The sequence below is a fragment of the Catenuloplanes indicus genome (assembly GCF_030813715.1).
Lineage (GTDB): Bacteria > Actinomycetota > Actinomycetes > Mycobacteriales > Micromonosporaceae > Catenuloplanes > Catenuloplanes indicus.
In genome coordinates, this window is sequence record NZ_JAUSUZ010000001.1 from 2,218,688 (window position 1) to 2,332,885 (window position 114,198).

At 73.3% G+C, this 114,198-nt stretch carries 102 protein-coding genes (2 of these 102 only partly in view); 42 read left to right on the top strand and 60 right to left on the bottom strand.

Annotated elements, in window-relative coordinates:
* The 4 genes in view from J2S42_RS10100 to J2S42_RS10115 are tightly spaced (each overlapping or abutting the next) and all read right to left on the bottom strand, a layout consistent with a single transcriptional unit that may run on beyond the window.
* A protein-coding gene (locus J2S42_RS10100; protein ID WP_307237876.1) for a glycosyltransferase crosses the window boundary here: on the bottom strand, positions 1–50 show its 5' portion. It extends 883 nt beyond the left edge of the window; only the first 50 of its 933 coding nucleotides appear in the window; its start codon is at positions 48–50; the stop codon falls past the left edge of the window.
* Positions 47–1,819, bottom strand: a complete 1,773-nt coding sequence (locus J2S42_RS10105) for an HAD-IIIA family hydrolase (protein WP_307237878.1) — start codon at positions 1,817–1,819, stop codon at positions 47–49. The genes J2S42_RS10100 and J2S42_RS10105 overlap by 4 nt, the downstream gene beginning before the upstream one ends.
* Entirely contained in the window at positions 1,816–3,099 is a 1,284-nt protein-coding gene (locus J2S42_RS10110; protein WP_307237880.1) for a glycosyltransferase family 2 protein, read from the bottom strand. Before J2S42_RS10110 ends, J2S42_RS10105 begins: the two co-directional genes overlap by 4 nt.
* Entirely contained in the window at positions 3,096–4,739 is a 1,644-nt protein-coding gene (locus J2S42_RS10115; RefSeq protein ID WP_307237882.1) for a carbamoyltransferase family protein, read from the bottom strand. The genes J2S42_RS10110 and J2S42_RS10115 overlap by 4 nt, the downstream gene beginning before the upstream one ends.
* 141 nt (positions 4,740–4,880) lie before the next feature.
* Between J2S42_RS10115 and J2S42_RS10120 the strand changes: the two genes are divergently transcribed.
* Positions 4,881–6,287 carry an aldehyde dehydrogenase family protein gene (locus J2S42_RS10120; RefSeq protein ID WP_307237884.1) on the top strand — a complete coding sequence of 469 codons (1,407 nt, stop codon included), beginning with the start codon at positions 4,881–4,883 and terminating at the stop codon, positions 6,285–6,287.
* Between the two features lie 155 nt (positions 6,288–6,442).
* Here the strand turns inward: J2S42_RS10120 and J2S42_RS10125 are convergent, their stop codons facing one another.
* Positions 6,443–7,417, bottom strand: coding sequence for a DNA topoisomerase IB (locus tag J2S42_RS10125; protein ID WP_307237886.1), 975 nt, complete (start codon positions 7,415–7,417; stop codon positions 6,443–6,445).
* Positions 7,418–7,504: 87 nt separating this feature from the next.
* Here J2S42_RS10125 and J2S42_RS10130 point away from each other — a divergent pair, with 87 nt between their 5' ends.
* Together J2S42_RS10130 and J2S42_RS10135 are read left to right on the top strand one after the other, a co-directional pair.
* Positions 7,505–7,978 (top strand): NUDIX domain-containing protein, encoded by a 474-nt coding sequence (locus tag J2S42_RS10130; RefSeq protein ID WP_307237888.1) that lies wholly within the window; start codon positions 7,505–7,507, stop codon positions 7,976–7,978.
* 37 nt (positions 7,979–8,015) lie between these two features.
* On the top strand, positions 8,016–8,537 hold the full coding sequence (locus J2S42_RS10135; protein WP_307237890.1) for an acyl-CoA thioesterase: 522 nt from the start codon (positions 8,016–8,018) through the stop codon (positions 8,535–8,537).
* A 516-nt stretch (positions 8,538–9,053) separates the two neighbouring features.
* On the opposite strand, the gene J2S42_RS10140 is transcribed toward J2S42_RS10135, so the two are convergent.
* The 3 genes from J2S42_RS10140 to J2S42_RS10150 all read right to left on the bottom strand — a co-directional run bounded on the left by J2S42_RS10140 (position 9,054) and on the right by J2S42_RS10150 (position 14,141).
* Positions 9,054–10,097, bottom strand: a complete 1,044-nt coding sequence (locus tag J2S42_RS10140) for an alpha/beta hydrolase (protein ID WP_307237892.1) — start codon at positions 10,095–10,097, stop codon at positions 9,054–9,056.
* A gap of 124 nt (positions 10,098–10,221) precedes the next feature.
* Positions 10,222–11,775 carry a tetratricopeptide repeat-containing diguanylate cyclase gene (locus J2S42_RS10145; RefSeq protein ID WP_307237894.1) on the bottom strand — a complete coding sequence of 518 codons (1,554 nt, stop codon included), beginning with the start codon at positions 11,773–11,775 and terminating at the stop codon, positions 10,222–10,224.
* 125 nt (positions 11,776–11,900) lie between these two features.
* Positions 11,901–14,141: a M4 family metallopeptidase gene (locus J2S42_RS10150; protein ID WP_307237896.1), complete on the bottom strand. Its 2,241-nt coding sequence runs from the start codon at positions 14,139–14,141 to the stop codon at positions 11,901–11,903.
* 278 nt (positions 14,142–14,419) lie between these two features.
* Between J2S42_RS10150 and J2S42_RS10155 the strand changes: the two genes are divergently transcribed.
* A complete protein-coding gene (locus tag J2S42_RS10155; RefSeq protein WP_307237898.1) occupies positions 14,420–15,040 on the top strand; it encodes a hypothetical protein in 621 nt (206 codons plus the stop codon).
* Complete coding sequence (locus tag J2S42_RS10160; protein ID WP_307237900.1) at positions 14,991–16,160, top strand: ankyrin repeat domain-containing protein; 1,170 nt, start codon at positions 14,991–14,993, stop codon at positions 16,158–16,160. The genes J2S42_RS10155 and J2S42_RS10160 overlap by 50 nt, the downstream gene beginning before the upstream one ends.
* A gap of 232 nt (positions 16,161–16,392) precedes the next feature.
* Here the strand turns inward: J2S42_RS10160 and J2S42_RS10165 are convergent, their stop codons facing one another.
* The 7 genes from J2S42_RS10165 to J2S42_RS10195 all read right to left on the bottom strand — a co-directional run bounded on the left by J2S42_RS10165 (position 16,393) and on the right by J2S42_RS10195 (position 23,431).
* On the bottom strand, positions 16,393–17,082 hold the full coding sequence (locus J2S42_RS10165) for a magnesium and cobalt transport protein CorA (protein ID WP_307237902.1): 690 nt from the start codon (positions 17,080–17,082) through the stop codon (positions 16,393–16,395).
* Positions 17,083–17,327: 245 nt separating this feature from the next.
* Complete coding sequence (locus J2S42_RS10170; protein WP_307237904.1) at positions 17,328–18,953, bottom strand: RICIN domain-containing protein; 1,626 nt, start codon at positions 18,951–18,953, stop codon at positions 17,328–17,330.
* A 62-nt stretch (positions 18,954–19,015) separates the two neighbouring features.
* Positions 19,016–19,582: a GTP-binding protein gene (locus J2S42_RS10175; RefSeq protein WP_307237906.1), complete on the bottom strand. Its 567-nt coding sequence runs from the start codon at positions 19,580–19,582 to the stop codon at positions 19,016–19,018.
* Between the two features lie 18 nt (positions 19,583–19,600).
* A complete protein-coding gene (locus J2S42_RS10180) occupies positions 19,601–19,966 on the bottom strand; it encodes a DUF742 domain-containing protein (RefSeq protein WP_307237908.1) in 366 nt (121 codons plus the stop codon).
* Positions 19,966–20,370, bottom strand: coding sequence for a roadblock/LC7 domain-containing protein (locus J2S42_RS10185; RefSeq protein WP_307237910.1), 405 nt, complete (start codon positions 20,368–20,370; stop codon positions 19,966–19,968). Before J2S42_RS10185 ends, J2S42_RS10180 begins: the two co-directional genes overlap by 1 nt.
* The gene (locus tag J2S42_RS10190) at positions 20,370–22,805 is read right to left on the bottom strand and encodes a sensor histidine kinase (RefSeq protein WP_307237912.1); all 2,436 of its coding nucleotides are present in this window, start codon (positions 22,803–22,805) and stop codon (positions 20,370–20,372) included. Before J2S42_RS10190 ends, J2S42_RS10185 begins: the two co-directional genes overlap by 1 nt.
* 260 nt (positions 22,806–23,065) lie before the next feature.
* Positions 23,066–23,431 carry a hypothetical protein gene (locus tag J2S42_RS10195; RefSeq protein ID WP_307237914.1) on the bottom strand — a complete coding sequence of 122 codons (366 nt, stop codon included), beginning with the start codon at positions 23,429–23,431 and terminating at the stop codon, positions 23,066–23,068.
* 179 nt (positions 23,432–23,610) lie between these two features.
* On the opposite strand from J2S42_RS10195, the gene J2S42_RS10200 reads away from it, so the two are divergent.
* Complete coding sequence (locus J2S42_RS10200; protein WP_307248681.1) at positions 23,611–24,024, top strand: DUF4386 domain-containing protein; 414 nt, start codon at positions 23,611–23,613, stop codon at positions 24,022–24,024.
* Positions 24,025–24,087: 63 nt separating this feature from the next.
* Here J2S42_RS10200 and J2S42_RS10205 read toward each other — a convergent pair whose 3' ends face one another.
* The 4 genes from J2S42_RS10205 to J2S42_RS10220 form a co-directional block, all read right to left on the bottom strand.
* The gene (locus tag J2S42_RS10205) at positions 24,088–25,866 is read right to left on the bottom strand and encodes a glycosyltransferase family protein (protein WP_307237916.1); all 1,779 of its coding nucleotides are present in this window, start codon (positions 25,864–25,866) and stop codon (positions 24,088–24,090) included.
* Between the two features lie 100 nt (positions 25,867–25,966).
* Entirely contained in the window at positions 25,967–26,485 is a 519-nt protein-coding gene (locus J2S42_RS10210; RefSeq protein ID WP_307237918.1) for a VOC family protein, read from the bottom strand.
* A gap of 764 nt (positions 26,486–27,249) precedes the next feature.
* Entirely contained in the window at positions 27,250–28,347 is a 1,098-nt protein-coding gene (locus J2S42_RS10215; RefSeq protein ID WP_307237919.1) for a Gfo/Idh/MocA family protein, read from the bottom strand.
* A complete protein-coding gene (locus J2S42_RS10220) occupies positions 28,317–29,018 on the bottom strand; it encodes a ThuA domain-containing protein (protein WP_307237921.1) in 702 nt (233 codons plus the stop codon). The genes J2S42_RS10215 and J2S42_RS10220 overlap by 31 nt, the downstream gene beginning before the upstream one ends.
* A gap of 69 nt (positions 29,019–29,087) precedes the next feature.
* On the opposite strand from J2S42_RS10220, the gene J2S42_RS10225 reads away from it, so the two are divergent.
* Positions 29,088–29,573, top strand: coding sequence for a hypothetical protein (locus J2S42_RS10225; protein ID WP_307237922.1), 486 nt, complete (start codon positions 29,088–29,090; stop codon positions 29,571–29,573).
* Positions 29,574–29,626: 53 nt separating this feature from the next.
* A complete protein-coding gene (locus J2S42_RS10230; RefSeq protein WP_307237924.1) occupies positions 29,627–29,935 on the top strand; it encodes a sigma-70 family RNA polymerase sigma factor family protein in 309 nt (102 codons plus the stop codon).
* Positions 29,936–29,982: 47 nt separating this feature from the next.
* Here the strand turns inward: J2S42_RS10230 and J2S42_RS10235 are convergent, their stop codons facing one another.
* Both J2S42_RS10235 and J2S42_RS10240 read right to left on the bottom strand, forming a co-directional pair.
* The gene (locus tag J2S42_RS10235; RefSeq protein WP_307237926.1) at positions 29,983–31,260 is read right to left on the bottom strand and encodes a hypothetical protein; all 1,278 of its coding nucleotides are present in this window, start codon (positions 31,258–31,260) and stop codon (positions 29,983–29,985) included.
* Complete coding sequence (locus J2S42_RS10240) at positions 31,257–31,772, bottom strand: SigE family RNA polymerase sigma factor (protein ID WP_307237927.1); 516 nt, start codon at positions 31,770–31,772, stop codon at positions 31,257–31,259. Before J2S42_RS10240 ends, J2S42_RS10235 begins: the two co-directional genes overlap by 4 nt.
* Before the next feature lie 277 nt (positions 31,773–32,049).
* Between J2S42_RS10240 and J2S42_RS10245 the strand changes: the two genes are divergently transcribed.
* A complete protein-coding gene (locus tag J2S42_RS10245; RefSeq protein WP_307237929.1) occupies positions 32,050–34,272 on the top strand; it encodes a S8 family peptidase in 2,223 nt (740 codons plus the stop codon).
* Here the strand turns inward: J2S42_RS10245 and J2S42_RS10250 are convergent.
* Positions 34,262–34,852, bottom strand: a complete 591-nt coding sequence (locus J2S42_RS10250) for a GNAT family N-acetyltransferase (RefSeq protein ID WP_307237931.1) — start codon at positions 34,850–34,852, stop codon at positions 34,262–34,264. The genes J2S42_RS10245 and J2S42_RS10250 overlap by 11 nt on opposite strands.
* 136 nt (positions 34,853–34,988) lie before the next feature.
* Positions 34,989–35,603 (bottom strand): hypothetical protein, encoded by a 615-nt coding sequence (locus tag J2S42_RS10255; protein ID WP_307237933.1) that lies wholly within the window; start codon positions 35,601–35,603, stop codon positions 34,989–34,991.
* Between the two features lie 18 nt (positions 35,604–35,621).
* Here J2S42_RS10255 and J2S42_RS10260 point away from each other — a divergent pair, with 18 nt between their 5' ends.
* The gene (locus tag J2S42_RS10260; protein ID WP_307237935.1) at positions 35,622–36,008 is read left to right on the top strand and encodes a RidA family protein; all 387 of its coding nucleotides are present in this window, start codon (positions 35,622–35,624) and stop codon (positions 36,006–36,008) included.
* Between the two features lie 7 nt (positions 36,009–36,015).
* Here J2S42_RS10260 and J2S42_RS10265 read toward each other — a convergent pair whose 3' ends face one another.
* Positions 36,016–40,821 carry a diguanylate cyclase gene (locus tag J2S42_RS10265; RefSeq protein ID WP_307237937.1) on the bottom strand — a complete coding sequence of 1,602 codons (4,806 nt, stop codon included), beginning with the start codon at positions 40,819–40,821 and terminating at the stop codon, positions 36,016–36,018.
* A gap of 305 nt (positions 40,822–41,126) precedes the next feature.
* Entirely contained in the window at positions 41,127–41,705 is a 579-nt protein-coding gene (locus J2S42_RS10270) for an NADPH-dependent F420 reductase (RefSeq protein ID WP_307237939.1), read from the bottom strand.
* 87 nt (positions 41,706–41,792) lie between these two features.
* Here J2S42_RS10270 and J2S42_RS10275 point away from each other — a divergent pair, with 87 nt between their 5' ends.
* From J2S42_RS10275 to J2S42_RS10285, 3 genes are read left to right on the top strand one after another with little or no spacing between them, the layout of a single operon-like run.
* Complete coding sequence (locus tag J2S42_RS10275; RefSeq protein ID WP_307237941.1) at positions 41,793–42,281, top strand: MarR family winged helix-turn-helix transcriptional regulator; 489 nt, start codon at positions 41,793–41,795, stop codon at positions 42,279–42,281.
* Positions 42,282–42,333: 52 nt separating this feature from the next.
* Positions 42,334–42,543: a truncated hemoglobin gene (locus J2S42_RS10280; RefSeq protein ID WP_307237943.1), complete on the top strand. Its 210-nt coding sequence runs from the start codon at positions 42,334–42,336 to the stop codon at positions 42,541–42,543.
* A gap of 37 nt (positions 42,544–42,580) precedes the next feature.
* Positions 42,581–43,204, top strand: a complete 624-nt coding sequence (locus J2S42_RS10285) for a LysE family translocator (RefSeq protein ID WP_307237945.1) — start codon at positions 42,581–42,583, stop codon at positions 43,202–43,204.
* A gap of 750 nt (positions 43,205–43,954) precedes the next feature.
* Here J2S42_RS10285 and J2S42_RS10290 read toward each other — a convergent pair.
* Genes J2S42_RS10290 through J2S42_RS10300 form a run of 3 tightly spaced genes read right to left on the bottom strand, consistent with a single transcriptional unit; the run spans position 43,955 to position 46,121 of the window.
* Entirely contained in the window at positions 43,955–44,776 is an 822-nt protein-coding gene (locus tag J2S42_RS10290) for a DUF72 domain-containing protein (RefSeq protein ID WP_307248683.1), read from the bottom strand.
* Between the two features lie 46 nt (positions 44,777–44,822).
* Positions 44,823–45,785: a permease prefix domain 1-containing protein gene (locus J2S42_RS10295; protein WP_307237947.1), complete on the bottom strand. Its 963-nt coding sequence runs from the start codon at positions 45,783–45,785 to the stop codon at positions 44,823–44,825.
* 12 nt (positions 45,786–45,797) lie between these two features.
* Positions 45,798–46,121 (bottom strand): PadR family transcriptional regulator, encoded by a 324-nt coding sequence (locus J2S42_RS10300; protein WP_307237949.1) that lies wholly within the window; start codon positions 46,119–46,121, stop codon positions 45,798–45,800.
* Between the two features lie 174 nt (positions 46,122–46,295).
* Here J2S42_RS10300 and J2S42_RS10305 point away from each other — a divergent pair, with 174 nt between their 5' ends.
* The 6 genes from J2S42_RS10305 (at position 46,296) to J2S42_RS10330 (ending at position 53,514) form a co-directional block, all read left to right on the top strand.
* Positions 46,296–47,588 (top strand): extracellular catalytic domain type 1 short-chain-length polyhydroxyalkanoate depolymerase, encoded by a 1,293-nt coding sequence (locus J2S42_RS10305; protein ID WP_307237951.1) that lies wholly within the window; start codon positions 46,296–46,298, stop codon positions 47,586–47,588.
* A gap of 71 nt (positions 47,589–47,659) precedes the next feature.
* Complete coding sequence (locus tag J2S42_RS10310) at positions 47,660–48,247, top strand: DUF998 domain-containing protein (protein WP_307237953.1); 588 nt, start codon at positions 47,660–47,662, stop codon at positions 48,245–48,247.
* Positions 48,248–48,319: 72 nt separating this feature from the next.
* On the top strand, positions 48,320–49,951 hold the full coding sequence (locus tag J2S42_RS10315) for an NACHT domain-containing protein (RefSeq protein WP_307237955.1): 1,632 nt from the start codon (positions 48,320–48,322) through the stop codon (positions 49,949–49,951).
* 328 nt (positions 49,952–50,279) lie between these two features.
* Positions 50,280–51,998, top strand: coding sequence for a hypothetical protein (locus J2S42_RS10320; RefSeq protein WP_307237956.1), 1,719 nt, complete (start codon positions 50,280–50,282; stop codon positions 51,996–51,998).
* A 124-nt stretch (positions 51,999–52,122) separates the two neighbouring features.
* Complete coding sequence (locus J2S42_RS10325) at positions 52,123–52,710, top strand: LuxR C-terminal-related transcriptional regulator (protein ID WP_307237958.1); 588 nt, start codon at positions 52,123–52,125, stop codon at positions 52,708–52,710.
* A 189-nt stretch (positions 52,711–52,899) separates the two neighbouring features.
* Positions 52,900–53,514 carry a response regulator transcription factor gene (locus tag J2S42_RS10330; protein WP_307237960.1) on the top strand — a complete coding sequence of 205 codons (615 nt, stop codon included), beginning with the start codon at positions 52,900–52,902 and terminating at the stop codon, positions 53,512–53,514.
* Here the strand turns inward: J2S42_RS10330 and J2S42_RS10335 are convergent.
* The 4 genes from J2S42_RS10335 to lanKC form a co-directional block, all read right to left on the bottom strand.
* Positions 53,410–55,116 carry an ATP-binding cassette domain-containing protein gene (locus J2S42_RS10335; protein WP_307237962.1) on the bottom strand — a complete coding sequence of 569 codons (1,707 nt, stop codon included), beginning with the start codon at positions 55,114–55,116 and terminating at the stop codon, positions 53,410–53,412. The two genes, J2S42_RS10330 and J2S42_RS10335, sit on opposite strands and share 105 nt — an antisense overlap.
* Positions 55,116–56,864, bottom strand: a complete 1,749-nt coding sequence (locus tag J2S42_RS10340) for an ATP-binding cassette domain-containing protein (protein WP_307237964.1) — start codon at positions 56,862–56,864, stop codon at positions 55,116–55,118. The genes J2S42_RS10335 and J2S42_RS10340 overlap by 1 nt, the downstream gene beginning before the upstream one ends.
* An 81-nt stretch (positions 56,865–56,945) precedes the next feature.
* A complete protein-coding gene (locus J2S42_RS10345) occupies positions 56,946–57,068 on the bottom strand; it encodes a SapB/AmfS family lanthipeptide (protein ID WP_307237966.1) in 123 nt (40 codons plus the stop codon).
* A gap of 65 nt (positions 57,069–57,133) precedes the next feature.
* Entirely contained in the window at positions 57,134–59,686 is a 2,553-nt protein-coding gene (lanKC, locus tag J2S42_RS10350; RefSeq protein ID WP_307237968.1) for a class III lanthionine synthetase LanKC, read from the bottom strand.
* A 280-nt stretch (positions 59,687–59,966) separates the two neighbouring features.
* Here lanKC and J2S42_RS10355 point away from each other — a divergent pair, with 280 nt between their 5' ends.
* The gene (locus J2S42_RS10355) at positions 59,967–61,400 is read left to right on the top strand and encodes a WGR domain-containing protein (RefSeq protein ID WP_307237970.1); all 1,434 of its coding nucleotides are present in this window, start codon (positions 59,967–59,969) and stop codon (positions 61,398–61,400) included.
* A gap of 420 nt (positions 61,401–61,820) precedes the next feature.
* On the opposite strand, the gene J2S42_RS10360 is transcribed toward J2S42_RS10355, so the two are convergent.
* Positions 61,821–62,027, bottom strand: coding sequence for a helix-hairpin-helix domain-containing protein (locus tag J2S42_RS10360; RefSeq protein WP_307237972.1), 207 nt, complete (start codon positions 62,025–62,027; stop codon positions 61,821–61,823).
* On the opposite strand from J2S42_RS10360, the gene J2S42_RS10365 reads away from it, so the two are divergent.
* Together J2S42_RS10365 and J2S42_RS10370 are read left to right on the top strand one after the other, a co-directional pair.
* Positions 62,020–63,519 (top strand): hypothetical protein, encoded by a 1,500-nt coding sequence (locus J2S42_RS10365; RefSeq protein ID WP_307237973.1) that lies wholly within the window; start codon positions 62,020–62,022, stop codon positions 63,517–63,519. The genes J2S42_RS10360 and J2S42_RS10365 overlap by 8 nt on opposite strands.
* A gap of 156 nt (positions 63,520–63,675) precedes the next feature.
* Entirely contained in the window at positions 63,676–64,365 is a 690-nt protein-coding gene (locus tag J2S42_RS10370; protein WP_307237975.1) for a DUF429 domain-containing protein, read from the top strand.
* Positions 64,366–64,557: 192 nt separating this feature from the next.
* Here the strand turns inward: J2S42_RS10370 and J2S42_RS10375 are convergent, their stop codons facing one another.
* The 3 genes from J2S42_RS10375 to J2S42_RS10385 form a co-directional block, all read right to left on the bottom strand.
* Positions 64,558–65,736 (bottom strand): vWA domain-containing protein, encoded by a 1,179-nt coding sequence (locus J2S42_RS10375; RefSeq protein ID WP_307237976.1) that lies wholly within the window; start codon positions 65,734–65,736, stop codon positions 64,558–64,560.
* Entirely contained in the window at positions 65,736–66,935 is a 1,200-nt protein-coding gene (locus J2S42_RS10380) for an AAA family ATPase (RefSeq protein WP_307237978.1), read from the bottom strand. The genes J2S42_RS10375 and J2S42_RS10380 overlap by 1 nt, the downstream gene beginning before the upstream one ends.
* A 137-nt stretch (positions 66,936–67,072) precedes the next feature.
* Positions 67,073–68,605: a hypothetical protein gene (locus J2S42_RS10385; RefSeq protein WP_307237980.1), complete on the bottom strand. Its 1,533-nt coding sequence runs from the start codon at positions 68,603–68,605 to the stop codon at positions 67,073–67,075.
* A 190-nt stretch (positions 68,606–68,795) separates the two neighbouring features.
* Between J2S42_RS10385 and J2S42_RS10390 the strand changes: the two genes are divergently transcribed.
* Genes J2S42_RS10390 through J2S42_RS10405 form a run of 4 tightly spaced genes read left to right on the top strand, consistent with a single transcriptional unit; the run spans position 68,796 to position 71,516 of the window.
* Entirely contained in the window at positions 68,796–69,125 is a 330-nt protein-coding gene (locus tag J2S42_RS10390) for a PadR family transcriptional regulator (RefSeq protein ID WP_307237982.1), read from the top strand.
* Between the two features lie 14 nt (positions 69,126–69,139).
* Complete coding sequence (locus J2S42_RS10395) at positions 69,140–69,997, top strand: pentapeptide repeat-containing protein (protein WP_307237984.1); 858 nt, start codon at positions 69,140–69,142, stop codon at positions 69,995–69,997.
* 8 nt (positions 69,998–70,005) lie between these two features.
* Positions 70,006–70,758, top strand: a complete 753-nt coding sequence (locus tag J2S42_RS10400; RefSeq protein ID WP_307237986.1) for an ABC transporter ATP-binding protein — start codon at positions 70,006–70,008, stop codon at positions 70,756–70,758.
* Entirely contained in the window at positions 70,755–71,516 is a 762-nt protein-coding gene (locus J2S42_RS10405) for an ABC transporter permease (RefSeq protein ID WP_307237988.1), read from the top strand. Before J2S42_RS10400 ends, J2S42_RS10405 begins: the two co-directional genes overlap by 4 nt.
* Positions 71,517–71,631: 115 nt before the next feature.
* Here J2S42_RS10405 and J2S42_RS10410 read toward each other — a convergent pair whose 3' ends face one another.
* Together J2S42_RS10410 and J2S42_RS10415 are read right to left on the bottom strand one after the other, a co-directional pair.
* Entirely contained in the window at positions 71,632–72,513 is an 882-nt protein-coding gene (locus J2S42_RS10410) for an alpha/beta fold hydrolase (RefSeq protein WP_307237990.1), read from the bottom strand.
* Positions 72,514–72,552: 39 nt separating this feature from the next.
* Positions 72,553–73,596 (bottom strand): helix-turn-helix transcriptional regulator, encoded by a 1,044-nt coding sequence (locus J2S42_RS10415; RefSeq protein WP_307237992.1) that lies wholly within the window; start codon positions 73,594–73,596, stop codon positions 72,553–72,555.
* 122 nt (positions 73,597–73,718) lie between these two features.
* On the opposite strand from J2S42_RS10415, the gene J2S42_RS10420 reads away from it, so the two are divergent.
* On the top strand, positions 73,719–74,048 hold the full coding sequence (locus tag J2S42_RS10420) for a BBE domain-containing protein (RefSeq protein ID WP_307237994.1): 330 nt from the start codon (positions 73,719–73,721) through the stop codon (positions 74,046–74,048).
* 121 nt (positions 74,049–74,169) lie between these two features.
* A complete protein-coding gene (locus tag J2S42_RS10425) occupies positions 74,170–74,643 on the top strand; it encodes an SSI family serine proteinase inhibitor (protein ID WP_307237997.1) in 474 nt (157 codons plus the stop codon).
* Between the two features lie 160 nt (positions 74,644–74,803).
* Here J2S42_RS10425 and J2S42_RS10430 read toward each other — a convergent pair whose 3' ends face one another.
* The 3 genes from J2S42_RS10430 to J2S42_RS10440 all read right to left on the bottom strand — a co-directional run bounded on the left by J2S42_RS10430 (position 74,804) and on the right by J2S42_RS10440 (position 79,646).
* On the bottom strand, positions 74,804–75,994 hold the full coding sequence (locus J2S42_RS10430) for a cytochrome P450 (RefSeq protein WP_307237999.1): 1,191 nt from the start codon (positions 75,992–75,994) through the stop codon (positions 74,804–74,806).
* Between the two features lie 557 nt (positions 75,995–76,551).
* Positions 76,552–78,462, bottom strand: a complete 1,911-nt coding sequence (locus J2S42_RS10435; RefSeq protein WP_307238001.1) for a DUF6528 family protein — start codon at positions 78,460–78,462, stop codon at positions 76,552–76,554.
* Positions 78,463–78,527: 65 nt separating this feature from the next.
* Complete coding sequence (locus tag J2S42_RS10440) at positions 78,528–79,646, bottom strand: FAD-dependent oxidoreductase (RefSeq protein WP_307238003.1); 1,119 nt, start codon at positions 79,644–79,646, stop codon at positions 78,528–78,530.
* Positions 79,647–79,725: 79 nt separating this feature from the next.
* On the opposite strand from J2S42_RS10440, the gene J2S42_RS10445 reads away from it, so the two are divergent.
* Together J2S42_RS10445 and J2S42_RS10450 are read left to right on the top strand one after the other, a co-directional pair.
* Positions 79,726–80,385, top strand: coding sequence for a TetR/AcrR family transcriptional regulator (locus tag J2S42_RS10445; RefSeq protein WP_307238005.1), 660 nt, complete (start codon positions 79,726–79,728; stop codon positions 80,383–80,385).
* Between the two features lie 64 nt (positions 80,386–80,449).
* The gene (locus tag J2S42_RS10450) at positions 80,450–82,423 is read left to right on the top strand and encodes a SpoIIE family protein phosphatase (RefSeq protein WP_307238007.1); all 1,974 of its coding nucleotides are present in this window, start codon (positions 80,450–80,452) and stop codon (positions 82,421–82,423) included.
* Between the two features lie 7 nt (positions 82,424–82,430).
* Here the strand turns inward: J2S42_RS10450 and J2S42_RS10455 are convergent, their stop codons facing one another.
* A complete protein-coding gene (locus tag J2S42_RS10455; RefSeq protein ID WP_307238009.1) occupies positions 82,431–83,069 on the bottom strand; it encodes a TetR/AcrR family transcriptional regulator in 639 nt (212 codons plus the stop codon).
* Between the two features lie 93 nt (positions 83,070–83,162).
* On the opposite strand from J2S42_RS10455, the gene J2S42_RS10460 reads away from it, so the two are divergent.
* On the top strand, positions 83,163–84,140 hold the full coding sequence (locus J2S42_RS10460; protein ID WP_307238010.1) for an SDR family NAD(P)-dependent oxidoreductase: 978 nt from the start codon (positions 83,163–83,165) through the stop codon (positions 84,138–84,140).
* Between the two features lie 220 nt (positions 84,141–84,360).
* Entirely contained in the window at positions 84,361–85,656 is a 1,296-nt protein-coding gene (locus tag J2S42_RS10465) for a hemolysin family protein (protein ID WP_307238012.1), read from the top strand.
* Positions 85,657–85,823: 167 nt separating this feature from the next.
* On the opposite strand, the gene J2S42_RS10470 is transcribed toward J2S42_RS10465, so the two are convergent.
* The 4 genes from J2S42_RS10470 to J2S42_RS10485 form a co-directional block, all read right to left on the bottom strand.
* Positions 85,824–86,762, bottom strand: coding sequence for a S66 peptidase family protein (locus J2S42_RS10470; protein WP_307238014.1), 939 nt, complete (start codon positions 86,760–86,762; stop codon positions 85,824–85,826).
* A gap of 151 nt (positions 86,763–86,913) precedes the next feature.
* Entirely contained in the window at positions 86,914–87,879 is a 966-nt protein-coding gene (locus J2S42_RS10475; RefSeq protein ID WP_307238016.1) for an ion transporter, read from the bottom strand.
* Between the two features lie 72 nt (positions 87,880–87,951).
* Complete coding sequence (locus J2S42_RS10480) at positions 87,952–88,908, bottom strand: glycerophosphodiester phosphodiesterase family protein (RefSeq protein ID WP_307238018.1); 957 nt, start codon at positions 88,906–88,908, stop codon at positions 87,952–87,954.
* A 47-nt stretch (positions 88,909–88,955) separates the two neighbouring features.
* Positions 88,956–89,693, bottom strand: coding sequence for a response regulator transcription factor (locus tag J2S42_RS10485; RefSeq protein WP_307238020.1), 738 nt, complete (start codon positions 89,691–89,693; stop codon positions 88,956–88,958).
* A gap of 6 nt (positions 89,694–89,699) precedes the next feature.
* On the opposite strand from J2S42_RS10485, the gene J2S42_RS10490 reads away from it, so the two are divergent.
* Positions 89,700–90,707: a sensor histidine kinase gene (locus tag J2S42_RS10490; RefSeq protein ID WP_307238022.1), complete on the top strand. Its 1,008-nt coding sequence runs from the start codon at positions 89,700–89,702 to the stop codon at positions 90,705–90,707.
* 209 nt (positions 90,708–90,916) lie between these two features.
* On the opposite strand, the gene J2S42_RS10495 is transcribed toward J2S42_RS10490, so the two are convergent.
* From J2S42_RS10495 to J2S42_RS10505, 3 genes are all read right to left on the bottom strand, one after another.
* Positions 90,917–91,537 carry a hypothetical protein gene (locus tag J2S42_RS10495; RefSeq protein ID WP_307238024.1) on the bottom strand — a complete coding sequence of 207 codons (621 nt, stop codon included), beginning with the start codon at positions 91,535–91,537 and terminating at the stop codon, positions 90,917–90,919.
* A gap of 137 nt (positions 91,538–91,674) precedes the next feature.
* Positions 91,675–92,529 carry an LLM class F420-dependent oxidoreductase gene (locus J2S42_RS10500; RefSeq protein WP_307238026.1) on the bottom strand — a complete coding sequence of 285 codons (855 nt, stop codon included), beginning with the start codon at positions 92,527–92,529 and terminating at the stop codon, positions 91,675–91,677.
* Positions 92,530–92,615: 86 nt separating this feature from the next.
* On the bottom strand, positions 92,616–95,624 hold the full coding sequence (locus J2S42_RS10505) for a discoidin domain-containing protein (RefSeq protein WP_370879156.1): 3,009 nt from the start codon (positions 95,622–95,624) through the stop codon (positions 92,616–92,618).
* 200 nt (positions 95,625–95,824) lie between these two features.
* On the opposite strand from J2S42_RS10505, the gene J2S42_RS10510 reads away from it, so the two are divergent.
* Positions 95,825–96,487 (top strand): aggregation-promoting factor C-terminal-like domain-containing protein, encoded by a 663-nt coding sequence (locus tag J2S42_RS10510; protein WP_442320101.1) that lies wholly within the window; start codon positions 95,825–95,827, stop codon positions 96,485–96,487.
* Here J2S42_RS10510 and J2S42_RS10515 read toward each other — a convergent pair.
* From J2S42_RS10515 to J2S42_RS10535, 5 genes are all read right to left on the bottom strand, one after another.
* On the bottom strand, positions 96,484–96,630 hold the full coding sequence (locus J2S42_RS10515) for a hypothetical protein (protein WP_307238032.1): 147 nt from the start codon (positions 96,628–96,630) through the stop codon (positions 96,484–96,486). The genes J2S42_RS10510 and J2S42_RS10515 overlap by 4 nt on opposite strands.
* Before the next feature lie 72 nt (positions 96,631–96,702).
* The gene (locus tag J2S42_RS10520; RefSeq protein WP_307238034.1) at positions 96,703–98,340 is read right to left on the bottom strand and encodes a methyl-accepting chemotaxis protein; all 1,638 of its coding nucleotides are present in this window, start codon (positions 98,338–98,340) and stop codon (positions 96,703–96,705) included.
* Positions 98,341–98,412: 72 nt separating this feature from the next.
* Positions 98,413–99,210, bottom strand: coding sequence for a tripartite tricarboxylate transporter permease (locus J2S42_RS10525; RefSeq protein ID WP_307238036.1), 798 nt, complete (start codon positions 99,208–99,210; stop codon positions 98,413–98,415).
* 172 nt (positions 99,211–99,382) lie between these two features.
* Entirely contained in the window at positions 99,383–100,924 is a 1,542-nt protein-coding gene (locus tag J2S42_RS10530; protein ID WP_307238038.1) for a methyl-accepting chemotaxis protein, read from the bottom strand.
* A gap of 69 nt (positions 100,925–100,993) precedes the next feature.
* A complete protein-coding gene (locus J2S42_RS10535) occupies positions 100,994–101,542 on the bottom strand; it encodes a GNAT family N-acetyltransferase (protein WP_307238040.1) in 549 nt (182 codons plus the stop codon).
* A 116-nt stretch (positions 101,543–101,658) separates the two neighbouring features.
* Here J2S42_RS10535 and J2S42_RS10540 point away from each other — a divergent pair, with 116 nt between their 5' ends.
* The 3 genes from J2S42_RS10540 to J2S42_RS10550 all read left to right on the top strand — a co-directional run bounded on the left by J2S42_RS10540 (position 101,659) and on the right by J2S42_RS10550 (position 104,321).
* Entirely contained in the window at positions 101,659–102,504 is an 846-nt protein-coding gene (locus tag J2S42_RS10540; protein ID WP_307238042.1) for a peptidoglycan-binding domain-containing protein, read from the top strand.
* A gap of 43 nt (positions 102,505–102,547) precedes the next feature.
* Positions 102,548–103,765 carry a hypothetical protein gene (locus J2S42_RS10545; RefSeq protein ID WP_307238044.1) on the top strand — a complete coding sequence of 406 codons (1,218 nt, stop codon included), beginning with the start codon at positions 102,548–102,550 and terminating at the stop codon, positions 103,763–103,765.
* Positions 103,766–103,844: 79 nt separating this feature from the next.
* Complete coding sequence (locus J2S42_RS10550) at positions 103,845–104,321, top strand: hypothetical protein (RefSeq protein ID WP_307238046.1); 477 nt, start codon at positions 103,845–103,847, stop codon at positions 104,319–104,321.
* A 35-nt stretch (positions 104,322–104,356) separates the two neighbouring features.
* Here the strand turns inward: J2S42_RS10550 and J2S42_RS10555 are convergent, their stop codons facing one another.
* On the bottom strand, positions 104,357–105,676 hold the full coding sequence (locus J2S42_RS10555; RefSeq protein ID WP_307238048.1) for a hypothetical protein: 1,320 nt from the start codon (positions 105,674–105,676) through the stop codon (positions 104,357–104,359).
* A gap of 15 nt (positions 105,677–105,691) precedes the next feature.
* Positions 105,692–106,198: a SigE family RNA polymerase sigma factor gene (locus J2S42_RS10560; protein ID WP_370879375.1), complete on the bottom strand. Its 507-nt coding sequence runs from the start codon at positions 106,196–106,198 to the stop codon at positions 105,692–105,694.
* A 541-nt stretch (positions 106,199–106,739) separates the two neighbouring features.
* Between J2S42_RS10560 and J2S42_RS10565 the strand changes: the two genes are divergently transcribed.
* The gene (locus tag J2S42_RS10565) at positions 106,740–106,862 is read left to right on the top strand and encodes a hypothetical protein (RefSeq protein ID WP_307238051.1); all 123 of its coding nucleotides are present in this window, start codon (positions 106,740–106,742) and stop codon (positions 106,860–106,862) included.
* 260 nt (positions 106,863–107,122) lie between these two features.
* Here the strand turns inward: J2S42_RS10565 and J2S42_RS10570 are convergent, their stop codons facing one another.
* Positions 107,123–108,019, bottom strand: coding sequence for an aldo/keto reductase (locus J2S42_RS10570; protein ID WP_307238053.1), 897 nt, complete (start codon positions 108,017–108,019; stop codon positions 107,123–107,125).
* Positions 108,020–108,074: 55 nt separating this feature from the next.
* Positions 108,075–108,812 carry a S1 family peptidase gene (locus J2S42_RS10575; protein ID WP_307238055.1) on the bottom strand — a complete coding sequence of 246 codons (738 nt, stop codon included), beginning with the start codon at positions 108,810–108,812 and terminating at the stop codon, positions 108,075–108,077.
* A gap of 218 nt (positions 108,813–109,030) precedes the next feature.
* Here J2S42_RS10575 and J2S42_RS10580 point away from each other — a divergent pair, with 218 nt between their 5' ends.
* Positions 109,031–110,548, top strand: a complete 1,518-nt coding sequence (locus tag J2S42_RS10580) for a PP2C family protein-serine/threonine phosphatase (RefSeq protein WP_307238057.1) — start codon at positions 109,031–109,033, stop codon at positions 110,546–110,548.
* A gap of 132 nt (positions 110,549–110,680) precedes the next feature.
* On the opposite strand, the gene J2S42_RS10585 is transcribed toward J2S42_RS10580, so the two are convergent.
* Together J2S42_RS10585 and J2S42_RS10590 are read right to left on the bottom strand one after the other, a co-directional pair.
* Positions 110,681–111,151, bottom strand: coding sequence for a hypothetical protein (locus tag J2S42_RS10585; RefSeq protein WP_307238058.1), 471 nt, complete (start codon positions 111,149–111,151; stop codon positions 110,681–110,683).
* A 7-nt stretch (positions 111,152–111,158) separates the two neighbouring features.
* Positions 111,159–112,808, bottom strand: a complete 1,650-nt coding sequence (locus J2S42_RS10590) for an AbfB domain-containing protein (protein ID WP_307238060.1) — start codon at positions 112,806–112,808, stop codon at positions 111,159–111,161.
* Positions 112,809–113,032: 224 nt separating this feature from the next.
* On the opposite strand from J2S42_RS10590, the gene J2S42_RS10595 reads away from it, so the two are divergent.
* The 3 genes from J2S42_RS10595 to J2S42_RS10605 all read left to right on the top strand — a co-directional run.
* Positions 113,033–113,365, top strand: coding sequence for an STAS domain-containing protein (locus J2S42_RS10595; protein ID WP_307238062.1), 333 nt, complete (start codon positions 113,033–113,035; stop codon positions 113,363–113,365).
* The gene (locus J2S42_RS10600; protein WP_307238064.1) at positions 113,358–113,744 is read left to right on the top strand and encodes an ATP-binding protein; all 387 of its coding nucleotides are present in this window, start codon (positions 113,358–113,360) and stop codon (positions 113,742–113,744) included. Before J2S42_RS10595 ends, J2S42_RS10600 begins: the two co-directional genes overlap by 8 nt.
* A gap of 110 nt (positions 113,745–113,854) precedes the next feature.
* Positions 113,855–114,198: the 5' end (the start) of an HSP90 family protein gene (locus tag J2S42_RS10605; protein ID WP_307238066.1), read on the top strand. The gene runs 1,432 nt beyond the window's last position; the window shows 344 of its 1,776 coding nt (coding positions 1–344); it begins with the start codon at positions 113,855–113,857; its stop codon lies beyond the right edge, outside the window.

A 114,198-nucleotide genomic window follows, 5' to 3' on the forward strand; every position in this document is an offset into this window, starting at 1 on the left:
ACGAACGCGGTCGCCCAGGAGCCGTGCACGTGCCAGAACAGAATGTTCACGCGGCCATCTCCCTGATCGTGTGATGCGGCATGAGCGTGCGCACGGCGGCCAGCACCTCGGCCGGCGTGATCGTGGACAGGCACGGGTGCCCGGCCACCGGGCAGCGCGTCGCCCGGGTGTCCCGGCAGGCCGCGGCCGCGTCGCCGAGCCGCACGTGCGGCACGCGATAGGGGCCCCACTGGCCGTACGGGACGGTCGGCGCGAACAGGCTGACCACCGGCGTGCCGACCGCGGCGGCCAGGTGCGCGGGCCCGGTGTTCGCGACCACGGCACAGCCGGCACCGGACAGCAGGCTGGCCAGACCGGCGAGGTCGGTCGGCTCCACCACGGTGGCCCCGGTGCCGGCCACGAACGCGGCCAGGTCGCGCTCCCCCGCCCCGCCGGTGATCCGCACGTCGTGGCCGTCCGCGACCAGCGCCGCGGTGATCTCCCGCATCACCTCGGGCGGGCAGGACCGGGCCGGCACGGACGCGCCGGGATGGACCACGACGTAGCCGCCCGGGGCCGGTCCGGTTCCGTCGCCGGCCGGGACGAGACGCGCGAGGCCTGGCTCACCGGCCGACCGCACGACGGCGGGCGTGGTGACCGGCCGTACGGTCGGCGACCCGGCAGCAGGCGTGGCGCTCGGCCGCGCGGGCACCGGCCCAGCGGCGGGAGCGGCACTCGGCCGTGCGGGTGACGATCCGGCGGCCGGTGACAACCCGGCGGCACTGGCGTTCGGGACGGCGACGCGCAGCGCGCCGTCGTCGTCCGGGGGCAGCGGGAAACCGGCGGCGGCCGCGATCGAGCGGGCCCGCTCCGGCTCCGGGACACCGGCCGGGACGCCGCGGTGCCGCACGTCCAGCAGCGAACCCGGGTAGTCCTCACTGATCGCGGTGATCCGGGTGACGCCGGCCGCGCGCAGCAGCAGGGCCAGCGGCAGCGCGTTCTGGTGGAACGACGTGAAGATCACGGCCTCGTCCGCGGCGATCGCGGTGAGCGTGGCGGTCAGGCCGGTGACCAGCGCGGCGTCGACCGGTTCCGGGTCCGGGACGATCCACGGCAGGCGGGCCTCGACGATCCGGCCGACGCCGGGCAGCAGCGCGGCCGCGTCCCGGCCGCGCGGGCCGCAGAGCAGCACGACCTCGTCCGCGTGCGCCGCGACCGCGCGGATCGCCGGGCCGGTGACCAGCACGTCGCCGGCCGAGTCCGCGCGTACCACCAGGACTTTTCCGGCTTTTCGAGTCTCCGTCGGGGTGACCGACGCGATCCGGTCCAGGATCAGCGCGGCCGCGGCCTCGATCGTGTCCGCGACCGCGGGCGCGGCCGCGATCTCCGGTGCGAGCGTGACCTCGGTCGGGATCAGCACGCCGGCGGCACCGGCGGCCGCGGCGGCCCGCATGTCCCGGCCGATGTCGCCGACCATCACGCAGCGTCGCGGGTCGGTGCCGAGCGCGGCCGCAGCGTCGACGATCATGCCGGGCGCGGGCTTGCGGCAGCGGCAGCCGGCCCGGTCGTCGTGCGGGCAGATCTGCCACGTGCCGAACGGCCCGAGCAGCTCCTCCACCCGCGCGTGCACGGCGTCCAGCTGCGCCCGGGTGAACCGCCCGCGGGCCAGCCCGGACTGGTTCGTCACCACACCCAGCCGCAGCCCGGCCGCACGCAGCCGGTCCAGCGCCGCACGGGCACCGGGCATCGGCCGCACCAGCTCCGGATCACCGTTGTACGGCACGTCCACCACGAGCGTGCCGTCCCGGTCGAACAGGACGGCGTCGTAAAGATCCGTCACCGCGCGCTCTCCAGCCGGTCGGCGCCGCGCCAGCGGGTCCAGCCGCGCAGCCACCAGGTGATCGCGACCGGCGGGATGGCCGCGCTGGTCAGCAGCATCGTGGTGATCTCGCGTGGGGTACGCGGGCCGGGCATGACGCGGGCCGCGGCGAACTCCGCGGTGCCGGCCGCCCAGAGCGCGCCGGTGAGCGCGGCCACGCGGGGGCGGCGGGCGGCGAGCGCGAGCAGCGTCAGCGCACCGGCCGCGGTCACGGCCGCGTGCCGGGCGCGGCGGCCCGGCGGAATATCCAGCAGATGCCGCCAGTCCGGTCCGTAGAGCCGGCGCAGCAGCGCGTCGTCCGCGTTGCCGCGCTGCTGGCGGACGCTGACCCAGCGATCCTCGGCGCGCACCGGGTGGGTCACCGTGCGACCGCCGCGGACCAGGTCCCAGCCGGCTTGCCGCACCCGGAACGCCAGTTCCGCGTCCTCCCGGAACGCGCGCGGCAACCGCTCGTCGAAACCCTGGCACACCTCCAGAACCGCACGCCGGTACGCCATGTCCGCCGTGATCCACTTGCCGTCCGCGAGCGCGGCGGTCCCGCGTTCCCAGTCGGTCGGCCGTCGGCCGGCCGGCAGCGGCACACGCAGCCTGCCCTGGACGCCGCCGGCCCGCGCGGGCGCCCCGGCGAGATCGCCGATCAGCGCGGCGAGCCAGCCCGGCTCCGGCACCACGTCGTCGTCCAGGAACGCCACCCATTCGTGGCTCGCCGCCCGCCAGCCCGCGTTCCGCGCCGCGGCCGGTCCGGCCCCGCGCCCGGCCAGCACCTTCGCGTCCAGCCCGGCGGGCAGCTCCAGCGGCTCGGCGGTGTCCGCCCGGTCGTCGACCACCAGGATCTCGACCGGCGTCGCAGAGCCGCCGGCGGAAGCACCCGGACCGGTGCGGCCGGCGGGCGGCGTCCGACCGGCGAGCACGGTCCGGCCGTGGAGTCCGGTCCGCTCCGGCGGCGGCGTGCGCCCGACGATGGCGGTCTTCCCCGCGCCGGACATCCCCTCGGCCACGGCAGCTGCCGCACCGGCCGCCGCGACGCTGCCGGCGCCCACAGCGCTCCCGGCGTCCGCGGACGCGTTCAAGCCCGCCGGGGCTTCGGCAGCCGCGGCGCCGCCGGTGGTTCCGGCGGGTGCGGGCGTCGTCCCGGGGACCGGGGCGGCCGCGTGCCCCGGAAGCTGGGTGGCCAGCGTGGACAGCAGCGTGGTGAGGGTGGGCCGGCCGAGCGTGGGGATGACGATGGAGATGCCGGTCATCGGGTGGTCCCGAACGCGGATGAGCGATGGACCGCGAACGGGCCCAGCGCCAGCAGATCGACCGGGGCGGAGCCGAAGAGTTCCATCGCCTCGCGCGGTGTGTCGACCATCGGGCGGCCGGCCGTGTTCAGCGAGGTGTTGATCACGACGGGCAGGCCGGTGAGGCGTTCGAACTCGGCCAGCATCTCGGCCACGCGCGGCTCGGTCTCGGTGTGCACGGTCTGCACCCGGGCGGTGCCGTCGACGTGCGTGACGGCCGGGATGCGGTCCTTCCACTCCGGCTTCACCCGGTGCACGAACAGCATGTACGGGCTGGGGTAGACGCCGTCGAAGATGTCCGCGAACCGCTCCGCGCGGACCATCGGCGCGATCGGCCGGAACTGCTCGCGGCCCTTCACGTCGTTCATCCGCGTCTGCGTCTCCGGGTCGCCGGGGTGGGCCAGCAGCGACCGGTGGCCGAGCGCGCGCGGGCCGTACTCGCTGCGGCCCTGGAACCAGGCGACGATGCCGTTGCCGGCCAGCACCCGCGCGGCCTCGGCCGCGATGGACTCCGGCCGGGTGTACGGCAGCGCGGCCCGGCGCAGCTCCGCCTCCAGCTCGTCGTCGGACCAGCCGCGGCCCAGGTCGGCGCCGGTGAACGGCGCCACCGGCCCGGACGGGCGGGCGATCGCGAGCGCGGCGCCGAGCGCGGTCCCGGCGTCACCGGCGGCCGGCTGCACCCAGACCCGCTGGAACGGGCCCTCCGCGGCGAGCCGCGCGTTGGCGACGCAGTTGAGCGCGGTGCCACCGGCCATGGTGAGCGTGGCCGGGCCGCCGGCCGCGTCGTACGTCCAGCGGGCCAGGTCGAGCAGCACCTCCTCGAGCCGGGCCTGCACGGTCGCGGCCAGGTCGGCGTGCTCCGCGGTCATCTCGCCGTCCGCGGTGCGCGCCTTGGCCAGCGCGTTCCAGTCGATCCGCTCGACCCGGAAGCCGCCCTCGCCGTCCGCGTGCACCAGCTCGCGGAACAGGCCGAGGTGGCGCGGCGTGCCGTAGGAGGCGAGCGCCATCACCTTGTACTCGTCGCTGGAGTGCAGGAAGCCCAGGTGCCGGGTGAGGTCCTCGTAGAGCAGGCCGAGCGAGTGCGGCAGCCGCTGCGCCGCGAGCGTGGTCAGCTCGCCGTCGCGATAGACACCGGCGAGGTGGCTGGCGCTCTCGCCGCGGCCGTCCAGCACCAGCACCGCGCTGTCCTCCGGCACGGAGAGCCCGGCGGAGGCGGCGTGCGCCACGTGGTGCGGCACGAAGCGCACCCGGTCCGGGTCGAGCCCGGGCAGCGCGGCGGCGAGGAACTGCGGCGCCCGGCGCGCGTAGTCGACGCGCAGGTGGTCCCACGGGTCGCGGAGGCCGAGGCTCTCCGCGTCCGTGGTCAGCGCGGGGTCGAAGGAGTAGGCGACGGCGTCGATGTCGCCCGGGGTCAGACCGGCCGACTCCAGACACCAGGCTGCGGAGAGTTCGGGCAGCTCCCAGGCGGAGAACGGGACCGGGCGCTTGCCGTGCTTGCGCCGGCTGAACCGCTCCTCCTCGGCGGCTGCGACCACGCGGCCGTCGACGATCAGGGCCGCGGCCGGATCATGGAAGATCGCATTGATTCCCAGGACTCGCATGAAGGGCCGGATTCCCTACAAGTGCCGGAGTATTCGCAAGATCACCGACTTCTCTGAAATTCCCTCTCCAGGGCCTCCACCTGCACTGATAGGTCTCAAACGGGGCGGTTTCAGGTAATTGCTCCTGGGAAAGCATGCGCGATGAATCTCGTGCGACAGCTCATCGCCGGAAGCTGGAGTGAGGGCGGCTCCGGCCGTACCGTGACCGTTTTTGATCCTTCGACCGGGGCGCCGGTCAGCACCGTGCCGGTCTCCTCGGACGCGGACGTGCTCGCCGCGGTGCGCGCCGCACGGCAGGCCGCGCCGGGCTGGGCGGGCACCTCCGCGGCGGGCCGGGCCGCCGCGCTGCGGGCCGCCGCGGACGCGGTGGAGCGCGCGACCGGCGAGCTCGCCGCGCTGATGCACGCGGAGATGGGCAAACCGGCCGGCGAGGCCGCCGGCTCGATCGAGGCCGGCGTGGGCACGCTGCGGCAGTACGCGGAGCTCGGCCCGGTGCACCGCGGCCGCGCGCTGGCCGGGGACGACGGCGCGATCGACCTGATGGCGTTCGGGCCGCGCGGCGTGGTCGCGGTGATCACGCCGTGGAACGATCCGGTCGCGGTCGCCTGCGGGCTGCTCGGCGCCGCGCTGGTCACCGGCAACACGGTCGTGCACAAGCCCAGCGAGCGTACGCCGGCGACCGGTCACCGGCTGGCCGAGCTGCTCGCGCCGCACCTCCCGGACGGCGTGCTGTCGCTGGTCAACGGCGACGGTCCGGTCGGTGCCGCGCTGGCCGCGGCGGAGGTGGACGTGGTCGCGCACGTCGGCTCCACCGCGACCGGCCGGTCGATCGCGGCCGCGTGCGCCCGGACCGGCGCGAAGGCGCTGCTGGAGAACGGCGGCAGCGACCCGCTGATCGTGGACGCCGGTGTCGACCCGGCCTGGGCCGCCGGGCAGGCCGCGACCGGCGCGTTCGCGAACTCCGGGCAGATCTGCGTCGCGGTCGAGCGGATCTACGTGCATCGGGAGGTGGCCGACGCGTTCCTGGACGCGCTGGCCGCCGAGGCGCGCGCGTGGGCCGCGAGGATCGGCCCGCTGGTCGACACGCGGCTCCGCGACGGCGTGCACGCGCAGGTCAGCGCCGCGATCGAGGCCGGCGCGCGGGCGCTGACCGGCGGCGCGGTGCCGGACGGGCCGGGCGCGTTCTACCCGCCGACCGTGCTGGCGGGGTGCACGGACGAGATGGCGGTGATGCGCGAGGAGACGTTCGGGCCGGTCGCGCCCGTGATGGTGGTCGAGTCGTTCGACGAGGCGCTGAAGCGGGCCGCGGACTCACCGTACGGGCTGGCCGCGACCGTGCTGACGCCGTCGATGTCGCACGCGCAGCGCGCCTGGCGGGAGCTCCCGGCCGGCACCGTCAAGGTCAACGCCGTCTTCGGCGGCGCTCCCGGCGGCGCGGCCCACCCGCGCAAGAGCAGCGGACACGGCTTCGGGTACGGCCCGGAGCTGCTCGACGAGATGACCGTGACCAAGGCCGTGCACATCGAGGCGCCGCCGTCCGGCTGGTGACGAACGCCCACGCCGAGGCGCCCTCCGCACGCCCGCCGAGGGCGCCTCGAGGTGGTGCGCGACCACCCGCGCAACAGACAGGGAGGCCGCCCGCGGCCGACCGGTGCCCGCGGGAGCGTGCGGGACTCGACCTCGCCGGAAGCGGGAAAATGATCCTAATGTTCGAGAAGTTCGCGCACCTCGCGCTCGCTGCCCGTCTTGATCTCGCCGCCGTTCTCGTAGTGCGCGACGATGCGCGGATCGACGTAGGAGGCGCGGGCCACCGCCGGGGTGTTGCCGAGCGCCTCCGCCACGTGTTTCATCGCGCGCGAGATCACCCGGCGCCGCTTCGCCCTGGTCGGCTGCTGACCGCTCTCGGCCAGTGCCGCCGCCGCCTCGACCGTGCCGTGCCAGGTGCGGAAGTCCTTCGCGGTCATCCGGCGCCGGCTGACCTCCCGCAGGTACGCGTTGATCGACTCGGCGGAGACCTCGACCCAGCGGCGCGCGTCCGGCTCCCAGTAGGCCAGCAGCCGCTCGTCGCCGTGCCGGCGCTTCTTCAACCGGGTCAGCACCGTGTTGACCAGGTGATCGGAGATCGTGACGCAGTGCTCGACGCCGGACTTGCCGGGGAAGCACAGCGTCGCCGCGCCGTTCTGGATGGTCAGATGGTCGGCCCGGAGCGTGGACAGCCCGAACGACGGGTCCTCGTCGCGCGCCGCGTACTGCTCGCCGCCGACCCGGAACAGCCCCAGGTCCAGCATGCGCACGCTCGCGGCCAGCACCCGCTCCCGGTTCAGCCCCTGGCCGCCGGTCAGGTCGCGGCGCACCTTGGCCCGCACGCCGGGCAGGTGCCGGGCCGCCTCCAGCACCCGGTCGAACTTCTTCGCGTCCCGCGCGGTCCGCCACTCGTCGTGGTACCGGTACTGCTTGCGCCCCGCGTCGTCGATGCCGGTGGCCTGCACGTGGCCGCGCGGATCCGTCGAGATCCACACGTCCTTCCAGGCCGGCGGGATGACCAGCGCCCGGATCCGGCGCAGCGTGTCCGGATCCCGGACCGGCCGGCCGCGCTCGTCCCGGTAGCTGAAACCGGTCCCCTGCCGCCTGCGGCTGATGCCCGGCCGGTCCAGCCGGCTGCGCCGGAGTCTGCTCATGGAGCCGCATTACCCCGGCAGAAGACGATCTCACCTGCCGGATGCCGCCGTCCCCCCGTCGTGAAGATCGGCAATTAGTCTGTGTCGATGACCGAGGACTTCACCGCCACGCTGCCGCGCAAACGGATGAGCGCGGGCCTGCTCCTCCCGGACGAGCGGGGCCGCGTCCTGCTGGTCGAGCCGACCTACAAGCCGTACTGGGAGATCCCCGGCGGCACGGTCGAGACCGGCGAGTCCCCGCACGCGGCCGCGGCCCGGGAGATCCACGAGGAGCTCGGCCTCACCGTCACACCCGGCCGGCTGCTGGTCACCGACTGGACGCCGCCGCGCCCCGGCCGGACCGAGGGCCTGCACCTGGTCTTCGACGGCGGTCTCCTCACCCCCGCGCAGATCGCCGCCGTCCGGGTCCCCGCGGACGAGCTGCGCAGCTGGGCCTGGAGCACCCCGGCCGAGGCCGCCACCCGCCTCTCGGCCCTGCTCGCCCGCCGGATCACCGCTGCGGCCCGGGCCCGCGCCGAAGGCACGTCGGTCTACCTGGAGAACGGATTCCCGGTCAGCTGAACTGAACTTCGGCACCGAAACGCTCGTCCTTCCCGGTATGCGAATGATGATCGACTGGCTGTGGGCAACCCGGCGTGGGCCGAAAACGCCGGCCTTCGGCCTGCACGACCCCGCGCGGAAGTCATTCCGGGTGCGGCCGAGCGACCTGGACATGGCCCGGCACATGAACAACAGCCGGTACCTCGCGTACATGGACCTGGGCCGCTTCGACCTGCTGCGTCGCTCCGGAGCGCTGGACGTGCTCAAGCCTCGCGGCTGGTACCCGATCGTCGCCGCCCAGACGATCAGCTTCCGCCGCTCACTGCTCCCCGGCGCCCGCTTCCTGCTGGAGACGACCATCCTCGGCTACGACGACCGCGCCGTCTACGTGGAGCAGCGTTTCCGCACCGGCGACGAGACCGCGGCCGTCGGCATCGTCGCCGCCCGCATCATGAAGCGCTCCGGCGGACAGGTGCCGCTCCTGGAGGTCGCCGCCGCACTGAACGTCGACATCAGCGACCGGCCAGCCCCGCAGTGGGTCCTCGACTGGGCCAGACAGAGCCGCGCCACCGTGAGCTGACCGTCGGCGAATCGTCCGGTCCGGGCAGGCGCCGGGACCGGGTGGTTCACCGATGGCCAGGATCGGCTCTATTTCTCGTCACCCCCACGCGGGTGTCCGAGGAGCGTGGGTACAACGCCGGTAAGAAGATTAAGGCAGGAAGCGGTTCATCGCTACCGAACCGCCGGGCTGGCGGACCAGGCGCCGGTGCGCGGTCAGGGCCGAGGGCTCCGGGGCGCGGCCCCGCGGGATTCACGGCCTGATCCGCAGATGGTGAGCCGTGCGTCGGTGACACCGGCTTCTGAAGTGGACCCACTTCGCTGGTGGATCCACTTCCGTACAACTGACTGATGGATCAGGCCATGCAGGCCACGCGGGCCGCAATCACGGCGACACTCCGTATCACTGGATTTCGGGCACTCTTTCAAGGTGCGGCAGTGAGGGCGCCCTACACATCGGAACGCCGACCCCTCGCGCACAGCCGCGAGGCGGCCCCCGTCGACTGTGGCGGCGACGGGGGCCGGGGCGGACGGATGTCTAGCGGCAGTCGAGCACCGCACGCGGGTGCGGGGCCCGGCGGACCGTGTGGTCGATCCAGGCCAGCGCGGTGGCGGTGGCGGACTGGGCGGAGCGGTGGAGCAGGATGGAGTGGCCGGTGTCGCGCTGGACCGTGGCGGAGAGCGGCGCCCGTGGATACAGCGCTTTCTCGCGGTGGCACAGGTCGGCCGGGGAACCGCAGGGCAGGCCGGTCAGCGGGTTGCAGAAGAGCAGGTCCTGGACGCCGATCTGGAGCAGCACCGGACGGCGGATGCGGCCGGTGTACGTCGGGTCGGCCAGGTTCTTCAGCGATGTCAGCTCGCCGGTCGTGCCGGTGGTGCGCAGGCGTTCGTCGAGTTCGGTCATCTGGCCGGTGACGCCGGGCGGGTGCAGGTAGGCGCGGCGGCGGAAGTTCGGCGCCTGGGTGAGGTAGCCGGGTGGCGAGCCCTCGGCCTGTTGCAGGTGGGCGCGGATCAGCAGCTGGGTGGGCACGTGCGTGCCGTGCAGGTAGCCGCTGAGCACCAGCGCGTCGACGTCGTCGTAGCGGTACGACTCGGCGGCCCAGATCAGCGAGCCGTACGAGTGGCCGACCGCGACGACGGTGCGGTACCGGTCCTTGCGCAGCCGCTGCACCAGCTGGTGGGCCACGTGCGCCTCGGTGTCCGCGTTCACGGCGTCCGCGGGTGGGCGGTCACTGCCGCCGACTCCTATTCGATCGATGTAGAGAACGGCATGTCCGGCGGCGAGCGCGGATTGGACATATGATCGCCGGCCCGGACTCGCCACGGTCCAGTAATGGTGATCGTAGGTGAATCCCGACATCAGAACCTGCACCACCGGGGTCGGCCGTTTCGGCGTGCAGAGCCACGTCATGATTCGGTAGCGAGGCGCCTCGCGCTCCGCGGTCAACGTGACCGTGACCTGGCGGCGTGCGCATTGTCCACTGTGCGCGGCCGCGGGCGTGCCCGCCGCGAGACCGCCGGCCGCGGTGATCGAGATCGCCGCGACAATGCGTGGAATTGACCGATAGAACAGTGCCATCATGAGGCTCATAATCGCCGGAAATTTGAGGTGAGAAAGTCTCATTCCGGCCTCATTCAGCCTTTGGGATCACCAAGTCGGTTTATCGACACCGATAGGGGTGATCGCGGGTACACAAAGGAGTGGGTCAGGCGACGACGCGGTCCCGGCCGGCGCGCTTCGCGGCGTAGAGGTGGCGGTCCGCCTCGGCCAGCAGCGCGGCCATCGTGGTGCGGCCGTCCACGGTGGTCGCGACGCCGATGCTGGTGGTGACCGGCAGCACGCCGGTCAGTGGCGCCCACGCGTGCGCACGCACCCGCCGCCGCAGCCGCTCCGCCCGCCGGCCCGCGGCCCCGGCCGGCGTACCCGGCATGACCAGCACGAACTCCTCGCCACCGAGCCGGGCCGCGAAGCCGGAGCCGGCGTCGGGACCGGACGCCGCCTCGGTCAGCAGCAGGGCGATCTGCTGGAGCACGGTGTCGCCGGTGGCGTGCGAGAGCGTGTCGTTGATCCGTTTGAAGTGATCAAGGTCGATCAACGCGATCGAGAGCGGCCCGGCGGCCGAGGCCAGCAGCGCGGGCAGCCGCTCGTCCACGTACCGCCGGTTGTAGAGGCCGGTCAGCGCGTCCCGGTGGGCCATCTCGCGGAAGTGCTCGGTGGCACGCCGGGCCTCGTCCGCCTCGAACAGCGCCTGCAGCGCGAACGCGCGGGCCTGCTGCCGTTCCCGGTAGAGCGCGGTGGACTCGGCGTGGAAGATCCGGTGCTCCTCGTACGCCTCGCGGAACCGGCCCGCGGCGGCGTACAGCGCGGCCTGTTCCTGCCGGGCCTGCGCACGCACGCCCGCGAGCCCGTTCGCGTCGCAGAGCGCGACCGCGTGGTCCAGCGCGACCTGCGCGTCGTCGTACCGGTCGTCCAGCCGGCGTGCCTCGGCCAGTGTGAGCAGGCATTCCGCGGTGCCGTCGCCGTCGTGGTCGGGCATCGCGCCGGTCAGCGCGCCGGCCAGCGTCTCCTCCACGGCCGCGTACCGACCGCTCATCATCTCCACGCGCGCGACCGTGTCGCGTTCCTTCGCCGCGAGCGGCTGGCCGTACCGCGCGCCGGCCTGGCGCAGCAGTTCGGCGAGCGCGATCGCCTCCGGTTCGTCGCCGGTCTCGTACGCGTTGTAGGCCATGTTGTTGAGCACGCGCAGTGTGAGCGCGTGGTCCCGGACCTCGGCCGCGATCTCCAGGATCGTGCGGTAGTACCGGTCGCTGTCCGCGAAGCGCCCGTTGTCGTCGAGCGAGACAGCCAGCATCATCAGGTGCTGCGCACGGGTGCCGGCCGGCACGCCCTCCAGCCCGGCGACGCACTGCACCGCGTGCCCGAGCGCGTCGGAGAACTCGCCGACCAGGCGGTGGAAGAGCGCCAGCTCGCGGTGGGCGCGGGCGCGCAGGAACGGGCGGTCGTGTTGCTCGGCCCAGGCCAGCACCTGCTGCGCCATCCGGCCGCCCTCGGCCAGCCGGCCGCCGCGGAGCAGCACGTCCGCGTGCAGCAGGATGGCGCGGCGGGCGGACTCCTCGTCGCCGAGTTGCTCGGCGACGCGGCGGGCCTCGATAGCGGGGCCGAGCACCGCGCGCGGGTCGACGACGGAGCGGCCCTCGTGGGCGTCGAGTACGGCGAGGAGCGTGTCGTCGGCCCGACGCGCCTCCGCCCCGATCGTCACCTGCGCCCGCTCCCATGATCGATCACACGCTCAGCTGCCGCAAGATTACAACAAGTGTTCACATCGCTGCGGAAACGGCCGGTAACCCGACAAGGGGTTACCGGCCGCTCATCCCGGAATAATGATCAGAGGGTCAGTGACCAGCGATTCAGCCGGCCGGTGTCGCCGTTGGCCGCGTCCCGGACCCGCAGCGTCCAGGTGCCGTTCGCGGTCTCCGCGGACAGGTTCACCGGGAACGTCGCCACGATGTCGTCCGTGCTGCCGCCGGTGCGGTCGTGCAGCACGTACGCGGTGCCGTCCGGCGCGAGCAGCGTGACGATCAGGTCACCCTTCCAGGTGTGCGTGATGTCCACGCCGACCTGCGCGGCCGTGGACGGCGTGGCCGCGCAGCCGCTGATCGCGATCCGGCTCTCCACCGTGCTGTTGTCCAGCACCGGCAGGCCGGCCACCACGGACGCGGAGCAGCCGGGCAGGACGCCGACGGTCAGGCTCAGCGTCGCGCTGCGCGCGACCGAGGGCGAGGTGCCGACGATCGTGATCGGGTACGTGCCGCTGCCCGCCGTGTCCGACACGTTCACCGTCACCTCGGCCGATCCGCCGGCCGGGACCGAGGCCGCGCTGAACGACACGGTGACGCCGGCCGGCAGCGCACCGGCGGAGAGGACGACCTCCTCCGGCGTACCCGCGACGTCCGTGGTGTTGATCGTCGTGGTGGCGGAGCCGCCCGGGTCGGCGGTGACCGCGGCCGGGTCCAGCGCGACCGTGAAGTTGTTCGTCACGCAGTTGTCCGCGTCCGGCCCGGCCACGTTGACCGAGGTCCAGGCCGCCTGCACGGCCCGGTACTCGGTGCCGCAGAAGCCGTAGAGGTCCGCGGCCGCGGAGAGCGTGTACGCCCGCGCGGTGTTCGACGGCGTGGCCGGGTTGACGTACCGCGTGTTGGACACGAAGTAGACGTCGAGCGCGCGGAACCAGATCTGCTCCGCCTTGGTACGCCCGATGCCGGTCACCGCGGGCGCGGAGCCGCACACCGGCGACGTGCCGTACGGCGTGACGCCGCTGCCCTCGGCCAGGTTGAAGTAGAAGTGGTTCGCCACGCCGGACGAGTAGTGCACGTTGATGCCCGCGGTGCCGGTCGACCAGCAGCCGTGCGAGGCGCCGTCCAGCGGCGGGTTGTACATGTACCGCAGCGGCGTGCCGTTGCCCCGGATGTCGACCATCTCGCCGATGTCGTAGTCGCCCGGGTCGCCCGGCGTGTTCGCGTAGAACTCCACCATGTTGCCGAAGATGTCGCTGGTCGCCTCGTTCAGGCCGCCGGACTCACCGGCATAGGTGAGGTCGCCGGGCACCACGTTCTCCGTCACGCCGTGCGACATCTCGTGGCCGGCCACGTCCAGCGAGACCAGCGGGCGCGCGTTGCCCTGGCCGTCGCCGTAGATCATCTGCTGGCCGTCCCAGCCCGCGTTCGCGTAGTTGTTCCCGTAGTGCACGAGCGAGGGCACGCCGCGGCCGTCGCCGAAGATGCCGTTGCGGCCGTGCACCTCCAGGAAGTAGTCGAACGTGGTGGCCGCGCCGATGTGCGCGTCCACGCCCGCGGACTGCCGGTTCGACTGGGTGCCGTCGCCCCAGACGTTGTCCGCGTCGGTGAACGTCACGCACGTACCGCCGGTGGTGTTGTTCATGTCGCAGGTCCGGCCGTTGCCCCGCTCCGGGTCGATCATGCTGAACGTGGACCCGGACTGCGTGGTGTCGATCTCCACCTCGCCCGAGTAGACGCCGTGTCCCTCGCCGGTCACGGTCTTGAACTCGTCGAACGAGCGGATCCCGGCGCCGGTGCGGGCATCCGTGATCACGTGCAGCCGGGACGGCGTCTGGCCGTCCGCGCCGAATCCGGTCAGCACGGTCTCCCAGGCCAGCCGCCCGGTGCCGTCGCTGGCGTCGACGAACAGCTCCGGCGCCGCGGTCTCGCGGACCGTGCCCTCGAACGCGTCGATCGCGGCCTGCTTCGCCCGCCCCGCGGTCACCGCCGGCGTGGTACCGAGCGTGAGCGGCGCGGCCAGGCCCGCGGAACTGCCGGTGTAGTCGCCGCGCGCGTCGGTCCGGATTATCACATCGCCGCCGGAGACGCGCAGGCCGGCGTAGGTGCGGGTGTACCGGACGACCGCGCCGCCGGTCCGGTCGGTCTTGCTGCTGTAGACCGTGTAACGGTCCCGCGCCGACCCCTTGATCGCGGCGGCGTGCGTGACGAGCGCGCGGGACGCGCCGGCGGACGGATCGGGTGCGGGGGCGGCGGACGCGCTCGTGGCGACGACCGCGAGACCGCTGCCGGCCAGCAGGGTGACGCCGGCCAGCGCGAGGGCTGATCTCAATGTGCCTCCTCGGTCAGAACATCGATGGCTCTGATCATCAGGCGGCGCAAAGGCGTGCGGAACACGCTCTCCCGGCTTTATTCATACCGATCACGTCATACCGCCACCACGCTTGACATGACGGAAACGAGAGAGTGGTCATTTAGAAACTTCGATGTATCGTTTCAAGGTTCCCCGGAGAAAGGCAGTCCCCACATGGCTCCCGACGTCACCGCCGCGCGTACGCCCACGCGCACGGCCTCCACACCGGCCCGCCGCCGCTGTCCGGCGGTCTCGGCGTGCGCGTCGACAACCGTGGCGACACCTCGCAGTGGACCCGCAACGTGCGGCTGGACAGCGCGTACGTCTCCGGTGCCGCCTCGCACGCGGTGGAGACCTACGGCGTGGACGGCCTCACCGCCGGCTCCGTCACCGCCCGCAACGTCGGCGAGTCGGGCCTGCTGCTCAACCAGACGATCAACGCGACGGTCGGCACGGTGGACGCGGAGAACGCCGGCACCGGCACCGGTTACGCCGCGTTCCGGATGGCCAACCGCAACGGCCGGGTCGGCAGTTCCTACCCCGACAACATCAGGGTGGGTACGGTCAAGCCGCGCGGCGGCGGCCGCGGCGTCTTCTGCGTGCCGGGTGCGGCCGCTCCGCGTCCAGCGGCCGGGCGCCGGCGGCACCGCTTCCGCTACGCTCCGGCCGCGCGACGGCGTTGCCCCGATGCCGTGCCGCACCGCGAGAACCGCGCGCCACCCACCCGCGGCCACCCCGCACGTCCCGGCACGCCGCACCCCCGCCACCGCGCCGCACGTCGCGGCGCCGCATACCGCGCCACACGCCGTGGCGCCGATCGGAGACGACATGGGTCAGGATGCCGACCAGCGGCTGGTCGAGGCGGTCCACCGCGATGACGGGGCCGCCGTCGAGAAGGCGCTCGCGGACGGCGCCGACCCGGATGCCGGGTATGACCGGTTCCGGTCATCGGTGCTGGCCGTGGCCGCCCACCGCGGGAACGGCGAGATCGTCGACCGGCTGCTGCGGGCGGGTGCCCGCGTCGAGGCGATCCGGCCGCGCGGTGCGACGCCGCTGCGCGTCGCCGTGGCATACGGGCTTGCGGACATCGTGCGCTCTCTCCTACGGCACGGCGCGCTCACGGTGGAGCCGGCCGGCCGTGGAAGCGTGCTCACCACGGCCGTGTCCGTCACGTCGCACCGGTCCGGGCCGGCGCACCTGGCGGTGCTGCGGCTGCTGCTGGAGGCGGGGGCGGCGCCGGCACCGGGCGAGGAGGAGCCGCTGCTCACCGCGGTGATGCTGCCGCACGTACCGCCGGCGGTACTGCGCCTGCTCCTCGCACACGGCGCGAATCCGGACCAGCGGCGTTCCGACGGCGCACCGGCGATCGTCGTCGCCGCCCGCCGCGGCGACCACGCCCAGGTGGACGTGCTGCTGACGGCCGGAGCCGCGGTGGACGCCCGGGACCGGCACGGCCGGACCGCGCTGATGCACGCAGCCGAGCGCGGCGAGCAGCGCGTCGTCGCCACGCTGCTGCTCGCCGGCGCCGACCCCGGCGCGACCGGCCCGGACGGCACGACCGCGCCGCACCTGACCCGCGGCTGGCCGGAGCCGCACGAAGGCATCAAGCCGGGTGGACCCCGGAACGCGTGGGACGAGGTCCCGGTCGTCCGCAGCGCGGTCCGCGTCACGCCGGCCGGCGTCCGCCTCGACGCGGACCAGCGCCTGTTCCGGCTGCTGGCCGACGTCATCGGCCGCGCCGTGGCGAGCCTCGGCGACGAGGAGTGGACGGTGCGGACCGGCATGGACGCGGACCTGGCCAGGGCGTTCGCCACGCGACTGCGCGACGGGGGCATTCCCTCCGCCGACCGGGCCTGGCACCGGCTGGACATCACCGCGGACGAGCACGCGACGATACACAGCGCACTCGACGCGCTCGCGCACGGCCGGGCGGACGTCCCGGACCGGCTGGAGCTCGTCGACCTGCTCGACGAGCTGCGGCGGCAGCACCGCCGGTAGTCCGCGCCGACGGCGCGGAACGTCCCGTGCCGGGCGTGCCGGAGCAGGCCGGCCGCCCCGGGCGACCGCAACACGCACACGCACGCGAACCGGGTGTTCGGCACGCCCGGCGCCTACCCGGCCGCGCCGGACGTGACCGCGGAGCCGGCCGGCGGCCGGGCACCGCGACCGCGAGCACGGCGTCCGGCCTGCCGCGCCGCCGGTGCGGCGCGGCAGGGTGGTGGACGGCGCGTCAGCGGAACAGGCCGACCAGGGCCTTCTTCAGCGAGTTGTCGTGCCGGTCGCCGGCCCACAGCGCGGTGTCCAGCGCCCGGCCCTCGCGGCGGGCCTGCGAGCAGTACGCCAGCACGTCGTCCGCGGCCGGCAGGTCCGTGATGGCCAGCGCCGCGTGTGCCCGGTGGTGGTAGGCGGCCTCCTCGGCGTCGCGGACCGCGACCCGGCCGTCGTCGCCGTGCCGGGCCGCGATCGCCACCCGGCGGCCGAACAGCGGCACCAGCAGTACGCCGCCCGGGCCCGAGTGCGGGATCATGACCTCGGTGTTCGCCCTGGCCAGTGCGTCCGCGACGGCGCGCTCGTAGTGCGGCGCGACCGCGGCCTGAGCCTGGCGGGGGTCGAGCTTCGACAGCACGTCCGGCTGGACCGCGGAGGGCAGCGAGCCGAACAGCGCGCTGGACACCGGGCCGGGCAGCCGGTCGACGATCGCGACGAGCCGGTCCTCCGGCAGCGTGCGCAGCGCCGCCGCCGCGGACTCCGGCGGCACCTTCCCGGCCAGGCCGACCAGCTGGGCGTCGGACAGCATGCCGACGACCCGGTCGCGATAGTCGCCGGCCATCGCGGGCAGCAGACGCGCCAGGTCCGCCGGGGTCAGCTCCTTGACCACCACCGGCAGCCGGTCCGGCGGCATGCCTTTCATCAACGTCACGCCGTTCGCCGGCGGAGAATTCCGGATCATGACTATCAGCTGGTTAACGGGCATCATCCCGCCCATCAGCATGGTGCTCTCCCTGTGGTCGCCCAGCCGCCGAGACAGGCCGTGGAGGACCTGCTTACCTTTTGCTCAGGACTGGATAGCACGACCAGGTTACGAGCGCCATCGCCGAACGGCGCTGATCACACCTCGTTCGACCAGCAGCGGCGGCCCGGCCGTCGCCGGGCCGCCACGCTGTGTCATTTCTTGACGGTCCAGGACTGCTTGTCGTGGTGGACGCACCACCAGATGACGACCGGCAGGCCGGCCTCGCTCTGGTTCAGGTCCAGGCAGTAGTTGCTGTCCAGTCCGGTGTAGAGCGTGTTGTCCGCGATCGTCCACTGCTGCGCCGCCGTACCGTTGCAGTTGGCGGTCTGGACCTTGACGTTGTTGTCGACCTTGGCCCACGCCACGTCCAGGCAGAGACCGGTCACGTACGACCGGATCGTGCCGTCCGAGCGGACGTCCCACCGCTGTGCGGCGCGCGACGTCGGGTTGCAGTCCGTGACCGTCATGATCACGCCGTCGGTGGCCGCGCCGGCGTCGACGCACTTGCCGGTCTTCCAGTGGGTGATCTGCTGACCGGGCAGCACCGGCGGCTTCGGCGCGGCCGTGGTGCCCTGCGGCGCCGGTGCGACCGGTGCGGGCGCGGCGGCCTGGGCGGGCGTGCCCGGCGTCGGGCTGGGCGTCGCGGACGGCGTCGCCTTCGCACTCGGCGACGCGCTCGCGGACGGCGAACCGGCGACCGGGGACGGCGCCACCGGCGTGCCGAGGCGCGAGTCGAGCCGGTAGTACTCGGTGTAGTCGGTGACCTTCTTCAGGAACGCGCGGGTCATCACGTCCGGCAGGCCACCGGCCCGGCGTACCGTGTCCGGCCCGGCGTGGAACGCGGCGAGCGCGGCCGCATACGGGTCGCCCTCCAGCCCGTCGAGTTCGTCGGTCAGCGCGCACAGCACCCGGCCGAGCGCCGGGATGGCGGAGCCGGGCTCCCACGCGGACGCGCCGGCCGGTGCGTACCGCGTCCAGACGTCCGTGCGGAACTGCGCCACGCCCTGGCGGCCGGCCTCGCCCAGCTTGCCCTCGTCGAACGCGGACGCGGCCATCAGCTCGGCCGCCACCGCGGCCGGCGTCACCTCCGGGCAGACCCGGCCGGCCTCGGCGACCAGCGCGACGTACGCATCCGGCAGCGGCTGCGCCTCCGGGACGTCCCCCGCCACCGTGTCCACCACCTCGACCGCGCCGGCGCCGCCGAACTGCGGCAGGTCCGCGTAGTAGGCCGCGTACCCGGCCGACTCGTCGACGTAGAGCTGCGCGGACTCGGGCACGCCACCGGCCTTGGTCACCGCGTCCAGCCCCAGGTGGTACGCCGCGAGCGAGAGCCGCCACGGGTCGCCCTGCACACCGGCCTGCCGCAGCTCACCGCTGAGCCCGCACATCCGGTGGGCCAGCGCGAGCGCACCGGCCGTGGTGTCGGTGCGCGGCGCGCCAGGCCACGGCGCCCACTTCTTCCAGTCCTCGTCGGTCAGGCCGGCCAGGCCGGAACCGCCCGAGGCGGTGCCGGTCGCGGTGGAGTCGAAGCCGGACTCGGCCATCAGCTGCCCGGCGATCCGGTGCGAGCCGAGCATCGGGCAGGAGTGCGCCGCGCGGAGGATCGCCGAGAGCTGCACGTCCGAGACGGCATTTCCGGTGATCTTCTCGTCGTCCGCGCGGGCCACCCCCCAGCCGAGGACCGCGGCGGTCAGGACCACGATCGCCAGGGCCGTGCACATGGCCGCGGTGATCCGCCCGGATCTGTCCGCCGGAAGCCGGAGACTGATGTTCGGCACGACTCGCACCCTTCTACCCGCCGGAGTTCGCCGAACTAAGACGTACGCCGGCGGGGATCAGTTCAACGCGCGGCCGAGGTTCCCGCCGGCAGCCGGGTCATCGCGTGCTTGACCAGCGCGATCAGTGCCTGCTTGCTGGACTGCCGGTCCCGTGCGTCGCACCAGACCAGCGGCACGGACGGGTTGAGCTTGAGCGCGCCGCGGATCTCGTCCTCGGTGTACGGGCACTCGCCGAAGAACATGTTGACCGCGGCCACGAACGGAATGCGGCGCCGCTCGAAGTAGTCGATCGCCGGGAAGCTCGCGTCCAGCCGGCGCGTGTCGACCAGCACGATCGCGCCGATCGCGCCGACCGCCAGCTCGTCCCAGATGAACCAGAACCGGTCCTGGCCGGGCGTGCCGAAGAGGTAGAGCACCACGTCCGAGTTGACCGTGATCCGGCCGAAGTCGAGCGCGACCGTGGTCTTGGACTTGTCCTCGATGCCGGTCAGGTCGTCGACGCCCTCGCTCGGCGCGGTCAGCACCTCCTCCGTGGTCAGCGGCGCGATCTCGCTGACCGAGCCGACGAGCGTGGTCTTCCCGGTGCCGAACCCGCCCGCGACCACCACCTTGACCGATTTGCGATTCACGAAGCAGAGTCCTTTGTACTAGAGGCGCTGGAGTCGATCGAGAATGGTTTCCAGGAGCCGGTAGTCGGCCACGGTGCGCTCGGCGGGATCGCCCAGTGCCAGGAAGCCGCGCTCCAGTAGCACGTCCACCAGCAGCTTGACGACGGTGAGCTGCTTGTTCAGGTACGCGGCGAGCTCGGCGACGGAGATCCAGCCGGAACAGCAGGCGATGATCTCGCGGTACTCCGGCTCCAGCGCCGACGTGTCCACCGGCAGCGCGGTGACCTGGGTGGCGAGGTTCAGGCTGGTGTTGCGCGGCGTGGTGCGCCCGTTGACGAGCATGTAGAGCGGGACCAGCCGGCCACCGGGCTCGCCGTCGTCTCCGTACCAGGTCTCGTCCGGCATTAGGCGGCTCCCTGCGGCACGCGAAGTGTGGTCCCCAGGTACTGACCGATGCGGGTGACCAGGCGGCCCATCTCGTAGGCGACCGTGCCCATGTCGACGTCCTGGCCGCAGAGCACCGCGAGGCGCGCGTGCGGGCCGGCCGCCGCGACGAACAGCGTGTGCCCCTGGTACTCCACGATCACCTGACCGACCGGGCCGCTCTCGAACCGCCGGCCGGTCCCGGCCGCCACGCTGTGCAGCGAGGATGCGCCGGCCGCGAGCAGCTCCGCGGCGTCCTGCTGCAGCGCCGTGGACTTCTGGATGATCAGGCCGTCCGCGCTCAGGACCACCGCGTGATGCACGTCGGGGACCTGCACCAGCTCGTCGAGCATCCAGGTGAGATCGTTCTGCGATGTCGGGTCCATCAGGCTTTCCTGTCTCCGTCGGTACGAGGTCCGTCCCCCTCGTCGGCGGCGCGGCCGGCCTTCCAGCCTCGCTGGTACTGCGAGAGGCGGGAACGGGCCTGCTCCGGCGAGCGGGTGGTATCCGGTGCCTGCGGCTCCGGCGCGGGGCCCGGCGGCTCGTCACGCAGCTGCTGCGCGAGGTGCTCCTGCGGGCGGCGGACCGGCAGCGGCGGGCGGGACGCGGGCCGGGGCGTCGGCGGTGCGTGCGTGGGTGCGATCGTCTGACCTCCTACGGCGGGGATCCCGTCCTTGATCGCCGGCATCTCGGCGGTGGGGTACGAGTCGTCCATCGGCGGTTCCGCCACGGCCACCGGGGCGGCCGTGGTCGCGGGGGTCTGCGGTGCCGGCGGCTCCGGTGCGCGCCGCGGCACGGCCGGTGGCACGGCCGCCGGCGGCGTCATCCGCTCGCGCGGGCTCGGCGGGGTCGCGGCCGCGTCCGGCGCGGTCAGGATCAGCCGGGTGGGCAGCAGCACGATCGCCATCAGGCCGCCGTACGCGCTGGTCCGCAGCGACACCTGGATGCCGCCGCGCTTGGCCAGCTCCGCGACGACCCAGAGGCCGACCTGCGCGCCGTCCCGCAGCGCGGTCACGTCCGGCGTGGGCGCGTCGGCGAGCAGCGCGTTCGCCTTCTCCAGCGCGTCGTGCGGCATGCCGACGCCGGCGTCCTCGATCTCGATGACCACGCCGTGGCTGGCCTGGCCGCAGCTGATGAAGACCTCGGACTCCGGCGGTGAGAACGTCAGCGCGTTGTCCAGCAGCTCGGCCAGCAGGTGCGTGGTGCCCGCGACCGCGGCCGCGGCCAGCGACAGGTCCGGCGTGTTCCGCAGCGTGACCCGGCGGTACTTCTGCGTCTCCGCGATCGCGCCGAGCAGCACCCGGCGCAGCGGCACCGGCTTGTGGAAACGGCGGCCGATCTGCCCACCGGCGAGGATGACCAGGTTCTCCAGGAAGCGCCGGGTCTGCGCGAGCTGGTGGTTGACGTCGAACAGCTCGGCCAGCACGTCCTCGTCGCCGAGCTTGTTCTGCAGCTCCTCGATGGTGCGCAGGCCGCGCTGCAACGGGCGCTGCGGGCGGCGGGCGACACCCATCAGCATCGCGGTACCGGCGGCCCGGGTCGCGGCCTCGTCGACGGCCGCGCCGACCGCGACGCTCAGCGAGCGGTTCAGCACGTCCGCGAGCCGGCCGATCTCGTCCTGGCCGTAGTCGCGGGTGGCCAGCTCGACCCGGGTGTCCACCTTCTCCCGGCGGCGCAGCCGGTCCATCATCTCCGGCAGCCGCTTGTCCACCATCGTGGCCGCGTCCGCACCGAGCTGTTCCAGGCGGACGGAGAGCGCGCGGTCGACCAGGATCCGGGACTGGCGGACGGCCCAGACGATCGCGGCGATCGCGACCGCGATCGCCGCGAGGCCGACCAGCAGCGCGTAGAGCAACGTGGCGTTCGCGGCGTCGAGCGTGCGCTTGGAGACCGCGTCGGCCTGCGTGATCGACAGCTCCAGCAGCGCGTCGGAGACCGCGACGCTGGATGCCTCCCAGGACGCCGCGTCGACGTTCAGCCCGGTCGGTGGCGTGGTGCCCCACGGACCGGCCGCGATCAGCTCGTTCTCCGCGGCGATCAGGCGGGACCAGGCGTCGCTCTTCAGCAGCGCCTCGTACCGCTCGGCGGCGGCCGGCTCCAGCGACTCGGAGACCTCGTCCAGCTCACCGTGGTACGCGCCGATCAGGCCGGCGAACGTGCGGTGTTCCTCCGCCGTGAGCGACTTCGCGCCGTACGCACTGACGATCACCGAGGCCGAGCGGGACATCAGGTCGGAGACGCGGAACGCCTCGGTCGCGGTGTTGCCGCCGATCGCGCCGTCCTTTGACGGCACCACCCGGGACTGCTCGTCGAAGAGCGAGGTCGCCGCGTCCAGGATGCCGTCGTAGAACTCCGCGACCTTCTCCCGCGACGTGGCCCGGTAGTCGATCGCGCCGCGCTGCTGCGGCAGCTGGTCCAGCCGGGCCACCAGGTCGTCCCACCGCGTGGTGATCGAGTTCGGCGCGGCGGCGAGCGCGCCCTCGGCGGTCGCGCGCAGTTCGCCGACCGCGGCGTCGGTGCGGGCCCGCTGCTCCTGCAGCTCCTGCGCGGCGGCGCCGGACTGGGCCGCGAAGTCGATGCTCAGGCGGCGTTCCCGCTGCACGTCCGCGAGCGCGGTGGCGGCCGGGATGGACACCTCGCGCACGCTGGTCGCGACCGCGCGGGTGTAGTACCCGTTGAACACCAGGTATCCGGCGACGACGAGCGCCAGGATCAGCGCCACGACGCTGGGGATGAGGACGAGCCGGATGACCCGCCGGCTGATCGACTGCTGTCGTCCGCCCTTCGCCTGCGCGGCGCGGGGATCGGGTCGCTTCGTCACGATGCTTCGAGGTTCCTGACCGAGTGCGGGCATGCGGGCATGCGAAGAGGAGCTGACGGCCCTCCCCATCCGCTGACCGGCCACACAGGATCACCGGGCCCGGTCAGCGAGGGCGATTCGACGACCCTACCGAAGGCGCCCGGTTTGCACCAGCCTGAGTGGACGGTCGGTGGTCCACGGGCAACAGGTCCTGAGCTGCGGCGCCGCGTTCGAGACCGTCCAGGATCAGGGCAAGCGTGAATTCGAACTCAGTCTGGCCGTCACACCATCCGAGGACCGGATCGGCCACGTCGTGCGACTCCGCCGTCACCATCGCAGTGAGGTGCGGCAGCGTCGCCGCCATCGCGGCCAGGCCGGCCTCGGCTGCGGCCCACGTCCGCGACACCACCGGCCGCGGCGGGCCGGAACAGCTCCTGGGTGAAGCCGAGCGCCATGGTCCCGAACGCATGCACGGCCCGGTGCGCCAGCCGGTGCGACAGTCCCCCGCCGGTCATCGTCCCGACGATGCCGTCGTAATAGGCGAAGAGCCGCGGCGGTACGGCCGGGCGCGCGCCGAGCAGCGCGGGTCCCCACGGGTGACGCAGCATGACCACGCGCGCGGCCGGCGGCGCCGGCTTCCTCGCCATCCGGCCGATTCTCTTCGTGGCCGGCGACCCCGCCGGCACGCTCGCCCGGCTGACCGCGGACCCGCTCCTGACCCGCACCGGCATCACACTGGAACTGCTCGTGGTGCTGACCCACGCGCTCTGGCGCGGTCTGGTTCTTCCGGCTGTTCCGCGACACCGACGCGTTCGCGGCTGGCTGCATCGCCGCGTTCGGACTGATCAACGGCATCGCGGTACTGGTCAGCGCGGCCGCGCTGGCCACCGCGCAGCAGATCGCGGCGAACCCGTTCGGCGACGCGGCCGCGCTGGTGCAGACCGCCTACCTGCTGTCCGGCAACCTGTGGGCGGCCGGCACGATCTTCTTCGGGCTCTGGCTGATCCCGATGGGCGTGTGCGTGCTGCGCTCCGGCCGCATGCCGGCGATGCTCGGCCGGCTCCTGATCGTGGGCGGCCCGCTCTACGTGCTGAGCGCGTTCACACCCCACCTGCTCCCCGGCCTGCCCCAGCTGACCGGCCTGCTGGCACTGCCCGCGTCGGCCGGCGAGTTCTGGATGATCGCCTGCCTACTGATCCGCGGCGTACGCACCCCGGCGCCGGCCGCGGCGTCCGCATGACGTCCCTGGTCGCGGCGTCGGCCGCGATGTTCCGGTCGCCGCTGCGCGGCGCGCGGCGCCCGCTCAGCCGTTCACCGCGATGACCTTCAGGCAGTCGTCCTTGGTGAGCGGGACCGCGGCCACCGGGCCGGGTGCGGCCGGGCCGGGCGTGAGCGTGTAGAGCGCGCCGGCGCCGAACCGCTCCGGGCCGGTCACGGTGCCGTGCCGGGCCAGCATGGTGGCCACCTTCGCCTCACCGGGCGTGCCGCCGGCCTGCATGCCGAGGTAGACCAGCACCCGCGCGTAGTCCGGCGCGACCTGCTCCAGCACCGGCCCGGACCGCATGCACGTGGTGTGCAACAGCAGCACCCGGCCGAACGTGGTCGCGCCCGCATACCACTCCACGGCCGGCCAGGACGACGGCGTGACCACGACCAGATCCCCCGGCCGGTACGCGGCGGTCAGCGCCGCGATCGCGGCCCGGTCGTCGACGCCGTTGGTCAGCGGGGCCGGCCGGGCCGCGGCGACCGCGGCGGGCGCGACGGCGAAGACCGCGAGCGCGGCCAGCACCACCGCACCGGCCGCGGCGAGCAGCGCGCGGACCGCGTCGGCGAACCGGCGCGGGGCTGCAGGGCGCGGGCCCGGCGGACGCGGGGCTGACGGGCGCACGGCTGACCGGCGCAGCCCGGCCCGGGAACGCACCGCGGCCGTCAGCACGGACGCGATCACGTCGGTGGCGATCGCGACCGCGAGGAACAGCGGCGGCAGCAACTGCACCGCGAACCGCCCGTAGAGCGGCACCGCGTGCACGGCGGCCGCGCCGAACGCGGTCACCACCGGCGCGGCCAGAAGCAGCCCCAGCACCCACCGCTCCCCACGCCGCCACCCGGCGAAGCCCGCGGAACCCGCGGAACCCGCGGAACCCGAACCGGACGCGGCGGGCGCATCGGGTGGCGAGCCGGGCGTGCCGGTGGCGGTGGGCCCCGGGGCCGGGGTGGTGCCGCGTGGCGGTAGGGCCGCGGCGATCGCGCCGGCCAGCGCGAGCAGCCAGAACGCCACACCGAGCCACCACGGTACGCCGATCGGGTCGCCGGCCAGCGTCAGCGGGCGGGCCAGCAGCCAGCGCGCGGTCGGCACCAGGCCGTCCGGCGGGAAACCGAGCCGCGCGTTCAGCGCGGCCAGCGTGTCGTCGCCGAGCGCGTACCGCAGCGCCAGCAGGTAGTGCGCGCCGAGCGACACCGTCCACAGCACGACGCCGACCGCGTGCCGCCGCGCGGTGGCGAGCCAGCCGGTGCCGCGCACCGCGACCACCAGCACGACCAGCGCGATACCGGGCGTCGCCATGATCGCGGCGGTGCTGAACAGCCCGGTGACCGCGGCCGTGCCCCAGAACAGCCAGGCGCGGCGGGCGGACGCCGGCCGGCGAACCGCGGCGACGGCCAGGACCAGCAGCGACAGCACCGTGAACGCGTCCGCGGAGTACTGCTTGAGCTCGGTGGCGTACCGGATCAGTGAGCCGTTCACCGCGAGCAGCGTGACCAGTGCGAGCGTGCCGGCGGGGCCGAGCAGGCGGCGGCCGGCCCAGTACGCCAGCACCAGCGTGCCGACACCGAACAGCAGCGGGACCAGCCGCAGCGCCAGGCCGCCGTCGCCGAGCGCGAGGTACACCACCCGTTGCAGCCAGAGCCAGCCGATCGGCGCGCTCTGGTCGTGGGCGAGGTCGGTGGCGAGACCGGCGAACCCACGGTCCCGGATGTTGATAGCGATCATCTGCTCGTCGAGCCACAGCGGTTGGTCCGCCAGCCAGCGGACGATGCGGGCGGCCGAGCCGAGAACGACGACGAGGAGAGCCAGTATGCGCACGATCGGCAGATGATAACGCCGTTTTGTCGGTGTTCCACAGTAGGGCCGACCGGGTCACCGCACGTCATCGGACGCCTGCCGACAGCTTCATTCGCGCTGGTCAACCCTCCCGCACGGAGCGTCGGTCGGCGAGTTCCCGCAGCGTCGCGTCGAGCGTGGTGAACATGGTGTCGTCGCCGCCCTCCCAGGCCGGCACCGGGTCCGGCCGGCCGGGCGCCGGCGACCACAGCCACCAGAGGTTCCCCCACGGGTCGAGTACCCGGGCCAGCGTGGTCTCGCCGTAGAACGGGACCGGCGGGGTGACCGGCCGGGCGCCGCGCGCGACCGCGCGTTCCAGCACCGCGCCCGCGTCCCGCACCCAGACCTGGAGCAGCCCGTGCCGGGCCGGCCAGCCGGCCAGCCGGTCGGCCAGCATCAGGTCGACGGTGCCCAGCCGCACCTGCGCGTGGATCAGCCGCCCGTCCGGCATCGGCGTCCGCGCCTCGACGGTCTCGGTCACGTCGAATACGCCGCAGACGAACTCGATCAGCCCGGCCGCGCCGTCGACGATCACGAACGGGTTCAGCACGGCGGCACCGGCGGGCACGTCCCCGGCCGGCAGCAGCATTGTCTCGCTCATGCCGCCCACCCTGCCGCCCGAACAGGTCAGTTCCCGTCCTAGATCTATCTTCACGCTGCCGCCGGACCGAACCGGGCACCCCCGCCCGATATTTCTAAACAAATCGTGTTTCACCCGGTCGCCCGCCGCGCCTAATGGATCTCTCCGACGCCGTCGCCGCGCCTGAGTGATCAATCAGTGGAGCAAAAAGGAGGTCATCCGGCGATGTGGATCGCCTTTTCGCTCCACTGATTGATCACTCAGGGCACCCGGCAGCGTCGAACGGGGACAGGCTGGCCGCCGGGGAGGTAAATATCGTGATATTTCGGGCGCGGAGCGCCCGATCATCGCAATGCCAGCTCCAATCGGCGCGCAACCGCACCCGGCCGGCACAGACTCCGCGCGCAACCGCACCCGGCCGACACGGACTCCGCGCACAACCGCACCCGGCCGACACGGACTCCGCGCACAACCGCGCTCGGCCGGCACGGACTCCGCGCGGAACCGCACCGGGCCGGCACGGACTCCGCGCGGAACGCACCGGCCCGGCACAGACTCCGCAGAGAACCGCGCCCGGCCGGCACGGGTTCCGCGCGGAACCGCGGTCGGCCGGCGCGGCGGCGTGCCTGGTGGGCCGGGTGGGAGGGGGCGGGGGTTGTGGTGACCACGGCGTCACCGGAAGGGAGGCCGCCCGCGGCCGACCGGTGCCCGCGGGAGCATGCGGAACCCGGCCACGCCGGGAGCGGGAAAATGGAACCGCCGCTCTTGATCGTGGTTTTCCGGGGTCAGCGGCGCCAGCTGGCGGCCGGGGTGAGCGGGACCGGGGACGGGCGGTCGGTGGTGGTGGTGAGTGGGATGCGGCGGCCGTCGGCGGCGGAGCGGAGCAGGGCGGTCATCGCCTCCAGTACGTGCAGCGCGAGCGTGCCCCCGGCGCGGGGCTCGGCGGACGTGGTGCTCAGCATGTCGAGCAGGCCGATGCCGCGTGCGGAGTCGGCGTAACCGGCGGACGGCGGCAGCGTCCGCCAGTCCTCGCCGCCGAGCGGGAAGAGCCGGACGTCGCCGCCGAACGTGTTCGGGTCCGGTACGACCAGCGTGCCGGACTCGCCGTGCACCTCGATCGGGACCGCGCTGGTGCGGACGCCGTCGAAGCTGGTGGTGATCGTGGACAGTGCCCCGCCGGCGTGCTCCAGGACGCCGCTGACGTGCGTGTCCACGCCGACCGGGATGCGTTCGCCGGCCCGGGTGCCGGACCCGATGGTCCGCCAGTCCCGCAGCCGCGCACCGGCGCCGGTGACCGCGCGGATCGGGCCGAGCAGGTGGACCAGCGCGGACAGGTAGTACGGGCCCATGTCCAGCAGCGGGCCGCCGCCGGGCGCGTAGTAGAAGTCCGGGTTCGGGTGCCAGCGCTCGTGCCCGGGCGTCACCATCACGGCCAGCGCGGACAGCGGCCGGCCGATCGTGCCGGCGTCGATCGCGGCGCGCGCGGTCTGCGTGCCGGTGCCGAGCACGGTGTCCGGCGCGCAGCCGAGCGCGACGCCCCGCCGGGTGGCGGCCGCGACCACGTCCGACGCCTCCTCGAACGTCGCGGCCAGCGGCTTCTCGCCGTAGACGCGTTTGCCCGCGGTCACCGCACGCAGCGCTATCTCCGCGTGCGCGGCCGGGATCGTGAGGTTCAGGACGGTGTCCACGTCCGGGCTGTCCAGCAGCGCGTCCACGCTGAGTGCGCGGGCGCCGGGCAGCTCGGCCGCGACCGCGGCGGCCCGGTCCGCGTCCAGGTCGGCGACCGCGGTGATCCGCGCGGCCGGGTGCCCGGCCAGCGTGTCCAGGTACGCGCGGGAGATGTAACCGGTGCCTACGATGCCGATGCCGTGCGGGTCGCCCACACCATGCCCCTCTCGATGATCGTCCGTACGCTCGGGTGTTCCAGCACGTCCAGGCTGTGCCCCGGGGTCGACACCACGATCCGGCCCGCGCCCCAGAGCCGCGTCCACACCGCCGGCGAGGTGACCGGCCGGGGCCACGGATGCCACGGCGGCGCGGGGTGCGTGGTGGTGGCCAGCACGTCGCTGAGGTCGTCGTGCAACACCCAGTACTGCTCGGTCGTCAGCGCGAAGTCGCCGAGGCCGGCCGTGACCGGGTGTTCCCGGCCGAGCGCGGTGAACTCGATCGTGTGCGGCAGGAAGTTGTCCTCCGGCCCGCCCGCGCACGCCGCCGGCTCCTTGCTCGGGTGCGTCGCGAACTGCCCGCCGACCAGTTGCAGGTAGTCCGACGACGCACGGAACGAGTCCGCGATCCCGCCGTGCCATCCGGTGAACCCGGTTCCGGCCGCGACCGCCGCGCGCAGCCCCTTCACCTCGTCGCCCTTGATCTCCGACATGGTCACGCACTGCACGATCAGATCCGTGCGCGCCATCTCGTCCGCGTCCGCGTAGACCGCGGTGTCCTCGGTGACCCGTACGTCGTACCCGTTGACCTTCAGGAACGGCAGGAACATGTCGGTCGCCTCGACCGGCCGATGTCCCTCCCAGCCACCCCGCACCACCAGTGCTCTCATACATCCATTGTCACGCATAAGTTTGCATGCGCGAAGATCCGCCGGCGGCGGGCGTGGGAGGCTGGGGACATGTGGGAGACCGCCCGGATGGCCGGGTACTTCGCGGCGCACGCGGTGTGGAGCGTGTCCGACGGTGCGACGCTGGTGCCGATGTACGGCTACGAGAAGCCGGACGGGAAACGCGGCCTGGACCGGTTCCCCGGCGATCTGCAGACCGGCGCCACCGCGGTGCAGGCCGCGCTGCGGGACAACCCGCACGGCGCGGTGCACGCGGTGACGGTGCTGGACGCGTTCATCGACCTGCCGGACGGCAAGACCGACGCGCTGATCGTCGAGGCGGCCGGCCACACCGACGGCTTCCTGCTGCGGATGGCGATCCCGTACCGCCCGCAGGACGCACCGGGCGGCTTCGCCGTCCACCGGCCGAAGTTCCTCGGTGTCACCGGTGCGCCCCAGGAGCAGTACCAGAAGGTGGCGGAGGCGTTCTTCCAGGGCGTCGACGCCCACGAGAAGGCCGGCCCGATCTGGGCCGCCCACCTGGACGAGTCACGCTGACCGGGTGAGCTCCCCGGCCAGCACCCGGCGGAACGTCTCCCGGCGGTCGCCGGGTGCTGGTGTCCCGGCTGACCGACGACCTGACCTGGTCGATGCCGCCGATGCCGGCCTGGTACCGGGGGCGGGACGCGGTGGCTGACTTCGCGGTCACGGTGCCGCTGACCAGCTGCGGCGAGTGGCGGCACCCCGGCCCGCTGGACGCGAACGGGCAGCCGGCGGTCGGGCCGTACCTGGCGGGCCGGGCCTGGTCGATCAACGTGTTCACGCTGCGCGACGAGCGGATCAGCGCGATCACGTCGTTCCTCGGCGCGGCGCACTTCGCCGCGTTCGGCCTCCCGGCGACGGTCGCGGGTCTCGACTGACGAAGCGGTGCGGCGGCGGAGAACCTCCGCCGCCGCACCGCGCGCCCTCAGTCGCAGGTGGCGACGAAGGCGTGGCTGCTGCCGGCGCCCGAGGCCTCCGAGGAGGCCGCCTCGCTCGACGGGAGCGGACCGTTCGCCGGTGCCGGCGGCATGACGTAGCCGATGACCTCGTGGTCGTCGGTCAGGCCGGCCAGCTCGTAGAGCGAGTCCGTGGCGTCGTCCGGCCGCAGCGGCCGCACCTCGCCGCCGTCGAGCAGCACCGCGCCGGTACCCCGGGCGAACACGGCCGGCAACTGTACGGTGGTGCCGGCCACCGCGCCGTCCGAGGCCACCGCGGCCGGCCAGAGGATCTGCGACGGTAGCCGCTCGATCTTCTTGTCCGCGATGTTGTAGCGGAACGCGGACCCGTCCGAGACCAGGCCGACCACCCAGTCGCCGCGCATCGCGGTCGGGCGCACCCACTCCGCGCCCGCGGGCAGCGGCAGGAGCTCCGGCGCCGCGTCCGCGGACGGCCAGATCGCGCCGGTCCCGCTGCTGCCGACCGTGGTGATGTCCGTGGTCTCGCCGGTGCCGATCGTGCCGAGCACCAGCTTGCCGTCGTCGCCGATCGCCACCACCTCGCCGGACCTGTACGAGGCCGGCAGCCGCAGCGAGGTCGGTTCCGGCTTCGCCACGTTCCAGACCACCGGTTTCTCGCCCACCTTGCCGCCGGCCAGGTCGCCGCTCTCGGAGATCGCCAGCGCCTGCGCGTCGTCGCCGGCGAGCCGCTTCGGCGTGGTGCCGGTGAACACCCACGCCTTCGACGCCTCGCTGGACCCGTAGGACCAGGCGGTGAAGGTACCCGAGGAGTTGATCTGAGTCGGGATCAGCACAGCGTTCTCGACGGTGCCGTCCATCGGCAGCTCGCCCACGCGGGCGCCGTTGTCGAACAGCGTCGGCGCCTGATACTTGCCGTTCATGCCGACCACCCACCGGCCGCTGCGGTCGACCGCGAGCGGCACGACGGTGCGCGCCGCGAAGTCGGCCGTGACGCAGCCGGCACCGCGCGGCACCGACGACCCGTTCGGCGGGACGACCGCCGACGGCGCGGCCGCGAACGGCGACCCGGGCCCACCGCCGGTGCCCGGCAGCGACGCGAAGCCTACGCCGGCCGTCACCGCCAGCACGGCCGCGAACGTGGCGCCGCCCGCCACCATCCGGGTGCGCCGGCGGCGGGTGCCGACGACCATCGTGGCCGCCACGTCCACCCGTGCGTCCGCGGGTGGCTCCTCGGCCAGGGGCGACATCATTCGCCGGGCCTCCTCTTCCTCTGTGTCGAAGTTCATCGCGATACCTCCAGGGTCAGGCTCGGCATCCGATCGCCGAGGATCCTGCGCATGGCGGTCAGGGCGTGCTTGGTCTGGGACTTGACGGTGCCCTCGGACACGCCGAGGACCTGCGCGGTGTCGGCCACGCTCTGGTCGCAGAGGAACCGCAGCACCAGCACGGCCTGCTGGTTCGGCGTGATCCGGGCCAGCGCGGCCCGCAGCAGCTGCCGGTCCTCCACGTCCGCGGCGTCCGACTGCCGATCGGGGGCGGTCTCGCCGAACAGGCGCACCTTCCACCACCCTCGGCGGCGCTCGTTGAGGAACGTGCGCACCAGGATCCGGTGCACGTACCCGTCGATGTTGTCCGCCCGCGACACTCGGTGCCATCGCGAGTACACGGTGGTCAGCGTCTCCTGCACCAGGTCGTCCGCCTGGTGCGTGTCGCCGCTGAGCAGGTACGCCCAGCGACGCAGCGCCGCCATCCGCCCGTGTACGTACGCGAGGTAATCGGCGTCCGTATCGTCGCTCATGTCCGCTCCTGTCGACATGTCACGAACGAGAGACACCACCTCGCCGCGCCCGGTTGTAGGCGGGCCGAAAGTTTTTCACACCAAAATCACGATCAAAATCAGGCGAGAGTACGAGCGCCACCTCCCCGGCCCGCTCCGAGACCGTCGGCTCATGCCGTCGACCAGCGCTTTCGCCAATCCCGGGGCCGGTTCCCGGCGGACGCTGTCAGCCTCATCACTGTCTATATCGACCGAATCTCCCTAGCATGACGAGGCTGCCTAGACAGGGAGGAATTCCTTGATATCGGTACGAAGAGGCCTCGCCGCCGCGGTCGCCACGCTGCTGGCCGTCGGCGCGAGCGCTCCCGCGACCGCCGCCGAACCGGAGGGCACGGTGCTCGGCACCGGCACCCCGCAGTCGATCGCCGGTTCCTACATCGTCTTCCTGAAGGACGCCGCGGTCGCCGCGGACGCGGTCCCCGGCACCGCGGACGCGCTGGCCGGGCGGCACGGCGGCACCGTCGTCCGGACTTACCGGCACGCGATCCGGGGCTTCGAGGCGCGCCTGACCGAGCGCGCGGCACGCCGGCTGGCCGCGAACCCCGTGGTCGCGTCCGTCACCCAGAACGCGACCGTGACCGGCTCGGACGTGCAGTCCCCCACGCCGTCCTGGGGCCTGGACCGGATCGACCAGCGCGCGCTGCCCACGGACGGCAGCTTCACCTACCCGGGCGGCGTGCCGCGGGTGACCGCGTACATCATCGACGGCGGCATCAACCTCACGCACACCGAGTTCACCGGCCGGGTCCGCTCCGGCTGGGACTTCGTGGACGACGACGCGCAGGCGGACGACTGCCGCGGCCACGGCACGCACGTGGCCGGCACGGTCGGCGGCACCACGTACGGCGTGGCCAAGACCGTCGAGCTGGTCGCGGTGCGCGTGCTCAACTGCGAGGGCAGCGGCTCGGTAGCCTCGGTGATCGCCGGCATCGACTGGGTCACCGCGGACCACGAGGCGGGCACCCCGGCCGTGGCGAACATCAGCATCAACGCGGCACGCCGCTTCCCGGCCGAGGAGGCCGCGGTCAGCCGGTCGATCGCGGACGGCGTCACGTACGTGATCTCGGCCGGCAACGACAACGGCGCCAACGCCTGTGACCGGACGCCGGCCGGCGTGCCCGAGGCGATCACCGTGGGCGCGACCGGCCCGGACGACGCCCGCGCGCCGTTCTCCAACGTCGGCACGTGCGTGGACGTGTTCGCCCCCGGCGTCGACATCCTCTCCGCGAACATCGGCGACGACACCGCGACCCGGCTGTGGAGCGGCACGTCGATGGCCGCGCCGCACGTCACCGGCGCGGCCGCGCTGATCCTGGCCGGCCACCCGACGTACACCCCGGCCGAGGTCGCGGGCGAACTGCTGGCCGAGGCCACGCCGGGCGTGGTCGGCGACGCCGGCACCGGCTCACCGAACCGGCTGCTCTACGTCGACTCCACCGCGCCCGCGAACGACTTCTCGCTCGCAGCCACGCCCACGGACGGCGACGTGGTGGCCGGCGGCAGCGCCACTGCCACGATCACCGGCACCGTCACCCGCGGCGCGGCACAGCAGGTCACGCTGAGCGCACGCGGGCTGCCGGCCGGCGCGACCGCCACGTTCGCGCCCGCCACGATCGGCTCCGGCGGCAGCACCGAGCTGACCGTCACCACCGGCACGCGGACCGCGCCCGGCACGTACGACGTGCTGGTGGTCGGCACCGGCCCGAGCGCGACCCGGCCGACCTGGTTCACGCTGACCGTCACGGCCGCGGCCGGCTGCGTCGGCGCGAGCGACCGCGACGTCTCGCTGGAGAGCGACCACGCGGTCGAGCTGCCGATCACGATCGCCGGCTGCGGCGTGCACGCGGCCGCGAACAGCACGGTCGAGGTGCACATCGACCACACCTACGTCGACGACCTCGAGGTGAAGCTGATCGCGCCGAGCGGCCGGCAGTACAACCTGCTCGACCGCACCGGCGACGACGCGCAGGACATCGACTACACGTTCACTCACGACCTGTCCGCGGAGCCGGCCGACGGCGTGTGGAAGCTGTCCGTGTTCGACAACGCGCCGAGCGGCACCGGCATGACCGACTCCTGGGTGCTCAACCTGGCCGGCGAGGACCTGCCGGTGCCGGTCTGCGGTGGCGTCTCCACCACGGATCACACGTTCGCGGACATGGAGACGGCACGGAGCCCGATCACGGTCACCGGCTGCGACCGGACCCCGTCGAACAGCAGCTACGTGGAGGTGCGCATCCGGCACCCGCAGGAGCGGGACCTCGCCGTCTACCTGGTCGCGCCGGACGGTGAGCGGATCGACCTGCAGATCAACCAGGCGTACTACTCGCCGGACTCGTTCCGCACGCACATCGCGCGCCTGACCGGCAAGCCGGCGAACGGCACATGGACGCTGCAGGTGTCGGACGACATCTGGGGCAACGAGCCGGGCACGCTGGAGGGCTGGAAGCTCACCCTGTAGCGCGGTCCCCGGCGTGCGAGGCGAACCATTCGGTGGCGAGCATCGCGAAGTCCAGCTCCGTGGTCCACTCGCCCTTGAAGAACTCGTTCTCCACCAGGCGCGCCTCCTGACGCATGCCCAGGCGGCGTGCCAGCCGGGCGGAGGCGACGTTGCGCTCGTCGATCCGCGCGGTGATCCGGCGCAGGCCCAGCTCCTCGAAGCCGAGCCGGAGCATCGCGCGGGCCGCCTCGGTCGCGTACCCGTGGCCGCCGTAGGCCGGGTTGAGCATCCAGCCGACCTCGCCGCCCGCGTGCAGCCGACTGTGATAGAAGAGGATCACGTCCCCGATCAGCTCGCCGGTCGTGACCAGCTGCACGCCGAGCGTGAGGTTCTGCCCCTCGTCGGTCAGCGCGTGGTTCGCGAAGACGCCCTTGATGCGGGCCTGGATGTCGTCCCGGTTCTGCGGTTGGAACGGGACGAAACGACAGAGATCGGGAATGCTGCGGTACGCGACGAGCGCGTCGGTGTCCGCCAGGGTGAGCGGCCGGAGGAGCAGCCGTTCGGTGCGGACCGGGTAGCTGGGGCGCAGTTCGGTTGGCATCGACTGCGATCCTGCCAGCTGCCCCGGCCCGCTTCACGGTATTTCTCGCTCGCGAGACGACGGACGCCCTCCCGTCGCGCGCTGCGCCCCCTCCACGGCGGCGACGGCACCGACGGCCGAGGCTGCGGGCCCCGGTTCAGGCGGGCACCGGTCCGGCGCCGGCCGACACCGTCGTGGTCACCCGCACCAGCGCCGGCCGGGACGGCACCGACCCGAACCCGAACCGCACCGGCGGCGTCACGTCCGCGAGGCCGCCGAGATCCGTGCCGGCCCAGGTCGCCCGCGCCCTCGTGATCGGGCGCAGGTCCTGTGCGCCGTACCATTCCCGGCGGCCGTTGCCGGCCGAGCCGCGGGTGCGGACGCCGGGCAGCACCAGCCGCGCCGGGTGGTCGATCGCGGCGATCCAGGCGGGCGTCCGGGCCAGCGGTGGCGGCACCAGGCGCAGCAGCAGTCCCAGTGGGCCGCGCCGGCCGGGCCGGAAGGACAGCCGCAGCGGTCCGGCGTCGACCCGCCACTCCACGCCGGTGGTCACCCGCACCGGTACCGTCCGCACCTCGTCGAACCGGTAGGTCGCGCCGACGAAGGCGGCCACCTCACCGGACGGGGCGAGCAGCAGCCGGTGGCCGTCCGGCCGCTCGGCCATCACGTCCGAGAACGGGCCGAGCGGCGAACGGGGCCAGTGCCCGAGCACGATCCGCGTACCGGAGGTGGTGCCCAGGCCCGCGATCCACCCGTCGAATCTCCATCGCATCCGTCATACCCTTCCCCGATGGCAGAGCGACGCACCATTCTCAGCGGATCCACGTTCGAGGAGCAGATCGGCTACGCCCGCGCGGTCGTGCACGGTGACCACGTCTACGTCTCCGGCACCACCGGCTTCGACTACACCACCATGACGATCGCGGACGACGTTGCCGCACAGGCCGAGCAATCCCTCCGCAACATCACCGCCGCGCTCGCCGAGGCCGGCTGCACCGCCGCCGACGTGGTGCGCGTCCGCTACTACCTCACCGACCGCGCCGACTTCGCGCCGTGCTGGCCGGTCTTCCGCCGCTACTTCGCCGGCGCCCGCCCGGCCGCGACCATGCTGGTCTGTGGCCTCGCCGACCCCCGGATGAAGCTGGAGATCGAGGTCGACGCGCGCCGGACGCGCTAGCGCGGCGCTACTCGTGCGCCACGACCTGGTTGCGGCCGGCGGCCTTGGCGGCGTAGAGCGACTCGTCGGCCAGCTTCACCAGGGAATCGTGGCGGCCGATCCGGTCCGGGACGACCGCGGCCACGCCGATGCTGACCGTGACCACGTCGTGGTCGGAGAGCTCGTGGCGGTGGCGGAGGGCCTCGACCGCGGCGCGCATGCGCTCCGCGACCGCGACCGCCGTCTCCAGGTCGGCGCCGGGCAGCACCGCGGCGAACTCCTCGCCGCCGAAGCGCGCCACCGTGTCCGTGTCCCGTACCGCGCGGACCAGCGTGCGGGCCACCGAGCGCAGGCACTCGTCACCGGCCGGGTGGCCGTAGTAGTCGTTGTACAGCTTGAAGCGGTCGATGTCGATCAGCGCCACGGCCAGCGACAGCCCGGGCCGGACCGCGCGGCGCCAGGACTCCTCCAGCACCTCGGCGAGGCGGCGGCGGTTGGCCAGGCCGGTCAGCGGGTCGGTGACGGCGAGCAGTTCCAGCTGCTCGTTGGCGGCGCGCAGCGCCTCGGTTCGCTCCGCCACCTTGCGTTCCAGGCTCGCGTAGAGCAGCGCGTTGTCCAGCGACACGGAGAGCTGACCGGCGATCAGCTGCACCGCGTCGATGCCGGTGACCGCGAACGCGTCGCGGCCGTGCCGGCTCTCCAGCACGAGCAGGCCGCGCGGCTCGCCGCGGCTGAGGATCGGCACGATCAAGAGCGAGCATCCGGGTAGGGACCGCAGGTACACGTCGCCGCGGAACCGGTCGTCGTCCGCGGTGTCGCCGATCAGCAGCGGAACGCCGGTGCGCTCGGCGTACCGGATCGCGGTCAGCGGCAGCCGCCCGGCCGCGTCGGCGAGCGGGATGACGTCCTCGTCCGCGTCGAGCACGAACCAGCCGCCGGTCTCCACGTCGCGCAGCACCAGCCGGACGCCGGTCGCCCCGGTCAGCGCGGCCAGCACCTCCGCGACCTGTTCCTGCAGCTTGCCGACCCGGGTGGTGGAGCTGAGCGCCTGGGACGCGCGCAGCACCGCGAGCAGGTCGACCGCGTCCGAGGTGATCGTGGCGCTGCCGCCGGTGACCGTGCGCGCGGCGCGGCGCAGAAACGGGAACTCCGCGGTCAGCCGCGTGCACGTGCCGGTCGCGCCCCACTCGGCGTACCAGTGGAACGCATCCTTGATCAGGCGCTCGCCGGCGAAGCGCAGACCCTCGGCCAGGTGGTAGCGGCCGGCCCGCTCCGCGATCAGCGCGCGGTGCCACGGGCGCCGCGTCCCGGCCAGCTGCAGCGCCTCGTCGTAGAGGCGGATCGCGCTGTCGAAGTCGCCGTCCACGGCCGCGCGTTCCGCCTCCACGCACAGGTGCAGGTGGGCGATGTTCGCCGGGCCCTGCGCGGCGCGCGCGGCCAGCCAGAACCGGTGCCGGTCCAGCTCGTCCAGCAGGCCGGCGTCGTACCGCGTGCCCGGGCGCCGCAGCCGGGTGGTGAGCGCGAGGCAGCGCAGGAAGCAGCCGGTCAGGCTCAGCGGCGTGGCGACACCGACGTGCATCGCGTCCCCGGCCGACGTGGCCCGGTCCACCGCGTCGTCGTCTCCGAGAATCACCGCGGCCAGCGCCTCCGTGAAGATCAGGTGCGCGGCCGCGATCGGCACGTCCCGTACCCGGGCCAGGTAGTCGTCCCTGGCGAAGCCGGCGGTGGCGGTGCCGCGCAGCGTGCGCACCATCCGCCGCCAGCAGGCCAGACCGCCGCCGATCAGGTCGTTGCCGGTCCGGGCGGCCAGCGCGAGTCCCTGGTCGATCTCCGCGGACAGGTCGTCGAGCGTGGCGCCGCAGTCCATCAGCACCGGCACGCTCACCCAGTACGTAATGCACGCGCTGGCCTGGTCACCGGCGCGCAGCAGGCCCTCGCGGGCCCGGCGGAGCTGGCGGAGCACCTCCTCGAGCGGCTCGAACCACGGCAGCGCGGACATCGCGCACAGGTAGCGGGCCTGCGACGTCGCCGGTTCGTACCCCCGGATCTCGCTCTCCGCCAGGACCTCGAGCGCGGCCAGATAGCCGGTGCGGTAGTCGTCGCGGGTGAGCACGGTGAGGAACATGACGTGCGCGGCCGGCCCGATCAGCTCCCGGCACGGCCCACCCCGCACGCGCAGCCGGACCGCCTCCGAGACCAGCCACGGTACGACGGCCGGCCGGCCCATGTACGCGCAGAGCAGCAACTGATTGATCAGCATGCCGGCCGCGGCCGCGCCCGGATCGGTGTTCTCCGGCAGTCCGTCCGGTGTGGACGCCCACGCGGACACCAGGTCGACGGCCTCGTGCACCGCGGCCGCCATCGACTCACCGTCCGGCACCGGATGGCCGAGCGCGGCCAGCACCCCCAGGCCCAGCGCGCAGCCCTCCTCCGCGCGGCCGCGCATCAGCAGGCTGCCGGCCTGCAACGTCGCGGCCGGTGCCAGCCGCAGCGGCGCGGCCGCGGCCGCCACCGCGCGGTAGGCGACGTCCGCCTCGTCCAGCCGGGCCAGCCCGACCAGCGCGGCGTGCCGTTCCACGTCGACCGCGAGCCGAAGCTCGTCGTCACCGGCCGGCATCAGCGCAGCCGCGGCCGACAGCAGGTTCTCGGTCGCCGCGAAGTTCGAGACCAGCCGGGCCTCCGCAGCCGCCGCGACCAGCAGCCCGACCGCGCGCCGCCGCTCCGCCGGATCCGTCACCTCCGCCGCGGCCAGCCGGTACTGCTCCGCCGCCAGCCCGCCGCACCGGGGCCGCTCCGCGAGCCGCCGGGCCAGCCGCAGGTGCCGGGCCGCGCGTTCCGCCGGTTCCCGCGCCGTGTACGCGGCCTGCCGCACCCGGTCGTGCCGGAACCGCACGCCGTCCACGCCCTCCGCGACCAGCAGCCCGTCGGTCAGCGCCGGCCCGAGCACGGTCTCCGGCGTGCCGTCGCACAGCGCGGCCAGCACCGCGCCGGACAGGTGACCGCCGAGGCAGGCCAGATCCGCGACCAGCTCCGCGGCGTCCGCGGGCAGCGCCGCGATCCGCGCGGCGAGCAGGCCGATCACGTCGCCGTCGCCGATGTGCCGGCGCAGCGCGTCCGGATCCCAGCGCCAGCCGTCCGGGCCGGGCGTGAGCACGCCCTCCCGGCGCAGCGCGTTGACCAGCACCACCGTGTCGAACGGGTTGCCGCCGGTGCGCGCCGCGACCGCGGCCGCGAGCCCGGCGGCGTCCTCGGCCGGCAGCCGGAGCAGCTCGGCCAGCAGGTCACCCACGTCCGCGTCGCCGAGATTCGTCAGCGCCATCCGGACCGGCGGGTCGGGCATCCCGGCCCATCGGTCCAGCAGCGCGGTGAGCGGATGGGCCGCGTCCAGCTCCGCGTCCCGGTACGTGCCGACCAGCAGCAGGCCGGTCACATCGTCCGCGCCGGCCACCTCGTCGATCAGGCTCAGCGCCGCCGGGCCGGCCCACTGGACGTCGTCCAGCACCAGCACCACCGGCCGGTCCGGGCGCGCCACCACCTGCAGCAGCTTGAGGCCGACGCGGGCGAGCCGGGCGGTCGCGGTGCGCGGGTCCACCGGGTCGGCGCTCGTTCCGGCCGGTGGCGGGCGGCCGGGACCGTCACCGGCCGGGATGCCGAGCACGGTCCGGAAGTCCGGCACGATCTCGGCCAGCAGCGCGGCCTCGATGCCGAGCGCGTCGCGCAGCCGCCAGCGCGCCTCGATCAGCTCCTCCTCCGGCTCGGCGAGCAGCAGGCGGGCGATGGTGGCGACCGCGAGACGCACCGGGCTGGCGTCCGCACCGCGCCGGAGCGCGTCGAACGTGGCCGAGACGAACCAGCCACCGGCGCCGGTCACCGTGGGCCGCAACTGATCGATCAGGCTGCTCTTACCGACCCCCGCCGACCCACCGACCAGCAGGCAGCGGGTACGGCCGGCGACCGCGTCCCGGAACGTCCGGCGCAGCGTCTCCAGCTCCTCGTCCCGGCCGACCAGACGCGCCGGGGGAACCAGGCGTGCCGGGAAGTCGTGCGCGCCGCACGGGAACTGCGCATCCGGCTCCGCGGCCAGCCGGCGCAGGTCGTGCAGCAGCCCTTCGGCGCTCTGGTAGCGGCGGCCCGGTTCCTTCTCCAGCAGACGCGCCACGATCGCGGCGAACTGCGCCGAAGCCCCGGTCAGCCGTGCCGGTACGGCCGCGAGGTGCTGCCGGATCAGGTCGAGGGGGTCACCGTCCCGCCCGAACGGCGGCGTGCCGGAGGCCAGTTCGTAGAGCGTGGCGCCGAGCGCGTACAGATCCGCGCGCTGATCGACCGGCCAGCCGGTGCGCCCGGTCTGCTCCGGCGCCAGGTACGGCAGCGTGCCCTCGATCTCCGAGTGGTGGGTGAACTCCGGCCGCCCCTCCGCGACCGTGGTGGCCAGCCCGAAATCGATCAGGATCGGCCGCCGCGGTTCACCGGCGGCCAGGATGTTCGCCGGGTTGATGTCCTTGTGCACCACGCCGCGCGCGTGCACCGCAGCCACCGCCTCGGCCAGCTCGACCGCGAAGTGGAGCAGCTCCTGCGCATCCATCGGCCGGTGCGCGACACTGTCCGCGAGCGTGGGCGCGTCATAGGCGACCAGCGCCAGCCGATCCTCGCGCCCGTCCACCGCCGCGGCCTGCTGCACCCCTGGCAGCCCGGCCAGCCGAGCGAGAACCGCGCGCTCGTGCGCGATCCGCCGCGCCGCGTGCGCCCCGCGCGACGTCTTGATCAGCACGCCCGGCTCGCCGGTCTCCCGAACGATGCTCGTGCGCACGCTGTCATAGACGACGCCGTCGCTCATCGACGTCCCGATCGGCGGCCAAGCGCCGTTCGTGAGAGAAACCGCAGCGCCGGGAACACACGGTCGGCAAGGAACGCGGTGCCACCCGGTGACCGGCATGGCCGGCGGCCGGCCGGCACGCCGACGCCACGCTGATCGCCCAGCCGGCGCCACGCCCGCCCGTGCGGGGCGGGCGTGGCGCAACCGGCGCGGTCGCTGATGCGGCCGGGTGGCTTTCCGGCGGCGCCGCGGCTGAGTCGCGAACCGGTTCTGCCGGACTGAGTGGTCAACCACCCGCCCGAGTGGTCAGGCGGCGGAGTGAGTGCTCAGTTGGTGACGGCGAAGCCGCCGGCCCAGGTGATCTTCTCGCCGGCGGCCAGCGTGATCTGCAGGAAGGCGAGCGCCTCAAGCTCCCGGGCGCGCTTCAGGCTGCCCGCGTCGATCGCCGTGAGGCCGCCGCCCTGCACGAGCGCGGAGACCGCGGACTTCGCGTCCGCGTCGTCGCCGGCGATCAGCACGGTGGTGGTCGCGACGCCGCCGACCGAGCCGGACACCAACGTACCGCCGAAGTTGGTGTTGAAGGCCTTGACCACGTGCGAATCCGGCAGCGCGGCCGCGATCTCGGCGGCGGCGGAACCGTCGGCCGGCGTGACCAGGCCGTCGAACGTCTCGAAGTTGACCGGGTTGGTCAGGTCGACCACGATCTTGCCGGCCAGCTCGGCGCGGCGGGCCTCGACGATGCCGGCGACCGCCGCGTACGGCACGGCCAGCACCACGATGTCACCGGTGACCGCCTTGCCCGCGTCCGAGCTGTTGAACAGCTCGACCGAGTTGCCGCCCTTGGCCGCGAGTCCCGAGACGGCCTGACCCATGTTACCGCTGCCGATGATGCTGACGTGTGCCATGACGCTCTCCCTCGACGTGCTTGGTTGTTGCTACAACCATTGCACATTCAAGTTGTCGCTACAACCATGCGTGGCACAATTGTGCGTATGGACACCCGCTGGCTCACCCGCGAACAGCTGTCGACCTGGGTGCGGCTGCTCGCCGTGATCGAGCTGCTGCCCGGCGTCCTCGACTCACAGCTGCGGCGCGACTCGCAGCTCACCCACTTCGACTACTACGTGCTCGCGATGCTCTCCGAGGCCGACAAGCGCACGCTGCGGATGACCGCGCTGGCCGAACTCACCGCCGCCACGCTGGCCCGGCTCTCGCACGTGGTGCAGCGTCTGGAGTCGCGTGGCCTGGTCGAGCGCTTCCCGTGCCCGCACGACAAGCGGGCGACCAACGCGCGCCTCACGGACGCCGGCTGGGCGAAGGTGCGCGAGGCCGCGCCCGGCCACGTCGAGACCGTGCGCCGGAACGTGATCGACGCGCTCACGCCGGAGCAGATGTCCCAGCTCCACGACATCGCCGAGGCGATCATCGGCCGCCTCGACCCGGAGGGCCGCCGCGCCGTCCTGCACCGGCACTACGACTAGGTCCTGTCTCGCCCCTTGCCCGACGGCGCGCACCCATGAACCATCGACGAACATGACACTGTACGAGTCCATCGGCGGCGAAGCCGCGGTAGGTGCCGCCGTCGACGAGTTCTACCGGCGGGTCGTGAACGATCCGGACCTGGCCGGGTGCTTCGCCGGGGCCGGCCTGGCCCGGCTCACGGCACACCAGCGCGCGTTCATCGCGGCCGCGCCGGCCCCGCTGCGCGCCGACATTGTCGATAATCGGATGAACACCGGGTGAGCTGGCGGCCGGGCGGCGGGCGGCGCACGCTGGTCTGATGATCGACTGGGTCGGCTTCATCCCCGCCGCACTGCTCGTTTCGCTGATCCCCGGCGCGAACCAGCTGCTCGGCCTCAGCAACGCGGTCCGCCACGGCCCGCTCCGCGCACTGGCCGGCGTGGGCGGCCGGCTCGCCGCGTTCGTCGTGCTGATCGGCCTGGTCGTGGCCGGCCTCGGCGCGATCCTGGCCGCGTCCGCGACCGCACTAGAAGTGATCAAATGGGTCGGCGTGATCTACCTCGCCTGGCTCGGCATCACCAGCCTGCACGGCGCGATGCGCGCCGAGGCGCAGCACGCCGAGGCGACCACCCAGCACGGCACCTGGCCGATCGTCGCGCACGAGTTCGCGGTCGCGATCAGCAACCCGAAGGCCCTGCTGCTCTTCGCCGCGCTGCTCCCCCAGTTCACCGACACCACCGCCCCCGGCGCCGATCTCAACATTGCGCTGCTCGGCGCCGCATACCTGCTGATCGAACTGCTGGTCGGCCTCCTCTACATCGCCGCCGGCCGCCGCATCGGTGCCACCGGCATCCCGGCCCGCACGCAGCGCCGCGTCGCCCTCGGCACCGGCGTCACCTTCCTCGGCATGTCCGCCCTCCTCGCCGTCGACGACCTGGCCTGACCGCCACCGCCCAGCCCACCGCACACCACATGCACGCACCCGGCACCGGCGGCTGACCGCCGCCGGTCCGCCGGCACGCGACCGGGCGTGCCGGCACACGGCGACTGCCACAGCGTGGAGCGCACGAGAGATGACCGAGCTCTCGGTGGCCGATCTCGCTCGGCGGACCGCGCGCCTGGGCGCTCCGCGTCCGATATTTCACCATTTACGCGACGTCAGCAGCCGATCACGCCCGCCACCGCGACCCCGAATGCCCGGCGCGGCGCTTCGGCATCCAACATGCGGACATGATCTTCCAGGCATCGAGACCGGAGATCCTGTCAGACCTCAGCGCTGTTTCGCGGGGCCGGAAACAGCAATGCGGACTGGAAGGGGCCTGGCCCGCCGGACGGCGGACCCGTGCGGCGGAGACCTGTGGCCCGCGGGCCCTGAAGCCGCAGGCGAAACTGCGATCCCCCGCGGCCCCGATCACTCTCAAGACACAACACGCCGCAGGTCGCGGGCCCGCAGCGCCCCGGCCCCCAGCCGCTTCGCGGAAACCGGACGCCGGAAGGATCGCGTCCGCAGCGTCCGGTCCCTGGCCGCCTCGCAGAAACCACACGCCGGACGTCGTAGCTGCGCGAGTGCCCGGTTCGGTGGTGTGGTGACCGCCCACGCGACTGACAGGGAGGCCGCCCGCGGCCGACCGGCGCCCGCGGGAGCATGCGGAACGTAACCCCGCCGGAAGCGGGCAGACGAATGAAATGGTCTTCAGAACAGCGTCGGCGGGCCCACCGGTTCCGGCGCCGGCAGGGGGATCAGGTCCGGTACGCGTGCGCGGACCTCATCGTGGAAGCGGCGGGCCAGTTCCGGTGCGTCCGCGTTGTCCGGGGTATGGATGAAGACCGTGGGTGAGCGGCCCTCGCGCAGCCACGTCACGGTGGCCTCGACCCAGCGCTGCCAGCCCTCGGCCGTCTCGCCCGGCTTGTCGCGGCCGAGGTAGCGCACGATCGGGTGGCCGGTCAGCGCGGTGGTCCGCAGCGGCATGCGCGGTTTCCTGGTCCACGCCTCGCGCTCGGCGTCGCTGGTCGGACGTTTCGCGAAGAACGCGGTGGTGTCGAACGGGACCCACTCGACGCCGAACGGTGCCAGCGCCGCCTCCAGTGGCGCGGGATCATCGAAGAAGGCCTGGTGGCGCACCTCGACCGCGTACCGGTACGCGGTCGGCAGTCGGCGCAGGAAGGACGACAGCGCGGGTACGTCCGCGGGGGTGAACGAGCCGGGCAGCTGGATCCAGAGTGCGTGGACGCGCGGGCCGAGCGGCTCGATCGCGGTGAGGAACTGTGCCAGCGGTGCGAACGCGGCGGCGGAGAGGCGGTGTTCGTGGGTGACCGGCTTCGGGAGTTTGAGCACGAACCGGAACGACTCGGGCGTCTCCGCGGCCCACACCTCGGTCGTCTCCCGTGCGGGCGTGGCGTAGAACGTGGTGTTTCCCTCGACCGCGTCGCACCACCCGGCATAGGCGCGCAGCCGCTCGCCCGCGGTGGACGGGTGCGGCAGGAACCGGCCCTGCCAGGGCTTGAGGGTCCACATCGCGCACCCGACCGAAAGACGCATGGGTTGCACCGTAACAACGGGCTCAGAGCACGCCGCGGGTGCCGGGCACCTGGGTGGTGAGGCCGCGGCGGGTGCGCTCGGCACGGACCGTGATCTCCACGATGTCCCACACCGTGGCGATCGCGAACGTCGCGATCACCACCATGGTGGCGATGTAGAGCGCGTCGCTGCCGGGCGCGAGGCCGGGGAACTCCGGGTTGAAGATCCGGTCCTGCGCCGCCAGCCAGATCACCGGCACGGCGGTGAGCAGCGCGAGCACGGCGTTCGCGGCCGCGGCCGCCCGGGTGTAGGCGCCGGCGCGGAAGACCTGGATCGCCCAGGCGATCTCCAGGATCAGGACCACGATGAGGTACGGCCACCAGGACGACCAGTTGGCCGGGTTCAGCACCGGCACGTCGGTGAACGTGAACTGCTGCAGCACCAGACCGGCGATGAGCAGCACCGGCCAGACCACGTTCGGCACGAGCTGGGTGTGCGCCAGGCGGCCGGACTCGTACTCCGGGAGGTCGTCCAGCGTCCACGGCCGGCGCAGCACCCGGTCGGTCAGGCCGAGCCGTTCCAGCAGCGCGAACGTGGCCGTGGCCCAGAAGCCCAGGTGCGCACCCACCGTGATCACCGAGGTGACGAGGCCGCCGATGACCCGGCCGATCGCGGGGTCGTCGATCAGCTGCACCACCGTGGTGACGGCCACGACGATCGGGAGCACCACGGTGTAGAGCGCGATCATCGTGCGGCGCCAGGCGGGGTAGATCTCCGGGCCGATCAGGTAGTTCCGCCGGCCGCTGTATCGGTCGGCGAGCCGGTCGGGGTCGCCGAGCTCTATCAGCGCCCCTCGGGTGGCGGCGTCGCGTTCCTGGCCCGCGTCGACGCGTGCCTCCACCGCGTCCTCGATGGAGGCACGCAGCTCACGGTCGATGTCGGCGCGCTGACCCTCCGGGATGCGGCGCAGCGCGGTGCTCACGTAACGATCGATGAGGGTGGTCATGCCCGGCTCCTTCTAGAGGTCGTTGATGGCGGTGTCGAGGCGGGACCACTCGGTGCGCAGCGCCTCGGCGACCGCGTTGCCCTGCGGAGTGGTCGTGTAGAACTTGCGCGGCCGGGCCTCGTCCGTGTTCCACGCGCTGGTCAGCAGGCCCTGCGCCTCCAGGCGGCGCAGCAGTGGATAGAGCGTGTTCGCCTCCACCTCGAAGCCGGCCGCGGCCAGCGTCTCCAGCAGCGAATATCCGTAACCCGGCGTGCGCAGAACGGTGAGGCTCGCGACGACGACCGTGCCACGGCGCAGCTCCTGCAAGTGGCTCGCGAGCGTCGGATCCATTGTCATGCCACCAACGATAGTGTGTGTCACACACTATGGCAACCCGGCACAGCATGACGGCTTGGCTTTCCGCCGCCATATGTAGATACTTGTCGATGTTCATGAGCCGGGAGCGGCGGGCGCCGGGCAGCCCCTCGCCGCGCGCTTCGCCATGTCCTCGACCGAGAAGGAACCCCACCGATGAGAATTCGCCACGTCCTGGCCGTCGCGCTGGTCGCGCTGCTGGCCGCGGTCGGCCTGGCCTCGCCCGCGTCGGCGGCCTCGCTCACCGAGATCACGTCTTTCGGAACGAACCCCAGCAATCTACGGATGTACGTGTACGTGCCCGACAACCTGGCCGCACGGCCGGGCCTGCTGGTCGCGGTGCACTACTGCACCGGCACCGGGCCCGCGTTCTTCAACGGCAGTCAGTTCGACGAGCTCGCCGAGCGCCACGGCTACATCGTGATCTACCCGTCGGTGACCCGGTCGAGCCAGTGCTTCGACGTCGCGTCGCCGCAGGCGCTGACCCGCGGCGGCGGCAGCGACCCGGTCGGCATCAAGTCGATGATCGACTATGTCCGGGCCCGCTACCCCGTGGACGCCGCGAAGATCGCGGTGACCGGCGTGTCCAGCGGCGCGATGATGACGAACGTCCTGCTCGGCGTGTACCCGGATGTCTTCACTGCCGGTGCCGCGTTCTCCGGCGTGCCGTTCGGCTGCTTCGCCACCACGAACGGGTCGGAGTGGAACAGCGACTGCGCCAACGGGCTGATCACCAAGACCCCGCAGCAGTGGGGTGACCTGGCGCGCAACGCGTACCCGGGCTATACCGGGCCCCGGCCGCGCATGCAGACGTGGCACGGCACGAACGACGAGGTGCTGCGCTACCCGAACTTCGGCGAGCAGATCAAGCAGTGGACGAACGTGCTCGGCGTGTCGCAGACGCCCGCGTACACGGACACGCCGCAGTCCGGGTACACGCGCACGCGCTACGGGGGTACGGGCGACCGGGCGCCGGTCGAGGCGATCAGCATGAGCGGGGTGTCGCACAACCTGCCGGTGAACGCGGCCGCCGCGATCCACTTCATGGGCCTGGACACCACGACCCCGGCGTCACCCACCCCGACCACGCCGGGCCCGACCACGCCGGGGCCGACCACGCCGGCTCCCGCCGGCCCCTGCCAGGTCACCTACGCGGTCAACTCGTGGAACAACGGGCTCACCGCATCGGTGTCGATCAAGAACACCGGCACGGCCACGGTCGACGGCTGGACGCTCGCGTTCACGCTGCCCACCGGCCAGACCGTGACGAACTCCTGGAACGCCACGATCAGCCCGGCGACCGGCGCGCTCACCGCCCGGAACGTCTCCTGGAACGGGACGCTCGCCGCCGGGGCCACCCAGACGTTCGGCTTCCAGGCCACCCACACCGGCAGCGCCGCGAAACCCGCGTCGTTCACGCTCAACGGCGCGGCCTGCACGGTCGCCTGACGCGCATCGTCTCACCGGGGCGGCACCGTTCCACCGGTGCCGCCCCGGTCCGCCGGGGAAGATGTCAGCTCATGAGAACGTCCGCGCTCGTCTCCTCCGCCGCCGCGCCCGCGCTGCTGATCGGCGGCTGGCTGCTCGCCGAGTCCCGCCAGCCGGCCGGCTTCGACCCGCTCCGCGACGCGATCAGCGACCTGGCCGCACTCGACGCGGCCGACCGGCAGATCATGACCGCCGCGCTGATCGGCGTCGGCCTCGCCCACCTGGTCACCGCGTACGGGCTGACCGAGGTCTCCCGCGCCGGCCGCCTGCTGATCGCCGTGGGCGGCGCCGCCACCGCCCTGGTGGCCGCGTTCCCGCTACCGGCCGGCGACGGCGGTTCGGCCGCGCACACCACGGCGGCGACGGTCGCGTTCACGGCCCTCGCGGTGTGGCCGTTCACCGGCGGCTCCCGCACCACGTTGCTGCGCAGACCGGCCACCGTCATCGCCGGTACGGTGCTGCTCTCCCTCGTCGCGTGGTTCGGCGTCACGCTGCACACCGGCGGCCCACTCGGCCTCGCCGAACGCGTCGCCGCGGCAGCCCAGGCGCTCTGGCCGTTCGCGGTCGCGGCCGGCCTCCGCCCGGAATCCCCCCGGCCGGGCGGGGTCGCTCCCGAATGACTCATCGGCGGATACCCTCCACATAGCACTACCGTTAGCGACGGTCGAGTTACTGTAGAGACACCACAATCCGTGCTGGAGGAGCCGGTGGCAGGGAGCACACGGGTTTCGTTCGGTGTCTGGAGCAATCGTTTTCCAGCCGCCGAACAGCTCCGGTCAGATCTGCGGGAGTCCGGCGAGTACGCAATCACTGTCACCGAGGACTGCGGGCCGCCGATCGACTGTCTGGTCGTCCTGACGCAGAAGCGGCACTTCGACCTCAACGAACTGGCAACACTCGTCCGGCTGGCGAACCGGGCGAGGATCACCGTTGCGGTCGACCGGTACCGGCCGAGCGCGGGTGACCAGCCACCCTGGCCACGGGATGCGACGCTCTACTGGGGCGGCCGATACTCTGAACTGCCGCAGGTGGCCGACACATTGGTCGATCTCATCCGGCCACCGGACCTGCTCTCCAGCGGGATACCGGCTCTTCTGCCGACGGACACACCGCTACCCGACATTCCGCTGGCCGCCGGCACACACGACTTGATCGAGCAATTGCGGATGCCGGAGGTGCCCCGGATCGTCGCGGTCACTCACCGGCTACTCCGAGAACTGTTGCATTCTGCGCCGGCCCGCAACCGTAGCGAGTACAACCTGTCCCGGTTGGCGCGGTGGTCGGCTGACGCACAAAGCCAGCCGTTCATCAACTTGCGTCTGACCCGCTCAGACAAGCCGTCGAGCAACCCGCAGCCGCGACTGTCGCTGGAGAACATATCGGCGGATCTTCGTACTCGTCGGCTGGTGATGCTATTCGGCGATCCCGGAACCGGGAAGACCCGGCTACTGCGATATTTCGACGCACAGTCGGCCTTGCGTTCGGTCCGGCCGCCGGACGGCGGACCGGAACGACCCGATTCGTTTTACGTGTCCCTCGCTCGGCAGCCGCTCAACCCAGACATCTCTATCGACTGGCTGTCTCGGCAGTGGACCGCCGCAGTTGATCCCGGCTGGTGCGACCTTCGTACATTCCTCACGGACGGTGGCGTGGTGCTGCTCGACGGGCTTGACGAGGGCAACGTTCGGAGTGCTCCGCTACGTGACTGGTTGTCGCAATGGCGCGACGTGATCACACAGCTCTGCGATGCGGGCGCGGCGAGAGTGGTGGTGAGCTGCCGCACCCGGGACCAGCAGCTTCCGATGCGAGAGCCTGCGACCGAGGTCAGTCTGCAGCCATTGTCCACGGAGGAGATCGTGGCGATCGCGGCTCAGGCGGACGCACGGCTGGCACAGCGCTTCAAGACCACTCTCGCCACTAACGGGAGAACCGCAGATCTGTACGCAAACCCTTCCCACCTGCGTCTCTTCCTGGGGACCGGAATGGAAGGGATCCCGCACACCAGCGCCCGGCTCTTCGGCCTGGTCGTGGCGGGTGCGATCCTGCGCGCCCCGACCCAGCTCCATGACCATCAGCTTTCGAATCGGTCAGCCGCCGAGCTGCACACCGTAACCGCATCGGACGACGGCGACCCGTGGCAGGTACTGGAGACCATTCCGAGATCAGAGCACTGGCCGCACTCGCCAAAAAGCTCACCGTGCCGACGGCGCTCGGAGGCGATGCCCGAGCGCGACCACGCCGGCCCGTTCGTGACCCGGCTGCGGGCCGCACTGGACGACGTCTCCTCCACGCCGACCGGCCCGCCCACGCTGGCGTCGGTGTAACCGGCTACGCGGCACCTCCGGCCGGTGGACGCCGCGGGGGCCGCGGCCGGGGCCGGGTGCGACGCCGGCCGGCTTTGAAACACCGCGCGCCGAGACTTCGCCGGTACGTTCGCTGCCACACCCCGGCCGTGTCGTCCGTGCGATCCGCGAGAGCCACGGTGAGTAGCCGTGGTCGCGACTGCTGCCCGCCGGCCGCGCCGTACCAGCCTCCCTCCCGCCGCCGGGTCTCGTCGATCATGCGCCCTGCCAGGCACGTCGCGGTCACGCTGCGATCATGTGGAGTCACTGCTAGGTTCGGCTGAGCGGTATCGATTCCTACGGGAGAGGGATGATCGGCACAAGCCGGCTTACACACCAGGCGATCCGTCGCCTGCTGCTCAGACTCGCCATCCTCACCCTCGGCCCGGCCGCCGGCTGGCTCTTCTTCCTCCTCCTCTCCCCCTCCCCCGCCCACGCCGCACCCGGCTCCGACACCGCACTGCCGCTCACGGTGAGTGATGCCGCGGCGGGGGTGACGACCCTCGTGGAAGCCGCGGCCGACGCGCCCACGACGACTGCGGACGGCGAGGACGCCGAGGACCCGCCGGGCGGTGGCGGTGAGACGGCAGCGAAGCCGGCACCGATCGAGAGCCGGACGACGACCGCGCCGGCACGAGCCGCCGCAGAACCGGCCCGAGCCGTGGCCGGGACGGTCACAGAGGCCGCCGCACCGTCCATGGAAGCGGTCGCGCCGGTCAAGGAGATGACCGCGCCGGTCTCGGGATCGGCTGCGCCGGTCGCGGAGGCTGCCGCGCCGATTGTGGATGTGGTGGAGACGGTCCCGGACGCGGCCGCATCCACCACGAACGTGGCCGGTACCGCCGCGAACGTGACCGCATCCACCACGAACGTGGCGGTTGCTGTGACCGAGACCGCCACAGAAGTAGCGCCCCTCGCGAGTGAGGCGGTTGCGGGAGGCGGTTCTCAGGTGATCACGGACCTGGAGAACGTGGCCGGTGCCGCGATCGAGGCGACGAGCGGGGCCGCCGCACCGGCGCCGGCCGGCACCGGTGCCGACGCGGCGGTGGAGACCGCCGCCGTACCGGCCGCGTCGCTGGTCGCCGCGACGAAGAATGCCTCGAGCGCACCCGCCGCCACAGGACCGGTCAGGTCGCTCGTCACCACGACGACAGTCGATGTCGTCGGAGCCGCCCGGGCGCCGGTCGAGCCGGTGCTGTCCATCGTGGTGACGCCGTTGCGCCCGGCTGCCGGGACGCCGGGCGCACCCGTGACCGACACGGTCACGGCAGCGACCGGACCGGCAGCCCAGGAACCGGTACCGGCCGCCGCAATCGGCGAGGTCACGGCGATGGCCGCAACCATGCTCGGGCAACCCGTGGTCGCGCCGGTGATCGACGCGGTCGTGGTCGTCACGCGGACCGCATACGCAATCCAGGCCACACACGCGGTCCAAGCAGCACACGGCGCCCGCGCCGCCTACGCGGCGCAAGCCGCCTACACCGCACAGGCTGTCCATGCCGCACGGGCCGCTCACGCAGCCCATGTCGCCGTTGCAGCTCAGGCCGCCCACGCCGATCACACGGTGCAGCGTGCGGCGGAGGCCGCCACGCTGCCCGGGGCGAACCCCCGGGCCGGCGCGGCACCGCGGCTCGTCGTGCCGGCGGCGCCCCACCCGGCCGTAGCCGGGCCACCGGCACCGGGCCACCGGCGGTGGCCGCCGCAACCGCGCCGGCCGGACCCGGCCGGTGGTGCGCGGACAACCGCCCGCCCCACCTGCGATCCCGGTGCGCCCGTCACCGCGGCCGGGGGCGGCGGCACCGTACCGTCGGATGGTCCTGGTGGTGACGAAGGCCCGGCAGGGCCTCGAACCGGTGGTGAGGCGTCCGGTCCGGTGCACGGTGTGCGCGGTGGTGAACAGCCCGGCTCACCGCAGGCCGACGCCACGCCCGGGCCGGCGGTGCTCGGCATCCGTGCCGAGATCGCGCCCCGCCCGGCCGACCAGCACCGCGACTCGCGGGTGATCGAGGTTCCCGACTCCCCCGGGTGATCGTTCCTCACCGGTTCCGGCCCGCAGGTGCGCGGCCGGTGTCCGGTCTCGCCTGACGGACCTTCCCGAAACCGGCGCGTGCCGCCGGTGAGGCGTGATGGGAGCGAACGACGTGATTCGCACGATGATTTTCTCGAACCATGTGCTGCTGCGTGAGTCCCTGCATGCGGTGTTGTCCACGGAGCTTGAGGTGACGTCCGTGGGTGGGGACGACGGTGAGGTGCTGACCGCGGCGCACAAGATCCGGCCGGACGTGATCGTGGTGGATCTGGACGGGCCGGGGCGGCACGGTCTGCGGACGGTGCGGCTGCTGGTGGCGGAGCTGCCGGAGTGTGCGGTGGTGGCGCTGACCGGGCGGCACACGCCGCACGCGTTGCGGGCCGCGCTGACCGCTGGGGCGCGCGGGTTCGCGTCTCGGCAGCAGCCGCCGGCCGAGCTGGTCGATCTGATCCGGCGGGTCGGCCGCGGCGAACGGATGATCCATCCGGGGACCGCGCTGGCCACGCTGGCGGCGATGCACAATCCGCTGTCCGCGCGCGAGCGGGACGTGCTGCGTCGCGCGGCGCGCGGGATGCCGAGCGCCGCGATTGCGTCCGAACTTTTTCTGTCCGAAGGAACAATTCGGAACTATCTATCTTCCGCGGTGCGGAAACTGAACTGCAGAAATCGGTTGGAAGCGGCCCGTCTCGCCGAGGAGGCGGGCTGGATCTGACGCATCGACGCAGCTCACCGGCCGGGTCGCGACAAAAACGACCCGGCCGGGCGACGGCCATCCGACAGTTGCGCTAACGAGTTACCTACACGTTTGGGCGCGCTCCCAGCCGATCGTCTGTGCTTGAATGTGGACGGGTATTGCCATGTGGTTAACCGGTTGTGTCGATCTGTCGATAAGGGGCCCGGTGTGGTGCGCATTCTGCTGGCGATGCCGCAGGGGCTGCTGCGTGGCGCTCTGAGATACGTGCTGTCCACGCATCCGGACATGGACGTGATAGCGGAGCGTGACGCGGTGGACGCCACGATCGAGGCGGTCCGGTCCGACGCGCCGGACGTGACCGTGCTCGACCTGGAGCTGCTCAACGGGCCGGGGCGGGACCCGGCGGGCGCGGCCCGCGCCGCCCACTCGGAGCTGCCGGACAGCAAGATCCTGGTGCTGGTCGACCCGCGCCGGCCCGGGGTCGGCGCGCACATCGCGTCGGGTCCGCCGACGATCGGTTTCCTGGCGCAGACCGCGTCACCGGAGCGGGTGGTGGACGCGGTGCGCCGGCTGGCCGCGGGCGAGCCGGTGGTGGACGCGGATCTGCTGGTCGCCGCGCTGATGCCGTCGTCGCCGCTGACCGATCGGGAGTTGCACGTGCTGGAGGTGGCCGCGCTCGGCACACCGGTGAAGGAGATCGCGCGCACGCTGTCGCTGTCACCGGGAACGGTGCGCAACCACCTGTCCCGGATCATCGCGAAGACCGGCGCGCGCAACCGGATCGAGGCGATCCACCTGGCCAAGGAGAAGGGCTGGATCTGACATCTCGCGGTAGGCGCCAGACGTCCGCAGCAGCTCCGCGTGCGTGCTGAGCACCGGGGCGGCGCCGTCGAGGAGCAGCACGTGCCGGCCGCGCGCGGCGGAGGCCAGCCGGTGCGCGATCACCACGAGCGCGCCCGGCCGCGCCGCGAACGCGGCTTCCGCGCGGGCCTCGGCGGCCGGGTCGAGGTGACAGGTCGCCTCGTCCAGAATGGCCAGCGGCTCCGGTGACAGCCACGCCCGGACCAGCGCGATCAGCTGTTTCTCCCCGGCCGAGAGGGTGGCCGGGTCGATCCGGCCGTCGAGCCCGCCGAGCCGGTCGATCAGCGGCCAGGCACCGAACGCGGCGATCCCGCGCAGCACCGGCGCGTCCGGGGCCAGGTAGCGCAGGTTCTCCAGGACGGTGCCGGTGAAGACGTACGCCTCCTGCGGCAGCAGCACGCGCCCGGCGCAGCGCACGTCGCCGTGCTGCGGCACGATCAGGCCGGCCATCAGCGCGGCGAGCGTGGACTTGCCGATGCCGCTGGCCCCCACGATCACGAGGTGCTCACCCGGGCCGACGTCCAGGTCGAAGCGGTCCAGCACGGGCGCGGCGGCCGGGCCGTACCGGAACGTCACGCCGCGCATGCGCAGCAGGCCACGGTCCGGCGCGCGGAGCGGCTGCGGCTCCGGCGCGGGTTCGGCGAGGATCCGCCGGAGCGTCACGCCGTAGCGCAGGCCGCCCTGGGCCAGGCCGTGCATCAGCAGGTGCAGCGCCGGCACCAGCGCCTGCCGCACGTAGACCATGGCGCCGAGCAGCACGCCCGCGCCGATCCCGCGGCCGGTCAGCCAGGGCGCGGCGACCAGCAGCACGACCAGCGGTCCCCACCCGCCGACCGCGAGGCAGGCGCCGCGCAGTGCCCCGGCGGTGCCGAGCGCGTGTTCCGCCCGGGACTGGGCGTCGACCGCGTCCGCGACCACACCGGCCGCCCAGTCACCGGCACCGGCCGCGGCCACGTCCCGGTGCGCGCGCAGCATCGGCTCCGCGGTCGCGGCCAGGTCCTCGTCGGCGCGCACATAGGACAGCTGGCGCCGCGCCAGGCGCGGCAGGAGCAGAGCGAACAGACCAAGACCGAGCAGCAGCGGTACGGTGACCAGCCCGGCCAGCACCGGCGCCAGCGCGAGCAGGCCGGCGATCGCGGCGACCAGGCTGAACGCGAAGCCCCGCACGGTGGTGAGCAGCCCGGCGAGCGTGTCCCGGACCACCTCGACCTGCCGGGTCAGCTTCGCCACGGCCGCGCGGTCCGGCGAGGCCGCGCCACGCAACGCGCCGGTCACCACGCGGCGCACCAGCCGGTCCCGGAACGGCTCCACGACATCACCGAGCCGCCGGTACGCGCCGCGCGCACCGATCGCGCCCACGCCCGCGGCGACCGCGTAGCCGCCGAGCCAGGCCAGCCCGGTGGCGACGTCACCGGCGAGGAAGCCGTCGTCGATCGCGCGGGCGGTGGCGTACCCGCTGATCAGCGCGGGCGCGGTCTCGACCAGTGACCACACCGCGAGGCCCGCGACCGCACGCCGGTCCCGGCGCAGCTCGCGCAGCGTGTAGCGAGTGGCCGCGCCCATCAGCCCGCACCGCCCCGGACCGCGGCCGGCCGCCGGCCGTGGCCGGCGGCTCCGTTCGCGCGGGCCGGCGCCGCGGACGGTGCGAACACCGCGCGATAGCCGGGATCGGACCAGAGCGCGTGGTGCGGGGCGCAGGCGCGCAGCCGGCCGCCGTCGAGCCAGGCGACCAGGTCCGCAGCGGCGGCCGTGGCCCGGCGGTGGGTGACGACCAGGCGGGTGACGCCCCGCGCGTGGCGGGTCAGGGCCGCGCCGATCCGCGCCTCGGTCACGCTGTCCACGCTGGACGACGCGTCGTCGAGCACCAGCAGCCGGGCGGCATGCAGTGCGCGGGCCAGGCCGAGGCGCTGCGCCTCGCCGCCGGACATCGGCGCGTCCGCCAGCGGCGTGCCGTACCCGCCGGGGAGCCGCCGGACGTAGTCGTCGATGGCGGCGACGCGCGCGGCCTCGGCCACGAAGCCCGGGTCGCGGCCCATCGCGATCGCGTCGCCGACGGTACGGCCGGCCAGCGCGGGCCGTTCGAAGCCGTATCCGACCGCGGCGGCCAGCGACGCCCGGTCCAGCGCGGGCAGCGGCACGCCGTCGAGCGTGACCGTGCCCTCGTCCGGGTCGCGCAGCCGCCCGGCCACGGCGGCGAGCGTGGACTTGCCGGAACCGGACCGGCCGACGACCGCGATCACGGTCCCGCCGGGCACGGTCAGCGTGAGCCGGTCCAGCAGCGGCCGGCCGTCGGCGGACCGCACGCTCACCTCCGTCAGCCGCAGCGTGCCCACGCCGCCGGACCGTGCCGGCGGCGGATCGACGAGCCGGACGGTGCCGTGGGCGCGGGGCCGTTCGGCGATTATGCCGGCGGCGCGTTCAGCGCCGCTGCGGGCGCGGACCAGGCGGTTCAGCGTGCCCAGGATCGCGCCGAGGCCGGCGCCGAGCGCCGCGTACTGCAGCGCGGCGATCAGTTCGCCGGGCGTGAGCCGGCCCGTGGTGAGCAGCGTCCCGGCGGTCGCGACCACGGCGATCTGGGTCAGCGGCGCCAGCACGGCGGTGCGCCCGGCCGCGACCGCGAGCGCGGCCCACGTACCCCGGCCGTGTTCTTCCAGCTCGGGCAGGGGCCGCAGGACGCGGCGGATCTCGGCCGCCGCGGTGCCGGCCGTCGCGATCGTGCGGGCGCCGGTCATCGCCTCGGCGAGCAACGCCGCGATCCGGCCCTGGACCCGCTGGTATCCGGCCGCGGACGCGGACGCGCTGACCACGAACCCGCGCAGCAGTGCGGTGAGCAGCAGCAGCCCGGCGACCAGCGCGACCGCGAGCCACGGGTCGAGCAGCGCGAGCGCGATCAGGCTGCCGGCCGGCGGCAGCACGGAGACCAGGCCACCGACGAGGGCGCCGACCGCGGACCCGGCGTCCGCGGCCTGCGTGCCGAGCCGCGCGACCAGGTCGCCGGCCGGGCGGCCGATCGGGTGCGGGAGCGTGAAGAGGCGGGTGAGCAGCGCGCGGCGCAGATGTGCGGTGGCGCGGGCGGTGCCGGTGGCGGTGGCCAGGTCGGTGAGCACGTCGGCGCCGGCCGCGATCACGACCAGCGCGGTGGTGACGACGATCCAGCGGTGTGCGGAGCCGTCGAGGACCGCGTCGACCGTACGGCCGATCGCGGCCGGGACGAGCAGCGCCGCGACCGCGCCGGTGAGCGACGCGACCGCCAGCAGGACCGCGTGACCGCCGGCCGCGCGCACACAGCCGAGCAGGATGCGGTTCGTCATGACGCCCCCAGATATGGGCCCGCCCCGGCGCGTGTGCGCCGGGGCAGGACCGTGCGGGTGTGTGGTGCGTGAGCCGGAGGCTCAGTTGCAGGTGGTGACGCTCAGCGAGCTGTCGCCGCAGAGCAGCAGGCTCGCCTGGCTCCCGCCGCCACCGCCGCCGGTCGCGTCCTCGATGTCCATGCCCTGGAGGTCGAGCAGCGTCATGCTCAACACCTTCTCTCTCTGTCGTACTGACGGGTGACTGTTCTTTCTTCCGCGCGCCGGAAGTCTCATGCCGGTGCCCCGGCGGGTACGGCCGTGCGCGGCGCGGGCGCAGCGGCGGTGGTCGGTGCGAGCAGCGGCAGCGCGGTGCGCTCCGGGTCGCGGGCCATGGTGAGCGCGAGCAGCACGCCCGCGGACCCGGTGGCCAGGTCGGTGGAGAGCCGCAGCAGCTGCTCGCCGAGGAAGGTGAGGTGCTCGCCATACGGCAGCGCGTGCCAGACCAGCGCACCGGCCTGCCGGGCGAGCGCGGGCGCGTCCGCGACGATCCCGGCGGCGACCCGCGAGGCCAGGTAGGCGACGATCCCGGCACGCCCGGCGAACAGGCCGGACTGCGCGTAGAACGGTGACCGGGCGGCGAGCCGGATGGCGGCGGACGCGTCCCGGAACTCGGCCACGTCATCGTGCCGGAGGTAGCGGTCCAGCGCGATGCCGATGCCCACGCTGCCGTGCGCGAGGTACGGCATGGTCCGCCAGCCCTCGTTCACGTGCATGGTGCCGTCCTCGGTGAGCACGCAGGCGTGCAGGTCGCGGCGGAGGGCACGGGCGGCCAGGTCGAGCAGGGCCGGGTCGCGCGTGGTCTCGTACCGGTGCAGGAAGAACAGGGCCGGGCCGGTCCAGCCGCGGGTCAGGCCCGCGTAGGGATTCGTCCGCCCGCTGGTCTCCGCGGGTGACGGTGCTCCGTCGAGCCGGTCCGCGAGCAGTTGCAGCACCTCGTCGGCGCGGTCCCGCACGCCGAACCGGTCCAGGCTCAGGCCGACGCCGGCGAGGCCGCTGACCAGGTCGTGGTTGAGTTCCCGCCACGGTTCGTCCAGGCAGATCCCGAGCAGCGACCGGGCCTCTCCGGTACGGCCCAGCGCGTCCAGCGCGAACGCGACGCCGTGCAGCCCGTCCCACAGGCCGAGCCGGCTGCCGGACGGCGGTGGCGCGACCCGGTCGGCCAGCCACTGCTCGTGCTCCGGGAAGCGGCCGGCACCGCAGGTGTGCAGCGTCCACAGCACACCCGCCGCGCCGTACCCGAGACTCAGCCCGCCGCTGCGGAACTGCTCGATGTCGCCCGGGAACAGCCGGTCGACGCGGGCCGGGGTGGCGGTGGCGAGGATGCCGGTGGCGATCCGGTCCCGGTCCAGCGTGAGCGGCCGGGCCGGGGGCGCGTCCGCGCCGCGGATGATCCGCACCGCGTCGTCCAGGTACGTGTCCGGTACGTCCGGGAACCGGGACCGGATGATCGTGGCGAAGTGCGCGGCCTTCTCCGGCGCCAGTCGCAGCACCGCGGTGAGCGGCAGGAACAGTGCGAGTCGCAGGCAGGCCAGCGCGTACTCGTCGACCGCGAACCCGGTCCGGTCGCGCGGCGCCGCGAACGCCTGGTTGCGCAGCGCCGGCCGTGCGTCCTCGGCGACGTCCCGGGCCGCCTCGAAGTCGAGCAGCGTGATCCGGTCGTCCGGGCGCACCATCACGTTGAACAGGTGCAGGTCCCCGTAGACCACGCCGTGCCGGTGGATCTCGCGGATCACGCGTTCCACCTGCGCGTGCACGTCCAGCGCCCAGTTCGTGAACTCGCGCAGGCCGTCGCCGGTCGCGTCCGGCCGGGTGAGCGGGTACCGCCGGACCAGCGCCTTGTTCAGCGGCTCGCCCTCGATCAGGTCCAGGGCCAGGAAGTAGTGGTCACCGAGGCGGAACTCGTCGTGCACCCGGGCCAGCTGCGGCACGTCGGCCAGCCGGCGGAGCATGTCGCGTTCCCGGCGCAGGCGGGTGACCGCGTCCGCGCCGGTGGCGTCCAGCCCGGCGTGCGGACGTGCCTCCTTCAGCACGACGCTGTCGCCGGTGCGGGTGTCCCGGCCGGTGTAGAGCCCGCCGCCGTTGGAGAAGTGCAGGACCTTCTCGATCGCGTACGGCACGGAGGCGACCTTCGCGGCGCCGCGCGCCTCGAGGTGCGGGCGGAGGAACGTGGGCAGCTCCACCCAGGCCGGGACCGTGAAGACCGGTTCGCGGCGGTCCGGGACGAGCGTGCCGGTGGCGTCCGCGATCGCCGGGACGACCTTGCCGGACTCGTCCAGGCAGTAGCGGGCCGCGAATCCGCCGTAGCGGACGTAGACCGGGCCGTCGCCGTAGCGCAGGTCGGAGAGGATGTACGGCCCTTCGCGGCCGGCCAGCAGCGCGTTCAGGTCCGTGCAGACCGTCTCCAGCTCGGTGTCGTCGTGCGGGTAGACGGTGACGAACTTACCGCTGCTGCCCCGGCCGGCGTACTTGCTGTTCCGCATGAGCAGCATCTGCGGGCCGCGCAGGAACTTGAACCCGATACCCCGGGCGGTGCAGTAGTCCCAGACGAGTGCGAGCACCTCGGCCGCGTCCTCACGGCGTGCGGAGATGTGCACCTTCCAGCCCTGGGCCGGCAGCCGGTCGCCGTCCGGCCCGACCACGGTCCAGTCGTCCTGCGCGGCGCGCTTCCAGCCGTCCGGGAGGACCAGCTCCTCGCCGTACTCGGTGGTGCGGGCCTTGGTGTTGGTGAGGGCGTCGTAGAAGAGCGGATCGACAGCGCAGTAGGAGTCGTATCGCTCGTCCATCTCTGCCCCCTCTCGGCCGTTCGGCTGTTGACATGAAACAGATTGGCCTATCGACAGGGGCGTCCTGAAGTGCTGCGCGTCATGCGATGCGGGTCCGATCTGCACCGGAAGTCATGACAAAACGCTGGTTTAAACGGTCCGGTTCTGGCTATGGGCGCACCGGACGGGGCGGCGCGATCATGCCCGTGGCCAGGCAACCGTCCGCGGTGGCGCTTTTTGTCGTACCCGTTGGATAGGTTCTCGGGGTCTTCGTTCCTCACCTTCGACGGAAGGGCCCCCGATGCCGGCCGACACCACGTACCTCGAGCTCTCCGAAGACTCCGGGAGCGCACACAAGTTCTACGAGGTGACCGTCGACGGCACCGACCTGACCGTCCGCTATGGACGGATCGGTGATCACGGCCAGGTGAAGAGGTCGTCGTTCCCGACCGAGGACAAGGCGAAGTCCGAGGCCGCGAAGAAGATCGGCGAGAAGGTCCGCAAGGGTTACGCGCCGGCCGTCGTCGGCGGCCGGCAGAAGCGCTCGGTCACCCGCCGCCAGATCATCAGCACCCGCTCCACCGCGAAGGCCGCGCCGATCCTCTGGCGTTACTCGTCCGGCAGCGCCGCGTTCGGCATCTTCGTCGACGACGACGTGTGCATGGTCGGCAACGAGAGCGGCCTGATCACCACGCTCGGCCACGACGCCTCGGTGCAGCGCCAGTTCCGCCTGCCGGACGGTGTGAAGTGCATCGTCGCCGACGACGGCTGGATCTACGCGGGCTGCGACGACGGCAACGTCTACGACCTGTCCGGCAAGATCCCGCGCCTGGCGTACGCGATCGACCCCGGCATCGACATCTACTGGCTGGACATCCACGACGGCGTGCTCGGCGTGTCCGACGCGCGCGGCGGCATCTCCGCCATCGACCACGAGGACGAGTTCCTCTGGCAGCGCCCCGGCCGCGGCAGCTCCGCCTGGATGGTCCGCTGCGACGCCGACGCGCTGCACCACGGCCACTCCGCGGGCGTGACCAGCTACGACTGGCGCACCGGCGCGGAACTGTGGCACACCGGTACCGGCGGCCCGGTCCTGTTCGGCTGGCAGGAGCCCGGCAAGCTGTACGCGGGCACCGCTCGCAGCCAGGTCGTCGAGCTCGGCAAGAACGGCGCCCGCCACCGGACGTACCAGTGCGACGCCGCCGTCTTCTCCTGCGCCGCCTCCCCCGACGGCCGTTTCGTCTTCGCCGGCGACAGCGCCTCCTCCGTCTACTGCTTCACCGCGGACGGCACCCGCCTGTGGAAGCTCGCCACCGGCTGCGGCTCCGCCTACTCCATGCAGTACCACGACGAGCGCCTCTACATCGTCACCACGAACGGCACGCTGGCCTGCGTCGACGCCAGCGAGGCCGCGATCACCGCCGCGATGGGCGGCACCGTGCCGCAGCCGGTCGACGTCAAGGCACCACCGGCCATGCCCACGGTCGCCCCGTCCAGCACCGTCGAGATCGTCCACGACCTCGCCGACGCCCCCGGCGACGTCATCGTCGAGTGCATCGAGGACGCCGGCCGCCTCCGGATCCGGGTGGTCTCCGCCGGCTACCACCAGAACTGGCAGGTCCAGTTCCCGAAGGGCATCCGCGAGGCCGGCGCGCGCTACGTCGTCTCCGGCATCCGCGAGGCCGCCCGCGGCGGCTTCTACCGCGCCTACGGCGACATCCGCCGCCTCCGCTGACCTTCCCGTTCGCCGCAGGTTGCCGCGCCCGGTCTCGCGGCAGCCTGCGGCCTTTCCCGCGCCGCGGACCGCGCCTGCGTTGCGGTGGTATTCGCCCGGCGGCGACGGCCTGCGTGCTCACGGGTCCGGATCGCGGGCGGTGTTTCGCTGTCCAGGACCAGCGGCGATGTGACCTCCCGGTGGGGTGGATCCGTCGCGGTGGCTTTCCCGCGTGAACCAGCCGCCGGCCGCGTGAGAATCTCGGCACGTGCTGCCGGCGACGGGCATGCGATCGTGGAACGGGCCCGCTGCCGCCGCTTCTCGTGTCCGAGATCTCGTGATGTCTCGCTGGTTCGTCAGCGGCGCTGGATGCGTCCCGGACCGAAGCGGCCGCCGCTCGTACCGGAAGGCACGAGCGGCGGCCGCAGGTGGTGACGCAGGTCAGGCGTTCTTCTGGTCAGCCAGCGCCCGGGCCTGAACCGGCCAGTTGGGCACGCTGGCGGTGGCGCGGATACCGGCTGCGGTCAGCGCGGCACGAACCCCGGCCTCACCGGCCGCCGCAAGCTCCGCGTAGGTGGTGATCCCCGCCGCCTGCAGCGCCTGCGCGGACTTCGGCCCGAGGCCCGCGATCTTCGTCAGGTTGTCCACCGACGCCGACGCCGGCGGCGCGGGCACGACCACCGGCTCCGGGTCGGCGGCAACCACCGGCTCGGAAACGGCAACCGGCGCGATCTCCGGCTCCGCGACAACCGCCGGCACCGCCTCCGGCGTGGAGGCAACCGGCGCCGCCTCTGCGGCCGCGGTCGGGGCCGCGTTGGCGGCGGCCGGTTCGACGGCGGGAGCCGGCTCGGTTACGGCCGGTGCGGCTACCGGCTCAGCCGCGGTGATCGGCTTCGGCGGCTCGGCGGCGGCCGGGGCGGCCTTCGCCGCGCGCGTCGCCTTCGTGGCCGGAGCGGCCTTGGCGGCAGGCGTCGCCTTCGCGGCCGGGGCCGCCTTCTTGGCGGCGGGTGCCCGCTTCGCGGCGGCCTTCCGCGCCGGCGCCGCCTTGGTGGGTGCCGCGACCGGTGCGGTCTCCGCAGGGGCCGGCTCCTCGGTGGTGGCCGGTGCCACGACCACGGTGGTCTCCACGCCGGACGCTTCGGCAGGCCCGTTCACCGGCGTGATCGGCTCGTCACCGGCAGCGGAATCCGCACCACCGGAGACCGGCGCCGCCACGGATCCGGCGCCGACGGCCGTCGCGGGCTCCGCGTCCGACGTCACGGACACCGTACGCTCGCCGGCCGCCGATGCCGCAGCCGGAGTGGCCGCGGTCTCGGCGACAGCCGGAGTGGCCGAGGTCTCGGCGACAGCCGGAGTGGCCGAGGTCTCGGCGACAGCCGGAGTGGCCGAGGTCTCGGCGACAGCCGGAGTGGCCGAGGTCTCGGCAGCGGCCGGAGTGGCCGAGGTCTCGATGGCGGCCGACGTGTTCGCCTCGGTCTCCGGGTCGGCGGCGATGCCCGCCACCGGCAGCGGCGACGTCACGCTGTCCGCGGACCCGGAACTCTCGGCCGGCGAGGAGGTACCGGCAGAGACCGGCTCCGTCGCAGGCGTGGAGTCGGAGTCGGCGGCGATTCCCGCCTCCGGCAGCGGCGCCGTCTTGTTCTCGCCGGGCGCCGCGGCCTGGTCGTTCACGGCCGCGGATCCGGTCTCCGGCGCGTCCGCGCCGGCCGGCGCGGTGACCGCAGGCTCCGCCCCCGCCGTCGCCGAGGTCGATTCACTGATCACCATCGGCTTCGAAGCCGGAGCCTCGGACACGCCGGAAGCCTCCGTGGCCGCCGATGCCGGCGGAGCCGTGTCGGTGCCGGCCGAGGTGGTGCCGGCCGAGGTGGAGCCGGACGAGGTGGTGCCGGACGAGGTGGAGCCGGACGAGGTGGAGCCGGCCGAGGTGGAGCCGGCCGAGGTGGAGCCGGACGAGGTGGTGTCGGCCGACGCGGTGGCATCGGTTATGGTGGCGGTCGAAGCCGACGAATCCGAAGTGTCCGAAGAATCCGTCTTGATAGGCTTGGCGGCCGGGGGCACAGCGCCGGAGCCCGAAGGCTTGCGGAGCCGGCCCACCAGCCACCAGGCAATGAGAACGCCCGCGATTCCCAGGGCGAGGTAGATGAGATTCCGCATGAAAAGCCTCCCGATATACGGAGGCGGCATTGTAGCAACGGCGACGCCGGACCCCGACACGCAGAGGGCATCCCGGTCCACCCGGCCTGACCAGGCACGGGAGCGGAAACGAACGGGAAACACGGCGTTGTAGCGTGACCGGATGCCATTCCGGGTCCTCGGTGCCGACGCATACAAGGGCGGCTGGGTCGGCGTCCTGCTCGACGGCGACGGCGACCGCCTCCAGGTCCATGCCGCGCCGACGATCGCGGCACTGGTCGCGCAGGCCGGTCCGGTCGACGTGGCCGGCATCGACATCCCGATCGGCCTGCCGGACCGCACGCGCCGTCGCGCCGACCAGGACGCCCGCGCTCTCCTCGGCCCGCGTGCGTCGTCCGTGTTCTACACGCCGGTGCGCGCCGCGCTGACCTGCCCTGACTACGCCGCCGCCAACGCCGAGAACCGGCGGCTGGCGGGTGAGGGAATATCCGCGCAGGCGTACCGGCTGGGTCCGAAAATCCTGGACGTGGACGCGTGGCTGCGCGCCGGCGCCCACCCGCGGACGATCGAGGTCCACCCCGAACTCTCCTTCGCCCGGATGGCCGGCGGCCCGCTGCCGGACAGCAAGAAAACCTGGTCAGGCACGGTACGCCGGGAGGAGCTGCTCCGGCAGCACGGTGTCCTCCTCCCCCGCGACATCGGCCCGGCCGGCCGCCTGGTGCCGGTCGACGACGTACTGGACGCGGCCGCGGCGGCCTGGACCGCGCGCCGTGCCGCAGCCGGTGCGGCAGAGTGCGTACCGGCGGATCCCGAGTTCTTCAGCGATGGCCTCCCCGCCGCGATCTGGAGCTGATACCGGAACGCCGCGACCAGCGTGTGCGGGTCGCTGGACATCCGGGCCAATTCACCGGTGGCCGCCTGCGGGTCCGCGACGCCCCGGCTGGTGGTGAGCGCGGCCCGGGCGACCACCGTGACGATCCGGGCGATCTCGTCCGTGCCGCTGGAGGCCGCGCTGATGCCGCGGTTCCGACCCGGTGCGGCGAACTCAGCCGATCCGGACCACCCGAGCCCAGGGCGGCGTCGCCACCCACTCCTCGGACGGCCGGGGGAACAGTCCGACCACCGTACGCGCGGCCGGACGCACGGACGGCCACGGTGTCTGGCCGTCGGTGAGCATCACGACCACGTCCGGGCGCCTCCGCAGCGCGGCCGCGAAGCCTTCGCGCATGTCCGTACCACCGCCGCCGGCCAGTGGGATGTCCTCCGCCCGGCAGAGCCGCCCGACCGTGGCCACGCGCGCGTCGCAGGACATCACGGTCACCAGGTCGCGCCGGCCGCCGAGCGCGCGGCCGATCGCGGTCACCTCGAGCAGCGCGCTGCCCAGTTCCGCGTCCGAGACCGAGCCGGACGTGTCGACCACGACGCACACGGACGGCGGGCTGCGGCGCAGCGCGGGCAGCACCACGCCGGGCAGGCTGGTAGCGCGCCGGCCCGGCCGCCGGTACGTGTAGTCCTCGCCCGCACCGGCCGCGCTCGCGGCCGACCGCAGCGCGTTGCCGAGCAGGGCCCGCCACGGCTGCGGCGGGTGGAACACCCGCTCGGCCCAGCGCTTCCAGCCGTCCGGCGCGTCGCCGGGCGCGCCCGCGATGCCGTGCGCGACCCGGAACCGGACCGCGTCACGCTCCTCCTTCGTCAGGCCGTGCGCCCCGTCCGGGCCGAGGTCCCACGGCCGGGCGCCGCCGTCCGCGCCGCTGCCGCAGTCCAGCCACGCGAACGGCTGGGTGCGCGCCCCGAGCGTGAACCGACGCAGGTAATACTCCATCACCTGGCCGGAACGCAGCCCGAGCGAATCCGGGCGCACCGCGTCCCGCGGCATCGGCAGCGCCGTGTCGTACACGTCATCGTTGATCTCGGCGTCCGCCGCGATGTTCATCCGCAGCCGTTCGCCGGGGCCGTCCACGCCGTGCTCCGCCGCGTAGGCGTCGCCGCGGCCGTGGTGGTCGCGCAGCAGGTGCGACACCTCGTGCACCCAGACACCGGCCAGATCACGCACGGTACGGCGGTCCACGAACGCGGGCGAGACATAGCAGCGCCAGTGCCGGTCCACCGCCATCGTCGGGGTGGCCGGTGACTCCACCACGTGCAGCGCGAACAGCGCGGCCGCCAGGTAGGGCCGCTCCCGCGCCGCGTGCAGCCGCGCCGCGTACAGCTTCTCCAGGTCCATCAGGCCGCCACCGCCCGGCGGGACAGCGCGACCGTGCCGGCCAGCCGGTCGATCAGCGCGGGCACGTCCCACTCCTCGCGGCGCAGCGCGGCCAGCGTGGTCGCGGGCACCACCACCAGGTCCGGCGGCCCGGTCTCGGCGGCGCGGGCCAGCAGCGACCAGGCCGCGTCCCAGCGTTCCCGCTCCGGCCGGTCGCGGACCGCGGAGATCACGCCGTCCAGCACGGCCTGGCGCAGGTCCCCGCGCTCCGGCAGCGGCGTGCCCACCGGGTCGGCGAGCAGCGTCTCCGGGTCGGGCAGGTCGAGCCGGTCCAGGCCGGCCAGCAGCTCCAGGCCGGGCCCGTCGCCGACCGCGCCGCGGACCAGCATCGACAGCACCTCCCGGGACGTGCCGGCCGCGGTCCCGAACGCGATCAGCCGCAGCGCCATGTCCCAGCTGCGCGGCGACGGCCAGGCACCGCCGCGGGCCTGGTCCGCGCCGGGCATGCGGTGCACCAGGCCCGGCCGCGCGGTGAGGAACGTCTGCACGGCCCGCCGCGCGTACGCGACCGCCTCCCGCAGCCGCGCCCGGTCCAGCCGGGGCAGCACCGCGCGCGGCCACACACCGCCGAGCCCGCGTACCACCACCGCGGCGTCGTGTGTCCACTGCAGATGAACGAACCGGTTCGCCAGCGGCGGGCTCAGCTCCCAGCCGTCCGCCGCGGAACCGCGCGGGTTGGCCGCCGCCACGATCCGCACGCCGGGCGGCAACGTCAGCGCGCCCACCCGCCGTTCCAGCACCAGCCGCAGCAGCGCGGCCTGCACCGCGGGCGGCGCGGTCGACAGTTCGTCCAGGAACAGCAGCCCCCGCCCGGCCGCGGCCAGCCGCACCGCCCAGTCCGGTGGCGCCATCGGCACGCCGTGCACCGCCGGATCGTCCCCCACCACCGGCAGCCCCGCGAAGTCGGACGGCTCGTGCACGCTCGCGATCACCGTGGTCAGCGGCAGGCCCAGGTCCGCGGCCAGCTGCGTCAACCCCGCGGTCTTCCCGATCCCCGGCTCGCCCCAGAGCAGCACCGGCAGATCCGCCGCGACCGCCAGCGCCAGCGCGTCCAGCTGCGCGTCCCGCCGCTCCTCCGTGTCCGTGTCGCCGAGCAGCGACAGCAGTTCCGCCGCCGTGTCCAGCTGATTCCCGTTGCGCATCCGCGTCATCACCCTCATCTCTCAAAAGATCAAATTCCGTCGTCGGTACGGCGCGGTAACTCTCGATCCGCCGGACACCCACGATCCGGGGCCGCCGGGCCGCCGGGCCGCACCCGAGGCGCTGCGCGCCGTTCTTCTCTCGGCACGCCGGCCGGTCACCGGCGCCGTCGACGCGGGCGGTGGCGGGACCGGGCCGGGTCGTCCGCGCGGCGCCAGTCGGAGCGGGGCCGGGTCTGGTGCGTGGGATCGCCGAGGTCGGCCGGGCCGGGGGCGGTGCGGTAGCGGGCGTGGAGCGCGCGCTGTTCCACGGCCGCGGCGAGTTCGTCCCGCAGCGGTCCGCCGGGCAGCACCGCGGCCGGGCCGAGCAGGTCCTCGATGCCGCGGAGCGCGCCTTCGGTGTCGCCGTGATCGAGGCGGGCCCGTACGTCGTCGAGGCCCGCCGGGTGCCGGTGCAGTTCGTCGATGACGCGCAGGCAGGGCAGCGGTGTGCCGGTCAGCGCGGCCAGCGTCTCCTCCCGGCGGAGCTCCACCTCGTCGTGGTCGAGCGGCCGCAGCACGCCGTCCACCAGGCCGACCCGGTGGTCGGCGCCGCGGCAGCGCACCACCCGTACCCGCGAGGAGTCTGCCGTTGCTCCGCAGACCGGCACGTCGGGGACCCGGCCGGGGACGAGCGCGGCCGCGACCAGCGGATGCAGCTCCGCCGGGGTGATCAGGTCGGCCCGCAGCAACGCGAGGTCCGGCGGCTCCCAGACCGCGGCGTCCGGAAGTACCGGCAGCCCGCGGCCGTCTCCCTCGGTCAGCCGCGGTGGCGCACCCGCGGCGAGCTGCAGCACCAGTCGCGCGCGGGCCCCGGCCCGGATCGCGACCGCACCGTCGGCGCCGAGACCCTCGGCCCGCAGCAGGATCGCGGCCTCCACCGCCCATCGATCGACCGCGCACCCGCGCGCCCGCAGCCGGTCCGGCAGCCCCGGGTCGAACGACTCGATCCCGCCCACGGCGAGCGGGGCCGGGCCGCCCGGCAGCGCAGCCGCGGTGCGCACGCCGCCGCACAGCGCAGGCCCGCCATCGGCCGCCGCGGGCACACCGCCGACCGCCGCGATCACGTCGTCCGGCACCACCGCCGTGCCCGCGGGTTCCGCGGTGCGCGAGGCGGCGGGCGGCGGTGGAGTCGCCGGGAGACCGGCGCGGGTGCGCAAATCCGGCGCATGCCGGGTGTCCCAGAGATGGCGGTGCAGGTCGAGGCGGAAGCGCCGGTGGGGGTGCGGATGCGGGTGCCGGCCGGTGTGGCCGCCGGGCCAGACCGCGAGGCTGATCCGCTGCCCGGCGTCCGCCCACGCCGGTGCGGTACGTGCGACCAGCCACACTGGACCGGATGCGGACCGGTAGCGGGCCAGGCCGATCGTCAGCGCGGGCCGGAGCAGGCCGTCCGGGGCGATCCGGGGCAGGTGCCAGCGGAGCAGGTCGGGGGCGAGATGCCGAAGGTCGGCGCGGATCTCCGCGGCGAGGTCCGCACCGTGGGCGCGGGTGATCTCGAGGAGGTCGCAGTCGACATCGGCGCGGGCCGCCGCGCAGGCGCCCGCCCAGTCGCCGGCGCGGCGGCGCGCGCCGGCGGACGTGATCATCGAGGGCGGCACCGCATAGGACCGGATGTGCCGCCAGAGGTCCGTGTTCACCCCGTGGGAGCGCATCAGCGCTCACCTTCGGTGAAACGGGCCCCCAATCTGCGAAGAGTAGAGGTCTTCATCGCCGCGAACGCTATCAGCGCCCGCAAGCGGTTTTCCGGCCGGCCACCACACCCGCCCATATACCTCGACCGCCTAAGTACCCCGACCGTCTAAGTACCTTGACTGTCACAGTACATCGCCATACATTGGTCTCATGAGCACGAGCAAGGTCACCTCCGATCTGCTGCGTGGCAACACGGACACGATGATCTTGAAGCTGCTGACCGAGTCGGATCGGTACGGCTACGAGATCGTCAAGGTCATCGCGGAGCGCTCGCAGGGTGAGTACCAGCTGAAGGAAGCCACGATGTACTCGAGCGTCCGGCGGCTCGAGGCGGACGGCGACATCACGTGGTACTGGGGCGACGAGTCGCAGGGCGGCCGCCGCAAGTACTTCCGGATCACCGACAAGGGGCGCGAGACCTACGCCCGCAACAAAGCCAACTGGGAGTACGCGAAGCGCGTGCTCGACACCCTGATGTGAGGCGACGACCACCGATGACAGACAAGATCGACGAGTACGTGAACGGCGTCTTCGCGCCGTACCAGGGTGCGAAGAGCGTCGACGAACTGAAGCACGACCTCCTCGCCGACCTGCACGAACGATTCCGTGAACTGCGCGCCGAGGGACACGGCGAGGCCGCCGCGCTGGCGCTGACCATCGACAGCATCGGCGACATCGAGCAGACCGTCCGTGAGGTGTCCAACCTGTCCCGGGTGCTCGAACGGCAGACCGTGACCCGCTTCGACGGCACCGACTCGGCCGGCGGCGACTTCTCCGGTGTCACCACCCGCAACGGCCGGTTCGACGGCAGCGCGCTGCGCGGCGCCGACTTCTCCCGCGCCGACCTGACCGGCAGCACGTTCCGGGGCAGCGACGTGGCGGAGGCGAACTTCGACGGTGCGAACCTGACCGACGTCACCATGACGGCCAGCGAGTTCAGCCGGGCCACGTTCCGCGGCGCGATCCTGGTACGCACCGATTTCAGCACGTCCGGCCTCAACGACATCGTGATCGCGGACAGCGCGCTGACCGACGTCAAGTTCCGGTCGACGGACGTGCGGCGCGTCGTCTTCCAGCGCTGCACGTTCACCGGCGTCGACTTCACCTATTCCGACCTGCGCCGGCTGAACTTCGACGGCGCGGCGCTGACCAGCGTCCGATTCGACCGGGCCGGGCTGGAGGGCGCCACCTTCCGCGGCGCGATCCTGCGCGACGTCTCGTTCCGGGCCTGGTCCCGCAAGTACCGCAACGCGCTGCGCACCGTGGACTTCACCGGCGCGCGGATGGACAAGCTCACCTTCGCCGGTCTCAAGGGCTACGGTTTCGAGCCCGCCGGCGTGATCGTCGAGTAGGGGCGACCATGATTCGAGTCAGCGGACTGCACAAGTCCTACGGGCCACTGGACGTGCTCCGGGGCGTCGACCTGGAGGTGGCGCGGGGCAGCGTCTTCGCGCTCCTCGGCTCCAACGGCGCCGGCAAGACCACGATCGTCCGGATCCTCGCCACGCTGCTGAGGCCGGACGCCGGTACCGCGACCGTCAACGGGTTCGACGTCGTCGCGCAGCCGGCCCGGGTACGCGAGTCGATCAGCCTGACCGGCCAGTTCGCCGCGGTCGACGAGATCCTGACCGGCCGGGAGAACCTGGTGATGATCGCCAGGCTGCGGCGGGTGGCCGCGCCGCGGAAGGTCGCCGACGACCTGCTGGCCCGGTTCAGCCTGACCGACGCGGGCGGGCGGCCGGTCGGCACGTATTCCGGCGGCATGCGGCGCCGGCTGGACATCGCGATGAGCCTGATCGGGGACCCACCGGTCATCTTCCTGGACGAGCCGACCACCGGCCTGGACCCGGAGGCCCGGATCGAGGTGTGGGACGAGATCCAGAAGCTGGCCGGCGTCGGCACCACGGTCTTCCTCACCACGCAGTACCTGGAGGAGGCGGAGCGGCTGGCCGACCGGATCGCGATCCTGCACCGGGGCACGATCGTGGTCGACGGCACGCTGGCCGCGCTGCGCGAGCTGCTCCCACCGGCCACCACCGAGCTGGTGGAACGCCAGCCCTCGCTCGAGGAGATCTTCCTGTCCGTCGTCGGCAGCGCGAAGGAGCGGTCATGACCACACACGTCCTCGGTGACACCTCGGTGCTGCTCGGCCGCTCGATGCGGCACATCACCCGCAGCCTGGACACGATCATCACGGTCACCGTCATGCCGATCGCGTTCCTGCTGCTGTTCCGCTACGTCTTCGGCGGCGCGATCCAGACCGGTACGGACAACTACGTCAACTACCTGATGCCCGGCATCCTGCTGATCGCGATCGCCAGCGGCATCTCGTACACCGGGTTCCGGCTCTTCAACGACATGCGCAGCGGGATCTTCGAGCGGTTCCACTCGATGCCGATCGCCCGGTCCGCCGCGCTCTGGGGGCACGTGCTGACGTCGCTGGTCTCGAACGGCATCTCGGTGGCCGTGATCCTGCTCGCCGGGCTGGTGATCGGCTTCCGGTCCTCCGCCGGGGTGCTCGCCTGGCTCGCCGTGGTGGGCATCCTGGCGCTGTTCACGCTGGCGCTGACCTGGATCGCGGTGATCGCCGGGCTGTCCGCGTCCACGGTGGACGGTGCGAGCGCGTTCTCGTACCCGATCGTCTTTCTGCCGTTCGTCAGCTCCGCGTTCGTACCGACCGGCACGATGCCCGGCCCGGTCCGCGCGTTCGCCGAGCACCAGCCGGTCACCGCGATCGTGGACACGATCCGCGCGCTGCTGAACCGGCAGCCGGCCGGCGACGACATCTGGGCCGCGCTGGCCTGGTGCGCCGGCATCACGCTGGTCGCCTACCTGGCCGCGACCCTGGTGTACCGCAGGAAGATCGGTTGACGGCCCGCGCGGGGATCATCCGATCCCCGCGCGGTCCACGCCGACCGGCCGGCAGCGGCGGGCCCGGGAACGGGCGCATGCGCGACGCGGGGCCGCTCCGGATGGTCCGGGGAGGTCAGCCGGGACGGCCTCCGGAAAGAGCGTCCTCCCGCCGTGCCGTGACGCCGCGCAGGTGGCCGGCTGCCAGGGTCGCCGCCAGCGCGTCCGGGGCGGAGAGGAACGGGGAGTGCGAGGTCTCCAGCTCCACGACGGTCGTCGGGCGGGCGGAGATCGCGTCGATCTCCCGGACGAAGCGGCGCTGGAGCGCGACCGGGACCGCGCGGTCCTCGGTGCAGATCACGTAGGTGTGCGGCACCCGGCCGTACCGTGCCGGTGTCACCTGGAACGTCTCGGCCGGGATGCCGAAGCTGCCGTCCGTGCTGAGCAGCGCGATCGCCGCGTCCGCGGTCGCGGTGTCCACGTCGTGGTAGAAGCAGTCGCGGATCGCGGCACGCCGGGCCGGGTCGGCCGGGTCGATGCGCAGCGCGCCGGTGGCCACCGGGTCCGCGCACAGCAGCCCGCCGACCTGCTCGCCCGCGTTCTCCGGCAGGCCGATGCCGGCCACGCCGGGCAGTCCCGCGACCGGCGCGAACGCGGTCACGTAGACCAGTTCGGCGAACAGTTCCGGCGCCAGCTCGGCCGCGCGGGTGGCGACGATGCCGCCCATGCTGTGCGCGGCCACCACGGCCGGGCGCCGGAGTTCCCGCAGCTGGGCGATCAGGCGGTGCGCGGCGGACGTGGCGGTGACGTCCGCGACCGGCGACGGTGCGACGGCGAACGCGGCCGGGTCGAACGGACGTGCCCAGCGCGCCTCCGGCGACCGGCTCCGCAACCCGAAACCATCAAGATCAACGGCCAGCGAGGGTACGCCGAGGCGGGCCAGCCGCTCCGCGACGGCACTCCAGGCCCAGGGGCCGTGCCAGAAACCGTGGACGAGAACGATCGGAGTGTTGTTCACGCGGCCACGCTAGGGACGGCCGCGCGCGGTAACCACGCACTACCGGGACGGGGCTAACGCCGCCAGCCGGGCGTCCGTGCCGGTGCCGGGGACCGGGTGCAGCAGGAGCAGCCGCTGGCTGGAGTGCGGGCTGGTCACCACGACGCATCGCAGGTGCAGGCCGTCCATGTGCTTGTCGGAGCAGTGCAGCGCGGACACGTCGTGCTCGTCCCACATCCGGGTGAACTCCGTGCTGGCCGCGCGCAGGTCGTGGACCAGCGCGACCGCGGTCTCGTCGTGCCCGCGGCGTGCCGCCACGGCGCGCAGGTCCGTCACGTACGCCCGCGCGGTCCCGGCGTGGTCCTCGCCCGGCTCCAGCAGCTCCCGCCAGGCGGGCGAGGTGAACCAGCGCCAGACCAGGTTGCCGTCCCAGCCGGGCAGGCCGGTGAACGGGCCGAACAGCGCGACGTTCAACGGGTTCTGCGCGAGGACGGTGCCGAGGTCGTCGGCGAGGTAGCCGGGCGTGAGCGCGTTCGCGTGCAGCAGCGACAGCAGCCCGGGGTCCGGCGTCCCGTCCGCGCCCGGGCTGCCCGGCGCGGCCTGGCCGGCCAGCCGGAACAGGTGCTCGCGCCGTTCGCCGGTGAGCCGCAGCGCACCGGCGATCGCGGTCAGCGTAGCGGCCGACGGGTGCGGGCCGCGACCCTGTTCCAGCCGCTCGTAGTAGGTGACGGACAGGTGCGCGAGCGCGGCAAGGGCAACTTCGGCGTGGTGACCGCGGTGGAGATCGCGCTGTTCCCGGTCGCGCGCTTCTACGGCGGTGCGGCGTTCGCGGCCGGTGCGGACGCGCCCGCGCTGCTGCACGCGTGGCGCACGTGGGCGCCGGCGCTGCCGGAGTCCGCCACCACGTCCGTGGCCGTGCAGCGGCTGCCGCCGGACCCGGCGCTGCCCGAGCCGTTGCGCGGCGCGTTCGTGGTGGCGCTGCGCTTCGCGCACGTCGGCGACCCGGCCGACGGCGAGGCGCTGTTCGCGCCGATCCGCGGCACCGTGCCGCTGCTGGCCGACGACGTGCGCGACCGGCCGTACGCGGAGGCCGGCCTGATCCACGGTGATCCGCCCGGCCCGCTGCCGTACGCGACCGCACGACCGGCCTGCGCGAACTCCCGGCCGAGGCGGTCGACGCGCTGCTCGCGCTGGCCACCCCGGGCACGGACTGCCCGCTGGTCAGCGTGGAGCTGCGTGCACTCGGCGGCGCGCTCGACCGGCAGCCGGAGCCGCCGAACGCGGTCGCCACCCGCGGCATGCCGTTCGTGCTGTTCGGGTTCGGCGCCGGTGGCCCGGAGGCGCTGCCGGAGCTGCGCGGCTACCTGGCCCGGGTGATGGACTCGGTGGCGCCGTGGGCGCACGACCGCCAGATGGTCAACTTCATGTCCGCATCGGACGAGAACGACGTGCGCGGTGCGTACGGCGACGAGATCTTCGACCGTCTGGTCAAGATCAAGCAGGTGTACGACCCGCAGAATCTTTTCCGGGCGAATCACAACATTCCGCCGACGTAAAGAGGGCCGGACGGGTGAAGCTACCGGACACAACGTACTAGTTTGGCCGATTTTGCGAATTTGATGGCTGAAGGCGGGGTAGACCGGACGTGATCGTCCGTGTCCCACGTCAGGAGTTGTCATGATCCGCCACCTCGCGACCGCCGCACTCGCCGCGGCCGCCACGGTTGCACTGCTGCCCGGCACCGCCACCGCCGCGTCCGCCGCGTTCACCCAGCCCGGCGGGCGGCCGGGCGTGGCTCCGGCCGCGGTGCGCCCGGCGCCGGCCGCCGCGCCGTTCGCCCGGCTCACGCTGAAGGTCACCGGTGACCCGGCGACCGGCCGCGCCGCCACCACGCTCACGCTGACCTGCGGCCCGGTCGGCGGCACCCACCCGGCCGCGCCCGAGGTGTGCGCCGCGCTGAAGAAGACCGGCGGGAACGTGTTCGGCCTGCCGCCGCGCGACGGCGTGCTGTGCACCGCCGACTACCGCCCGGTCACCGCGTCCGCCACCGGCCACTGGGGCCAGCGGCCGGTCAACGACCGGCGCACGTTCGGCAACGCCTGCCAGCTCGGCATCCAGGCCGGCACGGTCTTCACGCCCACCCGCGGCTGACCGCCGGCACCGCCGCGGCCCGCGCACACGGCCGGCCGGCGGCACCGCCGGCACTGGCGGCCCCGCGCGCGGCCGACCGCCGGCACTGGCGGCCCCACGCGCAGCCGGTCGGCCCATGCGCAGCCGGCCGGCCCATGCGCAGCCGGCCGGCGCTGCGAAATTACGCCCGCGCGAAGCTGACCGGCAGTCTCTCCGGACCGAACGTGCCGAGCGCGGGCCGCCAGGGCAGCGGCTCCGGTGGCAGTTCCGGCGGGCCGAAGCGCGCGGCCAGCACCGGCAGCGCCTCGGTCAGCTCGGTGCGGGCCAGCGCGGAGCCGAGGCAGTAGTGCGGGCCCGCGCCGAACTGCAGCAGCGGTACGTCGTAGCGCGCCCGGATGTCGAAGACCCGGCCACCCGGGTACGCCCGTGGGTCGCGCTGCGCCGTGGGCACCGCGGTCGTGAAGATCGTGCCGGCCGGCACGTCCACGCCGTGGAAGGTCAGGTCGGCCGACGCGCGGCGGATCAGCGCGCCCGCGGACGGCCGCCAGCGCATGCACTCCTCCACGGCCGGGCCGGCCAGCGACGGGTCCGCGCGCAGCCACGCCCACTGCTCCGGGTGCTCGGCGAACGTGACGACCGCGTTGGACAGCTGGTGCCGGGTGTTGTCGTGCGCGCCGAACACGAGCGTGACCAGCAGGTTCCGCACCTCGTCGCGGCTGGCCGTGCCGTCCTCCGCCATCGCGGCGAGCAGCACGGAGATCACGTCGTCGCCGGCCGGCCCACCGGCCTTGCGGTCCATCAGCGCGGACACGTACGCGTCCAGCCCGGCCACCGCGCGCTCCACCCGCGCGGCCGTGTCACCGCCGTTGGCCAGACCGAAGATCAACCCGATGTCCGAGGACCACTGGCTGAACTCGTCGTAGTCCTCCGCGGGCACGCCGAGCAGCTCGCACATCACGGCCAGCGGCAGCCGGTTCGCGAACGCGTCCACGAACTCGACGCTGCCCGCACCGGCCATCTCGTCCGCCAGTTCGGCGGCACGCCGGTGGATGAACGGGCGCAGCGACTCGACCATGCGCGGCGTGAACGCGCGCCCGACCAGCCCGCGCAGCCGACGGTGGTCCGCGCCGTCGTGGTTGCTGATCATCGGGACCCACCAGTCGTAGACGGGCCCGGACGTGACGCCGTTGTTGCGCAGGAAGTCCTCGCCGCCGTGGTCGAAGCGCTTGTCCCGGAGCAGCTCGTTCGCCTCCGCGTAGCGCACCGCGACCGGGCCGATCGGACTGTCCGCGAACCAGTTGTCGTCCTGGGCGGCGAACGCCTCCGGCGACGTGAAGCTGAACGACGGTGCGAGCACGTCGAGGTAGGACATTCACGCAGTGTGCCGCAGCGCACACCATGAACGGAATGCCGGCACAAAGGTCATCATGGGCTCCGCACTGACCGCGCGCCGCCGGGACTGGCCCGGCCCGCGCTGACACCCGGGCCGGCGAGACGCGCTCCGCCGGCGGCCCGGGCCGCCGGCGCGTTCCCCGGCCTGTGCGCGCGACCGGGCCGACGGTGGTGCTGCGGATCGGCCCGCGGATCCGTGGACGGCGCGGGGACGTTGCCCGGGCGGGCCGCGGGACGTTCGGGTTCGCCTCCTGGCACCGGCCGCACGCGCCGCCGCCCACCTACCGGCGCGGCCGGTTCACTGTGGACGGTATGGTGTTCCCGTCGCGGCCGGTGGACATCCCGGCCGGAACGCTGGCGCGGTGGCCGGTCGGGCTGGACGTGGCGGGCGTGCGGATCGACCGGGCCACCGCGTCCGTCCTGACGCTGCTCCCCGGTCCGCAACGAGCTGCGCTCGACGCGGTGCACGCGGAGATCCGTAGCCGGTCCCGGAGTGACGGTGCACCGGCCGGTCCGCCGGGGCACCGCCGTCCGGTGTCAGGAGATCTCGGAGATCCTGCCGACGTGCAGCGTTCCGTCGGTCAGCGGCACGGCGAACGCGTCCAGCGCGCTCGCGTCGCCGTCGATCCGGACCGGTGACGGCCAGGTGCCGCCGGTGCGGGTCTGGTGCCAGACGCCGAGCCCGGAGCGGACCGTGACCAGCTCCAGCGCCGTGCCCGGCCAGCCGGCCGCGGCGAGTGCGGTGACCTGACCGGTGCCGGTCCGGGTGGGTACGGTCGCGGACCCCTGCCAGGAACCGGCCGCGGTGCGCACGCGGTGGAAGACGCTGCCCCAGTGGGTGACCGTGAACGCGTGCACCGTACCGTCCGGCAGCGCGGCGGCCGCGACGTCGCCGAGCGTACCGTTCTCGTCGATCTTCGCACTGGGCTGGAAGACACCGGCGGTGGTGCCGGTCCGGTGCCAGACGCCGCTGCCGGGCACGACCGTCAGCACGTGCACCGTGTTCGCGGACGGGCTGACCGTGGCCGCGATCGCGGCGACCGACCCGTTCTGGTCGATCTGGGTGGAGTGGTCGGCCCAGACGCCGCCGGTGCGCTTGCGATACCAGACGCCGCTGCCCGGAACCAGCGTGAAGGCGTGCAGGTTGCCGCTCGCGTCGGCCGCGAGCGCCACGTCAGTGATCTTGACGCTGTCGTCGATCTTCACGGCGCTGTTGATCGTGCCGTTCGCCTCCCGGCTCTTGTACCAGAGGCCGCTGGCGTGCACGAAGCTCACCGCGTGCAGGCGACCGTCCGGCGTCCCGGCCGCCGCGCTCCGGCGGATGTTCGCGTTGTTGTCGAAGGCCGTGGGCGCGGCCCAGGTGCCGGTCGCGCCCCGGGTCACGTCCCGCACCCGGCCGCGCAGCACCTCGTCGGCGACGCTGTAGTACGGGCTCATCACACGCGCCTTGTAGATCGCCGCGCCGCTGCGGGTGCGCGTGGTGTCCGGTCCGAAGAAGTCCACGGTCTCGGTGCACCAGTCGCGGAACGAGTCGTTCGGGTTGTTCAGGTAGCAGGAGCCCTGCGGCGTCTTCCTGACGTCGACCATCGTCTGCACCACCTGGCCGGACGGCTGGCTGCCGACCGCCTTGACGAACGGCCGGTCCCAGTCCGCGCCCGGCGCCGCGAACGTGCCGGTCACCTTGTCGTACAGGTAGGTGCGCGCGTTCGTGGTCACCCACAGCTTGGCCGGGTCGGACTCGTGGGCCGACACGTCGTGCGCCCACTGGCTGTCCAGCACCACGCGGCGGTCCTCGCGCAGCACCGGCGCGGACGGCGGGCCGCCGACCTCGAGCGAGATCAGCACGCCGCGCATGCCGGCCGCCGTGTCGACGTCGCCGGCCACCCAGAGCCGGCCGACCTGCGGGTCCCAGAGCGTGGCGTGCGCGCCCTCCAGCGCGTACTCACCGTAGGCGGTGGCGGACGGGCCCTGCGACGCCGCGTAGACCCGCACGTAGCCGCTGCCACCGGTGGCGGCGACCGCGACGTTGCCGTCCGGCAGCAGCTCGACGGAGTGCCGGTTGTCCGCCGCCGGGGCCTTGTGCGCCCAGATCCGCTTCTTGTCGTCGGCGCCGCCGTAGCCGACCACGGTCGCCAGCCCGGCGCCGTCCACCACCACGACGCGCTGCTCACCCGCTGCCGTACGCCGGAGCCGGAAGTCGTTGCCGCCGCGGAAGCCGGCCAGCTCGGCCGCGGAGAAGCCGCGCGCGGCCGTCGGCGCCCACTCCCACTTCACCGCGGCCGCGCTGTTCCAGTTCGTGACCGCGGGGTCCATCTCCAGGATCTTGTGGTTCCGCAGATCGCCGATCAGGATCGAATAGTCGTCCGCCGCCGCCTGCGCCGGTGTTCCCGGCACCAGCGAGGCGGCGCAGATCGCGGCCACGACCGCGCCGATTCCCCGTGCGTTCATCGACACTCCATTCAGGATCGACCGTCCGGCCACGGATGGTACGGTCCTGCGCTGGTGTCCGTCGATCAGTCGCCGAGCAGGCGGACCAGCCCGTGCGGCGCGTCGGCGCCGAAGATGAGCTCGATGGTCTCGCGCGCGGCCGTGGCTTCCGCCTCGGCGCGGGCGAACATCACCTGCTCGTACGCGGTGAGCGCGGCCTCGGGGTCGCCGGGGTGCGCGGCGATCGCCTGGCCGAGTTCCGCGCCGTCCAGCATCGCGATGTTCGCGCCCTCGCCGCCCGGTACGGTCACGTGTGCCGCGTCGCCGAGCAGCGTGACGCCGGGCGTACGGTCCCACCGGTGCCGGTCGGGCAACCGGTAGATGCTGCGCAGGACCGGCGTGGTGTCCGCGTCCGCGATGAGCGAGACGAGGTGCGGCGCCCAGTCGCCGAACTCGGCGGCGATCCGTCTCCGCGCGGCGCCGGCGTCGGTGAAGTCGATCTCCGCGAACCAGGCGGCGGGCCGGTGCAGCACGACGTACACGTGGATGGTGCCGCCCCGCTCACGATGTGCGAGAAAGCCCTTGCCGGGCGTGAGGGCGTACATCGCACCGGCGCCGACCGCCGCGGCGGCGCGCGGGTGCCGGTCGTCGACGTCGTGCAGGTACGCGTCCACGTAGCTCATCCCCGCGTACGCCGGAACGTGGGCGGACAGGAGTGACCGCACCCTGGACCAGGTGCCGTCGGCACCCACCAGCAGGCCGGAGACGTCGGTGGTGCCGTCCGCGAACGTGAGTTCGTGGCGGCCGTCACCGATCGGCGCCGCCGCGCGGAGCTTCCGCCCCCAGCGCACGGTCCCGTCCGGCAGCGATTCCAGCAGGATGCGCCGGATGTCGCCGCGCAGTGCCTCCGGGCGTGCCATGGAACCGTCGTCCGGCACGTCGGCCAGCACCGCGCCGTGCCGGTCGAGCACGCGCTGGGCGCCGCCGCCGCGGTGGATGATCGCGCGATACCGCTCGGTCAGCCCGGCGATCTCCAGCGCGCGCTGACCGTTGTGTTCGTGCAGATCGAGCTGGCCGCCCTGGGTGCGCGCACCGGCCGAGGCCTCCGCGTCGTAGACGGTGACCGGGATGCCGTGGGTGTGCAGCACCCGGGCCAGCGTGAGGCCGCCGAGGCCGGCGCCGGCGATGGTGACGGGAATGGTCATGGTCGTCCTTCCATTTTTGGACCGTTGGTCCACTGGCACTACTATTGGACCGGCGGTCCATTGCTGTCAAGATGGGACCATGAGCCCTCGGCGCAGCGACGCACTCTCCCGGGACCGCATCGTCGACGCCACCGTGCGGATCCTCGACCAGGAGGGCGCGGACGGGCTGACGGTCCGCGCGGTCACCGCCCGGCTGTCGACCGGCCGGGGGGCGATCTACCACCACGTCCGGGGCAAGGACGACCTGCTCGCCGCGGCCGCGGACGGCGTCGTCGACCGGGCGCTCGCGGGCCTGGCCGACGGCGACGACGCGGAGCGGGCGATCCGCGCGGTAGCGCTGGCCGTCTTCGACGCCATCGACGCACATCCGTGGCTGGGCACCCAGCTGGCCCGCGAACCGGCACAGCCGGCCGCGCTGCGGATCTGGAAGGCCCTCGGCGTACGGCTGCGCCAGCTCGGCCTGACCGGCACCGCGCTGCCGAGCGCCGGATCCGCGCTGGTCAACTACGTGCTCGGCGCGGCGGCCCAGCACGCCGCGGGCGCCCGGCGCGCCCCGGACGACGCGACCCGACGCGCCCACCTGGAGGAACTCGCCGCACAGTGGGTACAGCACGACGACGACCCGGTGGTCCGTGAGGCAGCGGGCCTGCTGCGCGACCACGACGACCGCGAGCAGTTCCTCGCCGGCGTGGACATCTTCCTGACCGGGGCGCGGGAACATCGCGGCCACCGCGCGTGACTCGTTGGTCGGTTGACGGTGTCCGCGCGACGCGACCGCCGTGCGGGAAGGGAAGGTGCACGCCATGGGTGACGACGACGACCGGACCGGGGACGCGCGGGTGGTCCGGGACCGGTTCGAATCGATGAGCCCGATCCTGGCCTGCTACGCGGGACCGGAGCTGCGGGTGATCGCCGGCAACGCCGCGTTCCGCGCGCTCGTCAGCCAGGAGTTCGTGGTGGGCCGCACCTACCACGAGCTGTTCCCGGAGTTCGCGGCGCAGCGGATCAACGCCATCGTGGAGCAGATCTTCGCGACCGGCGAGGCGCAGACCGGGCGGGAATGGCGTTTCCAGGTGGCCGAGCCGGACGGCACCCGGCGCGAATATTACATGGACTTCCTGATCGAGCCGTACCGGGACGCGGACGGCGCCGTGGCCGGCATCACCGCGATCGGCATCGACGTCACCGACCAGGTCCGGCGCCGCCTGGCCGAACAGGAACGCGCGATCGAGGCGGAACGGCGCTACGCCCGGGCCCGCGACGTGATCAGCACCCTGCAGCAGCAGCTGCTGCCGCCGGGACTGCCGGTGCTGCCCGAGCTGGAGGTGGCCGGCAGCTACCTGCTGGCGGACGCGGAGAACGCGGCCGGCGGCGACTGGTTCGACGCGGTGGTACTGGCCGGCGGGCGAGTGGCGCTGGTGGTCGGCGACGTGGTCGGGCACGGGCTGGCCGCGTCCGCCACGATGGGTCAGCTGCGGGTGCTGCTGCGCGACCGCCTGCTGGCGACCGGGAACCTGCTGGCCGCGGTGAACACGGTGAACACGGCCGCGGGCTGGATCCCGGGCGCGCGGGCGGCCACCGTGTGCGTGGTGGTGTTCGATCCGGCCGACGGTGCGCTGACCTACGTGACCGCGGGCCATCCGGCGCCGCTGCTGTTGCCGGCCGGCGGTGACGGTGTGTTCCTGCCCGCCACCGGTGCCGGTCCGCTCGGCGTGGGGCCCTCGTTCACCGCGGCGATGACCGGTACGGCGAAGCTCGCTCCGGGTGCCGCGGTGCTGCTGTACACCGACGGCATCCTGGAGCGCCCGGGACGCTCGCTGTCCCGGGCCAGCGTCGAGCTCGCGCAGGTGGCCGCGGACGCTGCCGCGGACCGGGTGCTGCGCGACGACGCGCTGCTGCCGGCGGAGCGGATCAGCGTGCAGACCGTGGAGGTGCTGGCCCGGATGAACGGGCACACCGACGACATCACGCTGCTCGCCGCGCGCCGCGTCGAGCCGCCCGCACCGCTGCACCTGACCCTGACGCTCCACCACGACGGCCAGCTGCGAAAGCTGCGGACCCGGCTGAGCGAATGGCTGAGCACCTGCGGCGCCGGCGCCCGGGACGCCGCCGCGATCCGGCACGCGGTGGCGGAGCTGGCAACCAACAGCCTCGACCACGCCTACCTGGACCGGGCCGACGACGACGCGACCTGCGAGGTCACGCTCACGCTGCGACCCAGCGGGCGCATCGAGGCGCGGGTGCGCGACCACGGCACCTGGCGGGAGCCCCGGCCGTCCGCCGACCGCGGGCTCGGCCTGCAACTGGCCACCGGCATGGTCGACCAGCTGCACGTGCATCACGACGAGCACGGCACCACGGCCGTCGTCACGCACACGCTCGCCCGTCCGGCCCGGCTGCTGACCACCGAGCAGCTGTCCGCCGGCCGCCCGGTGCCGGCTCCGGCCCAGGCTGACCCGCTCATGATCCTCGACCAGCCGTGGGCGCCCACGCGCCGGATCCGAGTCGACGGGCCGGTCGACACCACCACCAGCGATCACGTCGAGACCGCGGTCCGCGCGGCCGGCTCGGCCGGGACCACCGACCTCACCGTCGACCTCACCGGAGTCACCCACCTGGCCAGCGCGGGCGTCGCCGCGTTCCACCGACTGGCCGCCGCGCACCGCGCCAACGGCACCACACTCTCGTGGTACGCGCCCACGGCCAGCCCGGCCGACGTGATCCTCACGCTGGTCGAGGTCGACCACCTGACCCAGGACCCGCACGTACCGTCGTAAGCGGCCCCTATGAGGCGGCGCCGCCGGCCGGGCCGGACAGATGCGGCGATTCCAGGCAGTGCAGCGCGATGCCGGCCGCGCGCTGCATGGCGGCGTGGGTGCGTTCCGGTGGCTCGCCGCGCTGGAGGCTGGTCACGGCGGCGGCGCCGACCGCACCCATGAGCGCGCCGACGACGGTTGCCGCGGCGACCTCGTCGATCTCCTGCGGGTAGGCCCGGTGCAGGGCTTCGGCGATCCGCGCCTGGGCGGCGAAGGCGGTGTGCAGGGCGCGCGCCTGAACGGCGGGCGTGGTGATCACCAGGTGCGCACGCAGCGCCGCCAGCCCGCTCGGCAGGTCTGCCGAGGCGGTGTCGGCGATCATTGCCCGCGCCGCCTCGGCCAGCACCTCCCGGATCGGCGTGCCGGGCGCCCGGGCCTCGACGGCCTGCACGGCGAGGTCGACCCGCCTGCCGCCGTCCGCCAGCAGAACGTCCTCCTTGGTCGCGAAGTGCAGGAAGAACGTGCGTTTGCTGACATCGGCGGCCTCGGCGATGTCAGCCACGCTGGTCTGGTCGTAACCCTTCGCGGTGAACAGGCGCACCGCCTCGTTCACCAGCGTCTGCCGGGTGAGCTGTTTCTTGCGTTCGCGGCGTCCGAGCTCAGGCACAGCGTGAGCATAGTGCACCACGTATATCAGTTCACTCGGAATATAAGTATACTGAGTGCACCGAATCCAGTGATGTGGAACGAGGTGCCGACGATGGGCGAGCTGACCGGACGAACAGTGTTGGTGACCGGAGCGGGGCGGGGCATCGGCCGGGCGGAGGCGTTGTACCTGGCCGCCGGCGGCGCGAACGTGGTCGTCAACGACCCGGGTGTGCAGATCGACGGGGGTGGCGGCGACGCCGGCATCGCTGCGGCGGTGGTCGACGAGATCCGCACGCGGGGCGGGCGGGCGGTCGCGGACACCGGCAGCGTCACCGACTGGGCGGCCGCCCGGCGCATGGTCGAGCTGGCCGTCGCGGAGTTCGGCGATCTGCACGCGGTCGTCAACAACGCCGCGATCGAGATCAACAAAGGGCTCGAGCGGCTGACCGAAGCCGAGTTCGACGACGTGGTGGCGGTCAAGCTGAAAGGGACCTTCGCCGTGAGCCGCTGGGCCGCGGCGTACTGGCGTGACCGGCGGGACGAGGGAGTCCGCACCGACCGCGCCATCGTCAACACCGCGTCCGGCTCCGGCCTGCTCAACCCGTTGCCCACGCAGACGAACTACGCGGCGGCGAACGCCGCGGTCGCGGCCGTCACCACCGTGCACGCGCTGGAACTGCGCCGGCTGGGCGTCCGGGTGAACTGCGTCAGCCCGTCGATGGTGCGCACTCGACTGACGAGTTCCGTGCCCGGCATGCGGCAGGCGCCACCGGACGCCGAACCCGACCTTCAGGACCCTCGCCGGGTGGCTCCGCTCGTCGCCTACCTGGTCAGCGAGGCATGCCCGCTGACCGGACAGGTGCTGTCGGTACGCGGCGGCGCGATCGCGGTCAACCAGGGCTGGGCGCGCGGCGCGGAGGTGAACAAGGACGGGAACCTCTGGACGATCCCCGAGCTGGCGGCCGAACTGACCGCACTGCCGCTCGATGACCCGTTCGAGCGGCTGACGGCCGCGCTCGACGGCGCCCTGGGCGTCCAGGGGCGCGACCGTCTCGAAGCGATGATCAACGCGGAGCTCGACGGCCGGTGAGCCGACGCGAACCGTCTGAACCGGGACGGGCGCCGGCGATCAGGAGCCGGGTGCGGACGCGATCGGAGGGCCCCCGGCCCCCGAGCCGGCAGCCAAGTCCGTCCAGTGTCGCCGTACCGCAGGCCACGCCGCATATGACCAGGTCAGCAGAGTAGCCGCCCGGCTACTGGCAGAATGTGGATCAATCTCTGCTGGTTTGTCTGTTCCGGGAAGGCTCACCGTGGGTGGCTATGGAGCGCAGGTCGCGCTGGTCCTTGTTCTCGTGTTCGTGAACGCGGCCTTCTCCGGGAGCGAGATGGCGCTGATCTCGTTGCGGGAGAGCCAGCTGCAGCGGCTGGAGAAGGCGTCGCGAGGCGGCCGGACGCTGGCCAAGCTGGCCCGGGACCCGAACCGGTTTCTCTCCACCATCCAGATCGGCATCACGCTGGCCGGCTTCCTCGCGTCGGCGGCGGCGGCAACGTCGCTGGCGCGGCCGCTGATCGCGCCGCTGGGCGTGCTCGGGGACGCGGCGGAGCCGGCGGCGATCGTGCTGGTCACGATTGTGCTGACGTTCGTCACGCTGGTCGTCGGGGAACTGGCGCCGAAGCGGATCGCGATGCAGCGGGCCGAGGGGTGGGCGCTGGTCGCGGCCCGGCCGCTGGACCTGCTCGCCACGATCTCCCGGCCGGTGATCTGGCTGCTCGGCACGACCACGAACCTGGTGGTACGGCTGACCGGCGGTGATCCGGGCGCCGGCCGGGAGGAGGTCTCCACCGAGGAGATCCGCGACATGATCACGGCGCAGCGGGACTTCTCGCCGGAGCAGCGGACCATCATCAGCGGCGCGTTCGACATCGCGGACCGGATCCTGCGGGAGATCCTGGTGCCGCGCCGGGACGTCACGTCGCTGCGCGCGGACACGCCGGCGCACGACGCGCTGCGCAGCCTGATCGAGTCCGGTCATTCGCGGGCGCCGGTGACCGGGCCGATGGGGCTGGACGACGTGGTCGGCATGGTGCATCTGCGGGACCTCTACGACGCCACCGGGCCGGTGCGCGAGCTGGCGTCGCCCGCGGTCTTCCTGCCGGAGACGCTGAAGGTCTCCGACGCGCTCCGCCAGCTCCGCGCGCAGCACCAGCAGTTCGCGCTCGTCGTCGACGAGCGCGGCGCGATCGACGGCATCGTCACCATCGAGGACCTGGTCGAGGAGATCGTCGGGGAGATCTACGACGAGACCGACCGGGACATCCTGTCCGTGGTCCGCGAGCCGGACGGCGCCCAGCTGCTGCCGGGCGGGTTCCCGATCCACGACCTGACGGACATCGGCATCGAGCTGGCCGCGGCCGACGACGACGGCGACTACACCACGATCGCGGGCCTGGTGCTGGCCCGCCTCGGCCACATCCCGAAGACGCCGGGCGAGGTGGTCACCACCGCCGGGCTCAGCCTTGAGGTCGTCGAGATCACCGGCCACGCCATCACCAAGATCCGGCTGCGCGAGATCCCGGACGCGGACCCGGAGACGACGCAGGACTGAGCCGGGGCAGGATGGCCGGGCACCATGTCCGGCACGTCCGGCCCCGGCCCGGCACGCGCGCGCCGGCCACCCGGGAGAGCATGTCCGGTGGCCGCCGAGCGCCTGTTCGCCAAGCGTGGCGCCGGGGAGCCCCGATGACGCGGTCGCCGGCCCGCTGACCGCCCGGGTCACCGGACGCCGGGCGCGACCACCAGTGTGCCGGCCGCGACGTCCATCGTGGCGTGCGCGCCGATCGGAACGGTCAGCTGCCCGGCGCCGTGCCCGATCCGCAGACCACCCAGCACGGGTACGCCGAGCGTGCCCAGCCGTTCCGCCACCACGGCCGCGGCGGTCGGCGTACCGGTGCCGCAGTTGGTGAACTGGCCGAGCACGACGCCGGCCAGCCGGTCGAGCTTGCCGGACCGGATCAGCTGGGTGAGCATGCGGTCGAACCGGTACGGCGCCTCGTTGACATCCTCGAGCAGCAGGATCGCGCCGGTCAGATCGGGCAGCGAGCCGGTGCCCACGTCCGAGGCGATCATGGTGAGGTTGCCGCCGAGCAGCGGGCCGGACGCGGTGCCGTCGATCCGGACGGCCGCGCTCGGCTCGGCCGGGTCGCGGGTGAGCACGATGTCGTCGCAGGTCATCAGCGCGCCGCGGAGCGACGCTATCGAGGCCGGGCCGAGGCGGTCGTCGACCCAGGCCGCGACCGGGCCGTAGAAGCTGACCAGTCGCGCAGCCCGCCACAGCCGGCTGAGCAGCACGGTGAGGTCGCTGAAGCCGACGAAGATCTTCGGATCGGCACGGACCGCGTCGATGTCGAGCCCGTCGATTATCCGCTGCGTGCCGTATCCGCCGCGGGCGCCGATCACCGCGCGCACGGCCGGGTCGCGGACCGCGGCGTTCAGGTCGTCCAGGCGCTGCTGGTCCGTACCGGCCAGATAGGGGGTGCCGCCGTAGACGTGCTCGCCGTACTGCACGACCAGGCCCAGCTGTTCCAGCACGGCCTGCCCACGGTCGAGGCGGGCGTCGCCGGGGTGCGCGGTCGCGACGATCCGGACCGCGTCACCGGGTACGAGCGCGGGCGCGCGCCGGACGAGTACGGTCGACGAGTTCGTGGTGATCATGGGGCCTCCAAGCGTCGATGAGACCGCGGGACCACCAGGGTCGGCAAGCGCGCCGGGCATCGTCAACCGCCCGATGTCTCCTTCGACCGCAGACGGCAATCGAACGCCGTTCCCTATGCTTGAACGACATTCATGTGCAGCGTGAAACCGCTCACCGGCCGGTGCGCACCGGCTGGCCGGGGACCGGGGGCAGCCGCCGCTCCACGTCGTCCAGGATCTGGCGGACCTGGGCGAGCTGATCCCGTACCGACGGCTCGGCGTTTCCGCCCTTCGCCGCGACCGCCTGGTTCGCGGCCGCGACCGCGGCCTGGCCCGCCGCCAGCGCCGCTCGGCCGGCCGCGCTGGCCGCCTTCTCCGCCGCGTCCGCGAGGCGCTGCGTCTCCTCCGCGGTCGGCTGCTTGGCCGCGGCCATCTCCTCGTGCGCCTCCTGCAACGCGGTCAGCACCAGGCCGACCAGCAGGTTCGTCAGCAGGTAGCAGGCCGCGACCATGTAGGAGACGTAGTAGAGGACCGCCCACTCGGTCACCGCGCGGCCGGCCACCAGCGTGTCCGTGATGCCGTCCAGCGACAGCAGCAGGAAGAGCGTGAGCATGGCCCGGCCGGCCGTGCCGTACTGCTCCGGGAACGCGTCGCCGAACATCATCCAGCCGAGCATCGCGTACCCGTAGAGGACCAGCACCATCACGGAGAGGAAGCTGCCCAGGCCGGGGAGCGCCCGCCGGATGCCGATCAGGATCACCCGCAGGCTGGGGAACAACCGGAACGTGCGGACCAGCCGGGCGAGGCGCAGCAGGCGGAAAAGCGTCACGTTCTCCCGTACGCCGGGCAGCAGTGGCGCGACCACGATGAGCAGGTCGAAGACGTTCCACGCGTCCTTGAAGAACCCGGCCGGCGCCCGCAGATGGGCGCCGAACCGAATCAGCAGCTCGACGACGAACCCGGCCAGGCAGACGTACTCTATGCCGCGGATCACCGGCCCGAACGACGCGATCAGCGGGTCATAGGTCTCCAGGCCCAGCGCGATCGCGTTCACCACGATCAGTGCGAGCCCGGCCAGGTGGAACCAGGTCCGCTCGGTCGCGGTCTCGCAAGCCTCGGCGATTGTGGTGCGCGTCATCGTTCTCCTAGGCCGTGATCACCGAGCGCAGCCTAGATCATGGCCGGACCGGACGGCCAACGTGGACAGTTCTCAGATCAGCGGTGCGATCCGGTCGACGCGGTTCGTCCACACCCATCCTGACCAGCCCTCCGGCACCTGGTCGAGGGACGCGGCGGTGTCGAAGCCCGCGGACCACGGGCCGTCGCCGGCGACCAGCACGACGCGGGTGTCCACGCTCCGCATCCGGTCCACGAACAGGTTGGGCCAGCCCCAGAGCCAGCGGCCGTACCGTTCCGGCAGGTGCAGCTCGATGTGCGCGCACGCGCCGGGCACGATGCCGCTCGCACCGGCCGCGAGGTACGCCACCAGGCAGTCCACCATGATCTTCTTGGACGCGACACGGAAGCCGGGCACCTGCTGCCGGATCACGTCCATCGCGGTGTCCCCGCCGTACGCGGCCATGGTCGCGCGCCGCTCCGGCGACAGCGTGTTCAGGTAGGCCGCGACCGGGCCGCCCTCCGCGTCGTTCTTCACGTCCAGCAGCAGCTCATGATCCGGGAACATGGCCACCACCTCCTCCACGGTGGGCATCAGTCCGACGCCGGTGCCGCGCAGTGGATAGGTCGCGCCGCCGTCCGCGGTGTAGCCAAAACCCAGATCGAGACCACGCAGATACTCGTACGGGTGATCCTTGACCGCGCCGGAGCCGTCGGTGCGGCAGTCCAGCGTGCTGTCGTGGAACACCACGAGCCGGCCGTCCGCGCTGACCTGCACGTCGAACTCCAGCATGTCCGCACCGGCCGCGAACGCCGCGCGCATCGACTCCAGCGTGTTCTCCAGGTACGTGTGGTCCGGCGGGTGGATGCGGGCCGCGGTGCAGGTGTCGTTCTGCACGCCGTCCAGCGGGTAGGTCTGCGCGATGCCGCGGTGCGCGAGCAGCGGCGGGCCGCCGTCCCGGCCGCCCCACAGGCGCGAGCTGTTGGCGACGGCCACGGTCACGGCCAGCACACCGACGACGACGGCGGCGATCAGAAGCTTTCGTCTCACCCCAGCAGGGTGCCGTCCCGTGGCCGGACGCGGAATGAGCGAAGGATCTAGTCCTTTCGGGCAGGTCCGTCGCGGGTGAGCAGCGCGGCCTGGGTCCGGCTGGTCACGCCGAGCTTGGCCAGCAGGCTACTGACGTGCACCTTCACGGTGCGCTCGGCGACCGACAGCGCGCGGGCGATCTCCTGGTTCGAAAGGCCGCGCCCGACCAGTCCCCAGACCTCCCGTTCCCGCGCGGTCAGCCCGCGGCCGCCCGGGTTCGGCGCGGCACCCGGTCGCGCCGCCGGTCCCGCCACGGCTCCCGGCCGTGCCGCCGCTCCCGGTGCGGTTCCCGGCCGTGCCGCCGCTCCCGGTGCGGCTCCCGGCCGTACCGTGGGCGGCTCTCGATCTGGCGCGGGCCACAGCAACCGGGCCGCGGACGAGCTGAGCGCCGTCACGCCCGCGTGCGCGCCGCGGATCGCGGCCGCCAGCTCGGCACCGCCCGCGTCCTTCAGCACGAACCCGGCCGCACCGGCCGCCAGCGCACGCTGCACGTCCGCGGCCCGGCCGACCGTGGTGAGGATCAGCACCGGCGGCCCCACGATCTTGCGCAGGATCTCGACCCCGTCCGCGCCGGGCAGGTACAGGTCGAGCAGCACCACGTCCGCGGAGTGAGCGTCGAGGAACGCGAGCAGCGCGGGCCCGTCCGGCAGCTCCGCGACCACGTCCAGGTCCGGCTGCGCGCCGAGCACCAGGCCCAGCCCCTCCCGGACCAGCGCCTGGTCGTCGACGACGACAACCCGGATCATGTGCCCATGCTAAAGCTCCGTGCGCGGCTCACCGACGTGGCGCTGACCGGCGCGGCCGCGCTGCTGTTCGCGGGCTCCGGCACCGCGGTCTCGGTGCCGCTCGCGGTCGCGCAGGTGAGCCCGCTGCTGCTCCGGCGCCGGTGCCCGGCCGTGGTGCTGATCGTGGTGGCCGCCGCGACCGCGGCGCACACCACTCTCGGGATGGCCCGCGCGATCGGCTTCCTGCCGGTCACCGTGGCGATCTTCACGGCCGCCGCGCAGCGCGGCGTGCTGACCCGCTGGGTACTCTGCCCGGCCGCCGGCCTGGCCGTCGCGGCCGCGAGCGCGGCCCGGCACGGCCCGGTCGAGGGCTTCCTGCTGGCCGTCGTCATGGTGATCATCGCCTGGCTGGCCGGCTTCGAGCGCGACGAGCACCTGCGCCTGCGCCTGGAGGTCGCCGCGTCCGCCGACCGCGAGCGCCTGGCCCGGCGGGTACACGACACGCTCGCCCACACCGTCACGGTCATGCTGCTGCAGACCGAGGCGCTGCGCGCGACCGCGCCGCTCGGTCCGTCCGACCGGCACCGGGTCGATCTGGTGCTGGCCGCGGGCCGGGAGGCGCTGGCCGATGTCCGCGCCGCGCTGGCCGGCACCGCACCGGTCCTCGACCTGCCCGGTCGCCTCGCCCTGCTGCGCGCCTCCGGCCTGCACCTGCCCGAGTCACTGCCGGCCGCGCTGACCACCGGTCTGCCGCCGGCGCTGCACGACATCGTGGCCCGCCTGATCGGCGAGACCGCCACGAACGCACTCCGCCACGACGGCCCCGGCACCCGCCTCACGATCTCGGCCACCCGCTCGGGCCCGTCCCTGACCATCACGATCGTCAGCTCCGGCGGCCGCGCGCCCGGCTCCCCCGCCGGCCCCGGCTTCGGCCTGAAAAGCCTTTCCAAGGACATCCGCGGGTACGGCGGCAGCCTCACCTACGGCCCTTCCGGCGGCACCTGGACGACCGTCGCGGTCCTGCCGGCCACGTGACGACCCGGCACCGGCCGCAGCCACCGGCAGCCAGGCGCGCACGATCGCCGCCGCCGGGTCAAGAACGGCGGCACCAGAGACCCCGCCGCGCGACAGCCGCGCCGGCGGCGGCATCCGCTGCACACGGCCGCCGTGACCACGCGAAGGCACTTCCTCACCGGCACCGGCAGCAGGACGGCGAGACCGCCGGCGGCCCGGTGGCGCGCCCGTCAGTAGCCCGCGGTCGCGCGCCGCCGGCGGCGGGCCAGCCATTCGGCCAGGCCGGCCGCGGAGACCGTGGCCATCAGGCCGGCGCCGGCCGCGATGACGGCGATCCGGCGGCGCTGCGAGTTGTCCTTCTCGACCAGGTCGGCGTCGGTGAGCGGAACGACGGTGATCTGCGCGCCGTCGGAGAGACCGAACGGCTGCTGGCGGGCCACGACCTCCTCGCCGATCAGGCCGTCCATCACGTCGATGATGCGGCGGGCCTCGGTCTCGGTGTCCGCGAGCACCTCGATCGCGATGATGGCGGCGCCGGTGTTGGTCACGGACACGGTCCACTCGCCGCGGTAGCCCTGCGCGAAGAGGTCCTCGGCCAGCGTCGCGCTGCTCAGCCGGACCTCGATCACGTCGGCCAGCGTGACCGGGTTCCACGGGTTCTGCTTCACCGTGTCGCCGATCGCCGGGCTGTACTGCTCGCGCTGCGGCAGGAGCGTCACGTGCCCGGTCACCTTCGCCTGTTGCGGCAGGCCGAGCATCGCCCACGCGACCGCCGCTACCGTCAGCAACATCAGCGGCGCGGTGATCGGCCACCGGCGCAGGAGAATCCTGCCGACATCCGCGAAGTCCATCGTTTCCCCTCGTCACGCCCGCGGGGACGGTACCGCGTCTTCCTGTGACGTCGTTGTGAGCCCCTACCCAGCGTGACATGCCCACACCGGGCGGGGTGTGCCGCCCGCCGGAGCGGCGGGCGGCACCGGGGAACGGATCAGAGCTTGGTCAGCGCCTCGCCGAGCATGTCGGTGATCTTCGACGGCGTGGTGATGTCGTGCGCGTAGACGTACGCGACCGGGAAGCCGGCGTCGCGGGCCGCGTTGGCGTTGCGGACCACGTCCTCCGTGGTGCTGGACGGGTCGACCGCGAACATCGCGGTCTTCTCGATCTGGTCGTAGTCGCGGCCGACGTCGTCGCAGTGCCGGCGGAGCACGTCGAGCTTGTGCGCGGACTCCGGGCCGAGGCCGATGTTGCAGGCGTCCGCGTACTTCGCGACCAGCTTCAGCGTCTTCTTCTCGCCACCGCCGCCGATCAGCAGGTACGGCCGGGGCGAACGGAGCGGCTGCGGCGAGTTGAGCGTGCGCTCCAGCCGGTAGCGCCGGCCCTGGTACGCCTCCTCGGAGTCGGACCACATCTGCAGGCAGATCTGCAGCGCCTCCTCCAGACGCTCGAAGCGCTCCGCGACCGGCGGGAACGCGAAGCCGAGGCCCTTGGACTCGTCCTCGTTCCAGGCCGCGCCGATGCCCAGGCCGGCCCGGCCGCCGGAGAGCACGTCGAGCGTGCTGACGGCCTTGGCGAGCAGGCCGGGCTCGCGGTAGGTCACGCCGGTGACCAGCGTGTGCAGCAGCGCGGTCTCGGTGTGCGCGGCGATGAAGCCGAGCGCGGTGTACGCCTCGAGCATCTCGTGCTCGTACGGCCCGACGGCCCGGATCTGCCAGAAGTGGTCCATGACCGTGATCCGGGTGATGCCGGCCTGCTCCGCGTTGCGCGCGTGCCGGCCGAGCGCGGCGCCGAGCGTGGCCGGCCCGCCGTCCCAGGTGAAGTCGGCGATGTGCAGTCCCAGTTCCATATCAAGTGAGAGTACCCTCCGGATAGGATGTCCGCTGCCCCACGGACGTGCGGCCCCGCGACCGTGGCGCGGGGCCGCACACCAGGTCACCAGGTCAGGCCGTGCCCGTACGGGTAGAGCGGATTTCCGTAGCCGGACGGCACCGGACGCCCGGCATCGATGTGCGCGCGGATCTCGGCCCGCTGGGCGTCCGTGGCGCCGAGGTCGAACGGCAGGTCCCATGCCTCCCGCGCGTCCGCCTGCACGTCCTGGCCGCCCGGCCGGAGCACCTGGTCGAGCGTGCGCGGCAGCTGCCAGGGCAGCTTCCCGCTCGGCCGGTAGTCGCCGAAGACCAGGCTCGCCAGCGCCGGCCCGACCTCCTCACCGGCCCGGAAGTTGACCACCACGGCGTCCGCGATCTCGTGCCACTCACTGATCACGTAGGGGCGGGCCATGGTCAGCAGCACCACCACGGGTACGCCGCGCGCCTTCCAGCTCCGGATCAGCTCCAGCTGGTCCGGTGGCAGGTACGGTGCGGTCTGCGTCCAGCTGGTGGCGTGGGTGTAGTACGGCTCCCCCACGGCCACGATCGCCAGACTCGGATTGGCCGCGCTGTCCCGATGCACGGTCACCCCGGCGGCGGCGCCGCGCTCCACCAGCGCGTCGTAGGTGGACAGCGAGCCGTACTCCTGGTGGAAGTAGCTGGTCCAGATGCAGCACGACCCGGTGTCGCTCGCGCGCGGCCCGGTCACCACGACGTTGCTGCCCGCCGGGAGCCGCAGCGGCAGCACCCCGTTGTTGCGCAGCACGGTCAGCGAGCCGCGCGCGGCCTGGTTGGCCAGCGCCGTGTCGGCCGGCGTATGCACCCGGTAGATCCCGTTGACCGGGTCGCCGTACGGGTTCTCGAACAGCCCGAGCTGGAACTTCAGCCGCAGCACCCGCCGGACCGCGTCGTCGATCCGGGCGGCCGGCACCTGCGCCAGGAACGTGGCCATCGAGAAGCCGGCCGCGCCCGGGTCGGCGCCGCCCATCACGTCCGAGCCGGCCCGTGCCGCGCCGGCCCAGGAGCCGGACGGCAGCCAGTCCGTGGTGATCAGGCCGGTGAAGCCGAGGTTGTTGCGCAGGTAGGCCAGGATCGGCGCGCTGTCGCCGGCGCCGGGGCCGCCCGGGTCCAGGAAGGAGCTGCCCGCGTACCCCGGCATGATGTTGACCGCGCCCGCCTCCATCGCGGCCCGGAACGGGATCATGTGGTACTTGATGGTGACGCCGTCGTACACGATCAGCTGCTCGCCGCCCGCGCCCTCGCCCGGCCAGTGCTTGACCGTGGCCAGCACCGAGCGCGGGTTCAGCTCCGGTCCGCCCTGCAGGCCGGCGACCAAGGCCCGGACCTGCGCGGCCGCCACGTACGCGTCCTCGCCGTTGCCCTCCTGGATGCGTGGGTAGAGCGCCTTCGTGCCGACCTCGGCGAGCGGCCCGAGCACGCCACGGGTGCCCAGCTCGACCTGCTCGCGCCGCTGCATGTCGCCGAGCTCGTACTGCAGCGGGTAGTCCCGGCCGGCCGCCAGCGCGCTCTGCGCCGGGTAGGTGGTCTTGAAGCCGTGGATCGTGTCGCCGGCCGAGATCAGCGGGATGCCGAGCCGGGTGCCGGTCGACCCGAGCAGATCCCGGTACAGGTCGGGCGCCTCCGACGGGCCGAAGTGCCAGCCCGCACGGGGGTACGCCTGCGCGTTGTAGAACATCTGGTACGCCTTCTCCTCGGCCGTCATGCGTCCGAGCAGGTCGTTCACCCGCGCCTCGACCGGCCGCCGCCAGTCCTCGTAGGGGTCGATCGCGCCGCTGCGGTTGGCGTCCCGGGCCCCGTTGATCACCGGTACGCCGTCCGCGATCGGGGTCAGCGCCGGCCGGTACAGCCCGAACGTGCGGATCTGCGACGTGCCGGCGCCGGCCGTCACGTACCAGCGGTAGGTCCACCGGTCCGGCAGGTCCCAGGACGGTGTGTAGGACGTCCCGGTCACCTCCGCGACCCGGGTGTAGACGTCGAGCAGGCTGCCGGACGCGGTGAAGTCGTAGTCGGTGCGGCTCACGTTGATCCACAGCTGGTAGCGGGTGGCACCGGCGACCGCGGCCCAGGAGAACACCGGACGCCGGGTGTCCGTGATCAGTGCCTGGTCCGCCGGTGCGGTGAGCGCGAACTGCCCGGTGGCCGCGGGCGGCCGGGTCGGCCCGGACAGCAGCGGTGGCGCGCTGCCGGCCGCGTCGACCGTGCCGAGCACCTTCAGGTCCCACAACGAGTAGCCGTAGCCGGTGGCCCGCGCGGTGCCGACGAGTCGCAGGTAGCGGCCGGTGCCCGCGACGGTCAGCGTCTCCACGCCGCCGCGACCGGTGGTGGTGCTGTAGATCGTGGTCCAGGTGGCGGCGTCGCCGGACACCTCGATGCGGTAACCGGTGCCGTACGCGGCCTCCCAGTTCAGCACCACGCCGGTGATCGTGGCGGTGCCCTGGAGGTCGACGCGGATCCACTGGTTCTCCGCGTGCTCGCTGGACCAGCGCGTGGTGGCGCGGCCGTCCAGCGCGGCGCCGGGCGCGTTCCCGCCCTCGTACGAGGAGGCCGCCACCGGCTTGAAGGCCGCGATGTCGGTCCCGTCGCCGGAGGTCGTGGTGCTGCCGTAGACCTCGAACTCCCACAGCGAGTAGCCGTAACCGGTGGCTCGCTCGGTGCCGAGCACCCGCACGTACCGTGCGGTGCCGTTGATCGTGATCGTCTGGACGCCGCCGGTGCCGGCGGCGGCGGTGTGCACGGTGGTCCAGGTGCCGCCGTCCGGCGAGGTCTGGATCTGGAACGCGCGCGCGTACGCCGCCTCCCAGTTCAGGACCACGCGGTCCAGCGTCGCGGTGGCGCCGAGGTCGACGCGCAGCCACTGCGGGTCGGCGAACGCGCTGGCCCAGCGGGTGCCGGCGTCGCCGTCGACGGCCGCGGCGGCCGGGGTGCCCGCGCCCTCGACGGAGGACGCGAGCGTCGGCTTGCCGCGGGAGAGCAGGACGGGGGCGGCCTCGGCGGGCGTGGCCACGAGCAGCCCGGCGAGCAGCAATAACGCGGCCACCAGTCTTCGTTTCACGGACATGAGGACTCCAGGGGATCGACGAGAGAGCGCTCTCTAACGCCGAGCCTGATCGATGTTCATCAGTCCGTCAAGGGGGTCCGGTAGCGCTCCGTGGAACAGCAGAGAACTTCTCGCATCGTGGTAGCGTGCCGAACCATCGAGCGGAAGGAACCCCTCACGTGAAGTCGCTGGTCGGCAAGTCCGCCGCGGTGGCCATGCTCATCGCCGGCGTCGGTGGCGGTGCCTATCTGCACCAGGATCGGGCGCAGGCCGAGGACTCCGCCGCCGCGCAGGCCGCCTGGGAGGCGAACCGCGCCGAGGAGCTCTACGTCAAGGACCGGCACAAGGAGTACACCGAGCTCGCCGCCGGCCTGCACCAGTCCGAGCGGGCCGCCGCGAAGCGCGCCGCCGCGATGGCCGAGGAGCAGGCGAAGCGCGCCCGCGCCGCGAACGACGCGGTCAGCCGCCGCAAGGCGGAGGCCGAGGCCGAGGCGGCCGCGGCACAGGCCGCGCGGGACAAGGCCAACGCCGCGATCAAGCCGTACGACGGGCCGGTCCCGTCGTCCTGCGCGTCCTACTCCGGCCACCGCAAGACCGGCTGCTCGGTGATGGTCGGCCAGGGCTTCGACGTCTCCGAGTTCGGTTGCCTGGACACGCTGTGGACGCGGGAGAGCGGCTGGAACCCGAAGGCGGCCAACCCCACCACGCCCGCCTACGGCATCCCGCAGGCGAACCCGGGCAGCAAGATGGCGTCGGTCGCGGACGACTGGGAGACCAATCCGGCGACCCAGGTCATCTGGGGCCTCGGGTACATCAAGGGCCGCTACGGCACACCGTGCGCGGCCCTCGAGCACTCCAACGCCGCCGGCTGGTACTAGGTCCTGGCCAGGTTGGCCGAGTGGGGCGCGAGCCGCTTCGCGGGGACGAGCGCGCTGTCCTGGCCGGCCACGTCGACGGTGTGCGCGCCGTCTACGGTGACGTCGATCGAACGAGCGGGCCAGCCGGATTCGCGCAGGACCACGTCGCTACCCCGCCCCGGGAAACCATGACGCGGGGGTACGGCCGGCCGTACCCCCGCGTCATGGGCTTTGCTCTAGATCCGGAACCGGCCGACCACCGTCTCCAGCTCGCTGACCACGCGGTTCAGGTCCGCGACCGTCTGGCCGGCCTCGACCAGCGACTCCGTGGTGGCCCGGGCCGCGTCCGCGACACCGTTGATGTTGTTCGCGATGTCCGACGTGCCGCCGGACGCGTCGCCGACGCTGCGGCTCATCTCGCCCGTGGTCGCGGTCTGCTCCTCCACCGCGGACGCGATGGTCAGCTGGTAGTCGTTGATCCGCGCGATGATCCGGCTGATCTCGCCGATCGCCTCGACCGCGTTCTGCGTGTCCACCTGGATCGCCTCGACCCGGCGGGAGATGTCCTCGGTCGCCTTCGCGGTCTCCTGCGCCAGGTCCTTGACCTCTCCGGCCACCACCGCGAAGCCCTTGCCGGCGTCGCCCGCGCGGGCCGCCTCGATCGTCGCGTTCAACGCCAGCAGGTTGGTCTGCTCCGCGATCGAGGTGATCGTCTTGACCACGTTGCCGATCTCCGCGGACGACTCGCCGAGCTTCGCGATCGTGTCGTTCGTCTGGTTGGCCACGCCGACCGCCTCCGCCGCGACCTGGGCCGCGTCGTTCGCGTTCTGGCTGATCTCGCGGATCGACGCGCCCATCTCCTCGGAACCGGCCGCGACCGTGGACACGTTCGCGGAGACCTCACCGGCCGCGTTCGACACCACGTCGGCCTGGCTGGCCGCCTCGGCCGCGCTGGACGCGATCCGCTCGGTGGACGCGGAGAGCCGGCGGGCGCCGTCCGCGAGCGTGCGGGAGCTGTCGTGGAGCGCCGTGATCGTGGTGCGCAGGCCCTCGCGCGCCTCGTTCGTGGCGATCGCCATCGCGCCGATCTCGTCGCGTCCGCGTACCTCGGCGTGCGTGGTCAGGTCGCCGGCGGCCATCGCGCGCAGCGCGTCGCCCACGGTCCGCACCTGCGCGGTGATCGCGCGGGCGACCAGCAGACCGACCGCTAGGCCGACGAGCGCGCCGACCAGCACCGCCACGATCAGCAGGGTGCGCGCGTCGGTGTACGAGGACTGCGCCTCCGCCGCCGCCTGCGCCGAGTCCGCGGCCTCGACCTCCTGCAGCTTCGCCAGCCCGTCGCGCATCGTCGTCTCGGCCGCGCCGTAGGCGGCCAGCGGGTCGGCCGGCACCGTGTAGCCGGCCGGCGGGGGGAGCTGGAAGAAGTTGACGTTGCGCAGGTTCGTGTAGTCGGTGAAGCCGGCGCTGAACGCCTCGATCGCGGCGGTGCGCTCCGGGCTGGCGTTGGAGCCCACGTTGAGCTTGCTGTACTCGGCCAGCGCGTCGCTGATCACCGTGTCCGCCGCCTTGGTGTCCGCGATGGCGTCGTCCTTCGCGGCGGCGTCGCCGCCCAGGCTGAACAGCAGCATGCCGCGGAACATCCCGCTGAGGCCCTGCTGCATCGTCCCGAGGTGGGCGGTGCCCGCCACCTGTTCCCGATTCATGTCCTCGAGCTGCCCGGCCAGCGCCGACATCCGCTGCACGCACAACACGCCGACCAGGATCGTGATCACGATGACCACGACCGATGACGCGAGGATCTTGGTGCGCACCTTCGTGTCGGCCACCAGGCGGGTGAGGAGATTCCCCCGGGGTGCTTCCGCGACTTGACTCATCAGACAGGCCCTTCGCCCGTATACGACACAGCAAACGCCACATCGGCACGAACGAGCCCGGCTTTAGCGGAATCAGTCGTCGTCGGCGGCGCCGCGACGGCGCATCGCCACCACGGCCGGGGCCAGCAGCGCCAGGATCGCCACTATCCACAGCGCGACGGTGAACGGCCCGGACACCAGGATTCCCCAGTCGCCGCCGGACAACGCGAGCGCGCGGCGCAGCTGCTGCTCGGCCGGCGGCGCCAGGATCAGGCCGACCACCGCGGGCGCGGCCGGCACGTCCGCACGGCGCATCAGCAGCCCGATCAGTCCCAGTCCGACCAGGATCAGCAGGTCCGTGGTGGTGCCACCGGCCGCGAACGTGCCGAGCGTGGCGAAGACCAGCACGCCGGCGTAGATGCCGTACGCCGGAATGGTCAGCAGCCGGGCCCACAGGCGCACCAGCGGCAGATTCAGCACCAGCAGCATCACGTCGCCGATGTAGAGGCTGGCGATCAGCGCCCACACCAGATCGCCGGATTCGGTGAACAGCTGCGGCCCCGGTTGCAGACCGTAGGACTGGAACGCGGTGAGGATGACCGCGGCGGTCGCGGACGTCGGCAGGCCGATCGTGAGCAGCGGCACCAGCACACCGGCCGCGGCCGCGTTGTTCGCCGCCTCGGGGCCGGCCACGCCCTCGATCGCGCCACGGCCGAACTCGTGCCGCCGCCGCGACAGCCGCTTCTCCAGCGAGTAGCTGAGGAACGTGGGCACGTCCGCGCCGCGGGCCGGCCTGCACGTGTTCTGGGGCGGCCTCGCGGTCGGGAGCCGATCGCGGCCAGGGCAGCGCGGCAAACCGGGCAGCACCGCAAACCCGGCAGCGCCACTCACGCCGCCCGTGGCGCGCGAGACGCGGGGGCGGGCGGCGGCGCCACGGTTCTCGGTGACCCGCGACGGGACCGGAAGGGAGGCCGCCCGCGGCCGACCGGGGCCCGCGGGAGCATGCGGGCAGCACCACGCCGGGAGCGGGAGGAAAGGTTCTGATCCTCGGTGGTCGGGCCGCTCAGGCCTCGAAGCGGCGGGCCATGGTGGCCTGTTCCTCCAGGACCTCGTTGATCCGGGCCTGGACCGCGTCCATCTGGCCGATGGTCTCGCTGGTGGTGTGGATGCCGGCCGAGACCGATTCCGCGCTGGACTGGATGCCGGCGATCTGGTCGGCGACCTTCTGGGTGGCCTCGGCGGTTTCCCGGGCCAGGTCCTTGACCTCGCCGGCCACCACTGCGAAGCCCTTGCCGGCCTCGCCGGCGCGGGCGGCCTCGATGGTGGCGTTCAGGGCGAGCAGGTTCGTCTGTTCCGCGATCGACGAGATGATTTTGATGACGTCGCCGATCGCGGCGGAGGCCTGGCCGAGCGCGGCGACCTCGCCGGTCATCGTGGTGGCGCGGCTGACCGCCTCCTCGGCGACGTGGGTGGCGTCCTCGCTGGCGGACCGGAGGCGCGCGACCGTGTCCAGCAGTGCCCGTGCGTTCTCCGCGGCCCGTTCCGAGTTGCGCAGCACCTCGAGGCGCTGGGAGACGAGCTGCTGCACGTTGCGCAGCGCGGCGGCGCGGGAATCGGACAATTCGATGAACTCGGTGGTGAAGAAGTCCATGGTGCCGGCGATCCGGTCGCCGTTCATGATCGGGAAGCAGACGCCGGAGCGTACGCCGGCGCGCTGTGCCGCCGGGGCGCGCACGCAGTCGGTGACCTCGGCGAGGTCGCGCACGAAGACCAGGTCCCGCGCGCGCCAGGCCCGGCCGGACAGGCCGACGCCCTCGGCGAACGTGGCGGCGAGCGTCACCCGGCGGAACTCGTCGCCGGCGGAACCGGACTCGACCTGGAACCGGAGGACGTTGTCCGCCGGGTCGATCTCCCAGTAGGAGCCGTACGCCCAGCCGAACGCGCTGCGCACGGTGTCCAGCGCGGTGCGCAGCGCGGTCTGGCTGTCCTGCGCCGTGCCGAGCTTCGTGACCACCTCGGTGACCGCGAGCCGGTCCGCCGCCACCTGCCGCAGTTCCGCGGCCGCGATCGCGCTGCTGCGCGCCTGTTCCGCGATGCGCGCGATGGACATCCACTTCTCGGTGCGCGGGCCGTCCAGGTCCAGCGGCGTCGGCGAGAAGTACTCGAAGACGGCCAGCACCTGGTCGTTCTTCAGCACCGGCATGACGACCGCGGCCGCCATCCCCTCCCGGCCGGCGGCCTGGCAGCGCAGGCAGTCGTCGCAGTCCGCCATGCTGCCGATGTAGATCGGGCGCCGGGTCTGGAACGCGCGACCGACCAGGCCGGCGCGGTCCGGCACCGGGCGCCCGGCGATCACGGCCTGCATCTGGGGTGTGATCCGGCCGGTCTCGTAGAGCACCTCGACGTTGCCGTGCCCGTCCGGCAGCCAGACCGCGCCGTAGCCGAACTCGTACGACCGGACCATGCTCTCCACGGTGATCCGCCACGCGCTGGCCTCGTCCTGGACGCCGTCCAGCGCGAGCACCAGCGCTTCCAGCGACTCGACGTCGCGCGGCACCGGCCGTGGCGCGATCGCCGCCGACGACCGTGTCCGGAACAGCCCCATGACCCACCCCCACACAAGCTCTCGCTCCAGTAGAAACCCAGGTGAGGATGTTTCGGGTGCTTTCGCGCGCTAAACGTGCCTTTCCGAGCCGAGCGTCTTGTGGAAGACCAGGAAGTCGCACGGCGTGGCGACCTTCGGCGCGAGCGCGGGGTAGGCCTCGGCGAAGTCGGCCGTGTGCACGATCCGGTAGCCGATCCGGGTGTACCAGTCGCGCAGGAACGCCTTGACCGGGTGCTGCCACTCCGTCGGGTAGAGCAGTTCGAGCTGCATCACGGTCAGCCCTTGGGCGCGCGCCCGGTCCTCGGCGAACGCGACCAGCGCACGCCCGATGCCGGTGCCGCGGTGCCGCGGGTGGGCCGCGAGCATGCCGAACTCGCCCTCGCCGCCCGGCAGCCGCCGCACCCGGACGCTGCCGACCAGGCCGGTGCCGAGACGGGCCACGGCGATCTCCCCGGCGCGGACGAAGGACGCGATCTCGGCGGCGTCGGTGCGGGCGGCCTCGTCGCGCCAGATGCCCTTCTCGCCGGCCGCGTAGACCTCGTTGACCAGCGCGGTCACCTCGGCGACGAAGGCGGCGTCGTCCGCGGCCGAGGGCGGGGCGAGGGATATGTCGACCATGGCGTCCAGTATGCCGAGGTCCCGGGCGGCAACTCGATCCGCGGTTCGCCCTGCACGTCATCGCTAAAAACCCATAAATCACGGCATAGCGGTACGGGGATCCCTACGCTCTTCGCATGAGAAGCTCCGTATCCGACGCGTTCCTGGCGTTCACCGAGCCCATCGAGGGGCGCTGGCCGCATCTCTATCTGGACAGCTGGGGCCTGGTCACGATCGGCACCGGGTGCCGGCTGGAGTCCGTCGACGAGGCGGTCACGCTGCCGTTCGTGCTGGCCGGCGACCCGTCCGCGGGTGCCTCCACGCGTCAGATCCGGGACGCGTACACCGCCGTGCAGTCCCGGCCGGATCTGGCCGGCCGGCCGGGCGAATTCGACGGCCACACCGCGGTCCGGCTCACCGAGGACGGCGTGGACGAGCTGGCCGCACGCCGGCTGGCCGCGCTGGAGGACCGGCTGATCCGCACGCCCGAGTTCGCCGGGTTCCCGCGCTGGCCGGCCGACGCGCAGCTGGCGCTGCTCAGCCTGGCCTGGGCGCACGGGCCGGACTTCTCCGGCTGGCCGGACCTGCGCGCGGACTGTGCGGCCGGTGACTGGCGGGCCGCCGCGGACCACGGCCGCATCCAGGGCGCCACACAGCGGAACGCGGCCGACCGCGCGCTGTTCCGCACGGCCGCGCACGCGACCGAGAACCACTGGGACCCGGACGTGCTCTGGTACCGCCCGCTCGGCCACCGCGCGGAACTGCGCGCGCAGGACAGCGGCGCCGAGGTGGTGCTGCTGCAGGAGCGGCTGCTGGTGCTCGGCTACCTGGCGGAGGTGACCGGCGTGGTGGGCCTGGAGACGGAGCTGGCGCTGCGCGGGTTCCAGCGTGCGCACGTGCTCCGCGAGGACGGCGTGGCCGGGCCGGCCACCTGGGCCGCGCTCGGCACGGCCGTACCCGCGACGGTGGCGGCTCTGGCCTAACGGCCCCTTCCGCCAGCTATCGATTCTGACCGATAGTTGGCCGGTGGAGGCCGACCAGTTGCTCCGGCAACGTCTGCGGCGTGCCGTCCCGCCGGTCGTCGGCGCGGGCGTGTCCTGGTCGGTCTACCCGCGGGAAGCGGACACGCCGATGAACCTGGTGCTGGACATCGTGGCGGCGCGGCTCGGCGCGGACGCCACGCTGGTCTGGGTCGACGACGGCACGCCCGAGGTGCTGGCGCTGCCGGGCCTGCCCCGGCCCGCGGTGGCGTGGAGCCGCCGGTCGCTCGCGGCCGGCCTGCTGATCCGCACGCTGCTGCTGACCGACGGGCTGACCGCCCGTACCCGCCGGATCCTCTGCCGTCAGGCGGCCCTGCACCTGCTGGCGGAGACCGCGCTCCGGCTCGGCAACCCGGACCTGGCCGCGCGCTGCGGCGTGGCCGCGTTCCTGGACCGGGACTGGACCGCGCCGCGCACCGGCGCGCTGGCGACCTCGGCCGACTCCGAGGACCGGCTGGCGCTGTGGTTCTTCGCGCTGGCGCACGAGTTCGGCCACTTCGCGGACCCGCGGACGCACGCGCGCGGCTCGCTCACCGACGCGTCCGTGCGCACCATGCTGCTGGCCGCTCGGCGGCACGACGGGCACGACCTGATCGGCGACGTGCTGCACCGGCGGCCGCTGCGCCCGGCGGACGTGCGCGCCGAGACCGTGGCCGACATGTTCGCGGCGGACGTGCTGCTGGAGGCGGCCACCCGGCTGTTGCCGGACGGCGGCCACCCGGTACGCGTGATCGGCGAACTGCTGCTGGCCGCGGCCGTGGTGGCCGCCGGGGAGCGCTGCCGCGCGTTCTGCGCCATGCTCGGCCACCGCGACGGCCGCGGCGACGGCCGGCTCGACCACCTCACCTACCCGGCCGCGGCGAGTGTGCGGGCGTCGGTGCTGCGCGCGCACCTGGCCGCCGCGATGACCGCGCGGTACGGCACCGGCCGCCCGTCGCCGGTGGACCGGCTCCAGCGCTGGGACCGGGTCGTGGCGGGCGTGGCCGCGCCGCTGGATCCGGTGCTGGCCGTGCTGGAGACCGGCGTGACCGACGCGTTCCGCGAGGCGCTGGACGACTCGGTGCCGATCGAATACCTGATGGAACGGCTGCGCCCGCAGGCCGGGCCGGCGCTGCGGGCGGAAGCGCGGGAATTCGTGCACCTGGTCCAGGCCGGCGGCCGGCACGGCGAGTGGCTGGACGAGCTGGTGTACGTACTCGGCTGAGATGAGTACCGCGGCTCAGGGTGCGGCGCCCGATCGTCCATAGATTCGACGGCGACGCCACGGACAGGAGGACTTCACGATGGCCGTCTACATGCACCGGGAACGCGCCGGCCGGGCGCCGCGGGTCGCCGGTTTCGTGCTTGCCGTCGCGCTGGCCGCGGCCGGCGGCTGGGCCGGGTACCGGTACGTGTTCGGCGGCGACTTCCCGCGCGGCACGCACGACGTCGAGGTGTACACGGTGGTGGACGCGCTGACCACGCCCGGCGCGGGCCGCGGCGGGTTCCTCGGCATGTGCGACGCGGACACGTACCGGATCAGTGTGGACAGCGCGGAGCTGTGCGTGTCGCTGAACGGCTCGCTCGGCACGGTCGCGGCCGAGGGCACCCCGGCCGGGATCGTGCTGGCCGAGCCGGCGGTGGCGGACCTGCGATCGATCACGGCCGGCGAGGGCGCGTCGATGGTGATCCTGCAGTACCGGGGCGCGCTGGTGGCCGCGGTCGACACCGGCCTGCTGGCCGGCGCGGCCGGCCCACTGACCGCGACGCCGGTGGACTGACGAACGGGCCCCCTCCGGCGGAGGGGCCCGTTCGCTCAGCCGACCGTGAACGTCGCCGTGGCGATGTTGTTGACGCTGTTCGTCTCCGGCATCGCGTCGCCGGGCGCCGGCCACACGCCGGGATCGTTCGTCCCGCGCACCTCGACATACGCGTTCTTCGTCGCGCCGGAGGGAAACGCCGCGGCCGGGCCGGTGATCTCGTACGGGCCCGCCTTGACCTCGCTGCCGCCCCGGGTCACCGGATACGCGCAGACGTAGACCGCGCGGGTCTCGCCGTCCGGGTTGCCGATCCCCGCGTCGTCGTCACGCTGACATCCCGACGGCACCTTCGTGAGTTGCGCGCCTGCCGGGAGCGCGAAGCCGAGCACCGGGTAGACCGACTGCGGGCCGCCGTTGCGGAACGTGATCGTGAGTGAGCCGGTGAACGTGTCACCGGTGGTCGTGCCGGACATGCCGGCGGAGACCATGCGCAGGTCGTCCTGCCGGCCCGGCGCTCCGCCCGGGGAGGGCGAGGAATCCACGACGGGCCCGCCGGCGTCCGGGTTCGGCTGGAACCGTGTCTCGCCGCCGGTCTGCCGGAAGGTGTCACCGTCCAGCGAGTAGGTGCGCCACTGCCACTGGATCGCGTCGACCGGACCACCACAGCAGATCATCAGGTCCCCGACCTCGACCTGAACGTCGTTGCCGGACCCGCGTACCGCGCGGATGTTCTCCGGCAGCCCGTCCACACGACCGTTCGGCTTCGTCGCGATCACGTCCCCGACCGTGACGATCGTGCCGTTGCCGTCCCGGTCGAAGACGACGACCCGCAGTTCCGGTGCCTGCGTCCACTGGCACGTGATCACCGCCGCGGTCTCCTCCACGCCGTCGTGGTCCACGTCGACATGGGCGACCGATTCCAGCATGACCTGCGGGCCGGTCGCCTGACCCGGCGGATAGCCGGTGAACCTCTGCTCACCGGCCGGGCAGTGGTCCTTGCCGGCGTACGGCCAGGCCGACAGGCTGATCGTCGAGTTCTTCAGTGTCTGCTCGTCGATCCGGCCGTCCGGCACCGAATCCGGGCCGGGCGCGCTCGTCGACGGGGACGGCGACGGGGTCGCGGACGGGGACGGCGGGGCGGTGGCCGGGGTGACCGGCGGGTCGTTCGTGCCGATCACGCCGGCCGCGTAGGCGGCCACCGGAGCCGCGATGAGCAGCGCGGTCAGGCCGCCGGTGACGCCGGCGCGCACCTGACGCCGGCGGCGCACGGTGGCGCGTGCCGCGGCCGGGCCGATCGGCGCGGGCAGCCCGGGTCCGGTACGGAACGATGCGAACGCGTCGTCGATCGCGCGCGAGTGGAACTCTTCGTCCATCATGGCTGATGCTCCGTTTCAGGCGTCGGTGAGCTGGGCGGCAAGGGCGGTACGGCCGCGGTGCAGCCAGGACTTGACGGTCCCCTCGGCGACGTCCTCCTGCTCGGCGATCTGCGCTATGGACAGATCCGCGAGGTGGTAGAGGATGACGGCGCGCCGGTGCTTCTCCGGGAGAGTGGCGAGCGCGCGGGCCAGCGCGACCCGGTCGGGGCCGGGTCCATCGACGTGTTCCTCACGATAGCGGCGTGCGTGTGCCTGCTGGACGCGCAGGCGGCGGAACCGGCTGGTCGCCAGGTTCCAGGCCACCTTGCGCAGCCAGGCCAGCGGGTCGTCGTAGCGGGAGACCTTCTCCCACCGGGGAAGAGCGCGGCAGAACGCCTCCTGCACCACGTCCTGCGCCTGCCCGAAGTCTCCGGTGTACGCGAACAGCTGCAGCGACAGCCGCTGGAAGTGCGCCGCGTAGAACGACTCGAACGTCGGCGGCCCTGTGTCGTCGGCCAACGCCCTGGTCGCTTCGCTGACCATGGTCATCTGCCCCTCCCCGTTGTGTCGCGGCGTCCCCCGCCGTTCGCGACCAACACGCGTCCCCGGTGCGGGCGGTTGCACCCGTCGTCCCGACGGTACGAAGCGGCACACCTTGACACGCGTCGATCACCACGATGGACTTTGCGAAGGCCCGTCGATGTTTGCGTAAACATGGATCATGGGCGGCCGCCACCGGCCGCTCTCCGGCCGTTCCATCGAGCGGAAAGGCAGCCGATGCGCTTCCCACCCCCGACGGCCGCCGGCGTGGCGGCCGTGCTCGCCGCCGCCGGGCTCACCGTCCTCCCGGCGCCACCGGCGGCGGCTGCGGTCACGGCGAACGCGGCGCACACCGTGGTCGTCGACCCCTCGTACCAGCAACAGGAGTTCGAAGGCCGGGGCACCAGCCTGGCCTGGATGGCGAACGCCACCGGCGGCTACCCGGACGAGATCCGGGAACGCCTGGTGGACATGGTCTTCGGCGCGGACGGGCTCAACCTCAAACATCGCCCGCTACAACATCGGCGGCGGCAACGCACCCACGGTGGAGCCGTACCTGCGGCCCGGCGGCGCGGTCCCGGGCTGGTGGAAGGCGCCGACCGCGCTCGGCCCGCAGGACCGGGAGTGGTGGGACCCGGCGAACCCGGATCAGAAGGCCCCGCTCTGAATCCGGGGGGATTTTTCCCGCTTCCGGCGTGGCTGAGTTCCGCATGCTCCCGTGGGCACCGGTCGCCGGCGCTCCTCCCGGCTCGTCGAGTGGGTGGCCACTTGCACCCCATGCCGTACCCGCCGTACGTCACACCCCGACGCGCTCCGGTCACGCGACTCCCGCCGCGGTTCTCGGCGTCCAGCGGCGGCGCGTCGCGTACCCGAAATATCGTCGTATCTCGATCCCCAGGTTGTTTCGCGTGCCGGCGGGCCGGCCGGTCAGTCCTCGATGGTCGACGGCGGAGTGCCGAGTGCGGCCAGGGCGGGCCACAGCTCGGGCGGGACCGGGGCGGTGCGCATGGTCTCCAGGTCCGCGATGCGCTCGACCCGGTTGACGCCGACGACGGTGGAGTCGATGTGCGGGTTGCGCAGGGAGAAGTGCAGCGCCGCGACCGGGAGCGGGACGCCGAACGAGGCGCAGACCTCGCGTGCCCGGTCCACCCAGGCGAGCAGTTCGGGTGAGGCCTCGCGGTAGGCGTAACGGGTGTCGCGGCCGGCGAGCAGGCCGCCGCCGAACGGGGCCGCGTTGAACACGCTCATGCCGCGGGCGACGGCGTCCGCGATCAGCGGCTCGGCGCGGCGGTCGACCAGCGTGTAGCGGTTGTGGGTGAGCAGCACGTCGAACGCGCCGCTGGTCACGTACCGGGTCATCAGGCCGATCGCACCGGCCGCGACGCCGATCGCGCCGGCCAGGCCCTGGTCCTTCAGCTCGCGCAGGCCCTGTACGGCACCGCCGGGGGCGAATGCCTCCTCGACCGTGATCGTGTACGGGTCGTGCAGATGCAGCAGCGGCAGCCGGTCGACGCCGAGCCGTGTGATGCTCTCCTCGAACGAGCGCCACACCCGCTCCCGGTCGAAGCCGCCGGTCTCCGGGTCCGCGTCGACCTTGGTGACGATCGTCTTCCCGTGCCCGGGCAGCTCGCGCCGCGCCCGGCCGAGCGCGGTCTCGCTGCGGCCGTCCGCATAGTTGTTGGACGTGTCGATCACCGCGGACGGGCCGGTGAGCAGCGCGTGGGCCAGCGCGGCGGACGCCGGCGCGGGTGAGCCGTCCGGCTGTGCCGGGTTGCCGAGGTGCGACGTGCCGAGGCTGACGGGACTGACGGGGAAACCGATCATGTCCCCATCATGCATGCGGGGCCGGCGTCACGCACCGGCCCCGCACAATCGATCGTCAGGCGGGAAGCCCGCCGACCTGCGTGTTCACCCAGGCGCGGATCGACGGCAGGTCGCCGTAGATGGACGGTCCGGTGGCGCAGGTGGAGTTGTTGTTGCCGGCCCGGCTGGTGACGCCGATCAGCTGCCAGCGGCCGCCGACGCTGCGGACCTGCGGGCCGCCGGAGTCGCCGTAGCAGGCGCCTGCGTTGCCGTTCGTGTTGTTCGTGCAGATCTCGTACGCGGCGTCGATGCCGGAGCACCGGCTGTCCGCCACGATCGAGGTGTCCAGCTCGTTCGCGACCGCCGGTGCGGAGCCACAGCCGCGCGTCGGGCAGGTCTGGCCCCAGCCGATGATCCGGGTGGCGGTGCCGGTCGCGCCGGACGCCGTGGGGATCGGCGCCGGTGCGTAGGAGACCGCGGAGCCGAGCTGCAGCAGCTTGACGTCGATCCGCGGGTGGGTGATCGCGCGGGTCACGGAGACGACCGTGCCGCCGCTGGTCCGGTTGACGCTTCCGACACGTACCGTCGAGGGGGTGGGGCAGTGTGCGGCCGTGACGGCCCAGTTGTTCTTGATCAGCGAGCCGGTGCAGCCGGACACGTAGACCATGAACGAGTAGTTCTCGGAGGCCGGCCGGCCGTTGACGACCTGAATGCCGAAGTCCGGCTCCGGTGCCGGCGCCGCCACGGCGGCGGACGGCGCGAGCAGACCGGCGATCACGAGACCGGCGGCGGCGATGAGGCGAGAGATGCGCATGCCGCCGACCCTATGGCTGCATTCAATAATCTCGATACATATCAAATGGGGCCTACCACCGGGAGATGGCGCCGCATATGACGTCGACGCGCACCGCACGGACGCGGACATCGCCGGCGGCTACCTCGACCCTGAGCCGCCGCGTCGGCGCGTCCAGCGTCGTTCCCGAAGGCCAACCGGGGGCCGGGTGCGGCGGACGCTGCGGATAAACTGACGCCATGGCTGACGACGGCGTGCCTGCTCCGGAGCAGGCCGCTGCCCTCGTTCAGGAGATCCTCGCCGGCATCCCGCTGGGCTGCTCCTGGCTCGTGCCGATCACCGGGCCGGACGGCACCGTCACCGACTTCCGGGTCGCCGCGACCGGCGACCGGGTGACGGACATCTACCACCGTGGCACCAGCCGCCGGGACAGCACGGTCACCGAGCTCTACCCCAGCATGGTCGGCGGCCCGCTGTGGCAGCTCTACCTGCGCGTGCAGTCCACCGGCGAGCCCGGCGAGCTGGACGAGTTCGTCTACGACCAGCCGGACGCGGGCGTGGTCGCCCGCTCGGTCTTCACGATCAGCGTCCGGCCCGTGCTCGGCGGCCTGCTCGTGGTCTGGCAGCGCCAGGACGAGCAGCTGCGCCGGCTCGCGCACACCGAGCTGCTCGGCAGCCTCGGCTGGACGGAGTACGACCTGCACACCGGCCGGACCGACTGGTCACCCGGGATGTATCCGGTCTGGGACCGGGACCCGGCGGACGGGCCACTGTCCCGGCCGGAGCAGGCCGCCCTGATGCTGCCGGAGGACCGCGGCCTGGCCGAGGCCGCGTGGCAGACGCTGGACAGCGGTGGCACGTCCGACGTGACCGTGCGGTTCCGGGTCGGCGACGGCGTCAAACACCTGCGGATCCTGTCGGACACCGCGCGGGACGGCGACGGTAAACCCGTCAAGATCTACGCGGTGGTGCAGGACGTGACCGCGCGCGTCGACACCCGCACCGAGATCGAGCGGCTCGGCGACCGGCTGCGCACCCGCGAGATCACCGCGCTGGCCGAGCACCGCCTCGCCGGCCAGCTGCAGAACATGATCCAGCCGGTACCGCGCGAGCCGTTCCCGCTGGCCGGGCTGACCGCGATGGTCAGCTACCTGCCGGCCGAGCGCGCCGTGCTGGTCGGCGGCGACTGGTACCACGCGCAGACGCTCCCCGACGGCCCGGTCGCGCTCGCGGTCGGCGACGTCGCCGGGCACGGGCTGGACGCGGCCAGCGGCATGGCCCACCTGCGGTTCGCGCTGGTCGCCTGGCTCTCCATCGGCCTACGCGACCCCGGCGAGCTGCTCGGCCACCTCAACCGGCTCTGCCTCCAGCTGCGCATCACCGGCACCGCGTTGATCGCGCTCTTCGACCCGGCCACCCGCACGCTGCGCTGGGCCCGGGCCGGCCACCCGGCGCCGCTGCTGTCCCGCTCCGGGGTCGCCACGGAACTGGACCGGCCACCCGGCCTGCTGCTCGGCGCCGTCGCGGAAACCGGCTACCCGGTGCTCACGCCGGTCCTGGAGCCGGACGACGTGGTCCTGTTCTACACCGACGGCCTGGTCGAACGCCGCGCCGGCGACCCGGCCGCCCAGTTCCTGCGGGTCCGCGACGCGCTCGCCACGGCCGGCCCCGACCTGGCCCGCGTCCACGCGAGCCTCAACGAACCCAGCACCTTCGACGACACCTGTACGCTCGCGATCCGCGTCGTGCCGTCCTGAGTCGCTCCCGTTCCCGGCGTGGCCGCGGGCGGCACACCTCATGACGATCCCGTTCATGTGCCCGCTTCCGGCGGGTCGAGGTCCGCATGCTCCCGCGGGCCGCCGGGTCCGAGGGTGGTGGCGACAGAACCCCTACCGCGTCAGCGCCGCGTCCAGCTCGGCGACGAGCGCGTCCGGGGCGGCGTCGCCGGCCAGCCGTCGCCAGCACCGCGCGGTCTCCGGCAGCGACTGCAGCGCGCGGCGCAGCGCGCCGGTGCGGTCCAGCACGAGCATCCGGTCCACCGGCACGCCGCGGGCCGGCCACGCCGCCACGGACCGGATCTCCGCGGCCCGGACCAGGTGGAACTCGCCGCGCACCAGGCCCGGGAAGAAGACCACGTGCGCGCCGGACTCGTTGCGCACCACGTGCCGGATCGGGCCGAGCGCGTCCAGCCAGGAGCGTGCGTCCGGCGGTGCCGCGGCGAGGAACAGCCAGAACTCGACGTCGCTGTGCGCGTCGCCCGCGCCGGCCGGGAAAGAGCCGTAGGTGAGCGCGGCGGTGAGCCGCGAATCGGCCGCGCAGACCGCGCGGACGCGTGCGATCAGACGCTCCCGCGGCAGCATCCGCCGCTCAGCCGAGCACGAACGACGCGTCGCGGGCGAAGTCGCGGGAGCCGTCCGGGCGGTCGATGTACAGCGCGAAGTCGCGGTGCCGGACCACGTGGCCCGGGTAGTTGTACGACCGCAGCGTGACCGAGCCGGACACCGCGCCGGCCTGCGGGCAGAACGTGGCGTCCGCGCGGAACAGCGCGCCGCCGTCCGGCTGGGACGCGCGCAGCCGGAAGTCGTAGTGGCGCAGGTAGCGGCCGTCCGGCAGGCGCAGTGACAGGCAGCGCGCGTCGGCCAGCCCGGGGACCACGGTGAACGCGGTCGCGCCGGACGCGCCGACCGGGTCCAGCATGGCGTAGCCGCCGCGCTCCCGCACGTACCGGTCGGGATAGTTGACCGAGCGGATCGACCGCCGGTCGTCCGCGGGCGCGGGCTCCACCGGCCGGCCGGGGACGGACGGCTCCGGCTTCGCGGACGGGACGGGCTTCGCGGACGGGGCCGGTGCGGCCGCCTGCGCGACACCTGCCGCGGGCCGCGACGGCGACGGTGACGGGGAGAGCGACGGCGACGGCGAGGCCGAAGCGGACCCCGACGGGGACGGTGTGACCGGGGCCGATGGCGTCCCGCTGTCCGACGGGGACGGTTGCCGGGTGCGGCGGGGCAGATCGGCCGCGACCGGGACCGTGTCCGGGACGTCGGGCGCGCGGGTCAGCGCCAGTGCGCCGCCCGCCACCAGCACCACCAGCACGGCGACGGCGGCCAGCACCAGAACGGCGGACGGACGGCGTACCGGCGGCAGGGGTTCCAGGGTGTCGCCGGCCGGCGCGGCGAGCAGTTCGAGCGGTTCGTAGACCGTGCCGCGGGACACCACCGGGGTCGTGGCGGCCGGCTCCGGGAGCAGTCCGTCCGCGTGCAGCGCGGCAAGCAGCGTGTTCGGCACCGGGACCAGCGCCAGGCCGCTGACCAGCCGCTCAGCCGGGATGTGGTGCGCGGCCAGACCGGAACACACCGGGCAGTTATCGACATGCCGGACTATTCGCCTGCGCCAGGCCGGGCCGGGCCGGTGGTCCCAGTCCGTGGTGACCAGCCGCAGCCCCGGGCAGACCGGACGCGCGCGCAGCGCGCTGACCAGCGCGCGCGTGACGCCCAGCTGATCGCGCATCCGGTCGATCCGCGCGCCCGCGTCCGCCAGGGACAGGCGCAGCGCGGCCGCGGACTCGGTCCGGCTGATCGTGCCGGCCGACTCCAGCCACCACAGCGACAGCGTGGTGGCGTGCTCGCCGTCCAGCCAGCGGGTCGCCTCGGCCAGCCGCCGCCGCTGACCGGAGAGGCCGAGCCGGATGATGCTCAGCCCGACGAAGTCCGCGCCCGGGTCCGGCGCGTCGCCGTCCTCGGGCAGCGGCAGGCGCGTGCCGCCGCGGCGCACCCGGGTGGCCTGACGCAGCGCGTGAGCCAGCAGCCAGGGCCGGAATGCGGCAGGTTCGCGCAGGTCAGGCAGCTCGCGGACGACGCGGTGCATGGTCTGGCGGACCGCGTCGTCGATGTCCGCATGCGCGCCGACCGCACGGCCGATCACGTTGTAGACGAGCGGGAGATGCTCCGCGACGAGCTCTGCGAGCGCCGGACGGTCCCCCCGTCGCGCCGCCAGCACCAGGGCGAACCGCTGCGTCACCACCCGCTCCTTACGAGATCCTTAAGCCGCCCGAACCGTACCGAATGACGGCCATCAGGAACAGTGGCCGGGGGAATCTACACTCCGCGGAGTGCGAAGGATCCTCGCAACGAGGCCGGCGGTCCGGGCCGCCCTCCGGTGAACGCACCCGAACGGGCGCCGGGCGCCTACCGCACGAGGCGCTCCGTGATGCCATGATGAGCGCCGGACACAGGGGAGGCGCAATGGGTTTCGCGGCGCGGACGTCGGGCGGTCCCGCGCGGACGGTGGTCACGCTGGACGGCGAGTGCGATCTGGCGGTACGGGACGAACTGACCGCGGCGTTGCTGGCCGCGGTGGCGGGGGCCCGCACGGTGCTGGTGGACCTGACGCACGTCACGTTCATCGACTCGACCGGCGTGCACAGCCTGGTCACCGCGTACCACGCCGCGCTGGCCGGCGGCGGGCGGCTGCACGTGGCCAACGCGCACGGCCCGGTCGCCACCGTGCTGGACCTGACCGGCGTCGGCGAGCTGCTGGCCGAGCCGGCCGCCGGGTCCGGTGACGCCGGTGTCTGACGACTGGCGCATGCGGTACGCGGCGGCCGCGGACCTGGCCGTGCTGCGCGCGTTCGTCTCCGCGCGCGCCGACGCGCTCGGCCTCCCCGCGGAGCGGGCGGAGCTGCTGGTCCTGGCCGTGAGCGAGCTGGCGACGAACACGTTGCAGCACACCGGTTCCGGTGGTGAGGTCACGCTCCGCACCGACCGCGGCCGCCTGATCTGCGACGTCACGGACAGCGCGCTGGACGGCTCCGTCACCCCGGTCCTCGGACGTCCGATGCCGCCGCCCGCCGCGCTCCGCGGTCGCGGCCTGGCCATCGTCGAACGCATCTGCGACGAGGTGGAGACGTCCGTCATCGCCGGCGCCACCCGGGTGCGCATCCACCTCGACCTGTAACGCCCGCCGGACCACCGGCGCACGTGAGCCGGCCGGTCGCGCACCCGGCCCTCTGATGTCGTACCCGCCCTGTATCTTGTGCGCCTGTCCGGACCATGGGGGAGTCATCCGTGAGCAACACCTTCCAGGTAGACCTGCGGGGCATCGTCGATCTACTCAGCCACCACCTGTACGGCAGCCCGCAGGTCTACGTGCGCGAGCTGCTGCAGAACGCGGCCGATGCGATCACCGCGGTCCGGCACACCGAGCCGGGCCGGGCCGGCCGGGTCGCGATCGAGTCCGCGGACGCGACCGGCGACGGCACGCTGCGGGTCAGCGACGACGGCATCGGCCTGACCGAGGCGCAGGTGCACGAGCTGCTGGCCACGATCGGCCGCAGCTCCAAGCGCGACGACCTCGGCTTCGCCCGGCACGAGTTCCTCGGCCAGTTCGGCATCGGCCTGCTCTCCTGCTT

Excerpts from the sequence above, each read along its gene's own strand:
- J2S42_RS10460 (WP_307238010.1), top strand. The coding sequence starts at position 83,163 with ATGGGCGAGCTGACCGGACGAACAGTGTTGGTGACCGGAGCGGGGCGG.
- J2S42_RS10435 (WP_307238001.1), bottom strand. The coding sequence starts at position 78,462 with ATGAACGCACGGGGAATCGGCGCGGTCGTGGCCGCGATCTGCGCCGCC.
- J2S42_RS10295 (WP_307237947.1), bottom strand. The coding sequence starts at position 45,785 with ATGACCACCCTCATCGATCGTTACGTGAGCACCGCGCTGCGCCGCATC.
- J2S42_RS10275 (WP_307237941.1), top strand. The coding sequence starts at position 41,793 with ATGGACACCCGCTGGCTCACCCGCGAACAGCTGTCGACCTGGGTGCGG.
- J2S42_RS10520 (WP_307238034.1), bottom strand. The coding sequence starts at position 98,340 with ATGAGTCAAGTCGCGGAAGCACCCCGGGGGAATCTCCTCACCCGCCTG.
- J2S42_RS10550 (WP_307238046.1), top strand. The coding sequence starts at position 103,845 with ATGGCCGTCTACATGCACCGGGAACGCGCCGGCCGGGCGCCGCGGGTC.
- J2S42_RS10585 (WP_307238058.1), bottom strand. The coding sequence starts at position 111,151 with ATGCTGCCGCGGGAGCGTCTGATCGCACGCGTCCGCGCGGTCTGCGCG.
- J2S42_RS10180 (WP_307237908.1), bottom strand. The coding sequence starts at position 19,966 with ATGCCGGACGAGACCTGGTACGGAGACGACGGCGAGCCCGGTGGCCGG.
- J2S42_RS10270 (WP_307237939.1), bottom strand. The coding sequence starts at position 41,705 with ATGGCACACGTCAGCATCATCGGCAGCGGTAACATGGGTCAGGCCGTC.
- J2S42_RS10485 (WP_307238020.1), bottom strand. The coding sequence starts at position 89,693 with ATGATCCGGGTTGTCGTCGTCGACGACCAGGCGCTGGTCCGGGAGGGG.
- J2S42_RS10430 (WP_307237999.1), bottom strand. The coding sequence starts at position 75,994 with ATGTCCTACCTCGACGTGCTCGCACCGTCGTTCAGCTTCACGTCGCCG.
- J2S42_RS10560 (WP_370879375.1), bottom strand. The coding sequence starts at position 106,198 with ATGGTCAGCGAAGCGACCAGGGCGTTGGCCGACGACACAGGGCCGCCG.
- J2S42_RS10255 (WP_307237933.1), bottom strand. The coding sequence starts at position 35,603 with ATGCGATGGAGATTCGACGGGTGGATCGCGGGCCTGGGCACCACCTCC.
- J2S42_RS10495 (WP_307238024.1), bottom strand. The coding sequence starts at position 91,537 with ATGGACTTCGCGGATGTCGGCAGGATTCTCCTGCGCCGGTGGCCGATC.
- J2S42_RS10595 (WP_307238062.1), top strand. The coding sequence starts at position 113,033 with ATGGGTTTCGCGGCGCGGACGTCGGGCGGTCCCGCGCGGACGGTGGTC.
- J2S42_RS10445 (WP_307238005.1), top strand. The coding sequence starts at position 79,726 with ATGAGCCCTCGGCGCAGCGACGCACTCTCCCGGGACCGCATCGTCGAC.
- J2S42_RS10300 (WP_307237949.1), bottom strand. The coding sequence starts at position 46,121 with ATGACAATGGATCCGACGCTCGCGAGCCACTTGCAGGAGCTGCGCCGT.
- J2S42_RS10260 (WP_307237935.1), top strand. The coding sequence starts at position 35,622 with ATGGCAGAGCGACGCACCATTCTCAGCGGATCCACGTTCGAGGAGCAG.
- J2S42_RS10470 (WP_307238014.1), bottom strand. The coding sequence starts at position 86,762 with ATGATCACCACGAACTCGTCGACCGTACTCGTCCGGCGCGCGCCCGCG.
- J2S42_RS10570 (WP_307238053.1), bottom strand. The coding sequence starts at position 108,019 with ATGATCGGTTTCCCCGTCAGTCCCGTCAGCCTCGGCACGTCGCACCTC.
- J2S42_RS10285 (WP_307237945.1), top strand. The coding sequence starts at position 42,581 with ATGATCGACTGGGTCGGCTTCATCCCCGCCGCACTGCTCGTTTCGCTG.
- J2S42_RS10535 (WP_307238040.1), bottom strand. The coding sequence starts at position 101,542 with ATGGTCGACATATCCCTCGCCCCGCCCTCGGCCGCGGACGACGCCGCC.
- J2S42_RS10310 (WP_307237953.1), top strand. The coding sequence starts at position 47,660 with ATGAGAACGTCCGCGCTCGTCTCCTCCGCCGCCGCGCCCGCGCTGCTG.
- J2S42_RS10280 (WP_307237943.1), top strand. The coding sequence starts at position 42,334 with ATGACACTGTACGAGTCCATCGGCGGCGAAGCCGCGGTAGGTGCCGCC.
- J2S42_RS10425 (WP_307237997.1), top strand. The coding sequence starts at position 74,170 with ATGATCCGCCACCTCGCGACCGCCGCACTCGCCGCGGCCGCCACGGTT.
- lanKC (WP_307237968.1), bottom strand. The coding sequence starts at position 59,686 with ATGGACGAGCGATACGACTCCTACTGCGCTGTCGATCCGCTCTTCTAC.
- J2S42_RS10290 (WP_307248683.1), bottom strand. The coding sequence starts at position 44,776 with ATGTGGACCCTCAAGCCCTGGCAGGGCCGGTTCCTGCCGCACCCGTCC.
- J2S42_RS10385 (WP_307237980.1), bottom strand. The coding sequence starts at position 68,605 with ATGCGCTCCCACGGGGTGAACACGGACCTCTGGCGGCACATCCGGTCC.
- J2S42_RS10210 (WP_307237918.1), bottom strand. The coding sequence starts at position 26,485 with ATGAGCGAGACAATGCTGCTGCCGGCCGGGGACGTGCCCGCCGGTGCC.
- J2S42_RS10575 (WP_307238055.1), bottom strand. The coding sequence starts at position 108,812 with ATGCGCATCTCTCGCCTCATCGCCGCCGCCGGTCTCGTGATCGCCGGT.
- J2S42_RS10400 (WP_307237986.1), top strand. The coding sequence starts at position 70,006 with ATGATTCGAGTCAGCGGACTGCACAAGTCCTACGGGCCACTGGACGTG.
- J2S42_RS10325 (WP_307237958.1), top strand. The coding sequence starts at position 52,123 with ATGATTTTCTCGAACCATGTGCTGCTGCGTGAGTCCCTGCATGCGGTG.
- J2S42_RS10125 (WP_307237886.1), bottom strand. The coding sequence starts at position 7,417 with ATGAGCAGACTCCGGCGCAGCCGGCTGGACCGGCCGGGCATCAGCCGC.
- J2S42_RS10265 (WP_307237937.1), bottom strand. The coding sequence starts at position 40,821 with ATGAGCGACGGCGTCGTCTATGACAGCGTGCGCACGAGCATCGTTCGG.
- J2S42_RS10235 (WP_307237926.1), bottom strand. The coding sequence starts at position 31,260 with ATGAACTTCGACACAGAGGAAGAGGAGGCCCGGCGAATGATGTCGCCC.
- J2S42_RS10500 (WP_307238026.1), bottom strand. The coding sequence starts at position 92,529 with ATGGAACTGGGACTGCACATCGCCGACTTCACCTGGGACGGCGGGCCG.
- J2S42_RS10130 (WP_307237888.1), top strand. The coding sequence starts at position 7,505 with ATGACCGAGGACTTCACCGCCACGCTGCCGCGCAAACGGATGAGCGCG.
- J2S42_RS10345 (WP_307237966.1), bottom strand. The coding sequence starts at position 57,068 with ATGACGCTGCTCGACCTCCAGGGCATGGACATCGAGGACGCGACCGGC.
- J2S42_RS10120 (WP_307237884.1), top strand. The coding sequence starts at position 4,881 with ATGAATCTCGTGCGACAGCTCATCGCCGGAAGCTGGAGTGAGGGCGGC.
- J2S42_RS10135 (WP_307237890.1), top strand. The coding sequence starts at position 8,016 with ATGCGAATGATGATCGACTGGCTGTGGGCAACCCGGCGTGGGCCGAAA.
- J2S42_RS10475 (WP_307238016.1), bottom strand. The coding sequence starts at position 87,879 with ATGACGCGCACCACAATCGCCGAGGCTTGCGAGACCGCGACCGAGCGG.
- J2S42_RS10450 (WP_307238007.1), top strand. The coding sequence starts at position 80,450 with ATGGGTGACGACGACGACCGGACCGGGGACGCGCGGGTGGTCCGGGAC.
- J2S42_RS10405 (WP_307237988.1), top strand. The coding sequence starts at position 70,755 with ATGACCACACACGTCCTCGGTGACACCTCGGTGCTGCTCGGCCGCTCG.
- J2S42_RS10490 (WP_307238022.1), top strand. The coding sequence starts at position 89,700 with ATGCTAAAGCTCCGTGCGCGGCTCACCGACGTGGCGCTGACCGGCGCG.
- J2S42_RS10140 (WP_307237892.1), bottom strand. The coding sequence starts at position 10,097 with ATGATGGCACTGTTCTATCGGTCAATTCCACGCATTGTCGCGGCGATC.
- J2S42_RS10555 (WP_307238048.1), bottom strand. The coding sequence starts at position 105,676 with ATGATGGACGAAGAGTTCCACTCGCGCGCGATCGACGACGCGTTCGCA.
- J2S42_RS10160 (WP_307237900.1), top strand. The coding sequence starts at position 14,991 with ATGGGTCAGGATGCCGACCAGCGGCTGGTCGAGGCGGTCCACCGCGAT.
- J2S42_RS10530 (WP_307238038.1), bottom strand. The coding sequence starts at position 100,924 with ATGGGGCTGTTCCGGACACGGTCGTCGGCGGCGATCGCGCCACGGCCG.
- J2S42_RS10195 (WP_307237914.1), bottom strand. The coding sequence starts at position 23,431 with ATGGCGAGGAAGCCGGCGCCGCCGGCCGCGCGCGTGGTCATGCTGCGT.
- J2S42_RS10305 (WP_307237951.1), top strand. The coding sequence starts at position 46,296 with ATGAGAATTCGCCACGTCCTGGCCGTCGCGCTGGTCGCGCTGCTGGCC.
- J2S42_RS10320 (WP_307237956.1), top strand. The coding sequence starts at position 50,280 with ATGATCGGCACAAGCCGGCTTACACACCAGGCGATCCGTCGCCTGCTG.
- J2S42_RS10115 (WP_307237882.1), bottom strand. The coding sequence starts at position 4,739 with ATGCGAGTCCTGGGAATCAATGCGATCTTCCATGATCCGGCCGCGGCC.
- J2S42_RS10185 (WP_307237910.1), bottom strand. The coding sequence starts at position 20,370 with ATGGACCCGACATCGCAGAACGATCTCACCTGGATGCTCGACGAGCTG.
- J2S42_RS10355 (WP_307237970.1), top strand. The coding sequence starts at position 59,967 with ATGCCGGCCGACACCACGTACCTCGAGCTCTCCGAAGACTCCGGGAGC.
- J2S42_RS10225 (WP_307237922.1), top strand. The coding sequence starts at position 29,088 with ATGTGGGAGACCGCCCGGATGGCCGGGTACTTCGCGGCGCACGCGGTG.
- J2S42_RS10580 (WP_307238057.1), top strand. The coding sequence starts at position 109,031 with ATGGCTGACGACGGCGTGCCTGCTCCGGAGCAGGCCGCTGCCCTCGTT.
- J2S42_RS10375 (WP_307237976.1), bottom strand. The coding sequence starts at position 65,736 with ATGGACCTGGAGAAGCTGTACGCGGCGCGGCTGCACGCGGCGCGGGAG.
- J2S42_RS10380 (WP_307237978.1), bottom strand. The coding sequence starts at position 66,935 with ATGAGGGTGATGACGCGGATGCGCAACGGGAATCAGCTGGACACGGCG.
- J2S42_RS10250 (WP_307237931.1), bottom strand. The coding sequence starts at position 34,852 with ATGCCAACCGAACTGCGCCCCAGCTACCCGGTCCGCACCGAACGGCTG.
- J2S42_RS10395 (WP_307237984.1), top strand. The coding sequence starts at position 69,140 with ATGACAGACAAGATCGACGAGTACGTGAACGGCGTCTTCGCGCCGTAC.
- J2S42_RS10335 (WP_307237962.1), bottom strand. The coding sequence starts at position 55,116 with ATGGGCGCGGCCACTCGCTACACGCTGCGCGAGCTGCGCCGGGACCGG.
- J2S42_RS10540 (WP_307238042.1), top strand. The coding sequence starts at position 101,659 with ATGAGAAGCTCCGTATCCGACGCGTTCCTGGCGTTCACCGAGCCCATC.
- J2S42_RS10390 (WP_307237982.1), top strand. The coding sequence starts at position 68,796 with ATGAGCACGAGCAAGGTCACCTCCGATCTGCTGCGTGGCAACACGGAC.
- J2S42_RS10340 (WP_307237964.1), bottom strand. The coding sequence starts at position 56,864 with ATGACGAACCGCATCCTGCTCGGCTGTGTGCGCGCGGCCGGCGGTCAC.
- J2S42_RS10510 (WP_442320101.1), top strand. The coding sequence starts at position 95,825 with ATGCTCATCGCCGGCGTCGGTGGCGGTGCCTATCTGCACCAGGATCGG.
- J2S42_RS10240 (WP_307237927.1), bottom strand. The coding sequence starts at position 31,772 with ATGAGCGACGATACGGACGCCGATTACCTCGCGTACGTACACGGGCGG.
- J2S42_RS10440 (WP_307238003.1), bottom strand. The coding sequence starts at position 79,646 with ATGACCATTCCCGTCACCATCGCCGGCGCCGGCCTCGGCGGCCTCACG.
- J2S42_RS10220 (WP_307237921.1), bottom strand. The coding sequence starts at position 29,018 with ATGAGAGCACTGGTGGTGCGGGGTGGCTGGGAGGGACATCGGCCGGTC.
- J2S42_RS10370 (WP_307237975.1), top strand. The coding sequence starts at position 63,676 with ATGCCATTCCGGGTCCTCGGTGCCGACGCATACAAGGGCGGCTGGGTC.
- J2S42_RS10110 (WP_307237880.1), bottom strand. The coding sequence starts at position 3,099 with ATGACCGGCATCTCCATCGTCATCCCCACGCTCGGCCGGCCCACCCTC.